Here is a 93,280-nt window from a genome sequence, read left to right as displayed (position 1 = left end):
GCTTCGGCGATCAGGGCGTCGGCCTGTTCGGCGGCGTCGGCGCGGCGCTTGTCCGCGGCCGCGCGGGCCTCGTCCAGGACCTGCTCGCCGTCGGCGATGGCCGCGGCCCGCAGCGCCTCCGCGTGCGCCTCGCCGTCGGCCTTGACCTGTTCGGCCTCGGTGCGCAGGCGCCGGGCGTCCTGTTCGGCGGTCTCCATGAGCTCGACCGCCTCGGCGGTGAGCCGCTCGGCCTCCGAGGCGGCCTCGGTGACCAGGGCGTCGGCCTGTTCGGCGGCGTCGGCGCGGCGCTTGTCCGCGGCCGCGCGGGCCTCGTCGAGGACGAGCGCGGCCTCGGCGCCGATCCGCTCCGCCTCCGTCCGCGCCTCGCCGACCACCGTCTCGGCGCGCTCGGCGGCCTCCGAACGGATCCGGTTGGCGTCGTCCCGGGCGTCGGCCCGCGTGCGGGCCGCGTCCTGTTCGGCCGAGGCGAGCGAATCCGTCACCTCGGTCCGTACCCGCTGCGCGTACTCGGCGGTGTCCGCCCGCAGCTTCTCGGCCTCGGCGATCGCGTCCGTGACGGTCCGCTCGGCCAGCGCCTGCGCGGCCTCGGTCTCCTCCTGGACGCGGGCCCGGGTGCGGGCCGCGTCCTCGGACGCCCGCTCCCGCTCCTCGTAGGCGTCGGCGCGGACCCGGTCCGCCTCCTCCTGCGCCTCGCCGCGGGTGCGCTCGGCCGCGTGCTCCGCGGCGGACCGCAGCCCGGCGATCTCCTCGTCGGCCTGCTCGCGCAGCCCCGACACGGAGTCGCGGACCTCCTGCGCGGTCTGCTCGGCCGCGGCGACCATCTCGGTCGCCCGGGTGTCCGCCTCCTCGACCAGGCGCAGCGCCTCGGCCTGCGCCTCCTCGACCCGCTTGCGGGCCGCGGCCAGCAGCTCCTCGGACTGCTCGCGGGCGTGCTCGCGCTCCCGGCCGGCCTCGGAGCGGGCGGACGCGAGGGTCTCCTCGGCCTCCCGGCGGCGCCGGTTGGCCTCCTCCTGGGCGGCGGCCAGCGCCTCGGCGGCCTCGGCGGCGACCCGCTCGGCGGCGGCCGCGGCCTCGGCGCGGACGCGGTCGGCGGTCTCCTGCGCCTCCGACTTCAGCCGCTCGGCCTCGTCGGCGGCCTCCTTGCGGAGCCGTACGGACGCGCTCTCGGCCTCGGTGCGCGTGGTGGAGGCGTCCGAGGCGGCCTCGGCGCGCAGCCGCTCGGCCTCCTGCTCGGCCTGCTCCTGGAGCGTCCGGATGCGCTCGGCGGCCTCGGTCCGCAGCCGCTCCGTCTCGTCGGCGGCCTCGCGCCGCATCAGCTCGCTCTCGGCGCGGGCGTCGGTCAGCTCCTCGCCCGCCGCCGCGACCTTGGCCTCGGCCTCGGTGTGCAGCCGGGTCAGCTCGTCGGCCGCCTCGGCCCGGCGTGCCTCCGCGGCCCGTTCGGCGTCCGCGCGGAGCCCGGCCGCGGCCTCCTCGGCCGCGCCCTTCACCGACTCGGCCTGCTCCTCGGCCTCGGCGCGCAGCCGCTCGGCCTCGGCGCGGGTCCGCTCCAGGGTCTCCTCGGCCTGGGCGCGCAGCGTCTGGGCGCGCTCCATCGCCTCGGACTTGACCCGCTCGCTCTCGGCGCCGGCCTTGGTGCGGAGCTCCTCGCCGTCCGTACGGGCCTTGGTGAGCAGCTCCTCGGCGGTCCTGGCCGCCTCCTCGATCTGCTGGAGGGCCTCGCGCCGGGCCTCGCCGCGGATCCGCTCGCCCTCGTCGATGGCCTCGGCGCGCAGCTGCTCGGCCTCGCCGCGCAGCCGGCGGGCCTCCTCCTGGAGCTCGACCGTCTTGGCGCGGTACTCCTTGGTGTCGTCCTTCGCCGAGCCGAGCAGCTCGTCGGCGCGCTCCTCGGCCTGGGCGCGCAGCCGGTCCGTCTCGGCCTCGGCCTCGCGGCGGATGCGCTCGGCCTCCTCGGAGGCCTTGCGGGTGGTCTCGCGGGCGTCCTCGGACGCCTTGGTGAGCATCTCCTCGGCGTTGCGCGCGGCCTTGGCGAGGGCGGCGGCCGAGTCCTCGGCCGCGGCGGTGCGGGCCTTGTCGGACGCCTCGGTGACGAGCTTCTCCGCCTGGGCGGTCGCCTCCCGGAGCTTCTCCTCGGCCTCGGCCTTGAGGGTCTCGGCGTCCTTGGTGGCCTCGCCGACGAGGCGGGCGATCTCGGCCTTGGCGGTGCGGGTGCGCTGCTCGTTGACCGACTCGGCGGAGGCGAGCTGCCGGGCGGCCGCCTCCTTCGCCTCGGTGAGGGCCTTCTCGGCCTCGGCGCGGGCCAGCCGGAGCTTCTCCTCGGCCTCCTGCATGCGCTGTTCGGCGGCGCGGGAGAGCTCGGTGGCCTGGCGGCGGGCCTGGTCGGTCTCGGCGGTGGTGGTCGAGCGGAGCTGCTCGGCGTGGCTGGTGGCCTCCTGCGCCTGGCTGGAGGCGGCGGTGAGGAGCCGCTCGGCGTCCTTGCGGGCGCGGAGCAGGATCGCCTCGGCCTCGGCGCGGGCGGCCTCGGCCTCGGTGCCGACCCGGCGGCTGGTCTCCTCGGCGAGCCGGGTGGCCTCGGCGCGGGCGGCGGCGAGCGACTGCTCGGCCTCGGCGCGGGACTCCTCCATCAGGCGGCGGGCCTGGGACTCCGTACGGGCGCGGAGCTGCTCGGCCCAGGCGACGTTCTCGTTGACGTGCGCCTCGACGGTCTGCCGGCGCTCGCTGAGCTCCTGGTCGAGCTGCTGGCGCCGCTGGACGGCCTCGGTGTGCAGCTCGGCCTGGAGCCGGGCCTGGTGCTCGGCGTGCTCCTGGAGGATGCGCTGGGTCTGGGCGCGTGCCTCGCGGAGCTCCCGCTCGGCGTCCTGGCGGAGCTGCTCTGCCTGCGCCTGCGCGTTCCGCAGCAGCTGTTCGGCCTGGTAGCCGATGTCCGCGCTGTCGTAGGCGGGCCGGGACGCGATGGTGCGGCGCGCCTCATGGAGCTTGGCACGCAAGACCTCGACCTGGTATCCGAGGTCCTCGGCGTGCTGGACGGCCTTCTCGCGCTCGGTCTTCAGCCGGTCCATCTCGGCTTCGAACCTGGCGAGATGGTCGTCTTCAGCTCGGTGGCTCTCCTGGCGTTCGTAGCCCCGCACTGCGCGGTCCCATCCTTCCCCGAGCTCTTCGAGCAGGGGATACCCCAACCCTGGTCGCAACTCCTGCGAGTACGCCCTCACCGGCGAGGACGGACCCCCGGGGAATCGTGGCAGATCGGACGACCCCGACATCCCGACTTCGGTGCCACGCGGAGCAGCCCCGACCGGCCCCGGCCCGGAGTCGCCCACTCTACCGGGCCAGGAATCCGGAGGTCAGTGCTCCGCTGAGGAGTGGTCAGTGGACGGCTCGGCCGAGGTGACCAGTTCCGTGAGCACGCCGTGACAGTCCTTGGGGTGGAGGAAGGTGATCCGGGAGCCCATCGAACCGATCCGCGGCTCGTCGTAGAGGACCCGCACGCCCTTGCCGCGGATGGCCTCGGCGTCCCCGTCGACGTCCGCCGTGCCGAAGGCGATGTGGTGCACGCCCTCGCCGTTCTTGGCGAGCCACTTGCCCACCGCGGAGTCCTCCCGGGTCGGCTCCAGGAGCTGGAGGTACGAGGCCCCGCCGTCCGAGGTGTCGTTGATCTTGAGCATGGCCTCGCGGACGCCCTGCTCCTCGTTGACCTCGGAGTGGAAGACCTCGAAACCGTACGTGGCACGGTAGAACTCGACGGTCTTGTCCAGGTCGAAACAGGCGATCCCGATGTGGTCGATTCGCGTCAGCATTCCTCCAGTGCACCGCCGGGGAGGTGGTTACGCAACGTGCGCGCCGTCACACCGGCAGGCCGGTGACCCGGCGCGGCGCCGCTCAGTACATTGGCGGTAAACCCTCGTTCACTCCTCATCCCAAGGGGCCGTGCCTCATGTCTGGAACGACCGGTACCACCTCAGTGATCGTCGCGGGCGCCCGCACGCCCATGGGTCGCCTCCTCGGCTCGCTCAAGTCCTTCTCGGGCGCCGACCTCGGCGGCTTCGCCATCAAGGCCGCCCTGGACCGGGCCGGCATCGGCGGCGACCAGGTGCAGTACGTGATCATGGGCCAGGTGCTCCAGGCGGGCGCCGGCCAGATCCCCGCCCGCCAGGCCGCCGTCAAGGCCGGCATCCCCATGAACGTCCCCGCCCTCACCATCAACAAGGTGTGCCTGTCGGGCCTCGACGCCATCGCGCTCGCCGACCAGCTGATCCGCGCGGGCGAGTTCGACGTGGTCGTCGCCGGCGGCCAGGAGTCGATGACCAACGCCCCGCACCTGCTGCCGAAGTCCCGCGAGGGCTTCAAGTACGGCGCGATCGAGATGCTCGACGCCATGGCGTACGACGGCCTCACGGACTCCTTCGAGGGCATCGCCATGGGCGAGTCCACGGAGAAGCACAACACCCGCCTCGGCATCCGGCGCCCGGAGCAGGACGAGATCGCGGCGCTGTCGCACCAGCGCGCCGCCGCCGCCCAGAAGAACGGCATCTTCGAGGCCGAGATCACCCCGGTCGAGATCCCGCAGCGCAAGGGCGACCCGGTGATCTTCGCCAAGGACGAGGGCATCCGCGCCGAGACCACCGCCGAGTCCCTCGGCAAGCTCCGTCCGGCGTTCGCCAAGGACGGCACCATCACCGCCGGCACCTCCTCGCAGATCTCCGACGGCGCCGCCGCGGTCGTCGTGATGAGCAAGGCCAAGGCGGAGGAGCTGGGCCTGGAGTGGATCGCCGAGATCGGCGCCCACGGCAACGTGGCCGGCCCGGACAACTCGCTCCAGTCGCAGCCGTCCAACGCGATCCTGCACGCCCTCAAGAAGGACGGCCTGACCGTCGACGACCTCGACCTCATCGAGATCAACGAGGCGTTCGCCGCGGTCGCCGTGCAGTCAATGAAGGACCTCGGCGTCACCCCCGAGAAGGTGAACGTCAACGGCGGCGCCATCGCCCTCGGCCACCCGATCGGCATGTCCGGCGCCCGCGTGGTGCTGCACCTCGCGCTGGAGCTCAAGCGGCGCGGCGGCGGCATCGGCGCGGCGGCCCTGTGCGGCGGTGGCGGCCAGGGCGACGCTCTGATCGTCCGCGTGGCCGGCAAGTAAGTCACCCAACCGAGGAGCAGCGCAGATGGTGGACGTCCCCGAACTCGTCGCCCAGGCACGGGAGGGCAGGCCGCGGGCCGTGGCCCGGCTGATCTCGCTCGTGGAGGGGGCGTCCCCGCAGCTGCGCGAGGTGATGGCGGCGCTCGCGCCGCTCACCGGCGGGGCGTACGTGGTGGGGCTGACCGGTTCTCCCGGCGTCGGCAAGTCCACGTCGACGTCCGCGCTGGTCTCGGCGTACCGCAGGGCGGGCCGGCGGGTGGCGGTCCTGGCCGTCGACCCGTCCTCCCCCTTCAGCGGGGGAGCGCTCCTCGGCGACCGGGTCCGGATGTCGGAGCACTCCTCCGACCCGGGCGTCTACATCCGCTCCATGGCGACCCGCGGCCACCTCGGCGGTCTCGCCTGGGCGGCCCCGCAGGCCATCCGCGTCCTGGACGCGGCGGGCTTCGACGTGATCCTGGTGGAGACGGTCGGCGTCGGGCAGTCCGAGGTCGAGATCGCCGGCCAGGCCGACACCTCGGTCGTGCTCCTCGCGCCGGGCATGGGCGACGGGATCCAGGCCGCCAAGGCGGGCATCCTGGAGATCGGCGACGTGTACGTGGTGAACAAGGCGGACCGGGACGGCGCCGACGCGACCGCCCGCGAGCTCAACCACATGCTGGGCCTGGGCGAGGCGCGGACCGCGGGCGACTGGCGGCCGCCGATCGTCAAGACGGTCGCGGCGCGCGGCGAGGGCATCGACGAGGTCGTGGAGGCCCTGGAGAAGCACCGCGCCTGGATGGAGGAGCACGGCGTCCTGGCGGAGCGCCGCCGGACCCGTGCCGCGGGCGAGGTGGAGGCGATCGCCGTGACCGCCCTGCGCGAGCGGATCGGCGACCTGCACGGCGACGCCCGTCTCGACGCCCTCGCCGAGCGCATCGTCGCGGGCTCCCTGGACCCGTACGCGGCCTCCGACGAGCTGATCGCGAGCCTGACCGGCCACTGAAGCCACGGACAGAGGGCCTCTCCGGTACGTCCGGAGAGGCCCTCTGTCCGTGTCTCAGGTCACGGCTTGCCGCGGCGGCCGCGGAGCTGCTCCGCGATCGGCTTCAGCGACTCGTGGAGGTCGCCGAGCGCCTCGCCGCTGAGCTGGTCGATGAAGTGCTTGCGCACCGACTCGACGTGGTGCGGGGCGACCTTGCGCATGGTCTCCATGCCGTCGTCGGTCAGCACGGCGTAGAGCCCGCGCCGGTCGGACTCGCAGTTCTCGCGGCGGACGAGGCCGGCGTTCTCCATGCGGGTGATCTGGTGGGAGAGCCGGCTCTTCGACTGGAGGGTGGCGGAGGCCAGGTCGCTCATGCGCAGCCGCCGTTCCGCCGACTCCGAGAGGTTCACCAGGATCTCGTAGTCGTTCATCGTCAGCCCGAACGGCTGGAGGTCCCGCTCCAGCTGGTAGGTCAGCATCCGCTGGACGTCCAGGAACGTGCGCCAGGCGCACTGCTCGCCGTCGGTGAGCCACGGGGTGGCCGTCTCGGTCTCCATGTATGGATTCTACCTAAGAAGTTGAATTCTTGACGAAGTCGGGGAACGTGACGCCGCGCACCACCCGCCCCGCGCCCGGCGCACCGGCACCGGCGCAGACGTTCGAGGGCGTCACACTCCGCAGACTACCGCTCACAGACCGAAGCGACGCTGGAGGTCCCCGAGCTGGCCGGGAAGGCGCGGTACCGACCCGGGCATGGCCTGGCCGGAAGACGGCGCCCCGTGACCGCCCGGTACACCCGCCTGCGCCGGCGGCGCGCCGGTGGCCCGCTCCGCCATGAGCAGCTCGGTCGACTGGAGCAGGACCGTGCCCGCTCCCACGAACTCGAACTGGTGCTCCTCGCCGGAGGTGCCGCCCAGGCCCGTCAGCGCCCGGACGCCGCCCATCACGCCGGTCATGTAGCCGTGGTCGTAATGATGACAGGGCGAGGGGCAGTCCGCCCAGCCGACCAGCGCCTGCGGGTCGACCCGCATCGGGGGCTCCATGAAGACCACCGGGCCGTTGGACGCGGCCACGAACTTGCCGGTGCCGATCAGCGTGACGAAGCCCGGCACGATCGACTGCTTGAGCGCGAGCGTGGGCTGGTATGCGAGGAGGTTGCCCGAGCGGATCGTCAGGTTGCCCTCGTCCAGGTCGAAGGAGTTCACGTCGAAGGCGCGGTCCGCGAGCAGCATCTTGCCGCTGCCCTCGGCGACCACCCAGTCGCTCGCGTGCAGCGGCGAGTGGAAGGACGTCCGGACCAGCCGGTCGAGCCGGCCGTGCCCGATGCCGTTGAACTCGATCCGCCCGTAGTAGGCGATCATCTTCCCCTTCTGCAGGAACCACTGGGAGCCCTTGAGCTCCACGCAGAAGGTGTACGGGTTGACGTTGTCGTCCGACGGAAGGGTCGTCGGGTCGTGGATCACCGGGGTGCTCACAGCTTCTCCTCCGAGGCCTGGACGTACACCGTGCCGCTGCCGCTCAGCTCCAGCTGGAAGGCCTCGCCGGAGCCGCGGCCCACCATGTCGCGCCAGCCGAGCGCGGTGGAGAGCTTGTTCCGCACGTCGCCGTGGTGGGCGACGTACGCCTGCGGGTCGACGTGGACCGGGCGGCCCGGGGTGATGGGCAGCTCGATCACGCCGCCGTGCGCCATCACGGCCACCGAGCCGTGGCCCCGGAGGGTGGTGGTGAAGAGGCCCTGGCCGGTCACCTGGCCGCGGACCATGCCCATGACCCCGCCCTGCGAGCCCATGAACATCGTGCCCTGCTCCAGGGTGCCGTCGAAGGCGAGCAGCCGGTCCGCCTCGACGTACAGGGTGTCGCCGGTCAGCGCGATCACCTGGATGTGGTGGCCGCCGTGCCCGAACATCACCGTGCCGTTGCCCTCGACGGTCATCAGGGGCGTCGCCTCGCCGGCCACCCGGCGGCCGATCATCGACATCAGACCGCCCTGGCCGCCCGCGACGTTCGGCGTGAAAGCGACCTCGCCGCGGTACGCGAGCATCGCGCCCCGCTGGCTGAACATCCGCTGCCCGGGCAGGACGGTCGCCTCGACCATCTTGGAGTTGATCTCGCGGAACGGCATCAGACGTCGCCCCCGATCGTGTTGCGCTCACTCGGCTGGACGTACACGAGGCCGTCCCCCTCGAAGCGGATCTGGAACGCCTCGCCGCCGCCCTCGCCCATGAGGGTGCGGAAGGTCACACCCGACTGGAAGTGCTGCTGGAGGTTGCCCTGGTGGGCGATGTACGCGCCGGGGTCGACCTGGAGCGGGTACTGCGGGGTCACCCGCAGCACCACCGCGGGGCCGTCGGACATGATCGCCGCCTGGCCCGTCCCCTCCACGGTCGTGGTGAAGAGGCCGTTGCCGGTGGCCCCGCCGCGCATGCCGGTGAAGGTGGTGCCGGTGCGCAGCCCCGCGTCGGTGCAGAGCAGATTGCTCGCCTCGACCCAGAGCTTGTCGCCGTGCAGGGAGACGAGGTTGATCTCGGAGGCGCGGTCGGCGAACCAGCAGGTTCCCTGGCCGCGGACCTCCATCACCTCCATCTGCTCGCCGGTGAGCCGGCGGGTGACCATGCCCCGCAGGCCCTCACCGCCGCCGCTCATCTTCTTGAACGCCATCTGGCCGTCGTAGGCGACCATCGAGCCGTTCTTCGCCTTGACGGAGTCGCCGGTCATGGAGACGGCGAGCGCTTTGCTGCCTTGGAGTCGGAACGTTGCCACCCGAGGAAGGTACTGGGCCCCCGCCTAAAGAGACAGCAAAGTCGGCGTGCACAATGGACGGGCCCTTGTGCATCCGTTCACAAGATCGAACGAAGGTGACCCCCTCCGTGGACCTCAAGACCGCTTCCTCCCTCCACCGGCTCCGGCTCGTCTCGGCACCGGAGGCCGTCTCGTTCCTGCTCCTGCTGGTCTGCTCGGTGCTCAAGCGGACGACGGACTTCAACGCGGTTCCGGTCATGGGCGCGGTCCACGGCCTGCTCTTCGTCCTGTACGTGCTGTTCTGGCTCGACGCCTGGAACCGCACCCGGTGGAACGTGACGACGGCCGCCCTGTACTTCGTCCTGTCGGTGCTGCCGCTGGGCGGCTTCTACGCGGAGCGCCGCCTCAAGCGCGAGGCCGAGGCCGCGGTCATCGCCTCCCGCGCCCGCCGCGAAGGCGTGGTCAACGCATGATCGTCGCGTTCTCGGTGACCCCGCTGGGCGTGGGGGAGGAGGTCGGCGCGTACGTCGCCGACGCCGTCCGGGTCGTCCGGGAGTCCGGGCTGCCGCACCGCACCGACGCCATGTTCACCTCCGTGGAAGGCGAGTGGGACGAGGTGATGGACGTCGTGAAGCGCGCCGTCGCCGCGGTGGAGGCGCGTGCGCCGCGCGTCTCGGTGGTCATGAAGGCCGACATCCGTCCGGGTGTCACCGACGGTCTGACCTCGAAGGTCGAGACGGTGGAACGCCACCTCGGCGCCTGACGCCGACCGCTCGCGATGAGCCCCCGGTCCTGTTCCCAGGGCCGGGGGCTTCTTGTCGTCCAGCGGTTGAGCGACTGCTCAAAATCGGCTACGTTCCCTCCCGAGGCAGTTTTGAGCAGTTGCTCAACACGGGCGGGGGGCAGGGGAACGCGATGGGTCTCTACGTCGAGACGCGCGTGCGCGCGGACCTGGAGACGCTCTGGGAGTACACGCAGGACCCCGCGCACCACCGGCGGTGGGACCTGCGGTTCACCGAGATCGACCCCCTGCCGTGCGCCGAGGGCGAGCCCCGGCGCTTCCGCTACGCGACCCGCGTGCTGCCCTTCCTGGTCGTCGCCGGCACCGGTGTCTCCGCGGGGGAGCGCCACCGGGCCGGCGGCGAACGGGTCTCCGCCCTCCGGTTCTCCTCGCCGCACCCGCTCTCGCTCCTCGCCGAGGGCAGCGGCTACTGGCGCTACGTGCCCACCGCCGACGGCGTCCGCTTCCTCACCGGCTACGACTACCGGCCGCGCTGGGGCCGGTTCGGCCGCGCCGCCGACCGGCTCGTCCTGAGGCCCCTCATGGGCTGGGCCACCGCCTGGTCCTTCGACCGGCTGCGGCTCTGGTGCGAGCGGGGCGTCACCCCGGCCCGCGCCCGCAACCGCTGGCTGCTCGAACTCGCCGGCCGGGTGCTGCTCGTCGCCCTTCCCGTCGTCCTGACCCGGCTGCCGCCGGGGCTCGGCTCGCTCGCCTCCGTACCGCTGACGATCGCCGGGCTCGCCGCCGCCGTCCTGCTGCCGCCCTCGTCCCGCGCACCCGCGGCCCGGCGCTGCCCGCGCACCCCGCCCGCCCCCGCCCGGGAGCCCCGGCTCCTCGCCACCCTGGAGCAGCCGTGACCTCGATCTTCCGCACCGCCATGGGCGACGCCGCCTTCGAGCGGCTGCACCCGGAGCTCCGGCGCCGCTTCTCGGTGGGGCTCGCGAGCGGGGAGATGTGCGTGGGGCGGGGCGTCATGGACCGGATCTGGCACGGCCGGGCGTTCGTGAAGCCGTTCCTCGCGCTCGGCGGCACCCGCAACATCCTGCTGCCCCGCACCGGCCGCGACGTCCCCTTCCGCATCGAGAACGTGCCGTACGCCGACTCCTACGGGCGCGAGACCGTCACCTTCGTCCGCACCTTCGACCTGCCCGGCGGCCCCCGGCGCTTCGACGCCACGATGGTGCACAGCCCCGAGCGCGACTGCGTCCTCGACTACCTCGGCACCCACCAGCACCTCGCCAGCGACCTGCACCCCACCGTCGAGCCCGACGGCTCGCTCCTCATCACCTCCGGCGAGCACCGCTTCCGCGAGGGGCCGCTGGACGTGCGCGTCCCCGAGGTGATCGGCGGCCGGGCCGAGGTGCGCGAGTCCTTCGACGAGCGCACCGGGCGCTTCCTCGTCGACGTCCGGGTGGTCAACCGGTACGCCGGCCCGCTCTTCGGCTACCGCGGGTCGTTCACCGCCGAGTACGCCGACGTACGCTCCCGGGGGGTGCGCGCCGGGCTGCGCCCGGTGCGCGAGGAGGCGAGGGCGTGAGCGGCAGGACCGCGGCGGGCGGGCGGGCGCAGGACTCCCGGAGCCAGGAGACCCGGGAGAAGCTCCTCGAAGGCGCCCTGCGCACCCTCGTCGAGCAGGGCATCTCCAAGGCGTCGGCGCGCGCCATCGCGACCGCCGCCGGGGTCAACCAGGCCCTGGTCTTCTACCACTTCGGCTCCGTCGACGAGCTGCTCGCCGAGGCGTGCCGGCACGGCGCGGAGCGGCGGGTCGCCCGCCACCGCGAGCGGCTCCGCTCCGTCACGAGCCTCAACGAACTGCTCGCCTTCGGGCGCGAGATGCACGAGGAGGAGCGGAAGGCCGGTCACGTGGCCTTCCTGGGGCAGCTGCTGGCGGGGGCGCAGTCCCACCCCCGGCTGGTGCCCGCCACCGCCGCGGGGCTCGACCTGTGGATCGCCGAGATCGAGCAGGTGCTCGTCCGCGTCCTCGCCGGGACCCCGTTCGCCGAGTTCACCGACGCGGCCGGGCTCGCCCGCGCGGTCGCCGCCTCCTTCGTCGGTCTGGGGCTCTACGAGGGCGTCGACCCGGGGGGCGCGGAGGCCGCGTTCACCGCACTGGAGCAGCTCGGCGCCCTGATGTCCGCCGTCGAGGCGCTGAACCCGGTCGCACGCCGGGCCGTCGCCTACACGCTGCGTCGGCAGGGAGGGCGCGGCCGGTGAATACGCTCACTCGGGCGAACTCCGGTCGACACGCCGAACGGTGTCCCCTTTCGTAGGGATATCGACCCGTTCGACGACAGCGGGAGGCACCGTGCGGCCGGAAGGCTACGACTACGACACCTACAGCCGACTCGCCGGTCCGCTCACGGACCCGGGCCCGGTGGGGTACACGGTGCGGTACCGGAGCCTGCTGTCGAGGGAGCCGCACCGAATACGGGCCGTCCTCCTCATGTGCCTCGCGCCGCTGCTGTCGGCGCTCCTCCTCGCCTATCTCGTCTGGCCGAGCCACTGGACCGTCCGCGAGGGCGACGACACCTGGCGCGTGCCGTACGACACCGTGATGCTCGTGTCGATCGGGCTCATCTGCTTCTTCATGCTGGTCAACGTCGTGTCGATAGCCCACGCCACCATGGTCGCCCGCGACCCGGTGCCGGTGTACGCCGAGAAGGGCACCCGGGTCGCCTTCCTCACCACCTTCGTGCCGGGCAAGGAACCCCTCTCCATGGTCCGCGCCACCCTGGAGGGCGCCGTGCGGATCCGGCACGACGGGCCGCTCGACGTCTGGCTCCTCGACGAGGGCGACTCCGGCGAGGCCAGGGCGCTCTGCGCCCGGCTGGGCGTCCGCCACTTCACCCGCGCCGGCGTCCCCGAGTGGAACCGCGCGAAGGGCGCCCACAAGGCCAGGACCAAGCACGGCAACTACAACGCCTGGCTGGCCCGGCACGGGGACGCGTACGACTTCTTCGCCTCCGTGGACACCGACCACGTGCCGCACCCCGCCTTCCTGGAGCGGATGCTCGGCTACTTCCGCGACCCCGACGTCGCCTTCGTCGTCGGCCCGCAGGTCTACGGCAACTACACCGGCGCCGTCACCAAGGCCGCCGAGTCCCAGCAGTTCCTCTTCCACGCGCTCGTCCAGCGGGCCGGGAACCGCTACCGCGCGCCCATGTTCGTCGGCACCAACAACGTCGTCCGGACATCCGCCGTGCGGCAGGTCGGCGGCCTGTACGACTCGATCACCGAGGACATGGCCACCGGCTTCGAACTGCACCGCAGGAGGAACCCGGCCACCGGGCACTTCTGGCGCTCCGTCTACACCCCCGACGTCCTCGCCGTCGGCGAGGGTCCCGCCTCCTGGACCGACTTCTTCTCCCAGCAGCTGCGCTGGTCGCGGGGGACCTACGAGACGATCCTCCGGCAGTACTGGAAGGCACCGTTCCGCATCCCGCCTGGCCGCCTCCTCAACTACACCCTGATGCTCGTCTACTACCCGATGACCGCCGTCAACTGGCTCCTGGGCGTCCTCAGCTGCGTCCTGTACCTCTGGCTCGGCGCCTCCGGCACCCAGGTCTCCACCCAGGTCTGGCTGATGATCTACAGCGACGCCGTCGCCCTCCAGATCGGCCTCTACCTCTGGAACCGGCGGCACAACGTCTCGCCCCACGAACCCGAGGGCTCCGGCGGCCTCGCCGGCATGGCCATGTCCGCCCTCTCCGCGCCCCTCTACCTCACCTCCCTCGCCTCGGCCGTCCTGCGCACCCGCGGCCGCTTCGTCGTCACCCCCAAGGGCGGCGAGGCCAGCCCCGACCGGCTGCGCACCTTCCGCGTCCACCTCGCCTGGGCAGCGGTCCTCGTCGCCTCGCTGGCCGCCTCCGCGGCCTACGGCCACACCCACGCCGCCATGCGCACCTGGGCCGTCCTCGCGCTCGCCGTCACGCTGGCCCCGGTCGCCCTGTGGGCCGTCACGGCCGTGCGCGGACGGCGCTCCCTGCGCGTCCGCGAGCAGGCCCGCGACCGCGCCAGGGCCCGCGGCCTGATCCACGCCCGCGAGGGGACCGAGGTCCGGGCGGCGGCCGTCACGGCGGTGCCGCCCGCCCCCGCCGGCCCCTCGCCCACGACCGGAGGGAACTGAGCCATGGCCCACCGTCCGCCGGGGAAGTTCAGGAAGCCCGTGCTCGGCACCGCGGCGGTCGGCCTCCTGGCCGCCCTCAACGCCCCCGCCGCCGTCTCCTTCGTGGCGGAGAAGTACCACGCGTACAAGATCGCCCAGCCCGGGTACATGCGGCAGTACGGCTCCTGGGCCGAGGTCGCCGTCCCCGAGCGCTACCGCGTCAACGCCATCCACGCCGCGCTCCTGCACACCGGCAAGGTGCTGCTCGTCGCCGGATCGGGCAACAGCCAGAAGAACTTCGACGCCGGCACCTTCGAGTCCGTCCTCTGGGACCCGGCGAAGAACACCTTCAAGAAGATTCCCACCCCCGAGGACTTCTTCTGCTCCGGCCACTCCCAGCTCCCCGACGGGCGCCTCCTCGTCGCCGGCGGCACCGCCCGCTACGAGGTCCTCGACGGCGAGGTGAAGAAGGCCGGCGGCGGCATGCGGGTCAAGAACGAGAGCCCCGACCGGGCCGTCACCCTCAGGAAGGGCACGGTCTTCCGCTCCCCGTCCGGGGTCGAGTACGTCTCCACCTCCGACGTCACCGTGCCCAAGGCCACGCGCGAGTTCGCGATCTCCTACTTCGCCAGCGGCCAGATGAAGCCGTGGGAGACCAAGGTGACCGCCGCCGAGGCCCGGGTCTTCGTCGAGGCGCGCGAGGAGGGCCCGCAGGCCCTCACCACCGAGGCCGCGCAGTACGAGATCGTCGGCCTCAAGGGCCAGGCCGCCGACGACGTCTACGGCCTCGCCCAGAAGCTCACCACCGAGAAGCAGGACTTCCAGGGCATCAGGAGCGCCTACGAGTTCGACCCCACGGCCGAGAAGTACGTCCCGGTCGCCCCCATGAAGGACGCCCGCTGGTACCCCACCCTCGTCACCCTCGACGACGGCCGGGTCCTGGCCGTCTCCGGACTCGACGACGTCGGCGACGTCGTCCCCGGGGACAACGAGATCTACGACCCCCGGACCGGGACGTGGTCCAAGGGCCCCTTCCGCTACTTCCCCACCTACCCCTCCCTCTTCCTCACCAAGGGCGGCAAGCTCCTCTACACCGGCTCCAACGCCGGCTACGGGCCCGCCGAGAAGGGACGCGAACCCGGCCTGTGGGACCTGGAGCGCAACTCCTTCACCAAGCTCGGCGGCCTCACCCACCCCGACCAGCTGGAGACCTCCGCCTCGCTCCTGCTGCCGCCCGCCCAGGACCAGAAGGTCATGGTCCTCGGCGGCGGCGGGGTCGGCGAGTCCTCGAAGTCCACCGCCCGCACCTCGATCGTCGACCTCTCCCGGGAGAACCCCGCCTTCGCCGACGGCCCCCCGCTCCCGCAGGGCACCCGCTACCTCAGCGGCGTCCTCATGCCCGACGACTCCGTCTTCACCACCGGCGGATCGGAGGACTACCGGGGGCGCGGCGGCAGCGACATCCTCAAGGCGCAGTTCTACGACCCGAGGACCAACGCCTTCACCGAGGCGGCCGCACCCACCGTCGGCCGCAACTACCACTCCGAGGCGCTGCTGCTGCCCGACGGCCGGGTCGCCACCTTCGGCTCCGACCCGCTCTTCGACGACAAGGACGACACCAGGCTCGGCACCTTCGAGCAGCGCATCGAGGTCTTCACCCCGCCCTCCCTCCACCGGGCCGGCGCCGGCCGTCCCGTCCTGGGGGAGGGCTCCCCGGAACTCGACCAGAACGGCCGCGCCACCTTCCGGACGAAGGACGCCGGCCGGATCGTCAAGGCCCGGCTCATGCGGCCCAGCGCCGTCACCCACACCACGGACGTCGAACAGCGCTCCGTCGAGCTGGGGCTGACGCGGGGGCAGGACGGGATGACCCTCACCGTCGAGGTGCCGCGCGACCGCACGCTCGTCCCGCCCGGCTGGTACATGCTCTTCGTCACCGACGACCAGGGCGTCCCGTCCGAGGCCAAGTGGATCCAGGTGGAGGAGGAGACCCCGGCGGAGTAGGACACCCCGGGGGAGGACACCTCCTAGGACTTCGCCCGGCGGGCCAGGCCCAGGGCGTACTCCGGCCACCAGGTCCCGGCGGCGGGGCCGCCCCGGCACGGGCCGTCGGAGTCGCCGGGGCGCTTGATCCAGAGGTAGGCGTCGACGAGCTCGTCGCCGGTCCGGTCCGTCGGGGGCACGCCGAGGGCGCGGCCGGGCGGATTGCACCAGGCGTCCGCCCGGTCGCCGGGGAGGGGGCCGTCGCCGTTGCGGCTGGTGTCGACGGTGAAGTGCGCGCCGCCGAGCAGCCCCGACAGCGTGGCCCCGAAGTCCCCGACGTCCTCGTCGCGCTGGAAGTTGGAGACGTTCAGGGAGAAGCCGTCCGCGTGCGCGACGCCCGCCCGGCGCAGCGGCTCGACCAGCTTGCCCGGGTCGTCGATCCACGCCGGGTTGCCGGCGTCCAGGTAGACCCGGGTGTGCGGCTGCCGCTTCAGCCGCGCGACCGCCCCGGCCAGCAGTGCGTAGCGCTCGCCGTGGTACTGCGCCGGGGTGCAGCCGTCCACGACGTGCGGCACCGCGTCCGGCTCCAGGACCACGATCGCCGACGCCTCGCCGATCGCGGAGGCGAACGCGTCGACCCACCTCCGGTACGCCTCCCCGTCGTGCGCGCCGCCCGCCGAGTACATCCCGCAGTCGCGGTGCGGGATGTTGTACGCGACGAAGACGGCGGTGCGGCCGGCGGCGGTCGCACCGCGGACCGCGCGGCCGATCTCGGGCACCGGGTCGTCGCCGGCGGGCCAGTCCGCGACCGGCCGGTCGGCGATCCGCCTCAGCATCCGGGCGTCCTCGGCCCTGCCCTGGGCCTCGTACTGCCGCACCTGGCGGGCCGCGTCGCTCTCCGGGTCCACCCAGAACGGCGACCCCGAGGAGGGGACCGCCTCGCCGCGCGAGGACGGCGGCCCCGCGGGCCGCCGCGTCGTCCCGTCCTCGCCGCACCCGGTCAGGAGCAGCGCGGCGACCAGGGCCAGGGCGGCGGCGGTGACGGTGCGGCGGGACATCCGGCCCCCAGGGTCGGCTACAAGACGGTGCGGAACCACGCTTTACGCGACATCACGGGCCATCGTGGCACGGCGCTCAGTCGGTGCCGGGCTGCGACACCGCGATGCCCAGCGGCGTCCGCTCGTACAGCACCTGGTGGCCGTACCGCCGCGACGCCAGCAGCCCCGCGTCGCGCAGCACCGCCAGGTGCGCGGAGACGGTGGAGGGGGCCCTGCCCAGCAGATGGGCGAGCGCCGTGGTCCCCATCGGCTCCGTCAGCGCGCACAGGACGTCCGCCCGGACGGGCCCGAGCAGCCGGCCGAGCGCCTCCGAGGTGCGCCCGGCGGGCTCCGTCCACAGCCCGCCGATGCCGCGCGCCGGATAGGCCACCGTCGGCTGCCACGGCGGGTCGAAGCCGCTCACCACGTCCGGCCAGGTGAACACCGACGGCAGCAGCACGAGTCCCTGCCCGTCCAGCGGCCGGTCGTGATCGCCGGAGTACGCCACCCGCAGCGTGGCCGACTCGGCGGCCCAGTCGAACGAGGGGTGCAGCTCGCCCAGCAGCCGTTCGAGCCCGCCCTCGGCGAGCCGTCGCGAGTGGTACGCCACGTCCGCCTCCAGGAGCGCCCGCAGCCGCGGCCAGTCCGGCGCGATCAGCGCCTCCCAGGCGTCCTCCAGGAGATCGGCGAGCCACCCCACCGACCCGGCGGGATCGGCGAGCATGCGCCGCCCCTCCGGCGTCCCGGCCGCCCCGGGCGTCTCGGCCAGCGCCCGCGCGAAGTCGTCCCGGGCGAGCGCCGGATCGGTCTCCCGGACGGCCGCGATCTCCTCCTCGAACGAGGCGACCGCCCTGATCGGCGGCGGGTACAGGAAGTCCGGGCTGTGTCCGCGCCGGGGCATCAGCAGCTGGAGCGGCCCGAGGTCGAGCTCCCGCGCGGCGCCCGCGATCCGCCGCATCCACGGCAGGTGGTACCCCTGCTGCCGCGGCCGGGCCAGGACCCGCACGGCCGAGTGCGTCTCCCACAGCGGCGAGACCGCGAACCGGATCCGCAGGGGATCGGCCTCCCCGAAGCGCAGGTGGTACGGCACGGCCCCTCCCCGGACATTCGTCTCAGGCCGAAAGTCTAGAGTCCGGCCCCCGCGCCCGGCACGCTCCGTCCATGCCCACGAACGACACCCGGGCGCCGGAGCCGGCGCCCCCGCACGACGACGCCCCCGCGCCGGGCGCCCCGGCCCCCGCCGGCCCCGTCCCCGTCCCTGTCCCCGGCGCCGCGTCCGCCGGCCCCGGCTACCGGGCCGTCTTCGCCGTCCGCGAGTTCCGGTTCGTGTTCGTGGCCCATCTGTTCTCGCTGCTCGGCGTCGTCGTCAGCGAGCTGGCGCTGACCGTGCTCGTCTACGACCTGACCCGTTCGCCGCTGCTCTCCTCCCTGACCTTCGCGCTCGGGTTCCTCCCCTATCTCGTCGGCGGCACGCTCCTCGCTGGCCTCACCGACCGGCTGCCGCCCCGGCGGATCCTCGTCGTCTGCGACCTCCTCTGCGCGGCCTGCGTCGCCACGATGACGGTCCCGGCGACGCCCGTCGCCGTCCTGCTCGTGCTGCGCTGCGCGATCGCGGTCGTCTCGCCCGTCTTCAACGGCACCCGGATGGCGACCCTCGCCGACATCCTCGGCGAGGGCGACCTCTTCGTCCTGGGCCGCTCGCTGCTGCGGATCGTCTCGCAGAGCGCGCTCCTGGCCGGCTTCGCCGTCGGCGGCGTGCTGCTCACCGCCGTACCGCCGCGCGGCGCCCTCGCCGTCACCGCCGCCACCTTCCTCGCCTCCGCGCTGCTGCTGCGCCTGGGCACCGTCCGCCGTCCGGCCAGGGCGGCCGGCGGGACCCGGACCGGTCTCGCCGGCACCTGGGAGGTCCTGCGGAACCGGCGCGTGCGCGCCCTGATGCTGCTGTTCTGGGTGCCGCCGCTCTTCGCCGTCGTGCCCGAGGCGCTCGCCGCCCCCTACGCCGACGAGATCGGCGTCTCCACCGCGGCGCTCGGCCTCCTGATGTGCGCGCTGCCCGTCGGCACCATCGCGGGCGAGCTCTTCGCCGGCTCGTTCCTGAGCCCGGCGACGCGCTCCCGGATCGTGCTGCCGCTCGCGCTCGCCGCCGTCCTGCCGTACCTCCTCTACGCCCCCGCGCCGGGGCTCGCCGTCGCCGCCGCCGCGCTCTTCCTCGCGGGTGCGACCGGCGCGTACACCCTCGGCCTCGACGCCTGGTTCGTCGCCGCCGTCCCCGAGGAGCAGCGGGGGAGGGCGATGACCCTGATGACCGCGGGCATGATGACCGTCCAGGGCGTGGGCATGGCGGGGGCCGGGGTCGCGGCCGAGTTCGCGGCCGTCCACACGGTCGTCGCGGGCGCGGGGGTCCTCGGCACGCTCTGTGCCGTCGCCGCCGTCGTGGAGCTGCGGGCGACCGAAAGGCGAGACGGGGCTGACCGGCATATGACCAGTCGGTAAGGTCGACGCGTGCCGAAGCCGCTCAGTCTCCCCTTCGACCCCATCGCCCGCGCCGACGAACTCTGGCAGAAGCGCTGGGGCCCGGTCCCCTCGATGGCCGCGATCACCTCGATCATGCGCGCCCACCAGATCCTCCTGGCGGAGGTCGACGCCGTGGTGAAGCCGTACGGGCTGACCTTCGCGCGGTACGAGGCCCTGGTGCTGCTCACCTTCTCGAAGGCCGGGGAGCTGCCGATGTCCAAGATCGGCGAGCGGCTGATGGTGCACCCCACCTCGGTGACGAACACCGTCGACCGCCTGGTGAGGTCGGGCCTCGTCGACAAGCGGCCCAACCCCAACGACGGCCGCGGCACCCTCGCCTCGATCACGGAGAAGGGCCGCGAGGTCGTCGAGTCCGCGACCCGCGACCTGATGGAGATGGAGTTCGGTCTCGGCGCGTACGACGCCGAGGAGTGCGCCGAGATCTTCGCGATGCTGCGTCCGCTGCGGGTCGCGGCGGACGACTTCGAGGAGAGGTAGCCCCGCGCGAAGATCGCCCGGAACGTGCCGTTACGCTCGACGGCATGAAATCCAGCGTGCTGACCCGCTACCGCGTCATGGCGTACGTGACCGCCGTCATGCTCCTCGTGCTCTGCACGTGCATGGTCTTCAAGTACGGGTTCGACATGGGCGAGGACGTGACCTTCGCGGTCTCCCAGGCCCATGGCGTCCTCTACATCATCTACCTGGTCTTCGCCTTCGACCTGGGCTCCAAGGCCAAGTGGCCGTTCGGGAAGCTGCTCTGGGTGCTGGTCTCCGGGACGATTCCCCTCGCCGCCTTCTTCGTCGAGCGCAAGGTCGTCCGCGAGACGCTTCCGCTGGTCAGCGGCGTGCGGCCGGAGCCGGTCGAGGCCTGACCCCCACCTCCGCACGCATGTGCGGAGGTTTGCCGTCGACATTTACTAGGACGTCCTAGTAAATTCGAAGCATGGACGCTGACGCGATCGAGGAAGGCCGCCGACGCTGGCAGGCCCGTTACGACAAGGCCCGCAAGCGGGACGCCGACTTCACCACGCTCTCCGGTGACGCCGTGGAGCCCGTCTACGGGCCCCGCCCCGGCGACACCTACGAGGGGTTCGAGCGCATCGGCTGGCCCGGTGAGTACCCCTTCACCCGGGGACTCCACCCGACCGGCTACCGCGGCCGGACCTGGACCATCCGCCAGTTCGCCGGCTTCGGCAACGCCGAGCAGACCAACGAGCGCTACAAGATGATCCTGGACGCCGGCGGCGGCGGCCTCTCGGTCGCCTTCGACATGCCCACCCTCATGGGCCGCGACTCCGACGACCCCCGCTCCCTCGGCGAGGTCGGCCACTGCGGCGTCGCCATCGACTCCGCCGCCGACATGGAGGTCCTCTTCAAGGACATCCCGCTCGGCGACGTCACCACCTCCATGACGATCTCGGGCCCCGCCGTGCCCGTCTTCTGCATGTACTTGGTCGCCGCCGAGCGCCAGGGCGTCGACCCGGCCGTGCTCAACGGCACGCTCCAGACCGACATCTTCAAGGAGTACATCGCGCAGAAGGAGTGGCTCTTCGAGCCCGAGCCCCACCTGCGCCTCATCGGCGATCTGATGGAGCACTGCGCGCAGGGCATCCCCGCGTACAAGCCGCTCTCCGTCTCCGGCTACCACATCCGCGAGGCCGGGGCGACGGCCGCGCAGGAGCTGGCGTACACGCTCGCCGACGGCTTCGGCTACGTCGAGCTGGGGCTGAGCCGCGGCCTCGACGTGGACGTCTTCGCGCCCGGCCTCTCCTTCTTCTTCGACGCCCACCTCGACTTCTTCGAGGAGATCGCCAAGTTCCGCGCCGCCCGCCGCATCTGGGCCCGCTGGATGAAGGAGGTCTACGGCGCCAGGACCGACAAGGCGCAGTGGCTGCGCTTCCACACCCAGACCGCCGGTGTCTCCCTCACCGCCCAGCAGCCGTACAACAACGTCGTGCGGACCGCCGTCGAGGCCCTCTCCGCCGTCCTCGGCGGCACCAACTCCCTCCACACCAACGCCCTCGACGAGACCCTCGCGCTCCCCAGCGCCCAGGCCGCCGAGATCGCGCTCCGCACCCAGCAGGTGCTGATGGAGGAGACCGGCGTCGCCAACGTGGCCGACCCGCTGGGCGGCTCCTGGTACGTCGAGCAGCTCACCGACCGCATCGAGGCCGACGCCGAGAAGATCTTCGACCAGATCAAGGAGCGCGGCCGCCGCGCCCACCCGGACGGGCAGCACCCGATCGGCCCGATCACCTCCGGCATCCTGCGCGGCATCGAGGACGGCTGGTTCACCGGCGAGATCGCCGAGTCCGCCTTCCAGTACCAGCGGTCCCTGGAGAAGGGCGACAAGCGGGTCGTCGGCGTCAACGTCCACCACGGCTCGGTCACCGGCGACCTGGAGATCCTCCGCGTCAGCCACGAGGTCGAGTGGGAGCAGGTCCGGGTCCTCGGCGAGCGCAAGGAGCGCCGCGACGACGCCAAGGTCCGCGCCTCCCTCGACGCGATGCTCGCGGCCGCCCGGGACGGCTCGAACATGATCGTCCCGATGCTGGAGGCCGTGCGCGCCGAGGCCACGCTCGGCGAGATCTGCAACGCCCTGCGCGACGAGTGGGGCGTCTACACGGAGCCCCCGGGCTTCTAGGTCGTCTCTTTCGGAGTCCCTCGACGCGGGGGGGGGGGGGGGGGGGAGCCCCCCCCCCCCCCCCCCCTTCCCTCCCCCCCCCCCCCCCCCCCCCCCCCCCCCCCCCCCCCCCCCCCCCCCCCCCCGCGTCGGCGTCTCAGCCGCCGGCCGCCGCCACCGCGCCCAGGCCCCCCACGAGGAGGGCGGAGAGGCGGGCCACCCACGCCTCGTCCACGGGCTCGGCGCTGACCAGAGCGCGGTGCACGACCGCGCCCGCGATCACGTCGAAGATCAGGTCGTCGGTGGCGTCCGTCGCGACCGGGTCGCGGCCCGCCGGGAGTTCGCCGCGCTGCTGCGCCCGCATGCGCCCGGCCAGGACCAGCCGTTTCTGCCGGTCGACGATCGAGGCGCGGATGCGTTCGCGCAGCGGTTCGTCGCGGGTGGACTCGGCGACCACGGCCATCAGGGCCGTCTTGGTCTCGGGGCGCTCCAGCAGCGCCGCGAACTGGAGGACGACGTGCTCGATGTCGGCCTGGAGGGAACCCAGGTCGGGCAGTTCCAGTTCGTCGAAGAGGACGGCGACGGCGTCCACCACGAGTTCGTTCTTGTTCGCCCAGCGGCGGTACAGGGTCGTCTTGGCCACCCCGGCGCGGCCGGCGACGTCGCCCATCGTGAGCTTGGACCAGCCCAGCTCGACCAGAGCGGCCCGGGTCGCCTCCAGGATGGCCGTGTCGGCCTCGGGAGAGCGGGGGCGTCCGGTCCTTCTGACGCGCGGGTTGGTGCGGCTACACATGGAAACCGACCATACCCGTCGGTAGGTATCGCGCCAGAGGCGCGCGATGTGAGGCAGTTCACCGTGCGGATCGCGGCCCGGCCCTCCCGCCGCCTCCCCCCGGACAGTTACGCTACGACCTGTAGCGAAAGGCAATGAGCGGCCTGAGCGACAACCACGGCGCCGGGTGGGGACCCGGCGCGAACGAAGACGAAGAACCGTGTCGTCCACACGTCTCGCACACCGGCGGGAGGCCTGAGGACGGCACGGTTCAGCCATGGCTTACCGGTTACGCGCGCGGAAGGGGGAGGATGTACTCATGCAGCCCCGAAACATGTCCATGAGCGGCGTCGTCGACCTCGCCGCGGTGAAGGCGGCCGGTGAGGCCAAGGCCAAGGCGGAGCAGGTGCGCGCCGAGGCCGCCCGGCAGGGTGGACCCGCCGCCGTCTCGCCCTCCGCCCTGGTGATCGACGTCGACGAGGCCGGCTTCGAGCGCGAGGTGCTCCAGCGCTCGGCCGAGGTCCCGGTCGTCCTCGACTTCTGGGCCGAGTGGTGCGAGCCGTGCAAGCAGCTCGGCCCCCTCCTGGAGCGGCTCGCCGTCGAGTACAACGGCCGCTTCCTGCTCGCGAAGATCGACGTCGACGCCAACCAGATGCTGATGCAGCAGTTCGGCATCCAGGGAATTCCGGCCGTTTTCGCGGTGGTCGCCGGTCAGGCGCTGCCGCTCTTCCAGGGTGCGGTGCCCGAGGCGCAGATCCGCGAGACCCTCGACCAGCTGATCCAGATCGGCGAGGAGCGCTTCGGCCTCACCGGCATCGCGGTCGACGCGGACGCCGACGACGCGGCCCCCGCCGCGCGCCCGGCCGGCCCGTACGACGCGCTGCTCGAAGCCGCGCTCACCGCGCTCGACGCCGGTGACCTGGCCGGCGCCGTCCAGGCGTACAAGAACGTGCTCGCCGACGACCCGGCGCACCCCGAGGCCAAGCTCGGTCTCGCCCAGGCCGAACTCCTGCAGCGCGTGCAGGACCTCGACCCGGGCGTCGTCCGCAAGAACGCGGCGGACGACCCGGCCGACGTGGCCGCGCAGATCGCCGCCGCCGACCTGGACCTGGTCGGCGGTCACGTCCAGGACGCCTTCGGCCGCCTGGTGGAGACCGTGCGCCGCACGGCCGGCCAGGACCGGGACACCGCCCGCCTGCGGCTCCTGGAGCTCTTCGAGGTCATCGGCGCCGAGGATCCGCGCGTGACGGCGGGCCGCCAGGCCCTCGCCCGCGTGCTGTTCTGAGGTCTTTCCGCACCCCGGGCAGGGCGCCGGATCGTCGGACGATTTGGCGACAGAACGACAGACAGCGGCCGCGCTTTACCAAAACTTGGTAATCGCGGCCGCTGTTACTTGCAGTAAATCAACTCCGTGATTCTGTCCGGATTCATACGGCGATCTGCCGATATCGGCGGTCACTCGACCGCACCCTGAGTGCCCGTTCGGCGCCGCCCCGCCATCGGCCGGTTATCCACCCGTTACTAGCGAGTAACGAACCCCCTTGTGCGGGGGCCCGGAATGGACCACGATCGGCGACGCTCGGTCCGAACCGCACCACCCCGGCAAACCAACCGGGAACGCGGCGAAGGTCCCCACCGGGCGGACCGGTGTTCCGGCACCGGTCGTGGACAGGGGGGTTCCCGCTCTCACCGAGTGGGGCCTGTCCAATCAGGTCACGCGAAAAGCGTGGCCCATGGTTGTCGCTCGGGGGTGATCGCCGGTGATTCGGACGCGCAGCGCGCCGTTTGACGCCTCGGCGCTCTCCTTCCCGAGGACGTAGCTCTTCTCCCATCCCAGGACGGGCCCAGGGCCCTTCCGGAGATGTACGTCCGAGAAGGAGGAATTCTCATGAAGTCCCAGGTTCGTGGCGGGACCAGATGGAAGCGGTTCGCCGTCGTCATGGTCCCGAGTGTGGCCGCGACGGCCGCGATCGGTGTCGGCCTGGCCCAGGGCGCGCTCGCCGCGTCCTTCAGCATCTCCGGCCAGGAATTCAAGGTTAAGGCGAACAGCCTCGTCGGTACGGACTTCGTCCAGTACGGCAGCGTCGACGCCGGCAAGGACCTCGAGGGCAAGGACTTCGCCGCCCCGGTGGCGGTGTCCGGCTTCTCCGAGGCCTGGATCACCAACATGTGCCAGTCCGTCGTCACGCCGAAGATCCCCTTCGTCGGTGACGTCACCCTCCGCCTGGAGGCCGGCACCGAGGCCGCGAAGACCGGCAAGGACGAGGACAAGGTCTACGCGAAGGGCATCTACCTCGATGTCTCCGAGCTCAAGGCCGACGCCGAGTTCACCAACATCGACATCGGCGTCGCGGCCGGTGCCCTCCCGAAGGCTCCGGGCAAGCCGGGCATCCAGCCCAACACCAAGGCGAACCCGTACGGCTTCGGCCAGCGCGCCGAGCAGGCGACCCTGAACAACGTCGAGCAGAAGGCGTGGGCCACCACGGCCGGCACCTTCAAGCTCCCGGACCTGCACCTCTCCCTGCACCGCGGTACCTCGCAGGAGTGCTACTAGTACCGACCGGTCCCTCCGGACCGATCGGTACCAGGGGGTGGGGCCGCCGCCCGCGGTCCCACCCGCCAGGTCCGTCCTCTCCATCTTCTTTTCTCAGCAACACCGCTTCCAGGGAGCTGTTCCATGAGCGCCGAGATCCCCGCCTCCCGCGAAGTCCCCCACAAGGACAACCGGTTCAAGGTCTGGCGGCAGACCCGGCCCTTCTGGGCGGGCCTGCTCACCATGATCGGCGGCGTACCGATCGCCTACCTCCCGTACGGGGACATGCGGCTCGGCAACGTCACGCTCGCCATGCAGACGACCGCCGGAGCCGGCGCCCTGATCATCGGCGTCCTGCTCATCACGCTCGGTCTGACGATGTGGTTCCAGCCCGTCGTGCGGGTGTTCGCGGGCATCGCGTCGATCGTGCTGGCGCTCGTCTCCATCCCGGTGTCGAACTTCGGTGGCCTGGTCATCGGGTTCCTGCTCGCCCTCGTCGGAGGCGGCATGTCCGCCGCCTGGGCCCCCGCGCCCCCGGTCGAGGAGACCGACGACGCCGGCGCACAGCACGACGGTCAGCCCGAGGAATCCCACGAGGCCGGTGCGGAGCCCCAGCCCGGGAACGAGCCCGGGACCGAAGCCGTCCCCGCGGCCGGCGTCCCGGAGCAGCGCGGGGCGGACCACCAGCTGACCGACACGACGATCGACGCCAAGGGCGGGAGGAACAGTGCGGGGTGACGAGAATCAGTCTGCGCTCGCGAAGGAGGGCCCGCGGCACGCGGCCCCGCGCAAGTCGCTGCTGAACAGGATCCAGGGCCCCGCGGGCAAGGCGATGGCGCTGGCCGCCATGCCGACCGCGGTGTTCGTGGGCATGGGCCTCACGCCCAAGCTCGCCCTCGCGGACGAGAAGGACATCCCCTTCGCCCCCGGCCCCTGCGTGACGCGCTCCGACGAGCCCGCGCCGGAGGCGACGGAGACGGCGAAGCCGACGCCCACGCAGACCGCGAAGCCGACGGACACCCCCTCGGCCACCGCCACCCCGAGCGCCACCGCGACGCCGACGCCGACCGCGACGGAGACCGCGCGGGCCACCACGCAGCAGACGCAGGAGCGGGCGAAGACCTCCCCCGCGCCGACCGCGACCCCGACGCCCACGGCGACCCCGACGCCGACGAAGTCCAGGAACCCGCTCGACCCGCTGGGTCTAGGCGACGCCCTCAAGGACCTCTTCGACGGCCCGGACGAGCAGCCGACGGCCACGCCCACCACGGCGGAGCCCACCACGGCCGCGCCGCAGCAGACGCAGGCCCCGGTCCAGAAGCCGGCCACCGCCGACGAGCCGACCGCGACCGCCAAGCCCGGGACGGCCGCGGACCCGGCGGCCGAGAAGACCAAGACGGCGATCGAGAAGGCCGCCGAGCAGGCCGGCGCCGAGACCGAGGAGCTCCCCGAGAGCGCCAAGGGCCTCGACGTCACGAAGGACGAGTCCATACCCGACGGCGCCAAGCCGCGGTTCCCCTGCCCCGAGCGCGACGCGCAGGCCCTCGCGGACGCCGACCTGGAGCAGGGCATCGCCCTCCTGCCGGACGAGCCCTGGCGTCTGGAGAGCTCGCTGCTCACGCTGAACGGCCTCAAGTACCACGGCATCGTCGAGGTCAAGACCGGCAGCGGCAAGATCAAGAAGGTCCTGAAGTTCACGGCCGGTTCGGTCGACATCAAGGACCTCCACCAGCTCACCGAGCACTCCGAGGGCCGCACCGGTCACGTCCGCTCCGACAAGGGCTCGACGTCGACCATCCGCAACGGCACGGTGACCATGTACACCGAGGAGCTGAAGGGCAACCTCTTCGGCCTCATCCCGATCACCTTCGGCCCCGAGTCCCCGCCCCCGCTCGACGTCCCCTTCGCGTTCTTCACCAACGTGAAGCTCCGCCAGGCGGGCCAGTTCGGCGGCACCCTCAAGGTCCCCGGTCTCCGCAACACCATCGAGCCCAGCTGACCCCACGCACGACGACGGTGGGCCGCACCCCCTCCAGGGGTGCGGCCCACCGTCGTGTGCGTGCGGGGATCAGGCGGTCTCGGTGCCGCCGAGGTGGTGGACGCGGACCATGTTGGTCGTGCCGGGGACGCCGGGGGGCGAGCCGGCGGTGATGATCATCGTGTCGCCGGCGTTGTAGCGCTGGAGCTTGAGGAGCTCGGCGTCGACGAGGTCGACCATCGCGTCGGTGTTGTCCACGAAGGGGACGAGGAAGGACTCGACGCCCCAGCTCAGGGTGAGCTGGTTGCGGGTGCCCTCGTCGGTGGTGAAGGCGAGGATCTGCTGCTGCGTGCGGTAGCGCGAGAGGCGGCGGGCGGTGTCGCCGGACTGGGTGAAGGCGACCAGCGCCTTGCCGTCCAGGAAGTCCGCGATCTCGCAGGCCGCGCGGGCGACGGAGCCGCCCTGGGTGCGCGGCTTCTTGCCCGGGACCAGAGGCTGGAGCCCCTTGGAGAGCAGCTCCTCCTCGGCCGCGGCGACGATCTTCGACATCGTCTTCACGGTCTCGATCGGGTACGCGCCGACCGAGGACTCGGCCGACAGCATGACCGCGTCCGCGCCGTCCAGGATGGCGTTGGCGACGTCGCTCGCCTCGGCGCGCGTCGGGCGCGAGTTGGTGATCATCGACTCCATCATCTGGGTCGCGACGATGACCGGCTTGGCGTTGCGGCGGCACATCTCCACCAGGCGCTTCTGCACCATCGGGACCCGCTCCAGCGGGTACTCGACGGCGAGGTCGCCACGGGCCACCATGACCGCGTCGAAGGCCGCGACGACGGCCTCCATGTTCTCGACGGCCTGCGGCTTCTCGACCTTGGCGATGACGGGGACCCGGCGGCCCTCCTCGTCCATCACCTTGTGGACGTCCTTGACGTCGTTCGCGTCGCGGACGAAGGAGAGGGCGACCATGTCGCAGCCCATCCGCAGGGCGAAGCGGAGGTCGTCGACGTCCTTCTCCGACAGGGCGGGCACGTTCACGGCCGCGCCGGGCAGGTTGATGCCCTTGTGGTCGGAGATGACACCGCCCTCGACGACGATCGTCTTGACCCGGGGGCCGTCGACCTCGACGACCCGCAGCTCGACGTTGCCGTCGTTGATGAGGACCTGGTCGCCCTTGGAGACGTCGCCGGGCAGACCCTTGTAGGTGGTGCCGCAGATGGACTTGTCGCCGGGGACGTCGTCGGTGGTGATGGTGAACTCGTCACCGCGCACCAGCTCGACCGGTCCCTCGGCGAAGGTCTCGAGGCGGATCTTGGGGCCCTGGAGGTCGGCGAGGACGCCGACGGCGCGCCCGGTGTCCGCGGAGACCTGCCGGACGCGGTCGTACCGCTCCTGGTGCTCTGCCTGGGATCCGTGGCTGAAGTTGAATCGGGCCACGTTCATGCCGGCCTCGATGAGAGCCTTCAGCTGCTCATACGAGTCGACGGCGGGGCCCAGCGTGCAGACGATTTTGGAACGGCGCATGAGGCGGATCCTATCGGTTTGTTTCACTGCGGAATATTCCGGCTGGCGGAAAGTACAAATGGGCGCGGGCCCGCTCAGGCGTTCACTCGTTCGAGCCCTCGGAGCGCTGAACGAGCGCGTGGCTCTGGCGCGCGATCTCCAGCTCCTCGTCCGTCGGCACCACGGCAACGGCCACCCGCGCGTAGTTCGGCGAGATGATCCGCGCCTCGTCCGAACGCACCGCGTTCAGGTCCGAGTCGACCGCGAGACCCAGCTCCTCCAGGCCCGCGATCGCGGCCTCCCGCACCGGCGCCGCGTTCTCGCCGACGCCCGCCGTGAACGCCACCGCGTCCACCCGGCCCAGCACCGCGTAGTACGCGCCGATGTACTTCTTCAGCCGGTGGACGTAGATGTCGAAGGCGAGCGCGGCCCGGGCGTCGCCCTCGTCGATCCGGCGGCGGATCTCCCGCATGTCGTTGTCGCCGCAGAGCCCCACCAGGCCCGACCTCTTGTTCAGCAGGACGTCGATCTCGTCCGCCGACATGCCCGCCACCCGCTTCAGGTGGAAGGTGACCGCCGGGTCGATGTCGCCCGAGCGGGTGCCCATGACCAGGCCCTCCAGCGGCGTCAGGCCCATCGAGGTGTCCACGCACCGGCCGCCCGCCACCGCCGAGGCGGAGGCGCCGTTGCCCAGGTGCAGCACGATCACGTTCACCTCCTCCGGCTCCTTGCCGAGCAGCCTCGCCGTCTCCCGCGACACGTACGCGTGCGAGGTGCCGTGGAAGCCGTACCGCCGGATCCGGTGCGCGTCGGCGGTCTCCACGTCGATCGCGTACCGCGCCGCCGCCTCCGGCATCGTCGTGTGGAACGCGGTGTCGAAGACCGCGACCTGCGGCAGGTCGGGGCGGAGCGCCATGGCCGTACGGATGCCGACGAGGTTCGCCGGGTTGTGCAGCGGCGCCACCGGCACGAGCCGCTCGATCTCCGCGAGCACCTCGTCGTCGATGACCGTCGGCTCGGTGAACCGCAGCCCGCCGTGCACCACCCGGTGGCCGATCGCCGCCAGCTCGGGCGAGTCGAGGCCCAGCCCGTCCGCCGCCAGCTCCTCCGCGACCGCCTTCAGGGCCGCCGCGTGGTCGGTGATCGGACCGGTCGTCTCGCGCCGCTCGCCGCCCCCGCCCTGGAGCGGGGTGTGCACCAGCCGGGAGGTCTCCTCGCCGATCCGCTCGACGAGTCCCTGGGCCAGCCGGCCGTCGTCGCGCATGTCGAGCAGCTGGTACTTCAGCGACGAGGAACCGGAGTTGAGGACCAGGACGCGGGACGGGGCCGCGGCGGGGGAGTCCGGGCGCGGCTCGTCGGTCGGGGCGGCGCCGGGAGTCGGGGGGACGGTCATGCGGGGAGCTCCTGACCCTGGGAGGGGACCTGGGACTGGATCGCCGTGATGGCGACCGTGTTGACGATGTCGCTGACGAGCGCGCCCCGCGAGAGGTCGTTCACGGGCTTGCGCAGACCCTGGAGCACCGGGCCGACGGCCACGGCGCCGGCCGAACGCTGCACGGCCTTGTAGGTGTTGTTGCCGGTGTTGAGGTCCGGGAAGATCAGGACCGTCGCCTGCCCCGCCACCTCCGAGTCCGGCAGCTTCGTCGCCGCCACGGACGGCTCGACGGCGGCGTCGTACTGGATCGGGCCCTCGATCCGCAGCTCCGGACGGGCCTCGCGGACCAGCTTCGTCGCCTCCCGCACCTTGTCGACGTCGGCGCCCGAGCCCGAGGTGCCGGTGGAGTACGAGAGCATCGCGATCCGGGGGTCCACGCCGAAGCGGGCGGCGGTGGCCGCGGACTGGGCGGCGATGTCCGCGAGCTGCTCGGCGTTCGGGTCGGGGTTGACCGCGCAGTCGCCGTACACCAGCACCTTGTCGGCGAGGCACATGAAGAACACCGAGGAGACGATCGACGCGTCCGGCTTCGTCTTGATGATCTCGAAGGCCGGGCGGATCGTCGCGGCCGTCGAGTGCACCGAACCGGAGACCATGCCGTCGGCCAGGCCCTCCTGGACCATCAGGGTGCCGAAGTAGTTCACGTCCGAGACCACGTCGTACGCGAGCTCGACCGTGACGCCCTTGTGGGCCCGCAGCGCCGCGTACTTCTCCGCGAAGGAGTCCCGCAGCTCCGAGGTCTGCGGATCGATCAGCTGCGTCCCGCGCAGGTCCACGCTGAGGTCCGCGGCCTTCTTGCGGATCGTCTCCACGTCGCCGAGCAGGGTCAGGTCGCACACGTCACGGCGGATGAGGACGTCCGCGGCCCGCAGCACCCGCTCCTCGGTGCCCTCGGGGAGCACCACCCGCCGGCGGTCGGCCCGCGCCTGCTCCAGCAGCTCGTGCTCGAACATCATCGGGGTCACCCGGCCGCTGCGCGCCACCGAGACCCGGGCGAGGAGGTCGGCGGTGTCCACGTGCCGCTCGAAGAGCCCGAGGGCGGTCTCCGCCTTGCGGGGCGTCGCCGCGTTCAGCTTGCCTTCGAGGGCGAAGAGTTCGGTGGCGGTCGGGAAGCTGTTGCCGGCGACGGAGACGACCGGGGTGCCGGGCGCCAGGCGGGCGGCGAGGGTGAGGATCTCCGGGCTGGGCCGCTCGTCGAGGGTGAGCAGCACCCCGGCGATCGGCGGGGTCCCGGCCGAGTGGGCGGCCAGCGCGCCGACGACCAGGTCGGCCCGGTCCCCGGGGGTGACGACGAGACAGCCCGGCGTCAGCGCGTTGAGGAAGTTCGGCAGCATCGCGCCGCCGAAGACGAAGTCCAGGGCGTCGCGCGCCAGGCCCGCGTCGTCGCCGAGGACGACGGTGGCGCCGAGCGCGTGGGTGATCTGGGCGACCGTGGGCGCGGCGAGCGCCGGCTCGTCCGGCAGGACGTAGCAGGGCACGGGGAGCCGGGCGGCGAGGCGCTCGGCGATGACCTCGCGGTCCTCGGCCGCCACCCGGTTGACGACCATCGCGAGCACGTCGCAGCCGAGGACCTCGTACGCGCGGAAGGCGTTGCGCGCCTCGGCCCGGACGGACTCCGCGGGCTGGCCCTTGCCGCCGACGACGGGGATGACGGAGGCGCCGAACTCGTTGGCCAGGCGGGCGTTGAGGGCGAGCTCGTCGGGGAGCTGGGTGGCGGCGAAGTCGGTGCCGAGGACCAGGACGACCTCGTAGGCGCGGGCCACCGCGTGGAACCGGTCGACCAGCTCGGACACCAGCTCGTCGGTGCCCCGCTCGGCCTGGAGCGCCGCGGCCTCGTGGTAGTCCATGCCGTAGACCGTCGAGGGGTCCTGCGTCAGCCGGTAGCGGGCGCGCAGCAGGTCGAAGAGCCGGTCCGGTCCGTCGTGCACCAGGGGCCGGAACACCCCCACGCGGTCCACCTGGCGGGTGAGGAGCTCCATGACTCCCAGCTCGACGACCTGGCGGCCGTCACCCCGGTCGATCCCGGTCACGTACACGCTGCGCGTCACGCCGTGGTCTCCTGTCCAGTCCTGCGGAAGGGGCCGGGCGGTACCCTCGCGGTACCTTCGCGGCCCGTGCGTCAATCGACAGTGCTCAGAAAGCCCCGATAGGGCGGCATCACCCCCTTGACAATACCTCCGTGGCTGGTTAGGCCGCCCGCCGGGCGAAGGGCCCGCATCACGGGACGAAAGGCCTCCGCGAAGCCGTCCCGGGGAACGCGCGGAGCGGCGGCGAACGCGGCCCCCAGGTCCGTCGTGTGAGAATTGCGAAGGCTCACCACGGACCGCGACCGAGCAGGAGACACAGCACGATGCGCATCGGAGTTCTCACCGCAGGCGGCGACTGCCCCGGCCTGAACGCAGTGATCCGGTCGGTCGTGCACCGGGCGCTGACCGGCCACGACGACGAGGTCATCGGCTTCGAGGACGGCTTCAAGGGCCTCCTCGACGGCCACTTCAGGCCCCTCGACCTCAACGCCGTCAGCGGCATCCTGGCCCGCGGCGGCACCATCCTCGGCTCGGCCCGCCTGGAGCGGAACCGGCTCCGCGAGGCCGCCGAGTCCGCCCCCGACCTGGCCCGGCAGTACGGCATCGACGTCCTCATCCCGATCGGCGGCGAGGGCACCCTGACCGCCGCCCGGATGCTCTCCGACGCCGGCATGCCCGTCGTCGGCGTCCCGAAGACGATCGACAACGACATCTCCTCCACGGACCGCACCTTCGGCTTCGACACCGCCGTCGGCGTCGCCACCGAGGCGATGGACCGCCTCAAGACGACCGCCGAGTCCCACCAGCGCGTCATGGTCGTCGAGGTGATGGGCCGCCACGCCGGCTGGATCGCGCTGGAGTCCGGCATGGCCGGCGGCGCCCACGGCATCTGCCTGCCCGAGCGCCCCTTCCAGGTCGACGACCTGGTGAAGATGGTCGAGGAGCGCTTCGCCCGCGGCAAGAAGTTCGCCGTCATCTGCGTCGCCGAGGGCGCGCACCCGGCCGAGGGCTCGATGGAGTACGCGAAGGGCGAGATCGACCAGTTCGGCCACGAGCGCTTCCAGGGCATCGGCAACCAGCTCGCCGTCGAGCTGGAGCGGCGCCTCGGCAAGGAGGCCCGCCCCGTCATCCTCGGCCACGTCCAGCGCGGCGGCACCCCGACCGCGTACGACCGGGTGCTCGCCACCCGCTTCGGCTGGCACGCGGTCGAGGCCGCGCACCGCGGCGACTTCGGCCGCATGACGGCGCTGCGCGGCACGAACGTCGAGATGGTGCCGCTGGCCGAGGCCGTGACCCAGCTCAAGACCGTCCCCGAGGACCGGATGCGCGAGGCCGAGTCGGTCTTCTAGACCGCCCGGCACCCCGGCGCGCGCCCGCGCCCGGCCCGCCCCCGCCGGCCGGGACCTGCGTCCCGCCGGCCGGGACCTCCGTCCCGACCTGTCCCGGCCGCACGCCGGGACCCCCGACAGCCGGAAGTGGCCCCGACCGTCCCCCGTGGACGGTCGGGGCCACTCGTCCGTGCGGGCCGTCGTCCGGCCCGCGGAATTGCCGGGATCCACTCTTGAGTCCGGCCGGGGGATCAACCAGGCTTGGGGCCTGTCCCGGACATGTCCCACGTCTGTCCGGCCGAGGGGGGAGAGGCGGATGACGCCGGGGGAACGGGCCCCTGACCCGCGCGAGGCACGGAGCGCCGCCGAGTTCCTCGCGCTGCTCCAGGCCCTCGGGGAGTGGTCGGGGCTGACCTGTCGCGAGCTCGCGGCCCGCGCGGAGGCGAGCGGCGACGTCCTGCCCCGCTCCACCGTCGCCACCATCCTGACCCGCCCGACCCTGCCCCGCGACGAACTCCTCACCGCCTTCGTCCGCGCGTGCGGCCTCCCGGCGGCGGAGCGGGAGCAGTGGCGCGCGGTCCGGGACCGGCTGGCCCGCCGCCCGCTCCCGGCCGGCGCGGCGGACCGCTCACCCTCTCCGGAGCCACCCGAGGACCGCGGCGACGAGAACGAACACGAGAGCGGAGACGGGCACGAGAGCGGAGACGGGCACGGGGACGCGACGGGGGCCTGGGCCGACGCCGTGGAGGGCGCGGTGGTGCCCGCCTGGCCCGGCGAGGCCGCGGACCCCGCGGAGGCCGCGGCCGGGCCGCGCCCCGCGCCGCCGGGCCGGATACGACGGGCGCTCGTCGCCGTGGTCGCGTCGGCCGGACTCGTCCTGGCCGCGGTGAGCGTCGTCGCGGTGCTGCGGGACGGCCACGGCGGACACCCGCCGCGGACGGTGACCGCGCCGGCGGCCGGGGACGTGCGGGTCCGGGTGGCCGGCACGGACTACTGCCTCGGCGAGCGGCGCGGCGCGCGGAGCGGGCAGGTCCACCAGGTGCCCTGCGGCGGTGCGGCGGTGCCGCTGTACGCCCTGGAGGAGCGGGGCGGCGGCCGCTGGAGGATCGTCTCCGACCACCCCGACCTCGGTCCCGGCTGCTCCGGCATACCCTCCGGCGGCCGGATGCCCGGCGCCGCCTTCGAGGACGCGGAGTGCGGCGACCCGAGCCGCGTGGAGGACTTCGTCCTGGAGCCGTACGGCTCGCCCGTCGAGGGCTACCGGATCGTTCCGGTCGGCTCCGCCACGCCCGGCAGCTGCGTCACGGTCGTCGGCGCCCGCTCGGCCGCCTGGGCGGGACTGGCCCAGGCGCCGTGCGCGCCGGACGCGGCGGGTCAGCTCTTCGACTTCGACCGGCGGGGCTGAGGACGGGCGGGCGGTCCGGCTAGGCGGCCTCCACCAGACGGGACGTGAGCCGGGCGATCACCGCCGGGTCGAGTCCGACGTGGCCGGTGACGTACCCGTGCAGCGAGCCGTACCGGTCGCGGAGGTCCGCGAGGAAGAGACGGAGGACGTCGGCGGGGGCGCGGCCGTAGCCGGGCCAGCGCAGGGTGCGGCCCGGGTGGCTCGCGTGCCAGTCGGCGACCAGCCGCTCGGTGGCGAGCTCGGTGAGGGCGAAGTCGGCGAGGATCTCCTCGTCGGGGACGTCCAGGAGGCCCAGGACGAGGGCCGCGAGCAGGCCCGTGCGGTCCTTGCCCGAGGCGCAGTGGAAGACGAGCGGCCCCTCGGCGGCGGCGATCACCTCCAGGGCGGTGCGCAGTTCCTCCGCGCCGTCCTCGGCGACCTCGGCGAACCGGTCGGCGAGGTAGCGCCACGGGTCGAGGGCGGGGTCGATCTCCGCCTGCTCGTAGGGGCGGTGCTCGATGGACAGGTTGTGCCAGGAGACGTCCTCGGACTCCGGCAGGCGGCCCTTGGCGGCGATCTCCCACGGGTAGCGCAGGTCGATCACGGTGGTCACGCCCAGCGCCCGGAAGCGCTGCACGTCGGAGGGGGCCGCGCCGGTCAGCTTGGCGAGGGAGTCGGAGCGGTAGAGGGTCTCCCACCGCACGGTCCCGCCGTCGGCGGTCCGATAGCCGCCCAGGTCACGGAAGTTGTGGAGCCGTTCGAACGGTATGTGTCGTCTCACGGGGCCAATCTACGGTCCGGGCCCGCGAGTCGGCCCAGGGCGCGTCAGGGGAGTCCCGCCCGGCCTTGGGGCGGACGGCGCCGCTTCCACGCCCCCTGGGGCCTGTCGTCACCATCCCCTCTGCCCCGCGGGCAACGAGAGGATGGTGACGACAGGCCCTAGGAACCGACGGCCGCCCAGAAGTGGCCGGTGATCCCGTCCAGGTAGGCCCGGCCCTCGTCGCCGGTCGCCCCGGAGGCGCCCCAGCTGCTGGTGGCCGCCATCCGGGCGTGGTACTCGGCGTGGAGCAGCTGGAGCGCGGCCTCCAGGGTCCGCCGGGGCAGCGGCAGGATCTTCACGGCCGGTTTCACGTACGCCTGCCAGCGGGTGGTGGCGGCGTCCCGCAGCAGTTCGGCGAGGCGCCCGTCGCCGCCGGTCGCGGTGATCAGGGCCCGGGGGCCCAGTCCCAGGGCCTCGGCGAGTGCCGCCGTCTGGCGCTCGGTGCCGCGCCACTGCCCCTCGTCCTCCATCCGCTGGTACGCGGCGGCCGGCACGCCCACGCGGTGGGCGAGGTCCTCGGGGGTGAGGCCCCGGGCCATCCGGTGTTCGCGGAGGGTGGTGGCGACGGCGATCAGCTCGGCGGGGGAGCACCACAGGACGCCGGCGAGCGCGGTCAGCTCCTGTTCGGTGGGCGCGGCCCGGCCGCGCTCCCAGTCGGCGACGGTCTCGGGGGTGACGAAGAGGCCGTACTGCGCGCGCAGGCCGTAGGCGACGTGTCCGTGGGCCATGCCGAGGCCCTCGCGCAGCCGGCGCGCGGCCGGGGCGTCGAAGGGAGGGGAGGGTTGGTGCACCCGGTCAAGGTAGGTGCGGAGGGTGACGGGTGGCTACGGTGCGTTCGCCCAAAGAGACGACGTCGTAGGAACGTCGGAACCGGTCAGTAACCGCGGCCCCTGCCGTCCAGCCAGCGGTACTGGAGCTCGGGCCGCCCTATCTGCCCGTACTGCGGCGCCCGCACCGCCCGGCCCTCGGTGACCAGGTGCTCCAGGTACCGGCGGGCGGTGATCCGGGAGATCCCGACCGCCGTCCCGGCCTCCGCGGCCGTGAGCCCGGCCGGCGCGTCCCGCAGCGTGCGGGTGACCGACTCCAGGGTGGGGGCGCTCAGACCCTTGGGGAGCGTGGCCGGGTTCGGCGCCCGCAGCGCGGCGAGCGCCCGGTCCACCTCGTCCTGCCCGGACGCCTCCCCGGCCGCCGCCCGGAACTCGGCGTACCGCGCGAGCCGGTCCCTCAGCGTGGCGAAGGCGAACGGCTTCAGGACGTACTGGACGACCCCGAGCGAGACGCCCTCGCGGACGATCGCCAGGTCGCGCGCGGAGGTCACGGCGATCACGTCGGCCGTGTGCCCCGCCGCTCGCAGCGCCCGCAGCAGCTGGAGGCCGTGCCCGTCGGGCAGGTACAGGTCCAGCAGGATCAGGTCGACCGGCGTCCGGTCGAGGAGCCGCACGGCGGCGGCCCGCGAGTGGGCCACGCCGACGACGGTGAACCCCTCGACCCGCCCCGCGTACAGCGCGTGGGCGTCGGCCGCGACGGGATCGTCCTCGACGACCAGGACCCGCAGGGGAGCGGCGGTCACGCGGTCACCTCCGCGGCCGCGCGGTCCGCCGGGGCCGCCGGGCCCGGCAGCGGCAGCCGTACGGTGAACTCCGCGCCGCCGGCCGGGGCGTCGGCCACGGCCAGCGTGCCGGAGGCACGGGACACGGCCTGGCCGACCAGGGCGAGACCGAGGCCGCGGCCCGGGCCCCGGGTGGACCAGCCCCGGCCGAGGACGGCCTCCCGGTCGCCGGCGCGGACGCCGGGACCGTTGTCGCCGACGCGCAGGAGGAGTTCGCCGTCGCCGCTGCGGGCCGCGACGGTGACGGCGACCCGCGCGTGGGGGGTGCCGCCGACCGCCTCGACCGCGTTGTCGATGAGGTTGCCCAGGATCGTCACCAGGTCGCGCGAGGGCAGCGCGGCCGGCACCCGGCCGTCGTCGATGCGGCTGTCCTCGGTGAGGACCAGCTCGACGCCCCGCTCGTGGGCCTGGGCCGCCTTGCCGAGCAGCAGGGCGGCGAGGACGGGCTCGCCGACCGCCTCGACGACCCGGTCGGTGAGCGCCTGCGCGAGCTCCAGCTCGGCCGTGGCGAACTCCACGGCCTCCTCCACCCGCCCGAGTTCGATGAGCGAGACGACGGCGTGGAGCCGGTTCGCCGCCTCGTGGGCCTGGGAGCGCAGGGCCTCGGTGAAGCCCCGCTCGGAGTCCAGTTCGCCGGAGAGCGCCTGGAGTTCGGTGCGGTCCCTGAGGGTGACGACCGTGCCGCGCTGCTCCCCGCCCACCACCGGGCGGGTGTTGACGACGAGCACCCGGTCGGCCGTCAGGTGCGTCTCGTCGACGCGCGGCTCGGAGGAGAGCAGCGCCCCCGTCAGGGGGGCGGGCAGGCCGAGTTCGGCGGCGGGCCGGCCGACGACCGCGTCGTCCAGGCCGAGCAGTTCGCGGGCCCCGTCGTTGATCAGGGCGATCCGCCGCCGGCCGTCGAGCATCACGAGCCCTTCGCGGACCGCGTGCAGCGCGGCCTCGTGGTAGTCGTGCATCCGGCTCAGCTCCGCGGCGTTCATCCCGTGCGTGTGGCGGCGCAGCCGGGCGTTGACGACGTACGTCCCCGCGCCGCCGAGCGCGAGCGCCGCGCCGGCCATGCCGAGCAGCGCGGTCACCTGCTCCCGCACCTGCGCGCTGATCCGCTCGATGGTGATGCCGGCGCTGACCAGGGCGACGACCCGGCCGTCGTCCCAGACGGGCGCGATCGTCCGCACGGAGGGGCCGAGGACGCCGAGGTGGGTCTCGGAGTAGGTCCGGCCCGCCACCGCGGGCGCGATGTGACCGAGGTAGGTGCGGCCGATCTGCTCGGGCTCGGGGTGGGTCCAGCGGGTGCCGTCCGGCGCCATGATCACCACGAAGGCCACGTCCGCGTGCCGGCGGAGCGACTCCGTGTACGGCTGGAGGACGGCGGTCGGATCGGCGGAGCGTGCGGCGGCGGCCACGGCGGGGGAGTCGGCGACGGCCGCCGCGGTCGCCGTGGACTGGCGCCGGGCGGTCTCCTCCGCCTGCGCCCGGTCCGTGACGTACGCGAAGACCGCGCACCCCGCCACGACGACGGCCACCAGCACGACCTGCATGGCGAAGAGCTGGCCGGCCAGGCTGCGGGGACGGGGGAGGGGGAGACGCATGCGGGTAAGTGTGCACGGCCGGGCGGGCGGCGGGGCAGCCGCGTTCCCGAATCGTTCTCTTCCCGCTTGTCCGGGTTGTCCCCCGCCCGGCGCTCCGGCCGTGAACGAAACGCACGCAACCGTGACCCCGGTCACAGGCTGGTGGATAGTCGCGGAGTCCACCGGGACGTGGACACCCACCAGCACGAGGAGGACCCCGTGGCCGCACGCCGGGACCGTACCCACTATCTGTATCTGGCCGTCATCGGCGCCGTCCTGCTCGGCATCGCGGTCGGGTTCCTGGCGCCGGGCGTCGCCGTCGAGCTCAAGCCGCTGGGCACCGGCTTCGTCAACCTGATCAAGATGATGATCTCGCCGATCATCTTCTGCACGATCGTGCTGGGCGTCGGCTCGGTCAGGAAGGCCGCGAAGGTCGGCGCCGTCGGCGGCCTCGCCCTCGGCTACTTCCTCGTGATGTCGACCGTGGCGCTCGCGATCGGCCTGGTCGTCGGCAACCTCCTGGAGCCCGGCTCCGGCCTCCACCTGACCAAGGAGATCGCCGAGGCCGGCGCCAAGCAGGCCGAGGGCGCGAGCGAGTCCACGCCGGACTTCCTCCTCGGGATCATCCCGACCACGCTCGTCTCCGCCTTCACCGGCGGCGAGGTCCTCCAGACCCTCCTCGTGGCCCTGCTCGCCGGCTTCGCCCTGCAGGCGATGGGGGCGGCCGGGGAGCCGGTGCTGCGCGGGATCGGCCACATCCAGCGGCTCGTCTTCCGCATCCTCGGCATGATCATGTGGGCCGCCCCGGTCGGCGCGTTCGGCGCGATCGCCGCGGTCGTCGGCGCGACCGGCGCCGCCGCCCTCACGTCGCTCGCCGTCATCATGATCGGCTTCTACCTGACCTGCGGACTCTTCGTCTTCCTCGTCCTCGGGGCGCTGCTGCGGCTGGTCGCGGGCATCAACATCTGGTCCCTCCTGAAGTACCTCGGCCGGGAGTTCCTGCTGATCCTCTCCACCTCCTCCTCGGAGTCGGCGCTGCCCCGGCTCATCGCGAAGATGGAGCACCTGGGCGTCAGCAAGCCCGTCGTCGGCATCACCGTGCCGACCGGCTACTCCTTCAACCTCGACGGCACCGCGATCTACCTGACGATGGCCTCGCTCTTCACGGCCGAGGCGATGGGCGACCCGCTCTCGCTCGGCGAGCAGATCTCGCTGCTCGTCTTCATGATCATCGCCTCGAAGGGCGCGGCGGGTGTCACCGGCGCCGGACTCGCGACCCTCGCGGGCGGTCTCCAGTCGCACCGGCCCGAGCTCGTCGACGGGGTCGGCCTGATCGTCGGCATCGACCGCTTCATGAGCGAGGCGCGGGCCCTGACCAACTTCGCGGGCAACGCCGTCGCCACCGTCCTCGTCGGCACCTGGACGAAGGAGATCGACAAGGAGCGGGCCGCCGAGGTCCTCGCGGGGCGTGTCCCCTTCGACGAGCAGACCCTGCTCGACGACCACGCCCCCGCCGCCGTCCCGGACCAGCGGGCCGAGGGCGGCGAGGAGAAGGCGCGCGCGGGCGTCTGACGTACCCCGGGTCCCGGGCCTTGAGCCGGATCCGGGCCCCGGGAGAAGGGCGGCCCCCCGTGGGCCGCCCTTCTCATGCGCCGGCCCCCGCCCCCGCGCGGTCCGGCCCGGTCGCCGACGCGCGGTCCTGTCCGGCCGCCCCCGCGCGGTCCGGCCCGGTCGCGCCCGCCCCGTCCAGTGCCGCGAGCTCCGCGGGGTCCAGGACCAGCTCCGCCGCGCCCGCCGAGTCCCGTACCGTCTCCGGCCGGCTCGCCCCCGGGATCGGGAGCACGGTCTCCGCGCGGGCGAGCAGCCAGGCCAGCGCCACCCGCTGCGGGCTGACCCCGCGGGCCCGCGCCACCCGGTGGAAGGCGCCGAACTCCGGGTCCTCCTCCAGCGCGGACGCCCCGTCCAGGGAGGACCGGGAGATCCCGCCGAGCGGGCTCCACGGCAGGAAGGCGAGCCCCAGCTCCGCGCAGAGCCGCAGCTCCGCCTCGCCCTCCCGGACCGCGGGCGAGTAGCGGTTCTGCACGGAGACCAGCCGGTCGCCGAGGATCTCGCGGGCCAGCCGGATCTGCCCCGCGTCGACGTTCGAGACGCCCGCGAGCCGTACCGTGCCCGCGTCGAGCAACTCCCGCACCGCGCCCAGGGATTCGGCGTACGGGACGGCCGGGTCCGGCTTGTGGAGCTGGTAGAGGCCGATCGCGCCGCCGCCGAGCCGCCGCGCCGAGCCCTCCGCCGCCCGCCGCAGGTGCGCCGGCCGGCCGTCCACGGTCCAGCCGCCGTCCGCGGTCCGCCCCCGGCCCCCCTTCGTCGCCACCAGGACGCCGTCCGTGCCGCCGCCGTACGCGGCCAGGGCCCGCGCGACGAGGAGTTCGCCCTCGCCCGGCGCGCCGCCCGGCGGGTGGTAGGAGTCGGCGGTGTCCAGGAGCGTCACCCCCGCGTCGAGGGCCGCGTGCACGGTGGCGACGGCCCGGTCCCCGTCAGGGCGCCCCTCGATGGAGAGCGGCATCGTGCCGAACCCGATCGCCGAGACCCGTACGTCCCCCAGGGTCCGGTACCGCATCAGCGCACCGCCCCGACGGTCTCGGCGACGGCCCGCGGGAGCCAGTCCCGGGTGTGGCCGAAGGAGTAACCCAGCTCCTCCGCACGGGAGTTGTTCATGGCGTAGGAGCGGGCGAAGGAGAACGGCGAGACCTCGCCGACCTCCACCTCCGCGAAGACGGTCCGGCCGCCCACCCGCTTCTCGATCTCGGCGCACAGGTCGGCCGTGGTGAGCGGGCCGTGGGAGTGGGCGTTGACGGGCCCGGTGAACTCCGCCCCGACCGCCCAGGCGAGGAAGGCGGCGATCTCCTCCACGTACACGTACGTGGCCGGGTGGTTCACCACCGGCACCGCGATCGGCTCGCCCGCGCGGATGCGCCGCGCGTAGTGGTCGAGCCGGCCGGTGAAGTCGTCCGCGCCGCCCAGCACGTGGGCCACCCGCACCGACGCCCAGGCGAAGGGCGTGCCGGCCGCGAAGACCGCCTCGGCCTGTCGCTTGCCCTCCCCGTAGTGCGCGTCGCGGAACTCCGGGTCGTCCCACGCGAGGCCGGTGTCGACGGTGACCGTGCCGAGGTCGAGGGCCGACTCGGCGACGGGCAGGGGCGAGTCCTCGTACGCGTACACCTCCACCGTCGAGGTCATCACATAGCGCCGGGTGCGCGTCGCGAACACCCTCCGGGCGATCTCCGCCTGGCGCGGGGTGTAGCAGACCTGGTCCACGACGACGTCGAAGGAGCGCCCCGCGAGAACGGATTCGAGGGCGGCCTCGTCGTCGCGGTCGGCGACCAGCCGCTCGATCCCCTCCGGCGTTCCCGAAGAGCCCCGGTTGAGCACCGAGATCCGGTGTCCGGATTCCCGCAGCAGCGCGATGAGCCGCTTTCCGAAATAGCGGTTCCCGCCGATGACCAGAATGTCCATGAATCCCACTCCCTTGCTTCCTGCCTCCAGTGTTACGTTGTGCGACTGTCCGATGAAGGGGGAGACATGGGAGTCCGGGCCGTTCCGCCGAAAGAACCACGGCAGGCGCGCGCCGCCGCCGACGAAACACCGGCGGCCGCTTTCGACGCCATCGACCGGCAGATCCTGGACCTCCTGCAGACCGACGGCCGCATCAAGCTCAGCGAGCTCGGCCGCCGCGTCCGGCTCAGCCCCGCGGCCGTCACCGAACGGGTCCGCCGCCTGGAGGCGTACGGGGCGGTGACCGGCTACGGCGCCCACGTCTCCCCGGCCAGGCTCGGGTACGGCATCCAGGCGTTCATCCGGGTGAACCCGCACGGCGGTTACACCCTGAAGCACCCCCGCACCCTGGAACTCACCGCGCGCCCGGAGGTCCTGGAGGTGCACCACGTGGTCGGCGAGGACTGCTGGATCCTCAAGGTCGCCGTCACCGACACGATCCACCTGGAGGACGTCCTGGAGCAGACCTCGGCCCTCGGCCGGACCACGACCTCGATCGTCCTGTCGTCGCCGGTGGTCCGCAGACCCCTCCTGCCGCCCTCCTGAACCGTGCGGCCGGCGTGCCCCCGGCCCCTCCCGCCCGGCCCCTTGCCCTGACGCCGACGTCAAGCCCTACGGTCGGGGACATGCGCATCGGAGAGCTGGCCGAACGGGCCGGGACGACCACGCGGACCCTGCGGTACTACGAGTCCCGCGGCCTCCTGGCGCCCCGGCGCACGGAGCAGGGGTACCGCACCTACGACGAGGACGACCTGCGGCTCCTCCGGCAGATCAGGACCCTGCAGGACTTCGGGTTCGAGCTGGAGGAGACGCGGCCGTTCGTCGACTGCCTGCGCGCGGGCCATCCGGCGGGGGACGCCTGTCCCGCGTCCATCGCCGTCTACCGGCGGAAGGTCGCCGAGCTGGACGGGCTCATCGCGCAGCTCCGGGCGGTGCGCGACCAGGTGGACGCGCAGCTGCTGCGGGCCGAGGCGGAACTGCCGCACGGGCCGGAGCCCCGGTGCGCGCTCGACACGACGGCGGAACGGGAGACGGAGAGGTGACGGCGATGACGGCGTACGGCGAGGCGGTGGCCGAGGTCACGGACGAGGACTTCGGCACGGAGGTGCTCGGGGCGGGGGTGCCGGTCCTGGTGAAGTTCACCGCGGAGTGGTGCGGACCCTGCCGGCAGATGCGTCCGGTGCTCGGGGCGATCGCCGCCGAGGAGGCGGCGCGGCTGCGGATCGTGGAGATGGACGTGGACCGCAACCCCGGGACCGCGCTGCGGTACGGGGTCCTCGGGACCCCCACCCTCATGCTCTTCCGCGGCGGAGAGCCGGTGGCGTCCCTCGTCGGCGCCCGCCCGAAGCGGCGCCTTCTGGCGGAGCTGGAGGACGCGCTGGGCTGAGCCCCCGCACGGCTTTCCGGCGGAAGGACATACAGAAATGCCCCGACTAGAATTGACAGTCGGGGCATTGTGTCGCGTATATTCATGGATTCCGTGTCCGGACATGCAAAGGACGCGGAGAAGTTCAATAAACGCACTGTATCGCGCCGGGAGTCGAATTGTCAACCGAGGAATTTCGGAAAGAGCAGCAATTCATCACCGATCTGTACGCACGGCTCGACGACCTCCGGGACCAGGCCGAAGCCGCCGTCGAACGTGCCCTGCGCACGCCCGGAACGGGCGGCAACCAGGGCCGGCTGGAGAGGGACGTGCTGGTCGCCGAGCAGTCCGGCCTGCTCGCCGCGCTCAACGCCGGGGAGAGCGGGCTCTGCTTCGGACGGCTCGTCTTCCGGGACGGCCGCGACCACCACATCGGCCGGCTCGGCATCCGCGAGGACGACCCGAACCGCACCCCGCTCGTCGTCGACTGGCGGGCCGAGGTCGCCCGCCCCTTCTACCTCGCCACCGGGTACGCGCCGATGGGTCTCACCCGCCGCCGCCACCTCACCACCGTCGGCCGCACCGTGACCGCGCTCCACGACGAGGTGCTCGACCTCGCCGACGCCACCCGCACCGGCCACGAGAGCCGCGACGCCGACGAGGTGCTGCTCGCCGCGCTCGACGCCGCGCGCACGGGCCGGATGCACGACATCGTGCAGACCATCCAGGCCGAGCAGGACGCGATCATCCGCTCCCCGCACCGCGGGGTCCTCGTCGTCGAAGGCGGCCCCGGCACCGGCAAGACGGCCGTCGCCCTGCACCGCGCCGCGTACCTCCTCTACGCCCACCGCGAGCAGCTCGCCCGGCGCGCCGTCCTCATCGTCGGCCCCAACCCGGCCTTCCTCGGCTACATCGGCAACGTCCTGCCCTCCCTCGGCGAGACCGGCGTCCTCCTGGCCACCCCGGCCGAACTCTTCCCCGGCGTCCGCGCCACGGGCACCGACACCCCCCGGGTCGCCGCCGTCAAGGGCTCCGCCGCGATGGCCGACGCCCTCGCCGCCGCCGTGCGCGACCGCCAGCAGGTCCCCGAACGCGGCGAGCCGCTGGTCGTCCCGCACGACGACGGCGACCTCGTCATCGACTGGGACATGGCCCTGGAGGCCCGCCACAAGGCCCGTGAGACCGCCCTCCCGCACAACCTCGCCCGGCCCTACTTCGTCTTCCGCATCCTCGACGCGCTCGCCGAACAGCTCGCCGACCGCATCGGCGCCGACCCCTACGGCGGCCCCAACTTCCTCGGCCCCGACGACATCGCGCTGCTCGCCAAGGGCATCGCCGCCAACCCGGACGTGTACGCGGCGATCGCCACCCTCTGGCCCGCGCTCACCCCGCAGGACTTCCTCGCCGACTACCTCGCCGAGCCCACCCACCTTCCCGAGGCGGACGCGGCGGCGATCCGGCGCGACGGCGGGGCCTGGACCCCCGGCGACGTGCCCCTGCTCGACGAGGCCGCCGAACTCCTCGGCGAGGACGACTCCGCGGCCCGCGCCGCCGAGGAGGCCGAGCGGCAGAAGCAGATCCAGTACGCGCAGGGCGTCCTCGACGTCTCCTTCGCCTCGCGCACCTACGAGTTCGAGGACAAGGAGGAGCTCGACAAGGACGCCTCCGAGGTCCTCTCCGCCCACGACATCATCGACGCCGAGCGGTTCGCCGAGCGTCACGAGGAGGCCGACCACCGGACCGCCGCCGAACGCGCCGCCGCCGACCGCACCTGGGCCTTCGGGCACATCATCGTCGACGAGGCGCAGGAGCTGTCCGCGATGGCCTGGCGGCTCCTCATGCGGCGCAGCCCCAGCCGCTCCATGACCCTGGTCGGCGACCCCGCCCAGACCGGCGACCCGGCCGGGGTCGGCGCCTGGGAGAGCATCCTCGGTCCGTACGTCGAGGACCGGTGGGACCACGTACGGCTCGGCGTCAACTACCGCACGCCCGCCGAGATCATGGCCGTCGCCGCCGAGGTGCGGCGGGCCGCCGACCCGGGGTTCGAGCCGCCCCGCTCGGTGCGCTCCACCGGCGTGGAGCCCTGGGACCGGACGGTGGACGACCCGGTGAAGGAGGCCGCCGACGCGGTCGCCGCCGAGGCCCGCGCCGAGGGCCGGCTCGCCGTCATCGCCCCGCCGGCCCTCCACCCCGGGCTCGTCGCCGCGCTCCCGGAGGCATCCCACGGGCCGAAGCCCGACCTCACGCGGCCCGTCGTCCTGCTCGACCCCCGGCAGGCCAAGGGCCTGGAGTTCGACACCGTCCTGGTCGTCGACCCGGACGCCGTCCGGGCCGACGGCCCGCACGGCGTCAACGACCTGTACGTCGCGCTGACCCGGGCCACTCAGCGCCTGGGGATCATCCGCCCGTCCGGCGTCACGCCGGCCTGAGCCAGACCGTCGCCAGCGGCGGCAGCGTCATCCGCAGACTCGCGGAACGGCCGTGCCACGGCACCGACTCGGTCTTCACCGGGTCGGTGCCGACCACGTCCCCGCCGCCGTACCGCGACGCGTCCGTGTTCAGCACCTCCGACCACGCGGCGAAGGAGTCCGGCACCCCGAGCCGGTAGTCGTGGCGGACGACCGGCGAGAAGTTCGAGACGGCGAGCAGCGGCGAGCCGAAGGCGTCGTAGCGCAGGAAGGCGAAGACGTTGTCCTCGGCCGCGTCCCCGACGATCCACCGGAACCCCTCCGGCGAGGTGTCCCGCTCCCACAGCGACGGGGTCGCCGCGTAGACCGTGTTCAGGTCCCGCACGAGGTCCCGCACGCCCCGGTGGTCGGCCTCGGCCCCGTACGCGGGGTCGAGCAGCCACCAGTCCGGCCCGTGCTCCGCCGACCACTCCGCGCCCTGGGCGAACTCCTGGCCCATGTAGAGGAGTTGCTTGCCGGGGTGGGCCCACATGAAGCCCAGGTAGGCCCGGTGGTTCGCCCGCTGCTGCCACCAGTCGCCGGGCATCTTCGACACCAGCGACCGCTTGCCGTGCACGACCTCGTCGTGGGAGATCGGCAGGATGTAGTTCTCGCTGTACGCGTAGACCATCGAGAAGGTCATCTCGTGGTGGTGGTACTTGCGGTGCACCGGCTCCTTCCCGACGTAGCCGAGCGAGTCGTGCATCCAGCCCATGTTCCACTTCATGCCGAAGCCCAGACCGCCGAAGCCGCCCGGACCCACCTGGTCCGTCGCCCGCGTCACGCCGTCCCAGGCGGTCGACTCCTCGGCGAACGTCACGATCCCCGGGCAGCGCCGGTACACGGTCGCGTTCATCTCCTGGAGGAAGGCCACCGCGTCCAGGTTCTCCCGGCCGCCGAACTCGTTCGGCAGCCACTCTCCGTGCTCCCGCGAGTAGTCGAGGTAGAGCATCGAGGCCACCGCGTCCACCCGGAGCCCGTCGATGTGGAACTCCTGGCACCAGTAGACCGCGTTGGCCACCAGGAAGTTGCGGACCTCCTTGCGGCCGTAGTCGAACTCCAGGGTGCCCCAGTCCGGGTGGTGGGAGCGGCGCGGGTCCTCGTGCTCGTACAGCGGGCGGCCGTCGAACTCCGCGAGCGCCCAGTCGTCCTTGGGGAAGTGCGCCGGGACCCAGTCCATCAGGACGCCGATCCCGGCCCGGTGCAGCGCGTCCACCAGGTACCGGAAGTCGTCCGGGGTGCCCATCCGGGCCGTCGGCGCGTAGAAGCCGGTCACCTGGTAGCCCCAGGACCCGCTGAACGGGTGCTCGGCGACCGCCATGAACTCCACGTGCGTGAAGCCCAGGTCGCGCACGTAGGCCGGCAGCTGCTCTGCCAGCTCCCGGTACGAGAGGCCGGGGCGCCACGACGGCAGGTGCAGCTCGTACACCGACAGCGGCGCCTCGTGGTGCGGCCGGGCCCCGCGCCGCGCCATCCACTCCGCGTCGTCCCAGACGTGGTGCGCCTCGGTGACGATCGACGCCGTGTCCGGCGGGCACTCGGCGCGGCGGGCCATCGGGTCCGCCCGCACGGTGTGCGAGCCGTCGGGCCGGGTGATGTCGTACTTGTAGACGTCGCCCTCGCCGATCCCCGGCACGAACAGCTCCCACACGCCGGTGGAGCCCAGCGAGCGCATCGGCAGCGCCGTGCCGTCCCAGCAGGTGAACGCGCCGGTGACCCGGACGCCCCGGGCGTTCGGCGCCCACACCGCGAACCGGGTGCCGGCGACGCCCTCGTGGGTCATGACCCGCGAGCCGAGCGCCGTCCACAGCTCCTCGTGCCGGCCCTCGCCGATCAGGTGCAGGTCGAGCTCGCCCAGCGAGGGCAGGAAGCGGTACGGGTCCTCCACGACGAGCTCGTCCGCGCCCTCCTCGTACCGGACGCGCAGCTCGTAGGCCGGGACCTTCCGCAGCAGCGGCAGCAGACCGGAGAAGAGGCCGTCGCCCTCGGCGCGCAGCGGGACGCGGCGGCCCTTGGTCACGACCGTCACCTCCCGGGCGAACGGCCGCAGCACCCGGACCACCACGCCGCCGCGGACCGGGTGCGCGCCGAGGAGCGCGTGCGGGTCGTGGTGCTCGCCGGCCAGCAGCCGGGCCCGGTCGCCCGGGTCGAGCGGTGGCGCCTCGCGTACCGCGGTCCGGTCCGGCGCGGGCGTCTTCTTGGTGCGGGACGTCTTGCCTGCGGATCGGGCGGTCACCGGGAGCCTCCTGGGGGGCGGGGGGAACGGGGGTACGGATGGGCAACGCCGCGACGCGGCGCCGGGACACTCGGCCGAACGGGGCCCCTCCCCGTTCCCCCAGGCAGACGCCGCGGCGGACCGGTCCGCACCTGCTCCGAACGGGTCCGCCCGCCGGGGCGGGGAGGGGAGGCGGGGATCACGGGGCGGCGGCGAGGCGCTGGATGGCGGACATGGGGACGGGGAGCCAGTCGGGGCGGTGCCGGGCCTCGTAGACCACCTCGTAGACCGCCTTGTCGGTCTCGTAGGCGCGCAGCAGCGCGGGGTCGGTGCGCGGGTCGGCCCCCGCGGCCTCGGCGTATCCGGTGCAGAAGGCGGCCCGGCAGCGGGCCGCCCAGTCGGCGTTCCACGGGCGGTGGGTGCGGGCCGCGTAGTCGAAGGAGCGGAGCATGCCGGCGACGTCGCGGACGGTGGGCTGGACCCCGCGCCGCTCGTCGAGCGGCTTCGCCGGCTCGCCCTCGAAGTCGATGACCGCCCAGCCGCCGTCGGACCCGCGGAGGGTCTGCCCGAGGTGCAGGTCGCCGTGGATGCGCTGGAGGACGCCGGTGCCCGGCGCGCCGCTCGCCGCCGCGAACACCGCCCGCAGGCCGGGCACGTGGGGGAGGAGCGCGGGGACCGCCTGCGCCGCCGCGTGCAGCCGCCGGTCCATGGCGGCCGTCAGCTGCTCGGTCTCGGCCCGCTCCAGCCGCCGGGTGGGCAGCGCCTCGGCGAGGGCGAGGTGGACCTCGGCGGTGGCCCGGCCGAGGGCCCGCGCCTCGCCGGTGAACTCGCGGCCGTCGGCGAGCGCGTCGAGCGCGAGCCGCCAGCCGTCCCGGGAGTCGCGCAGATAGGGCTGGAGGACGCCGAGGGTCGAGGCGCCGGACTCGAACCAGGCGACCGGTGCCGGGACCCGCTCGCAGCCGGCCCGGCCGAGGGCCAGCGGGAGCTCCAGGTCGGGGTTGGCGCCGGGGCTGACCCGGCGGAAGATCTTGAGGATGAACCGGTCGCCGTAGACGATCGAGGAGTTGGACTGCTCGGCGTCGAGCATCCGGGGAGCGAGGGCGGCCGGCAGGGCCGCGGTGGCGTGGAAGCGCAGGGGGCCGGTCGGGCCGGGGGTGCGCAGCCGCTCGTAGAGGAGTCCGGCGAGCCGCGGGTCGCGCAGCCCTTCGTAGACGGCCCGTCCGGCGAGCGGCCCCTGGCGGATCCTGCCGATCAGGGCGGGGGCGAGACGGGGCGGCAGCTGGGTGCGGACGCCCAGGAGGAGCTGGTAGCAGTCGGCGGGCGTCCCGGCCGGGCGTCCCGGCTGTTCGACCCGTACGAGGAGGTGGAGGAGGCCGGGGCCCGTGCCGTCCAGGGGCAGCAGCTCGGTGGCCGCGTCCAGCGTGAATCCGGTGACCCGGCGGCCCTTGCCCGCGAACCAGCGCTGCCGGGGCAGCCATTCGTGGAGCAGGGGGGCGAGGGACGGAAGGAGGGCGTCCGGGGCCCGGGTGGTGGATGCGGTCTCCGGCATGGCATCGCGTCCTTTCCCCGGGGCGCGCAGTTGGGTTTCTTGTGCTTTCAAATGCGCAGAGTGTCCCGGATTGCGGCTGTGGCTGTCCGGATGTGCGGGACGTGTCGGAAAGGGAAGATCCGTACGGGTCCGCCAAGTGGGCCCGGATGGGCCTGAATCGCGGCCTCGAACGTGTGTGGGTCACAGTGCCCAGCGTGGGACGGGTGAAAACCGTCCCACCCCGGACGAATCAGAACCGACCTCCGGTCAGCCCTTCTTGAGACGGAACCAGTAGAAGCCGTGTCCCGCAAGGGTCAGGAGGTAGGGCAACTGGCCGATGGCCGGGAACCGCACCCCGCCGATCAGCTCCACCGGCCGGATGCCGTCGAAGCGCCGCAGGTCGAGCTCGGTCGGCTGCGCGAACCGCGAGAAGTTGTTCACGCAGAGGACCAGGTCGGCGTCCAGTCCCTCTTCGGGGGCGGTCTCGCGGAGGAAGGCGAGCACCGCCGGGTTGGACGCCGGGAGTTCCGTGTACGTCCCCGTGCCGAAGGCCCGGTTCTGCTTGCGGATCTCGATCATGCGCTTCGTCCAGTGCAGGAGCGAGGACGGGGAGGCCATCCCGGCCTCCACGTTCGTCACCTGGTAGCCGTGGACGGGGTCCATGATGGTCGGCAGGTAGAGCCGCCCGGGGTCGCAGGAGGAGAAGCCGGCGTTCCGGTCGGGCGTCCACTGCATCGGGGTCCTGACCCCGTCGCGGTCGCCCAGCCAGATGTTGTCGCCCATGCCGATCTCGTCGCCGTAGTAGAGCACCGGGGAGCCCGGCAGCGAGAAGAGCAGCGCGGTGAACAGCTCCATCTGGTTGCGGTCGTTGTCCAGGAGCGGGGCGAGACGGCGCCGGATGCCGATGTTGGCCCGCATCCGCGGGTCCTTGGCGTACTCGGCGTACATGTAGTCGCGCTCTTCGTCCGTGACCATCTCGAGGGTGAGCTCGTCGTGGTTGCGCAGGAAGATGCCCCACTGGCAGCCGGAGGGGATCTGCGGGGTCTTCGCCAGGATCTCGGAGACCGGGTGGCGCGACTCGCGCCGCACGGCCATGAAGATCCGCGGCATGACCGGGAAGTGGAAGGCCATGTGGCACTCGTCGCCGCCGGAGCGGAAGTCGCCGAAGTAGTCGACGACGTCCTCCGGCCACTGGTTCGCCTCGGCGAGCAGGACCGTGTCCGGGTAGTGGTCGTCGATCTCCTTGCGCACCCGCTTGAGGAAGGCGTGGGTGGCCGGGAGGTTCTCGCAGTTGGTGCCCTCCTGCTGGTACAGGTACGGCACCGCGTCGAGCCGGAAGCCGTCGATCCCGAGGTCCAGCCAGAACTTCAGCGCCGACAGGATCTCCTCCTGCACCGCCGGGTTCTCGTAGTTGAGGTCCGGCTGGTGCGAGAAGAACCGGTGCCAGTAGTACTGCTTGCGGACCGGGTCGAAGGTCCAGTTGGAGGTCTCCGTGTCGACGAAGATGATCCGGGCGTCCGCGTACTGCTTGTCGTCGTCGGCCCAGACGTAGTAGTCGGCGTACGGCCCCTCCGGGTCGCGCCGCGACTCCTGGAACCACGGGTGCTGGTCGCTCGTGTGGTTCATGACGAAGTCGATGACCACGCGCATCCCGCGCTGGTGCGCCGCGTCCACGAACTCGACGAAGTCGGCCAGGTCGCCGAACTCGGGGAGCACCGAGGTGTAGTCGGCGACGTCGTAGCCTCCGTCCCGCAGCGGGGACTTGAAGAACGGCGGCAGCCAGAGGCAGTCCACGCCCAGCCACTGGAGGTAGTCCAGCTTGGACGTGATGCCCTTGAGGTCGCCGACTCCGTCGCCGTTGCTGTCCTGGAAGGAGCGGACGAGGACCTCGTAGAAGACGGCCCGCTTGAACCAGTCGGGGTCGCGGTCCTTGGCGGGGGTGTCCTCGAAGGTGTCGGGGACGGGCTCGTTGACAGTCATGAGGTGGGTGACCCTCCGGTCTGCGGGGACGGTCGCAGGACGAGCACGTGCGCGGGCGTGACGCCCGGTTCCAGGCGCACGTAGGCGTTCCTGCCCCAGTGATAGGTCTCGCCGGTGAGCTCGTCGCGCACCGGCACGGTCTCGTGCCGGTCGAGGCCGAGTTCCGGCATGTTCAACGAGAGTGAAGCCTCCTGGGTGTGGTGCGGGTCGAGGTTGACGACCACCAGGACGATGTTCGAACCCGAGCGCTTCGAGTACGCGATCACCTGGGGGTTGTCCGTCCCGTGGAAGGACAGGTTCCGAAGGCGCCGGAGGGCCGGGTGACGGCGCCTGATCCGGTTGAGGGCGGTGATCAGCGGGGTGATCGTCGCCCCCGCCCGCTCCGCCGACTCCCAGTCACGCGGGCGGAGTTCGTACTTCTCCGAGTCGAGGTACTCCTCGCTGCCGTCCCGCAGCGGGGCGTTCTCGCACAGCTCGTACCCGGCGTACATGCCCCAGGACGGCGACAGCGTCGCGGCCAGCACCGCACGCGCCTCGAAGGCGGGCCGGCCGCCCTCCTGGAGGTAGGCGTGCAGGATGTCGGGGGTGTTGACGAAGAAGTTCGGCCGCATCTGCGCCGCCGTCTCCCCGGACAGCTCGGTCAGGTACTCGGTCAGCTCGTCCTTGGTGTTGCGCCAGGTGAAGTACGTGTACGACTGCTGGAAGCCGACCGCGCCCAGGGTCCGCATCATCGCCGGCCGGGTGAACGCCTCCGCCAGGAAGATCACGTCCGGATCGGTCCCGTTGACCTCGCCGATCACCCGCTCCCAGAACACCACCGGCTTGGTGTGCGGGTTGTCGACCCGGAAGATCCGGATGCCGTAGTCCATCCAGAACCGCAGCACCCGCACCGTCTCCGCGACGATCCCGTCCATGTCCCGGTCGAACGCGATCGGGTAGATGTCCTGGTACTTCTTCGGCGGGTTCTCCGCGTACGCGATCGAGCCGTCCGGACGGTGGTGGAACCACTCCGGGTGCTTCTCCACCCACGGGTGGTCGGGGGAGCACTGGAGCGCGAAGTCCAGCGCGATCTCCAGCCGCAGCTCCCGGGCCCGCGCCACGAAGGCGTCGAAGTCCTCGAAGGTGCCGAGGTCCGGGTGGAGGGCGTCGTGCCCGCCCTCCGGCGAGCCGATCGCCCACGGCACGCCCACGTCGTTCGGCGACGCCGACAGGGAGTTGTTCGGGCCCTTGCGGTGCGTCTCGCCGATCGGGTGCACCGGGGGCAGGTACACCACGTCGAAGCCCATCGCCGCGATCGCCGGCAGGCGTTCGGCCGCGGTGCGGAGGTTCCCCGGCACCGTGCGGCCGTCTTCCTTCCGCGCGCCCTCGGAGCGCGGGAAGAACTCGTACCAGGAGCCGAACAGGGCCCGCTCGCGCTCCACCTGGAGCGGCAACGCGGGCGAGGAGGACAGGAGTTCGCGCAGCGGGTGGCGCTCCAGGGACTCGACGACCCGGGGCGCGAGCGCCGCGGCGAGCCGGACGGCGGCCGGCCGGGAGGGGTCGCGCAGCGCGTCCGCCGCCGCGAGGACCGCCTCGCGCCCGCCGCCCTTCTTCGGGACGCCCTTCGCGGCCCGCTCGTGCAGCTCGGCCCCCTCGGCGAGGACCAGTTCGGAGTCGATCCCGGCCGGGATCTTGATCCGCGCCGTGTGGCGCCAGGTGGCCACGGGATCGCTCCACGCCTCGACGGTGTACGTCCACGGGCCCTCGGCGTCCGGGGTGACCTCGGCACCCCACCGGTCGGTGCCGGGGGCCAGTTCGCGCATCGGGGTCCAGGGGCCGGGGCGGCCGGAGGGGCCGCGCAGCACGACATTGGCGGCGACCGCGTCGTGGCCCTCGCGGAAGACGGTCGCCGTCACCTCGAAGGTCTCTCCGGCGACCGCCTTCGCGGGGCGACGGCCACAGTCGACCAGCGGGCGTACGTCCAGTACGGGAATGCGTCCCATGAGCGGATTCACAGCATCACCTGACGGGTTACGGGGGTGCGGGTGGTGGTGCGCTCTTTCTAGCTCCGTCGACGGCCGGCGGGTTGCGGGCATGGCCGCTCCTGTCCGCGTTCACTCGGATGGCGGGTCCACAGGGAGTACGGGGGTCCACGGTGTGTACGGGGGTCACGGGGGACGGTTTCGGGGGTGTACCGCAGGAGCCTTCCACCGTCCCCGGGCGGGCAATCCGGCGCTTTGTTAACTACTCGGGCGTAGCCGGACCTGCAAGCACCTGGGCCGGACAAGAAACGGGCCCCGCCTTTGTGGGGCGGGGCTCTGTTTCCGGCCGGACGTCCCGGAGGCCCCCGGGTGCCCCCGGGACGTCCGTGACGGGACGACACGGCGCGGTCGCCGCGGGCGCCGTGGGGCGCCGCGGGCGTCAGGCGTGCGGTGGGGCCTCCGGTTCCTCCGGGTCCGTCGCCCAGACCTGCCAGGGCTGGCGGGCCACCCACTCCTCCACCGGCGCCGGCCGGACCGCCAGCGAACCGGCCGGGCCGCCCTCGTCGCCCGCCATCAGCAGCGGATCGGCGCCGGTCGCCATGTGGTGGTAGATCCCGGCCACCCCGGCGGCCGTCTCGGGCCCCAGGAGCTGGGCGATCCCGTGCTCGAAGACGGCCGGATCCAGCTCCTCGTACCGCACGGCGCGCCCCAGGGCCCGGCCGAACGCCGTCGCCAGCTCGTCGCCCGTCAGGGACCGTTCGCCGCCGATGTCGAAGGTGCGGCCCTCCACGCCCTCCCGCGTCAGCGCCGCCAGCGCCGCCTCCGCCAGCCCCCGGTGCGACAGCCACGCCGTCCGCGCCGCCTCCGGCAGCGGATACGCCAGGACGCCCTCGTCGACCAGGGCCGGCCCGTTCCACGGCGAGAACAGGTTGTCCAGGTAGACCGGCGGCCTGATCACCACCAGCGGCACCCCGCTCTCCCGCAGCACCCGCTCCGCCAGCCGACGCGTCTCGAAGGCCGGCACCGCCGTCGGAGCCGCCGGTATCCGGGTGTTGGTGTTGAACACCAGCCGCAGCGTCCCCGCCGCCAGCGCGGCCTCGGCGACGTGCCGCGCGTACGCCTCCACCCGTCCGGCGTCGTATACCAGCGGCATCGTGACGAACGCGTGCGTCGTCCCCTCGAACAGCCGCCGCACCGCCGCCGGCGACCCCAGGTCGCCGGCGACGAAGACCGCTCCGGGCACCGGCGGCCGGTCGGCCTCCGGCCGCCGGGTCAGGGCCCGCACCCGGTGCTGTCGCTCGGCCAGGAGCCGGGTCACCGCACCGCCCTGGAAGCCGGTCGCGCCCACCACCGCCACCCGCATCGGAATCTCACTGGACATGTGTGTTCGAGGCCCTTCGATAGGCTGTCGCCGCTGTCGTGTCGGCGCCCTCCAGGCTCGCCGCGGCGGCTTCGGCCGTTCAATTAACAAACAGGGGCGGAAGTTGAAGGATCGTCCATGGATACCGTGGGAACCGACCGTCACGACCAGCGCGAGGACCTCCTCAGCGAACTCCTGAAACACCTCCGGCTCACCGGCGTCTTCGACAGCCGCTGGCACGTCCGCGCACCCTGGGCCATCGAGGGGGACACCGAGAGCGGCTGCGCCGTCCTCCACTACGTCGTCGAGGGCGACTGCTGGATCACCGGCGACGACGAGCCCCCCGTCCACCTGCGCGCCGGCGACCTCGCCGTCTTCCCCACCGGCACCGCGCACCGTCTCTCCGACCGGCCCGACCGGCGCGGCGTCCCGCTCCGGGCCGTCCTCCCCGCCCGGCACCCCGGCACCTCCGGCGAGATCGTCATCGACGGGTCCGGGGCCGAGAGCCGGCTCCTGTGCGCCGGACTCCGCTACGACGCCGGCGCCGCCACCGGCCTCTCCACCTCCCTGCCCCGCACCCTCGTCCTCGACCGGGCCCAGGTCGACCGGGAGCCGCTGCTCCGCGACACCCTGCGGCTGCTCGCCGCGCCCGACCGGCCCGCCGGTCCCGGCGACCGGCTCATCACCCTGCGCGCCTTCGAGATGGCGCTCGTCCTCGCGCTCCGCCCGCTGCTCCGCGACCTCGCCGGAAGCCCGGCCTCGCTGCCGCTGCTGCGCCACTCCGGCATCAGCCGCGCCGTCGTCGTCCTGGCCACCCGCTTCGCCGAACCCTGGACCATCGAGGCGGTCGCGCGGGAGGTCGGCATGTCCCGGTCCGCCTTCACCGCCGCCTTCCGGGCCCTGGTCGGCGAGTCGCCCGCCCGGTACCTCGCCGCCCGGCGCATGCAGGAGGCCGGACGGCTCCTCGCCGAGACCTCGCTGCCGCAGTCGGCCGTGCCCGCGCGGATCGGCTACCGGAGCGCCGTCGGCTTCCACCTCGCCTTCCGCAAGTGGTTCGGGGTGACCCCCGGCGAGTACCGCGCGGGCGAGGCGCGGGCCGCCTGAGCCGCCCGACCTGACATCTTCGGGCGCCGGCTGGACGGTTCTTAAGGAGCCCCGGCCGGACGCTCATTGTCCGGCCGGAACCCGCGGGGCAGGCTCGGGACGGCCCCGCGGCACGGTCCGGCGTCCGCCGCCACCGGCGAGGGGGCCGCAGAGGAGAGGAGCCGGTCCGTGCTCGGCGATCCGCGCCACCGCACCGAGGAGATCCGCGCCGCCGACCCGCTGGGCGCCGACGCGCTCCTCGCCGCGGTCCCCCGGATGAACGAGCGGGCCGACGCCGCCGCCCTCACGGTGGCGCTCCGCGCCCTCGTGCCCGACCCGGAGCGCGCCGCGCTGTGGAGCGTCGGGGGCGCGGCGGCGGCGATGCGGGACCTCGGCATCCTGCTGGGATCGCTGCGGCGGCACGGGACGCCGCCGCTCGCCGCGGTGCCGGAGGCGCTGCCGGTCCTGGAGATCCTGGCCCGCCGCACCGACATGGTGCCCCGCGACACCGTCCACCACTACACGGACTGGAACCCGGCCGGCCCGCGCCGCCGCTCGTACACCGGGCATCCGGCGGAGGCGCGGGTCCAGGAGGCCGGCCGCGCCGTCCTCCCCGTCCTGTCCGCGACGCTCGACGACTGCGCCCTGGTGACCCGGCTCGCACCGGACGACGCGCGCTTCGCGTGCGCCCTGGACCGGATCGCCCGGCGGCTGCGCACCACCGCCGACGCCATGGAGCGGACCGTCGCGGAGGTCTCGCCCGAGTACGTCGCCCTCACCCTGCGCCCGTACCTCGCCGAGGTCGAGGTGGGAGACCGCGCCCATCCCGGCCCGGCCGCCGTCACGCTGCCGCTCTGGCCGGTCGACCTGGCGCTGTGGGCCTGCGACCGCGCCGACCCGGCGCACGACGCCGTCCTCGCCGAGGAGGTGCCCTACGCCCTGCCGGCCTGGCGGGAGTTCCACGCCCGCCACCGCGACGGGGTGTCGGCGGTGACCAGGCTGGCGGTGTCCGGCGGGACGGGCCCGGCCCGGCCGGCCGCCGAGGCACTCGCCCGCGTGCTGCGGATCCTCACCGGGCTACGGGCCCGCCACCTCGGCGTCGTCCGCCGGGCGCCCCGCCCCGAGACGCCTCGGTCCCCGGCCGCGCTGCTCCGCACGGTCCTGGACCTGACCGAGGAGAACCGCACCATGCTGCGCCGCGCGACCCACCACCGCGCCGCCGCCGGGGTGGCCGCCCGCTGAGGGACGGGGGCGGTCCGGGCGGGCGCGGGGCGCCCCCGTGCGCCGTGGCGGCACGGCCGCCGGGTGACCTAGCGTCGGCGGCACGCCGGACGCACAGCGTGGTGCGCCCGCTCCGCTCCGTACTCGCCTGCGAAGGTGGACAACGTGAAGGCAATCCGTCGATTCACCGTGCGTCCCGTCCTCCCCGACACCCTTCGACCCCTCGCCGACCTCGCGCACAACCTGCGCTGGTCCTGGCACGAGCCCACCCGGGCGCTCTTCGACTCCCTCGCCCCCGACGGGCCGGCCGGCGCCGACCCCGTGCGGATCCTCGGCGCCCTGGAGGCCCCCCGGCTCGCCGCGCTCGCCGCCGACCCGGAGTTCCTGGCCCGGCTGCGGACCGCCGCCGAGGATCTCGACGACTATCTGCGCGCCCCCCGCTGGTACCAGGGCCGGTCCGGGGACGCCCCCGCCGCCCTCGCCTACTTCTCGCCCGAGTTCGGCGTCGCCGCCGCCCTGCCCCAGTACTCCGGCGGGCTCGGCATCCTCGCCGGCGACCACCTCAAGGCCGCCAGCGACCTCGGCGTCCCGCTGATCGGCGTCGGCCTGCTCTACCGCCACGGCTACTTCCGCCAGTCCCTCGGCCGCGACGGCTGGCAGCAGGAGCAGTACCCCGTCCTCGACCCCGGCGAGCTGCCGGTGCACCTGCTGCGGGAGGCTGACGGCGACCCGGCCCGGATCACCCTCGCGCTGCCCGGCGGCCGCAGCCTGCACGCCCACCTGTGGATCGCGCGGGTCGGCCGGGTGCCGCTGCTCATGCTCGACTCCGACGTCGAGGAGAACGCCCCCGGCGAACGCGGCGTCACCGACCGGCTGTACGGCGGGGGCAGCGAGCACCGGCTGCTCCAGGAGATGCTGCTCGGCATCGGCGGCGTCCGCGCCGTCCGCACCTACTGCCGGCTCACCGGCACCCCCGCCCCCGAGGTCTTCCACAGCAACGAGGGCCACGCCGGTTTCCTCGGCCTCGAACGCATCCGCGAACTCCAGGGCGAGGGACTGGACTTCGACAGCGCCCTGGAGACCGTCCGGGCCGGGACCGTGTTCACCACCCACACCCCGGTCCCCGCCGGCATCGACCGCTTCGACCGGAGCCTGGTCGCCCGCCACCTCGGCGAGGACGGCGCGCTCCCGGGCGTCGACACCGGCCGGGTCCTCGCCCTCGGCGACGAGACCCCGCTCGGCGGCGACCCCGGCGTCTTCAACATGGCCGCCATGGGCCTGCGGCTCGCCCAGCGGGCCAACGGCGTCTCCACCCTCCACGGGGCCGTCAGCCGGGCCATGTTCGCCGGGCTCTGGCCGGGCTTCGACGCCGAGGAGGTGCCGATCGGCTCGATCACCAACGGCGTCCACGCGCCCACCTGGGTCGCGCCCGAGGTCGGGCGGCTCGGTGACGCCCCCACCGACCGCGAGCTGTGGGAGCTGCGCCGCACCCTGCGGGAACGGCTGGTCACGGACGTACGGGAGCGGCTGCGGGCCTCCTGGCGGCAGCGCGGCGCCGCCGCCGCCGAACTCGGCTGGACCGACGCCGTCCTCGACCCCGACGTCCTCACCATCGGTTTCGCCCGCCGCGTCCCCTCGTACAAGCGGCTCACCCTGATGCTGCGCGACAAGGACCGGCTGCGGTCGCTGCTGCTCCACCCCGAGCGCCCCGTGCAGCTCGTCGTCGCCGGGAAGGCGCACCCCGCCGACGACGGCGGGAAGCGGCTCGTCCAGGAGCTCGTCCGGTTCGCCGACGACCCGCGGGTCCGGCACCGGATCGTCTTCCTGCCCGACTACGGCATGGAGATGGCCCGCGGCCTCTACCCGGGCTGCGACGTCTGGCTCAACAACCCGCTGCGGCCCCTGGAGGCGTGCGGCACCAGCGGCATGAAGGCCGCCCTCAACGGCTGCCTCAACCTCTCCGTACTCGACGGCTGGTGGGACGAGTGGTTCGAGCCGGACTTCGGCTGGGCCATCCCGACCGCCGACGGGGCGGCCGCCGAGGACGAGGACCGGCGTGACGACCTGGAGGCCGCCGCGCTCTACGAGCTGATCGAACGCCGGGTCGCCCCCCGTTTCTACGACCGGGGTCCCGACGGCGTGCCGGCCGGCTGGACGGCGATGGTCCGGCGCACCCTCGCCGACCTCGGCCCGAAGGTCCTCGCCGACCGGATGGTCCGCGAGTACGTCGAGCGGCTGTACATCCCCGCCGGCGCGGCCCGCCGGGCGCTCACCCCGGACCGGGCGCGGGACCTCGCCGCGTGGAAGGCGCGGGTCCGGGAGGGCTGGCCGCGGGTGGCCGTCGACCACGTCGAGGTCGGCGACGGGCTCGCCGACGACCTCGCGGACGCGGAGCTCGGCGCCACCCCGGTCGTCCGCGTCCGGGTCGCGCTCGGCCCCCTCGGCCCCGACGACGTCGAGGTGCAGGCCGTCACCGGCCGGGTCGACGCCGACGACACCCTGACCGCCGCCCGGACCGTCACCCTCAAGCCGGCCGGCGGTCCCGACCTGGAGGGCCGGCTGCCCTACGCGGGCACCCTGGAACTCGACCGGACCGGCTCCTTCGGCTGCACGGTCCGCGTCCTGCCCGCGCACCCGCTCCTCGCCCACCCCGCCGAACCGGGCCTCGTCGCCCTCCCGGCGGAGGCGAAGGCGGAGGGCGCCGGCGTCCTCCTGCGGTAGGCGCGGGCGGGAGGACGCCCCCTGGTGACCTGACTCGGAGATCCGGCGTCAGTCGGGCACCTCGGCCTTGTCGGCGAGGTGCCCGTCGACGAAGCACAGCCGGTACACCGGGATCGCGGCGAGGAGCGTGGACCGGTAGTACCGGCACTCGTGCATCCCCGGCGGCTCGGCGGGCGCCTGCTGCGGCGGCCCGTCCAGCGGCCGGTCCGGCAGGTCCTCGGCGAGCTCCGCGAGCGACTGCCCGAGCCGGACCCGCGCGTAGTCCTCCGGCTCCAGGAAGGACCGCGCCTGCGTCCACAGCGCCACCCCGGCCATCAGCACGCCCAGCGCGGTGAGCAGTGCGAGGGGGATCCAGATCGCCTGGGCGAGCCCCTTGCGCACCTGTGCGCGGGCCCGGTCCAGCTCGCGCGCGGAGGTCGGGGCGGCCGGCGGCGGTTCGGCCGGCGGGTTCCGGGGCAGGGCGGCCTCCAGGGTGAACCCGCCGTCCGCGCCGACCCGGTGGGTCAGGCTCCCGCCGGCGAGCCGCACCCGCTCGTCGAGCCCGACGAGTCCGGTGCCGCCCGAGGCGGGCTCCGTGCCGGCGGTCCCGGCGGCGGGTCCGCTGGACACGCGGACCCGCACGGCCGGGCCGTCCTCGGCGACGGCGACCGTGACGGCGGCCCCGGGGGCGTGCTTCGCCGCGTTGGTGAGGCCCTCCTGCACGACCCGGTGCAGGGCGAGGCCGGGCATCCCCGGCAGGACGGGCACCGGGGTGGCGAGGGTGACGCCGATGCCCGACGCGCGGGCCCGGGCGACCAGTTCGGCGACGGTCTCGCCGGGCGGGACCGTGGGCGCGGCGGCGCCGTCCTCGCGCAGGACGCCGATGATGTCCCGCAGCCGGGCCGTCGCGTCCGCGGCCGCCCGCCGCAGCTCGCCCGCCGCGTGCTGCCGGCCGGGTCCCAGAGCCGGGTCGACCTCCAGGGCCCCCGCGCGGACCGCGATCAGCGCCAGGTCGTGGCCGAGGGAGTCGTGCATGTCGCCGGCGATCCGGGACCGCTCCCGCAGCCGCTCCCGGTCGGCGACGGCCGCCTGTTCGCGCTCCATCCGGTCGGCCAGCTCCCAGCCGCTGCGCACCAGCCGGTCGTACTGGCGCATGTACCGCCCGATCAGCCAGGGGGCGACCACGGCCAGCGCCAGCGCGAGCAGCAGGGTGAACCACTGCCCGAGCGAGGTGCGGGTGACCAGGGTCAGGAGCAGGCCCGCCGCGGCGACCGCGCCGAAGAGCCACAGCGCCGCCCGGGTGTGCTCCCGGCGCCGTCCCGCGAGGTAGCCGAAGGCGAGCAGGGCCAGGCTGTACGAGGGGGTGAAGAGTTCGGGGGAGGCGGGCAGGCTCGCCGCGACGGTGAGGGCGAGCGGCAGCAGCGGCCACCGGCGGGAGACCGCGACGCACACGCCGAGGACGGCCACCCCTGCGGCGACCAGCGGCCAGCTCCCGCCGTCGTCCGGGTCGGACTGCAGCAGGACCGGGACGCAGAGCAGCAGCCACAGGCCCAGGTCGAAGAGGCGCTCACGCACCGGTGTCCCCGGCGACGACGCCCGCCTCGTGGGCGAGGACCGCGAGCTGGACCCGGTTGCGCAGGCCGAGCCGGGCCAGGACGGCGCTGACGTGGGCCTTGACGGTGCCTTCGACGACGTGCAGACGGGCCGCGATCTCCTGGTTGGACAGTCCCGCGCCGAGCAGGGCGACGACCTCCCGTTCGCGGCCGGTGAGCGGCGCGAGGCGCTCCCGCGCGTCGGCGGAGCGGGTGAACCGCTCGCCGCCGAGGGTGTCGATGACGCGGCGGGCGACGGTCGGGGAGAGGGCGGCGCCGCCCCGGGCCACCGCCCGGACGCCGGCGATGAGTTCGCGGGGGTCGCCGGACTTCAGCAGGAAGCCGCTGACGCCGCTGCCGAGCGCCCGCGCGATGTACGCGTCCTCGGAGAAGGTGGTGAGCATGACGACGGCCGCGTCCGGCAGGGTCCTGCGCAGCTCGTCGGCGGCGCCGAGGCCGTCGAGGCGGGGCATCCGGATGTCGAGGAGGACGACGTCGGGCCGGTGCTCCAGGGCGCGGGCGACCGCCTCGTGGCCGTCGCCGGCCTCGGCGACCACCTCGATCCCGGGGTCGGTGGCGAGGATCGCCCGGACCCCGGCCCTGATCATCGTCTCGTCGTCGGCCAGCAGCACCCTGATCATGCGGTCCAGGGTAGGCAGACGCGCGGACGCCCGGAGGGGGGTCCCTCCGGGCGTCCGTCCTGTCACTTCAGGCCGTGCGGGCCTTCCGGCTTACGGGAAGGTCAGCTTGAAGCTGTTGATGTAGCCGGTGTCGGCGCCGGCCTTGTCCTGGACGCGGAGCTTCCAGGCACCGTTGGCGACCTCGGAGGAGGCGTTGACGGTGAAGGTCTGCTGGATGTTGTCGGCGCTGCCGCCGGAGCGGTTGCTCAGGCTGTAGACCGAGCCGTCGGGGGCGACGAGGTCGACCACGAGGTCACCGCGGTAGGTGTGGATGATGTCCACGCCGACGGCGAGGTTGCTCGGGGCGTTGCCGGTGACGCCGGTGACGTTGACCGTCGAGGTGACCGCGGCTCCGGGGGAGTCCGGGATGGTCACGTCGGCGGTGTTCTCGAAGACCTTGCCGCCGGGGTTGCCGCCGCCGGGACGGGTGCCGACGTTGATGGCGGCCCAGGCGTTCTCGACGGCCGTGACCTCGGGGCTGCCGGCGCCGTACAGCTCGGTGGCCGCCGCGACGGTGCCCGTGCGGGCGCCGGCGTAGTTGGTCGAGGAGCCGAACTTGGTGGTGAGCGCCTTGAACCAGATCAGGCGGGCCTTGTCGATGCCGATGCCGGTGACCGGCAGGCCGTCGGAGGTCGGCGAGTCGTAGTTCACGCCGTTGACGGTCTTGGCGCCGCTGCCCTCGGAGAGCAGGTAGAAGAAGTGGTTCGCCGGGCCCGAGGAGTAGTGGACGTCGATGGAGCCGATGCCCGAGTACCACGAGTCCTTGGACGAGCCGTCCTTGCTCGGCTTGTCCATGTAGCGCAGCGGGGTGCCGTTGCCGCGGATGTCGATCTTCTCGCCGACGAGGTAGTCGCCCTTGTCGTTGGCGTTGTTGGCGTAGAACTCGACCGCCGCCGCGAAGATGTCCGAGGTGGCCTCGTTGAGGCCGCCGGACTCGCCGCTGTAGACCAGGCCGGCGGTGTTGGAGGTGACGCCGTGCGTCATCTCGTGCGCGGCCACGTCGATGGAGGTGAGGGGCTTGGTGTTGCCGGACCCGTCGCCGTAGGTCATGCAGAAGCAGGAGTCGGACCAGAACGCGTTGACGTACGCGTTGCCGTAGTGGACCCGGGAGTACGCGCCGACGCCGTCACCGCGGATGCCGGAGCGGCCGTGCACGTTCTTGTAGTAGTCCCAGGTGAGCGCGGCGCCGTAGTGGGCGTCGGCGCCGGCCGTGGCGCGGTTGGACGCGAGACCGTTGCCCCAGGTGTCCGTGGTGTTGCTGAACAGCGTCCCGGTGCCCGACGTACCGCCGTTGAGGTCGTACGTCTTGTGGTTGCCGCGGCCGGTGTCGGTCAGCGTGTACGAGGGCGCGGTGCCGAGGGTCACCTGGCCGCTGTACATCGTGTTGCCGACGCCGGTCTCGATCGCCTGCCACTCGAAGAGCTTCGCGCCGGACTTCGCGTCCGTCACGACGTGCAGCTCGTTGGGCGTGCCGTCGTGCTGGAGGCCGCCGACGACGGTCTCGTACGCGAGGACGGGGGCGCCCTGGGCCATCCACACGACCTTGCGCGGGGCGCGGTCGGCGGCGGCCTTCTTCGAGCCCTCCGCGGCGGCGAGGCCCACGGCCTGCTTCTCGGCGGCGGCCGGGGCGACGTCGGCGCTGAGGTCGACGTTCTTCAGCTCGGCGCGCGAGGACTTGGTGACCGCGGTGGTGGCGCCGGCCTTGGACTCGGCGACGATCAGGTCACCGCCGAGGACGGGGAGTCCGGCGTAGGTGCGCTCGTAGCGCGTGTGGGTCGTGCCGTCGCGGTCCTGGACCACGTCGCGGACGACGAGCTTCTCCTGGGCGCCGAGGCCGAGGGACTTGGCCGTGGCGGCCTTGTCGGCGTCCGCCGCCTTGATCAGCGCGGCGCGCTGGGCGGGGGAGAGGTCGGCCGGGAGCTTGCCGGGGTTGGCCTTGCCGGCGGAGAGCGCCTGCGGGGCGGCGGCGAAGGTGTCGGCCGCGGCCGGGCCGGACTGGACGCCGAGGGTGAGCATCGCGGCGGCGGCGATCAGGGCGCCGGTCGCGGTGGCACGGCGGCTGGGCGTGGATCTCACGCAGACTCCTTATGCGAGGGGGGTACCGGCGGACTGGGGTGAGCCCGTCCGGGCGGAGCAAGGAGAGCTGTGGAGCACGTTCGGGTGAAGCGCTGAACATTGATGCGAAGAGCCGGGGAGAGAGTGACAGGAATGACGGGGACCTGTCAGGAGCGCGTCGGCAAGTTGGCCAAAAATCGTCCGCTGCCCGTACGTCCGTGTTCGTTAACCGGACGTTTCGTCGATCATGGACGCGATGCCGTCCAGCGTTCGCCCGAGCCCGAATTCGAAGAGCGCCTCAAGGTCGAGACCGAAGCCGCCGCCCTCCGTGACGATGGTCAGCTCGGGGTACGAGCCGCCCGCCTGGATCGCGTCGAAGCGTGGCTCATTCTGTTCCATCCACTCGCCGTCGGAGATGCCCGTGTCCTGGCGCGCCTGCTCCTCCAGGTCGTCCGCCATCGACAGGCCCTGGACGAAGGCGAAGATCAGCAGATGGGCGTGGAGCTTGTCCGCGTGCGACAGCGCGGTGCCCCGCATCGCCCGCAGCACCCACTCCGTGTACGCCATCGCGTGCGGCGTCGCCACCGGCCGCGTGAACGACGCCATCGCGTGCGCCATCCACCGGTGCCGGGCGTACACCCCGCGCAGCCACCGGGCCCCCCGCTCCAGACCGGTCCGCCAGTCCGCCGGCACCGGCCCCAACGGCACCTCCGCGCACGCCGCGTCCGCCATCAGCCTCACCAGCTCCGCCTTCCCCGGCACGTGGCGGTAGAGCGTCATCGTCGACACCCCCAGGGCCGACGCCACCCGCCGCATCGTCAGCGAGCCCAGTCCCTCGGCGTCCGCGAGGGCGAGCGCGGCGGTCACCAGCCGCTCCCGCGACAGCGGCGCCGCGTCCGGATCCACCGGGGCCACCACCACCGTGCCCACCCCCGGCTCGGCCCGCACCAGACCCTCCTGGCGCAGCACCGCCAGGGCCTTGGTCGCCGTCGCCATCGCCACGCCCCACTCACGGGTCACGGCCCGCGTCGACGGCACCCGGTCGCCCGGGGACAGCTCGCCGGCGCGGATGCGGCGGCGGAGCTCGGCGGCGATGGCGAGATAGGGCGGGCGGTTCGTCACGGCGGGCAGTGTACTAGTGCACCTGAGACGGTGTACGCCCCGGTGAACTGCGGCCTCTTGACGCTGTGCACCGGTGCACTAGGGCGGGAGTGGCGCCGTACGCGGGGCGGCTGCTTCCTTCACCGCATGACACTCACCGCAGAGCCCGGGCCCACCACCGGGCCGCCCCGCGCCGGACGCCGCGAATGGACCGCCCTCGGCGTCCTCATGCTGCCGCTGCTCCTCGTCTCCATGGACGTCTCCGTCCTCTACTTCGCCCTCCCCGCCATCAGCGCCGACCTCCGCCCCGGCGCCACCGAACAGCTCTGGATCCTCGACACCTACGGCTTCGTCCTCGCCGGACTGCTCGTCACCATGGGCGCGCTCGGCGACCGCGTCGGCCGCCGCCGGACGCTCCTCGGCGGCGCCGCCCTCTTCGGCGTCGCCTCCGTCGCCGCCGCGTACGCCCACACCCCCGGCGCGCTCATCGCCGCCCGCGCCCTCCTCGGCGTCGGCGGCGCCTGCCTCATGCCCGCCACCCTCGCCCTCATCCGCACGCTCTTCCCCGACCCGGCCCAGCGCGCCAAGGCCGTCACCCTGTGGACCTCCGTCATGGCGAGCGGCATCTCCCTCGGCCCGGTCGTCAGCGGCGCGCTCGTCGAACACTTCTGGTGGGGCTCGGTCTTCCTCCTCAACCTCCCCGCCATGGCGCTCCTCCTCGCCCTCGGCCCCCTCCTCCCGGAGTCCCGGGGAGCGGCCGGCGGCCGGTTCGACCTGCTGAGCGGCGGCCTCTCGCTCGCGGCGCTGCTCCCCGTCATCCACGGCGTCAAGGAACTCGCCCAGGACGGCTGGGCGCCCGTGCCGGCCGCCTCCGTCGCCGCGGGCCTCGCCGTCGCCGTCGTCTTCGTGCGCCGCCAGGCCCGCCTCGACCACCCCATGGTCGACCTGCGGCTCGTCCGGAACCGCGCCTACGGCGGCTCCGCCCTCGTCAACCTGCTCGCCATGGCCGCCACGGTCGGCTTCGCCGTCTTCCTCACCCAGTACCTCCAGTCCGTCCTCGGCCAGAGCCCCTTGGAGGCCGCCCTCTGGAGCCTGGTGCCCACCGGAGGAGTCCTCGTCGCCGCCCCCACGGCCGCCGTGCTCGCCAGGACCCTCGACCGCGCCCACGTGATGGGCGGCGGCTTCCTCGTCTCCGCCGCCGGATTCGCCTGGCTCGCCGCCGTCGACCGTGCCACGCCCTTCTGGTGCGTCCTGGTGGCGAGCGCCGTCTACGCCGCCGGACTCGTCTCCGCCATGACCCTCGCCAACGAGCTCGCCCTCGGCGCCGCTCCCCCCGAGCGCGCCGGCTCCGCCGCCGCCGTCATGGAGTCGGGCCAGGAGCTGGGCGGCGCCCTGGGCATGGCCGTCCTCGGCTCCGTCGGCGCCGCCGTGTACACCGCGGGCATGCCCGCCTCCGCCCCCGCCGCCGCCCGGGAGACCCTCGGCGGCGCGCTCGGCGCGGCCCCGGCCGTCCTCGACGCGGCGCGCACCGCCTTCGTACGGGCCATGGGCGGCGCGGCCGTCGGCGCCGCCCTCCTCATGGTCCTGGCGGCCGTCCTCTCCGTGGCCCTGCTGCGGACCCGCCGGACGGACTCCTGAACTCCCTTGCCCCGGGCCGTGTGCCAGTGGCACAGTCCTTCGGCCGGGCACGCGCCCGGCGGACCAGGGGAGGACGGACGATGGTGGTGGGGATCGTGATCGCGGCGATGGGCGTCGCCTGCGCGGGATGGGGGGCGATGTTCCTCTTCAACCTGCGCGGGGCGGCCGACCGGGCCGCGGAGCGCCGCAACGCGGTACGGGCCGTGACCGCCGCCCGCACGGGAGACCTGGCCCTCCTCGAACCCTCCCGGGTCACGCCGGTCTTCTTCCGGGTCCTGGGTGGCTTCCTGGTGCCGGGCGGCCTCTTCCTGGGGCTGGTCGGCGCCGTCATCGCGACCCTCGGCTGACACCGGCGCGGCCGGCGGGGACGTCCCCGTCGGCCGGGCTCAGCCCACCAGGCTGTCGCGCCAGGCCTGGTGGAGGCCCGCGTAGTGTCCGTCACCCGAGACCAGGACGGACGGCGGGCCGTCCTCGACGATGCGGCCGGACTCCATGACGAGGACGCGGTCGGCGACCTCGACGGTGGAGAGGCGGTGGGCGATGACGACGGCGGTACGCCCCGCGAGGACGGTGTCCATCGCCCGCTGGACGGCCCGCTCGCCGGGGACGTCCAGGGAGCTGGTGGCCTCGTCCAGGATGAGGACGGCCGGGTCGGCGAGCAGGGCCCGCGCGAAGGCCACCAGCTGGCGCTGGCCGGCGGAGATGCGTCCGCCCCGCTTGCGGACGTCGGTGTCGTACCCGTCGGGCAGGCCGGCGATGAAGTCGTGCGCCCCGATGGCCGCGGCCGCCGCCTCGATCTCGGCGCGGGTGGCGTCCGGGCGGCCGATCGCGATGTTCTCGGCGACCGTCCCCGAGAAGAGGAAGGCCTCCTGGGTGACCATGACGACCCCGCGCCGCAGGTCGGGCGTGGCGAGGTCGCACAGGTCGACGCCGTCGAGGAGGACCCGGCCGTCGGTCGGGTCGTAGAAGCGGGCGAGGAGCTTGGCGAGCGTCGACTTGCCCGCGCCCGTGGCACCGACGACCGCCACCGTCTGCCCCGCCGGGATCGTCAGGTCGAAGCGGGGGAGCACCTCGCCGCCCGTCCGGTAGGCGAAGCGGACCCCGTCGAAGACGACCTCGCGGCCGGGCTCGCCGGTGCGCGGGGGCAGCGGCCGGGGCGCCGTCGTCTCGGGCACGCCGGGCTCCTGGGCGAGCAGACCGGCGATCTTCGCGAGGGAGGCGGCGGCCGACTCGTAGGAGTTGAGGAACATGCCGAGGCGGTCGATCGGGTCGTACAGGCGCCGCATGTAGAGCACGGCCGCCGCCAGCACGCCCAGTTCGAGCGAGCCCCCGGCGACCCGGTAGGCGCCCCAGAGGCACATGCCCGCCACGGCCGTGTTCGCGACCAGGCGGGAGCCGACGACGTAGCGGGCCATCTCCAGCAGGGCGTCGCCGTTGCTGCGCTCGTGGCGGCGGTTGAGCACCGCGAACTCGGCGTCGTTGGCCTCCTCGCGGCGGAAGGCACGGACCGGGCGGATGCCGTTCATCGTCTCCGCGAACTTCACGATCACACCGGCGATCGCCGTCGACCGGTGCGTGTAGACCTCGCCCACCCGCCGCCGGTAGCTGCCGACCAGCAGGTACAGCGGCGCGAAGGAGAGGACGGCCACCGCGCCGATGCCCAGGTCGAGCCAGAGCAGCACGACGGAGATGGAGACGAAGGAGAGGACGACGCCGATCAGTTCCTGGAGGCCCTCGGAGAGCAGCTCGCGCAGCGACTCGACGTCGGTGGTGGAGCGGGAGATCAGCCGGCCCGAGGTGTAGCGCTCGTGGAAGTCGACGCTCAGCACCTGGGCGTGGCGGAAGATCCGGCCGCGCAGGTCGAGCAGCACGTCCTGGTTGACCCGGGCGGCCCCGCGCACGAAGACGTACTGCAGGAGACCCGACAGGGCCGCGCACAGGAGGTAGCCGACCGCCACCGCCACCACGGGACCGTGGTCCCCGGCACGGAACGCCGGCACGCCCCGGTCGATGGCGTACGCGACCAGCAGCGGGCCCGCCTGGACGGCGGCCTCCTTGACCAGCAGGACGAGCGCGGCGCACGCCACCCGGGTCCGGTGGGCGGCGAGCAGCGACCGCAGGAGCGCGCCGGTCGCGCCGGGCGGCGCGGGCAGGTCGTCCCGGTCGAAGGGATCGGACGGCGGGGCGGCCGCCGTCTCCGCGGGCTTCTTCTCGAGCGTGGTGTCCGTCATCGCCCCTCCCGGGCCGTCTTCTCGCCGGACATCAGCCAGGCGTACTCCGCGCTGCTCCGCAGCAGTTCCTGGTGGGTGCCGACCGCCGCGATCCTGCCCCGGGAGAGCAGCGCGACCCGGTCGGCGAGCATCACCGTCGACGGGCGGTGCGCCACGACCAGGGCCGTGGTGTCCCGCAGGACCTCGCGCAGGGCGGCCTCCACCCGGGCCTCGGTGTGCACGTCGAGCGCCGACAGCGGGTCGTCGAGGACGAGGAACCGGGGCCGGCCGACGACCGCCCGCGCGAGGGCGAGCCGCTGGCGCTGGCCGCCCGAGAGGCTCAGGCCCTGCTCGCCGACCTGGGTGGCGACGCCCTCGGGCATCCGGTCGACGAAGGCGTCCGCCTGCGCCACGCCCAGGGCGCGCCGCAGCTCCGGCTCGCCGGCCGTGCTCCCGGCGCCCATCAGGACGTTGTCCCCGACGCTCGCGGAGAACAGGGTCGGTTCCTCGAAGGCCATGGAGACCAGGGACCGCAGCCGGTCCCGCTCCATCAGGGCGATGTCCTCGCCGTCCAGCAGGATCCGGCCGCCGGTCGTCTCGTGCAGCCGGGGGACGAGCGCGGTCAGCGTCGTCTTGCCGGACCCGGTGCCGCCGACCAGGGCGAGGGTCTCGCCGGGCCGGATGTGGAGGTCGACGCCGTCGAGGACCGGCGGTGCGTCCCCGGGCGCGTCCGGGTAGCGGAACGTCACGCCCTCGAACCGCACCCCGCCGTCGCCCCCGGCCGGGGTGGCCGGGGTCCCGGCCGCGGCGCCGGCGGTACCGGGCTCCACCTCGGCGTCCATCACCTCGAAGTACCGCTCGGTGGCGGTGACCGCCTCCTGGGTCATCGCGAGGAGGAAGCCGATCGACTCCACCGGCCAGCGCAGCGCCAGCGCCGTCGACAGGAAGGCGACGAGCGTGCCGGCCGACAGGTCGCCGTCGGCGACCTGCACGGTGCCGAGGACGAGGGCCGCCCCGATCGCCAGTTCCGGGACGACGGTGATGACCGCCCAGATCATCGCGAGCAGCCGGGCCTTGGCCAGCTCGGTGCCCCGCAGCCGCTCCGAGAGCGACCGGAAGGACTCCGCCTGGCTGCGGTGCCGGCCGAAGCCCTTGACGATCCGGATGCCGAGGACGCTCTCCTCCACGACCGTCGTCAGGTCGCCGACCTGGTCCTGGGCCCGGCGCGCGACCACTCCGTACCGGGTCTCGAAGAGGGAGCAGACGATCACCAGCGGCACCACGGGTGTCAGGAGCACCAGGCCGAGCGACCAGTCCTGGGCGAGCAGCAGCGCACAGCCCGCGAGGATCGTCACCGTGTTGACCAGCAGGAACGTCAGCGGGAACGCCAGGAACATCCGGACCAGCATGAGGTCCGTCGTCCCGCGCGACAGCAGCTGCCCGGACGCCCAGCGGTCGTGGAAGGCGATCGGCAGCCGCTGGAGCCGGTGGTACAGGTCCGCCCGCATCCCCGCCTCGACCCCGGACAGCGGCCGCGCCACCAGCCAGCGCCGGAAGCCGAAGAGCACGGCCTCGGCCACGCCGAGCAGCAGCAGGTAGAGCGCGCCCCGCCACACCCCGCCCGGGTCGCGGTCCGTGATGGGCCCGTCGACCATCCACTTCAGCACGAGCGGGATCACGAGCGACAGACAGGACGCGACGATCGCGACGACCGCCGCCGCGAACCACCGTCCCCGCACCGGCCGCACGTACGGCCACAGGCGCAGCAGCACGCGCACCGCCGAACGTTCGCGGTGGTCGGAGGGGTTCGCTGGGGGCACAGGATTCTCGGGCATCAGGTCCGACCTTACGGTTCGCCCCTGACCGTCTCATCCGGTTTTCCCGCCGCCCCGCGCCGCGGCTGCGCGCAGGGTCAAGGAATCGTGCGCCGCACGCCAAGGACGGGGGCGGGCGGCACACGACACTGATCGGGTGCGTGGACCGTCGGACGGGGGCTGAGGACGGTGCACCGCACGGGTGCCCCTGTGGACCGCGCCCCGGCCCACAGGGACGGGCACCCTCGCTCCGCCCGGCCACCGCCGTCGCGCCGTGGTGGCCGGGCGGGAGCGTTCACCCCTCGACCCGCAGCAGGACCGTCGACCGCGCGGCGACCGTGATCGTGGCGCCGCCCTCGTGCCGGGTGTCCGGGGCGTGCTCCTGGTCGTCCCGCGCGGTGTCGACGACGAGGGCGTACGACGCCGCCCAGGGCGGCCCCGGGAGGCGGAACTCCAGCGGGCGGGAGCCCGCGTGGAGCACGGCGAGGAAGCTGTCGTCGGTGATCCGCTCGCCCCGCTCGTCCCGGCCGGGGATGTCCCGGCCCGACAGGTAGAGACCGAGCGTGGCGGTGGGGGCGTACCAGTCGGGCTCGGTCATCTCGGCGCCCTCGGCCGTGAACCACGCCAGGTCCCGCAGCCCGTCGGCGCGCTGCGGGCGGCCGGAGAAGAAGGCGCGGCGGCGCAGCACCGGGTGGCGGTGGCGCAGCGCGAGGAGCCGGCGGGTCAGGGCGAGGAGCCCGGCCCGGCCGGGGTCCTCCGGCAGGGACCAGTCGAGCCAGCCGATCTCGTTGTCCTGGCAGTAGGCGTTGTTGTTGCCGCCCTGGGTGCGGCCCATCTCGTCGCCGGAGACCAGCATCGGCACCCCGGTGGAGAGCAGCAGGGTGGTGAGCAGGTTGCGCTGCTGGCGCAGGCGCAGCGCGTTGGTCCCCGGGTCGTCGGTCTCGCCCTCGGTCCCGCAGTTCCAGGAGCGGTTGTCGTGGGTGCCGTCGCGGTTGCCCTCCCCGTTGGCCTCGTTGTGCTTGCGCTCGTAGGTGACCAGGTCCCGGAGGGTGAAGCCGTCGTGGGCGGTGACGAAGTTGACGGAGGCGTACGGCCGCCGCCCGCCCCAGGCGTACAGGTCGCTGGAGCCGGAGAGCCGGTAGCCGAGGTCCCGGACGTCGGGCAGCGCCCCGCGCCAGAAGTCCCGCACCGCGTCCCGGTAGCGGTCGTTCCACTCGGTCCACAGCGGGGGGAACGCGCCGACCTGGTAGCCGCCGTTGCCGACGTCCCAGGGCTCGGCGATGAGCTTGACCCGGCGCAGCACCGGGTCCTGGGCGATGACGGCGAGGAACGGCGAGAGCATGTCGACGTCGTGCATGGAGCGGGCGAGGGCCGCCGCCAGGTCGAAGCGGAAGCCGTCGACGCCCATCTCCGTCACCCAGTAGCGCAGCGAGTCGGTGATGAGCCGCAGCACCTGCGGCTGCACCACGTGCAGGGTGTTGCCGCAGCCCGTGTAGTCCGCGTAGCGCCGGGCGTCGGACTGCAGCCGGTAGTAGCCGCGGTTGTCGATGCCCTTCAGGGAGAGGGTGGGGCCGAGCTCGCCCGCCTCTGCCGTGTGGTTGTAGACGACGTCGAGGATGACCTCGATGCCGGCCGCGTGCAGCGCCCGCACCATCCGCTTGAACTCGCCGACCTGCTGCCCCGCCGTCCCCGACGAGGAGTAGCCGGCGTGCGGGGCGAAGTAGCCGAGCGAGTTGTAGCCCCAGTAGTTGCGCAGGCCGCGCCGCAGGAGGTGGTCCTCGTGCGCGAACTGGTGGACCGGCAGCAGCTCCACCGCGGTCACGCCGAGACCGGTGAGGTGCTCGATCGCCGCCGGGTGCGCGAGCCCCGCGTAGGTCCCCCGCAGGTGCTCGGGGATGCCCGGGTGCCGCCGCGTGAAGCCCTTGACGTGCACCTCGTAGATGACCGAGTCCTGCCAGGGCGTCTTCGGCCTGCGGTCGTCCGCCCAGTCGTCGTCGTCGTGGACGACGACCCCCTTCGGGACGAACGGGGCGGAGTCCCGGTCGTCGCGGACGGTGTCGGCCACGTGCTGCTGAGGCCAGTCCCGCACGTGCCCGTACGCCTCCGGGGGCAGCGCCCCGAAGTCGCCGTCGACGGCCCGCGCGTACGGGTCGAGGAGCAGCTTCGACGGGTTCCAGCGGGCTCCCGTCCACGGGTCCCAGCGCCCGTGGACCCGGTAGCCGTACCGCTGCCCGGGGCCCGTCCCGGGCACGAAGCCGTGCCAGATCTCGTGGGTCAGCTCGGACAGGGCCAGCCGCCGCTCCGTGCCGTCGGCGTCGAAGAGGCATAGCTCCACGGCCTCCGCGCCGCCCGCCCAGAGGGCGAAGTTGGTGCCCGCGACGCCGCCGGGGCCGACCCGGCACCGGGCGCCGAGCGGGGTCGGGGTCCCCGGCCACACGGGTGGCCCGGCCCGCTCCAGGGCATGCTCGTGTACCGCCTCCTGCTCGGCTGCGCTCGACACCGTCCCGGCCTCCCGCGGCTCGTCGGGCCCTTGTCCCGCGGGAGCGGCGGCGTCCCGGCCGCCGCTCCCGCGGGTGTTCCTCCCCCTGTTCTGCCCGCGCCGCCGTGCTCCCAACATGACCCGCACGCACGTTTCCCCTGGAGGGTGGCCGTCGTTGGGCCGGGCGTGAACCGAGTATGGAAGCGGACGAGGCACGCGCTGGCGGTCGCGGGACTGATCGCCGGCCTGGCGGGCTGCACGGGCGCCGACGGCGGACGCGGCATCGACATCTCCCTCCCGGGCAAGGCCAGGGCCCCCGGGGACGTCATCCGGATCAGTCCGGAGGACGGCAGCCGGGCGGTGCCGCCGGAGGGCCCGCTGGAGGTGCGGGTCGACAGCGGCCGGCTGGAGCGGGTGACGGTCGTCCAGGTCGAGGACGCCCAGCGGATCCGGGTGGCCGGCGAGATCTCCGCGGACGGGCTGCGGTGGCGGCCCCGGGAGGGCGGCCGGCTCGCGCTGTCCGCGAAGTACAGCGTGGACGCGGTGGCGCTGGACGCGCACGGCCGCCGGTCGGCGCGGCACACCACCTTCACCACGGTGGTGCCGGAGAGCCGGTTCATCGGCTACTTCAAGCCCGAGAACCGTTCCACGGTCGGCACCGGCATGATCGTCTCCTTCGGCTTCAGCCGCCCGGTCGAGAACCGGGCCGCGGTCGAGCGGGCCATCCGCGTCACCTCGGTGCCGCCGGTGGAGGTGGTCGGCCACTGGTTCGGCGACGAGCGGCTCGACTTCCGGCCCGCGGCCTACTGGCGGCCCGGCACGAAGGTCACCGTCGAGCTGGGCCTGCGGGACGTCGAGGGGGCGCCCGGCGTCTACGGCATCCAGCGCAAGACCGTCGGCTTCACCGTCGGCCGCTCCCAGGTGTCGGTGGTCGACGCCGCCGCGCACACCATGGAGGTCCGCAGGGACGGGGAGCTCCTGGCCACCGTGCCGGTCACCGCGGGGGCGCCGAAGACCACCACGTACAACGGCAAGATGGTCGTCACGGAGCTGTACGACGTGACGCGGATGGACGGCCGGACCGTCGGCTTCGGCGGCGAGTACGACATCAAGGACGTGCCGCACGCGATGCGGCTCACCGACTCGGGCACCTTCCTGCACGGCAACTACTGGGCGCCGGCCTCCACCTTCGGCTCGGCCAACGTCAGCCACGGCTGCGTGGGCCTGCGCGACGACAAGGGCGGCAGTCCGGACTCCCCGGCGGGCTGGTTCTTCGACCGGACCCTCGTCGGCGACGTGGTCGAGGTGGTCAACTCCCGTGACAAGGAGGTCGCTCCCGACAACGGCCTCGGGGGCTGGAACCTCGACTGGGGCCGGTGGCGGGCGGGCTCCGCGCTGGAGTGACGCCGCGCCCCTCCCGCCCCGCCGCCCCCGAGGTGCTTCCTAGCACGTCGACTGGGACTGAACAGTGACATTCACGAGGAACTTTCGTGTCCTGCGGTGTGATTATCTAGCGCTGTGTGCGCGATCGGATGCGCACGGGGGCGGGGCCGTGGCGGTTGCCAGGCCGTGCGAGGGGAGACGAACCACAGTGAACGGGCAGCCGATATCGGGGGCATCGGTAGGGGCGACCGCGCGTCGCGGCCGGCGACGCGGGGGCGTCCGGCTGCAGGCGCTGGCGGCGGGGGCGATGCTCCTGGTGCTCACCGCCTGCGGCGGCGGCGGGACCGCCGGCGGCACGGGCGGCCAGGGCCCGGCGGCCCAGGGCGGCGGCAAGCAGGACAACGCCGCCTCGCAGGCGGTCGTGACGATCCTTCCGAAGGACGGCGCCGACGCCGTCGCCACCAGCGGGGCGCTCAAGGTCACCGCGGAGCAGGGCAAGCTGACCACGGTCACGGTCGCCGATTCCAAGGGCACCCCGGTCGAGGGCAGGATCGCGGCGGACGGCGCCAGCTGGTCGCCCACCGCCCACCTGGCCGCCGCCACGCAGTACAAGGTCCACGCGATCGCGAAGGACTCCGAGGGCCGCGAGTCGGCGAAGGACACCACCTTCACCACGCTGGTCCCGAAGAACACCTTCATCGGCCAGTACACGCCGGAGGACGGTTCGACCGTCGGCGTCGGCATGCCGGTGTCCATCAACTTCACCCGGGGCATCACCGACCCCGAGGCCGTCGAGAAGGCCATCAAGGTGACGGCCGAGCCGGCCGTGCGGATCGAGGGCCACTGGTTCGGCAACGACCGCCTCGACTTCCGCCCGGAGCAGTACTGGGCCGCGGGCACCAAGGTGACCGTGCACCTCAACCTGGACGGCGTCGAGGGCCGCCCGGGCGTCTACGGCAAGCAGAAGAAGACGATCACCTTCACCATCGGCCGCCGCCAGGTCTCCACCGTCGACGCGAGCGCCAAGACGATGAAGGTCGAGCGCGACGGCGCGATCATCAAGACCCTGCCGATCACCGCGGGCGCCCCGTCCACGACCACGTACAACGGTCAGATGGTCATCAGCGAGAAGTACAAGGTGACCCGCATGAACGGCGCCACCGTCGGCTTCGGCGGCGAGTACGACATCAAGGACGTGCCGCACGCGATGCGCCTGTCGACCTCCGGCACCTTCGTGCACGGCAACTACTGGGCCTCGTCGTCCACCTTCGGCTCCACGAACGTCAGCCACGGCTGCGTCGGCCTGGAGGACGCCCGCGGCGCGGGCGACAGCTCGACCCCGGCGGCCTGGTTCTTCGACCGCTCGATCATCGGCGACGTCGTCATCGTGAAGAACTCCAAGGACAAGCAGATCAAGCCGGACAACGGCCTCAACGGCTGGAACATGGACTGGTCGGAGTGGATCGCGTAGCCCTCGCGTAGCCGCCCCGCGCGGCGACCCCCGCACGACCGGGACCCGGTGCTGTGAGCAACAGCACCGGGTCCCGCGCCGTTAACGGCCGCTAACCTTCCTTGCATGACTGTGAACCTCGAAGTCGCCGACGGCGTCGGCACGATCCGCCTCGACCGTCCCCCGATGAACGCGCTGGACATCGCCGTCCAGGACCGGCTGCGCGAGCTGGCCCAGGAGGCGACCGACCGCGACGACGTGCGGACGGTCGTCCTCTACGGCGGCGAGAAGGTGTTCGCGGCCGGCGCGGACATCAAGGAGATGCAGGTCATGGACCACGCGGCCATGGTCAAGCGGTCGCGCGCCCTGCAGGACTCCTTCACCGCGATCGCCCGCATCCCCAAGCCCGTCGTGGCCGCGATCACGGGCTACGCGCTGGGCGGCGGCTGCGAGCTCGCGCTCTGCGCCGACTACCGGATCGCCGCCGACAACGCGAAGCTGGGCCAGCCGGAGATCCTGCTCGGCCTGATCCCCGGCGCGGGCGGCACCCAGCGCCTGTCCCGGCTGATCGGGCCCTCCCGCGCCAAGGACCTCATCTTCACCGGCCGGATGGTCAAGGCGGACGAGGCGCTGACGCTCGGTCTGGTCGACCGGGTCGTCCCGGCCGCCGAGGTCTACGAGCAGGCGCACGCCTGGGCCGCCCGGCTGGCGCAGGGCCCCGCGATCGCGCTGCGCGCCGCGAAGGAGGCCGTCGACCAGGGGCTGGAGGCCGACATCGACACCGGTCTCGCCATCGAGCGCACCTGGTTCGCCGGGCTCTTCGCCACCGAGGACCGCGAGCGCGGCATGCGCAGCTTCGTCGAGGAGGGTCCGGGCAAGGCGAAGTTCGCCTGACGCCCGCCCCGGGACGTGTGGTCCGCGGGGGCCGATTCCATCGGAACGGCCCCCGCGGACGGCTCCGTGCGGCCATGATGGGGGGCATGGCGGGCCTGGAGGGTAGGGAACAACCTTGGCAGCGCGGCAGCGCCGCCGCCGCGCGCTGGTCACCGGCCGCGGAGGACGAACAGGCCGCCGAAGCAGTGGAGTTGTACGGCAATCCGGCCGAGGAGGACGTCCGGCTGCCGTCCCGTCCCGAGTCGGCGTGGGTGGCCCGGAGGCTGACCCAGCACGTGATCCTGCGCCAGTGGGGGCTCGGTCCGCAGATCGCCGAGCACGCGGTGCTCCTCGTCTCGGAACTCGTCGGGAACGCCGTCCGGCACACCGGCGCCCGGGTCTTCGCGCTGCGGCTCCAGCGCCGCCGCGGCTGGATCCGGATCGAGGTCCGCGACCCCTCCCGCGGGCTGCCCTGTCTGATGCCCGTCCACGAACTCGACACGAGCGGCCGCGGGCTCTTCCTCGTCGACAAGCTCTCGGACCGCTGGGGCGTGGACCTGGCGCCGCGCGGCAAGACGACCTGGTTCGAGATGCGGGTCGCCGACCGACCCTGACCCGTCCGCCGGGCCGCCCCCGGACACACGGAAGCCCCCGTGTGCCGTGGTGGGGCACGTGGGGGCTTTCGTGTGATGCGCCGTGGACGGGGGGGTGTATCCACGGCCGCTGTGTCGACCTGGCCCGGGTCAAGGGGGGTCGTGTCTCCGACTATGGCAGAGAGGTGGCCGTGCCGCCAAAAGTCCCTATCGTGACAAGTATGGCCAAAAGCGGACAGTTAGACAGTGAATCGTTGGTGACGTGCAGCACTCACCTTGAAAACATTGAATGGCTATGCGGTTCATCGGGTGTTTCCCGGGGTCGTCCGCATGGTGGACGCCCGGCAAGTGCGGGCAAACGTCCTGAATTGGCCTAATCGTAATAAATCGGGCAAAGAGCCCGTTGAATGGTCGCGTGAAGCCGACCGACCGCCGAGGAGCGCTCCGGGCGGGCGCGGCCGCCGCCCTCGCGGGAGCCCTCGCCACCGCCTGCGGCACGGAACCCCGCCCCGCCCCCGCCGCCACCGCCGCCCCGCGGAGCCCCGCCCCCGCGCCCGCCGTCGCTCCCGGCCCCCGCCGCTTCGCCGGACACCCCGACGAGATCGCGCACGGCCCCCGCGACCGGCCCCGCGTCGCCCTCACCTTCCACGGCCAGGGCGACCCCGCCCTCGCCCGCACCCTCCTCGGCCAGGCCGAGGAGGCCGGCGCCCGCGTCACCGTCCTCGCCGTCGGCGACTGGCTCGACGACCACCCCGACCTCGCCCGCCGCGTCCTCGACGGCGGCCACGACCTCGGCAACCACACCCAGCGCCACATCGACGTCAACGCCATGACCGAGAGCGGGGCCCACGCCGAGATCGCCGCCTGCGCCGACCGGCTGCGCCGGCTCACCGGCTCCATCGGCACCTGGTTCCGGCCCTCCCGGACCCCGCACGCCGCCCCCCACGTGGTGCGCGCCGCCCGCCGCGCCGGCTATCCGCACGTCCTCTCGTACGACGTCGACTCCCTCGACTTCACCTCGCCCGGTGCCGCCGCCGTCGTCCGCAACGTCGCGGGCACCGTCCGGGCCGGCTCGGTGGTCAGCCTGCACTTCGGCTACCCGGACACCGCCGCCGCGCTGCCCCTCCTCCTCGCCGACCTCGACCGCCGCGGACTGCGCGCGGTCACCACCACGGAGCTGCTGACCTGATGGCCCACCGCACACAGAGACACGTCACAGCGCGCGCCAGGACCCTCCTCGCCGCCGTCCTGCTCGCCGGACTCGCGGGCTGCGGCACCGCCGACCCCGGCGGCGGCACGGCCGTGAAGAAGGGTGCCGCCCCCGCCGTGCCCAAGCCGGCCGCCGCCCCCGCGGGACTCCCGGGCATGCCGCCGCTGCTCGACCCGCACGACGTCTACGCCGCCGACCGGCCCGGACGACTCGCCCCGGCCGTACGCGACTTCCCCTCCCGCGTCTACGTCCCCAACACCAACTCCAACACCGTCTCGGTCATCGACCCCGCCACCTACCGGGTCGTCGAGACCATCCCGGTCGGCGCCCAGCCCCAGCACGTCGTCCCCTCCTGGGACCTCAAGACCCTCTGGGTCAACAACAACCGGGGCCACACCCTCACCCCCATCGACCCCGCCACCGGGGTCGCCGGCAAGCCCGTCGAGGTCCACGACCCCTACAACCTCTACTTCACGCCCGACGGCAAGTACGCCGTCGTCATGGCCTCCCTCGACCGCGAACTCGTCTTCCGCGACCCGCACACGATGGAGCGGAAGAAGTCCGTCCCGGTCAGCTGCTACGGCGTCAACCACGCCGACTTCTCCGCCGACGGCCGCTACTTCGTCGTCTCCTGCGAGTTCTCCGGCGAACTGCTGAAGGTCGACACCGAGAAGATGGAGGTCGTCGGCCAGCAGAAACTGCCCTTCCAGGGCGCCATGCCCCAGGACGTGAAGATCTCGCCCGACGGCCGTACCTTCTACGTCGCCGACATGATGGCCCACGGCGTGTGGGTCCTGGACGGCGACTCGTTCGCCACCCCCACCCTGCTCCCCACCGGCAAGGGCGCCCACGGCCTCTACATCAGCCGGGACTCCCGCGAGATGTACATCCCCAACCGCGGCGAGGGCTCCGTCTCGGTCTTCGACTTCGCGCAGAACAAGCTGACCAAGAAGTGGCGGCTGCCCCAGGGCGGCTCCCCCGACATGGGCGGGGTCTCCGCCGACGGCAAGGTGCTGTGGCTCTCCGGGCGCTACGACTCCGAGGTCTACGCGATCGACACCACCACCGGGAAGCAGCTCGCCCGGATCCCCGTCGGCAGCGGCCCCCACGGCCTCGCCGTCTACCCCCAGCCCGGCCGCTACTCCCTCGGCCACACGGGCGTCTTCCGGTAGCGGCCGCCCCGCGGTCACCCGGCGATCAGCAGCGCCTCCGACGCCACCGGGCGGTACCCCGCCGCCTGGAAGACCCGGACGCTGCGGGCGTTGCCGGGGGACTGCTGCGCCCACACCACCCGGCCGGGCGTCAGATGCCGGGCGGCCGTCGCCAGCGCCCGGCCCAGGCCCCGGTGGCGCACCGCCTCGTCCACCTCGATCGCCGCCTCCCAGCGGCCGGCGACGCCGCGGCCGAGCACCAGCAGCCCGCCGTCGGCCGCCCACACCCGGACCTCGTCGCGGAACTTCAGCGCCCGCGCCACCCGCGGGTGGTCCGGGTCCTGGATCTCGCGGAGCGCCAGCGGGGGAGCGCCCGGCAGGGCGTCGGCCACGGTGAGCAGGTCGATCGTGTTCATGTGCCGTCCCGTGCGGCCCATCAGCGCCCACAGGAACACCGGGTTCATGCTGGCCGCCAGCGGGTCGCTCGACGCGGCCGCCAGCTCGGACCGCACCCACTCCGGGTCCGCGTCGGTGAAGACGACCGAGTGGGCGGTGAAGGCCAGCACCCCGGCGTCCCGGGGGCCGGGCGGGGGCACCACCGTCGTCGTGCCGTCCGGGGGCGGGAACTCCCCCCGCGCCGCCGCCGCCAGGATCCGTGCCACCTCGTCGCTCATACCCCCATCATCCGGCAGCGGCGGGCCAGCTAATCTGACCCCCGTCAGACAAGCACCGAGAAGGGGCGGAAGCAGTGGCGGACATCGAGTCGGCACGCACGGCATTCAACAAGTTCGACGTGGACGGGGACGGCTTCATCACCGCCGCGGAGTACAAGAGCGTCATGGCCCAGCTGGGCGACTTCAACGTCACCGAGACGGTCGCCGAGGTGCTCATCAAGCAGCGCGACGACAACGGCGACGGCGTCCTGTCCTGGGACGAGTTCTGGGCGCACTACAGCAAGGCCTGACCCGCCGGCCGGGGCGGGCGACGCAACGCTGAGTTGCCGCCCGTCCGGGGCTCGGTGACGATCGACCGGTGACGCCTCCCGGATCCCCCGGCTCCCCGAGCCGTGTGACGGCGGCGGTCGCCGCCGCGGTCGCCGTCCTCGCCGTCGCCCTGCTGGGCGCCGGTCTCGCGCAGACGGGCACCGGCGAACTGCGGATACCCGCGGACGGCGCCACCTCGGTCCTCCGGCTCCTCGTCCTCACCGGCCTCGCCCTCCACGTCGGCGAACTGGCCGGCCGCCGGATCGCCGGCGAGGGACCCCTGCCCCGCTCCACGGCCGTGCCCGCCGCGCTGCTCGCCGCGGCCGCCTCCGCCGCGCTCCTGCTGCTCTTCTCCGCCGTCAGCGGGCTGAGCCTCCCCGTCGTGTACGGGCTCCGTGAGGGCCGCCTGCTGCTCGTCGGCGCCAACGCCTTCGCCCTCGCCGCCTTCTGCGCCGCCTCCCGCCGCCCCGGTCTCGCCCTCCTGCCGCTCGCGGTCGCCGTCGGCGCCGAGGCGATGCGCGCCCACCCCGAGCCGTCCCGGCAGGCCCTCGGGACCGGTCTGACCGTCGTCCACCTCACCGCCGCCTCCCTCTGGACGGGCACGCTCCTGTACGTGCTCCGCACCGTGCGGCTGCGCGGCGGCGGCCGGGACGTCCTCGTCCGGTACGCCAGGGCGGCCGCCTGGGCCTACGCCGCGCTCGTCGTGACCGGCACGGCCTCGACGCTCCGCAGACTGCCCCCGGACGCCGTCCTGACCACCGCCTACGGCCGGCTCCTGCTGGTGAAGCTGGCGCTGTTCGGCGGGGCGAGCCTGCTGGCGCTCGCCGCCCGGGGACGCCTGCGGTCCGGCGGGGACGCCCGGGCACCCGCGCGCGTGGAGCTGTCCGTGCTCGGCGCGGTCGTGGTCGTCTCGGCGCTCCTCACCGTGGTGCCCGACCCCCGGGGTCTCCTGCCCTGACCCGACCCGGGCTCCACCGGAGCCCGAGCGGATCGCGAGCGGCGGACGACCGTGCCGCGGGCCGGCCCCGGCCGGTCCTCCGGTTCGCCGTGCGTGCGCCCGGAGGACACCCGGCGTACGCCGGGGGCGTCCACGGCGCGCGGCAGACCGTGGCAGTTCCCTGCACCGGACGCCCGCTGGCCGGATCCGAGCCGGAGGACGGCCGTCCCGAGGTCCGCCGCGGCCGCGGCTCCCACCTGGCCTTTTGGCCGGAAGAGAGGGGTCCGCTCGGAGAACCCCTCCGGTTTTTCCGCAGGTCCTGAGGCAGGTCGCTGCCAGGCAGCTTCCTGGCCTGTCCGGAAGCGGACAGGCGGCCCCCCGCGGTGATTTCCTCTGGGTGTGCGGCCGGAACGGCTGAAAAAGCCCCGGCCGCGAAGGACCTCCGGATTCGCCCGTACGCCGTCCCGTACCAAGGAATGGAGACCCACATGTCCTGTCGTCCCCGCCGCGCCAGCAGTGCCCTCGCCACCGTCGCCGCCGCCGTCCTCGGCGGACTCCTCTGGGCCTCGCCGGCCCAGGCCGCCCCCGCGGCGCCGCAGGGGATCGTCGCGGGCACGGACGACTTCGTCTGGCCGACGCCGCCCCGCCCGCAGTTCCCCTTCCCCTGCGTCACGACCCTGCCGGGCCTGCCCTGCGTCACCGAGATCCCGGACGACTTCGTCTGGCCGACCGCCCCCCGGGACTGACCGTCATGCAGCTCACCCTCGCGGCGCCCGCGGCGGCACCGCTTCAGATCCACTCCCGGCGGGTCGCCTGCACCCCCGCCTCGAACCGGCTCGACGCCCCCAGCCGCTCCATCAGGTCGGCGACGATACGGCGCTCCGTCCGGACCCCGATGCCCAGCGCACGGGCCACCGCCTCGTCGGTCAGACCGCTCGCCAGGAGCTGGAGCAGCTTGCGCTCCTGCGGGGTGAGCCCGCCCGGCAGGGCGTCCCCGGGGCCGTCGAGCGGGGAGGCGTGCTCCCAGTACGCCTCGAACAGGGCCCGCATGGCCATGACCACCGGCTGGCTGCTGAAGAGCAGCGCGGACGGCTGGGCCTGACCCGGCAGCCCGGCGACCACGGCGGCCGTCGTGTCCACGATGAGCAGCCGCATCGGGAGCGTCGGCGAGGAACGGATCTCGCTGCCCCGCTCCGCCATCCACTGGGCGTGCGCCCGGGTGACCCGGTCACCGCCGACGCTGTCCAGGTAGATGGTCCGGAACCGCACGCCGCGCTCCATCGCCCGCTCGTTCAGCGGCCGGCCGGCCAGCACGGACTCCTCGGTGAGGGCCTTGCCGGGGTGGAAGGCGAGGGACTCGTGCGTACAGGACTCGGCGAGGGCCTCCAGCCGGGTGCGGATGTCGTCGACGTTGTCGAGGTGCTCCGCCCCGTCCAGACCGCCCGACCGGCCCGAGGCCGTGTACTCGGCCGCCAGCGCCGCCAGCGCCGCGCGGTTCTGCTCGATGCGCTGCTGCCGCGAGGCGAGTTCGCGCTCCTCCCGCTGGAGCAGCACCTTCAGTCCCAGCGAGGGGTTCACCGCCCGCATCCGGCCCGGGGTGTCCCGGGAGGGAGCCAGCAGCGACAGCCGGGTCAGGAGGTCGAGCGCCTCCTCCACCCGTTCGGTCGTCGAGTCCAGGAGGGCGGCCAGCTTCTCCGGGTCGAGCTCCTTGTGGAACAGGATCGTGCGATAGACGCCGAGCGTGTGCTGATCGAGCGATGAGACCTCGTCCACGTGGTGTCGTCCCCCTTCGTACCACGGTCGTGCGGCGTCCCGGACGGCCCGACGAGGACGCGGAACGGCGCACCGGTGTCCCCCGCCCCTGGCCGGAGCCACCCGAATCACCCCATTACATGATCAGCACGCTACCTGCTGGACGTTCTCATCGAAAGGCGTTCTCGTGGTCCCAACCGGATCCCCGCCGTCGGGCCTCGACGGCCTCGTCGTCCTCGTCGTCGACGCCACGACGGGCCTCGGCCGGGACCTCGCGACCCGGCTGTGCGCCGCCGGGGCGATCGTCGCCGTCGTCGGCGCGGGCCACCCGGGCCGCGGGGACGACGCCGCCACCAACGCGGCCTTCCTGTGCAAGGCGCTCGCCGACCGCGGCCTGCTGGCCCTGCCGTACCGGATCGACGTCGGCGACCCGGTCGAGGCGGCCCGGCTGCCCGGCCAGATCGCCTCCGACGTCGGTCCGCCGTCCGCCGCCGTCGTGGTCCTGCCGCCGCCGGGCGCCGACGAGGGCCTCGTCCGCGCCTTCCGCGCGGTGTCGGCGGCCCTCGCCGCCGCGCTGCCGGCCGGCGCCCGCCACGTCGAGTACGCCCCGGCGGGCGGCGGCACGTCCCCGGGGGGTCCGGGGACGGCGGCCGCGGCCGGGGACCGCGCCTGGGTCCACTCGGTCGTCACCGCCCTGGCCGCCGACGCGGCACGGGCGCCCAGCCGCTGACCCGCGGCCCGCGAGGGCCACCGCCACAGAAGTCACCACGGGGGAGAGACATGTCCATTCGCGTCGTCGTGGCCGGGGACCACCAACTGGTCCTGGAGGCCTTCGCCGAGACACTCAACGGCACCAACGGCCTGGACGTCGTGGGGCTCGCCACGACCTTCGAGGCCGTGCTGCCCGCCGTACAGCGCCACCGGCCGACCGTCCTGCTGCTCGGCGAGAGCACCATGGGGGGCAAGGCGCTGCACGCGGCGACCCAGGTGCGCTCGCACCACCCGACCTGCGGGGTCGCCCTCATGGTCGGCTCGGCCACGCCGTCGGTGGTGGACCGGGCGGTGGCCGCCGGGGCGCTCGGCGTCGTCCCGAAGACGGCCCGGCTGCCGCAGCTGATCACCACGCTCGTCGGGGTGGCGGGGGGCTGCCTCACGGTCGACCCGGGGCTGCTGCGGACCCCGGCCTCGGGCGAGGCGGTGCTCAGCGTCCGCGAGACCGACGTCCTGCGGCTGACGGCCGGCGGCGCGACGGTCAAGGAGATCGCGGGCGAGCTGTACCTCGCGGCGGGGACCGTGCGGAACCTGACCTCGGCGGCGATCAAGAAGCTCGGCGGGCGCAACCGGTTCGACGCCGCCCGCATCGCCGCCGAGTGCGGACTGCTGTGAGCGGGGCCGGGGCCGCGGGGGCCGGACGCGCGCCGGCCCCGGCACGAGGCGTGCCGGGGCGGGGCTTCACAAGGCGTCGGAGAAGGGCGCTGCTACTTCTCCAGGCAGAACTCGTTGATCGGGTAGCCCACGTGGCGGTCGGCCGTCGGCAGGTGACCCAGGATGCGGTCGCCCGGCTTGAGCTCGGTGCTGTTGAGGACCGAGGCGCCCGGACCGAGCACCCGGACGTGCCAGTCGTCCTGGAGGATCAGGTTGACCGTCTGCCCGCTGGGCGCGACCGCGTCGATGGAGATGAGCGGACGGGTCTCGATCTTGACCCGGCCCACGCTGACCGGGCGGGTGCGGCCGTCCACGTCGACCGCGAGCACGGAGCTGCCGGCGTGCAGCTCGCTCAGGTAGTGCGTCCGGCCGTTCTGCCCCACGGTGTACGAGTGCAGCGCACCCGCGTTGACGCGGAACGGACGGGTCGGCATGTACGGCAGCGGGTGGGTCTCGCTGACGCACAGGACCATGCCCTTGGAGTGCGAACCGACGAGGATGCCCTCGTCCTTGCGGAAGTGCGTCGTGGTGTCGACGCACGCCCGCTCGCCCATCCCGATGTGCGTGGTCGCGGTGACCGTGAGCTCGACGAGGGAGATCTCCCCGCCGTGCGCCGTCGCCGCGGTCCGCAGCGCCGTGGCGTCGCCGACCGCGCGGCCCCGCATGAGGACGCCGTCCGAGCCGTGCTCCAGGACGCCGTAGAGGATCTCGGCCTCCTCGGTGTCGGCGGCGGTCGTCACGATCGAACCGGGCGCGCCGGACGCCGCCGCGATGACGATCTCCAGCGGGATCTTCGTCGGGTCGCGGAAGTCGAGGACGCTCCACGCCTCCAGACGCGCGGCCAGGCACGCGTCCTCCAGGGTGTCGGCGTCGACGATCTCCACGTACCGGCCGAACTGCACGTCCGGGTGGGCCGCCTCCAGCTCGGCGCGGGCGTCGCGCGGGCCGGGCACGATCACCACGTCGGCGGCGCCCAGGTCGGCGGGGACGTCCGCGGCGCCGTCCTCGAAGAGCAGGACCTTGCGGACGGTGGGCGGCAGGCCCTCGAAGACCGCCGGGTCGCCGGCGACGATGCCGTCGATCTTCTGGTGCAGGGCCTCCTCGAGTACGGCGGCGGTGGCGGCGCCGGCCTCGCGGATGTCAAGCCAGCACAGTTTGGCGTCCGTCATGATGCGGACCTCCTGTCAGATGGGTGTCGAGGTTCGGGTCGTCGAGCGGTGAGGCGTCGAGGTGGTCGGGGGTGAGGCGTTCGCTGTGAAGCCGCTCCCCCCGGTCCGCCTCGCTGAACGGGCCGGTGGTGAAGTGCTGTTCGGGGAAGTGGTGCACGATCCGGGCGACCTTGGCCGCCAGCGCGCGCGGGTCCTTGGCCTGGAAGATGTTGCGGCCCATGGCCACCCCGCCCGCCCCTCCGGCGATGGCGTCCCGGACGTAGGCCAGGACGTCCTCCTCCTTCTCCAGGGCGGGCCCGCCGGCGACGAGCACCGGGACGGGGCAGGCGGCGGTCAGGTCGAGCATCTCCGCGGTGGAGCCGAGGAAGACGGTCTTGACCAGGTCCGCCCCCAGGTCCGCGGCGATCGTCACGGCGTGCGCGACGACGGCGGGGTCCCTCGGGTCGCTGATCCGCGGCCCGCGCGGGTACACCATGGCGAGCAGCGGCAGGTTCCAGCGGTCGCAGGCGTCGGCGATCCGGCCGAGGTCGCCGATCTGCTGCCGCTCGTCGTCGGAGCCGAGGTTGACGTGGACGCTGACCGCGTCCGCGCCGAGGCGCAGGGCCTCCTCGACGCCGGCGACGACGTACTTGGCGTTGGGGTCGAGCGCCTGGCTGGTGCTCGCGTTGAGGTGGATGATCAGCGACATCGCGGCGAACCGCTCCGGGCTGATGTGCCGGACGCTGCCCTTGTGCACGACGACGGCGTCCGAGCCGCCGGCCGCGATCCGGGCGGCGAGCTGGTCGAGCGTCGTGCCCTTGGGCACCACGGGACCGTCGTGGATCGAGTGGTCGAGTGGGGTGATCATCAGGCCGGCCGTGCTGTGGCGGTAGAGCCGCCGAAGCCGCAGCGACCGGGCGAAGTGGCCGAAACCGGTCATGGAACGCCCTTTCTGGTTCGCGAGGTGGCGTGATCGGGCTGGTGACCCGCGCCGCGCGAGCGGACGGGGTCGGCCCGCGCGGTGGCTCCGCGCGGGGAGCTGAGGGCCGGGCCGGCGGGGTCCGGTGGCGAGACGGAGCGCAGATAGGCGCGGTCCGGTTTGCCCGAGGGGGTGAGCGGCAGCCGGGGCCAGACCGAGACCCGCACCGGCGTGTGCTCCGGGGTCAGCGAGGCGGCCACGTACCCCCGCAGGTCGCAGGAGGTGCCCCCGGCGCCCGAGTACAGCTCCACGGCCGCGTGCACCTGCTCCACCCAGTCGCGGTCGCGGACCCCGAACACCGTGGCCTGGCGCACCTGCGGATGGCGCATCAGCGCCTCCTCGATCGCGGCCGGGTCCAGCTTGAGGCCGCCGTGCTTGATCACGTCGCCCACCCGGCCGTCCAGGCGCAGATAGCCGTACCGGTCCCAGTGCCCCAGGTCGCCGGTGCACAGCCAGCCGTCGCGGAAGACCGTCCCGGTGCGCTCCTCGTCGCCGAGGTAGCCGGCTGTGACGGTGGGCGAACTGATCCAGATCTCGCCCGTCACGCCCCGCTCCACCTGCGGTCCGCCGTCCGGGCCGCGGATCTCCACCCGCACCCAGGGGAAGGGCCGGCCCGCCGAGCCGAGGAGTTCCGGCTCGCGGTGGTCCAGCGGGTTGAGGCTGCTGATGCCGCCCGCCTCCGTCGTCCCGTACACCTGGATGAGCACGTCGCCGAAGAGCTCGACGGCCCGGGCCACCCGCGCGGGCGCCGCCGGGGTGCCGCTGTAGGTGATGCGGCGCAGCGACGACAGGTCCGTGCGCGGGGCGGCGGGGTGGTCCAGGAGCCGGTAGAGGTGCGGCACGGCGAGGTAGACGTCGGTGACCCCGTGGCGCTCGAAGGCGTCGAGGGCGTCACCGGCGTCGAACTCGTCGTGCAGCACGACCCGTCCGCCGCTCGCGAGCACCGCGTCGGCCATCGGGGCGGTGGTGTGGCTGATCGGCGTGACGGACAGCAGCGTCGCGGGTCCCCGGGGATCGAGGCCGTTCGCGAGGCGGCTGACGAGCTCCTCACGCGTGTCGTACCGCTGGGCGACCATCTTCGGCCGGCCGGTGCTCCCGCTGGTGAACTCGACGGTCGCGAGGTCCTCCGGGCGCGGCTCCGGCAGCCGCTCCGGCAGCGGACCGGCCGGTTCCGCCGCCCCCCAGGGGACGGTCAGCGGGGTCACGGCCGGCACGCGGCGGGTGAGCCACGCGCCGCGCTCGGCGCTCTCGTCGTCGACGAGCAGGACCGACACCCGCAGGTCCTCCAGGAGTCCGGCCTGGGTGGCGACCGAGAAGGTCTCCGTGTCGGTCCGCGGGTTCATCGACCGTACGTACACGGAGGTGGCGCCCAGGAGATGGACGGCGTACCGGGCGGCGAGCATCAACGGCCGGTTGGGGCCGGTCAGCACGGCCACGGTGTCACCGGGCCGGACGCCGCGGGAGTGCAGCAGGGCCGTGGTGGCCCGCACCGATCCGGCGAGCCGGCCGGCGGTGACGGCCTCGTCGGCGCGGTGGATCACCACGCGCCCGGGGTCCTTTCCGAGGGCGTCGAGAATGCGGCGTACGTACATGGTTCCTCCTTTCCGAAAAGAGGGGGAAGGGGCGGTGGGGATTACGAGATGCGCATCTGCGCCATCATTCCCATGGCGCTGTGGTCGATCATGTGGCAGTGATAGGGAAAGACCCCGCGGTGTGTGTCGAAGGTCAGCTGGAGTTTCGCGGTCTGGCCCGGGAAGAGCAGGACGGTGTCCTTCAGTCCGGCCTCCGCCGGGTAGACCGGCATTCCGTCCCGTTCGAGGATGCGGAACTGCACCAGATGCGTGTGGAAGTTGTGCGGGACCGTCGTGCTGGTGTTCTTGACCGTCCACACCTCGGTCGAGCCCCAGGCGATCTCGGTGTCGATCCGGTCGTGGTCGAAGGTCTTCTCGTTGATGTAGGCGAGGTGGCCCGTGCCCGGCTCGTCCATCCGCAGCTCGAAGCTCCGCTCCACGGTCGGCGCGGGCAGGGCCGGCAGGGTGGTGAGGACGTCCGGGACCCGGCTCGGGTCGTCCGTCCTCTCCTCGACGTCGAAGCGCATGATCTGCCCGACGAGTTCGGTCGGCCCCGGGCCCAGCATGTTCGACAGGGTGACCTGGGTGCCCGGCGCGTACCGCGAGAAGTCGATGACGAAGTCGGCGCGTTCGCCGGGGGAGAGCACGATCACGGGCGAGGGCGCAGGCGCCGGGAGCAGGCCGCCGTCCGAGCCGACGTGGATGATGGGGCTGCCGTCGGAGAGCGCCATCACGAAGATCCGCAGGTTGCAGGAGTTGACCATCCGGAAGCGGTACTTCCGCGCCTTGACCTTCAGGTGCGGCCACGGGGCGCCGTTGACCAGGATCGTCGTGCGGTTGAGGGAGTCGTCCATCGTGTAGACCATCTGCCCGGCGGCGTCGAAGTGCGCGTCCCGCAGGATCAGCGGCACCTCGTACGGCCCCGAGGGCAGACCGAGGGCGTCCTCGGCCTCGTCGCCGAGGAGGTAGAGCCCGGAGAGGCCCCGGTAGACGTGCTCGGACTCCATGTGGTGGGCGTGGTCGTGCGTCCACAGCGTGGCGCCGACCTGCCGGTTGGCGTAGACGTACGTCCGCGAGGCGCCGGGCCGGATCACGTCCATCATGCCGCCGTCCTGCTCCTGCGGGTTGTTCCCGCCGTGCAGGTGCACCGAGGTCGGCATCGACAGGCCGTTGGTCTGCCGGACCACCGCCGTGCGCCCGCTGCGGGCGCGGATCGTGGGCCCGGGGAAGGTGCCGTTGTACGTCAGCACCTCGGTCCTCAGGCCGGGCAGGATCTCCACCCGCGCCTTGCGCATGGTGATCGCGTAGTAGTCGGCCGACCGGGTCCGCCGGTAGGGGGCGAGGACCTTCGGCCGCGGCAGCGGCACGGTGAACGGGGTGACCGCCGGCGGGCCGGGCGGCACCTCGGCGGCCACCGCCGGGGTGCCGGCGGTGAGGCCCTGGAAGACCCCGCCGGCCGCGCCGACAGCGCCGACGGCACCGGCGGTGAGTCCGAGTCGTATCGCATGGCGGCGAGAGAACACAGCGGATTCCTAACGTGGTGTATTTCCCGGAGCGACAGCGGCGGGAACGGCGGTGAATTCGCTCTTCGAGCATGGGCGTGAACGACCGGAACTCCGAGCCCGTTCGCCCCGGTACTTGCATGTGTCACGCGATCCGTGACCTCGGTCATTTCCGCCGGTGGGAACGGGAACGACGGCCTCCGCGATGACGGGCGTCACGTCGCGGAATGCCCTCCGTCACGCACCGCCCGGGAAATGTCACCGGTTCTCGCCGGGGCGGACCGCACGGGCCGCGCCGGTACGAGGCTGGTGCGCGGCGTCTGCCCTGCGCACGGCGCCGTCCCGTCCGCCGGCGTCCGGGCCGCTCGGTCCCCGCGCCGGACCGCCATCCTCGCGCCCAGGAGGCCACCGTGCCGACCACGCAGACCCGCCCCGACGCCACCGAAGCGGCCCGGGAACCCGCCACGTCCGACGGGACGGGACCCGCGCCCGCCGCGGCCGTGCCCGCGCCCGCCGTCCCGGGCGCCGGTGAGACCGGACCCGCGCCCACGGCGGCCGAACCGGCGCCCGCCGTCCCGCTGTTCACCGCCGGCGTCCGGGTGCTGCTCGCCCCCGAGGGCGACACCGCCACCCTCGCCGGACCGGCCACCTCGCTCGCCGTCCGGGGGGTCCGCGCCGGGGTCCGCACCGCCCTCCTCCGGCTCGCCGAAGGGCCGCGGCCCGAGGCCGAGCTGTACGCGGGCCTGGAGCCGGCCGAGCGGGTCCAGGTCGAGCGGCTGCTCGCCGGCGGCGCGCGCCACCTGGTGGCCCGCGCCGTCCTCGCCCGCGGCGACGGCCGGGAGGGCGGCGGGCGGTCCCTGCTCCGCCTGGAGCCGGTGGCCCGCGACGCCGCCTACCGGCCCGTCGCCGTCCGGCCCGACGCGACCGTCCGCCTCTCCCGCTTCGCCTTCTGCCGCACCCGCGACGGCGCCCTCGTCCTGGAGTCGCCGCTCGTGAAGTTCCGCGCCGTCCTCACCGACACCGCCGGCCGCACGCTCGCCGCCGCCCTCGGCGAACCCGGCACCCCGGACCGCCTCGGCGCCGCCGCGGGGCTCGACGCGGCGGACACCGGCGACGTCCTCGGCCACCTCGTCGGCGCCGGCTTCGCCGAACTCGCCGACGAGCGCGGCGCCTTCGCCTCCGACGACGAACCCGTGCTGCGCCAGTGGGACTTCCACGACCTCCTCTTCCACTCGCGCATCCGCTCCGGCCGGTACGACGACGTCTTCGGCGCCGTCTACCCCCACCGCGGCGCGATCGAGCCCCGGCCGGCCGTCCGTCCCGTCCCCGAGGGCCCCTCCGTCCCCCTCCACCGGCCGACCCGCGAGGAGATCGCGGCGCACGACCCGTCCCTCACCACCGCGATCGAGACCCGCCGCTCCATCCGGGGCTACGGGGACCAGGAGATGACCGCCCGCCAGCTCGGCGAACTCCTCTACCGCGTCGCCCGCGTCCGCGCCCACTACGCGCCGGAGCCGGGCAGCGACCGCGACGAGGTCGTCTCCCGTCCCTACCCGAGCGGCGGCCAGGGGTACGAACTGGAGCTGTACGTCACCGTGCGGCGCTGCGCCGGCCTGGAGCCCGGCGTCTACTACTACGACCCCGTCGGCCACCGGCTCGTGCTGCGCAACGCGGACGAGGCCGACCGCGAGTCCCTCTTCCACGTCGCCTCCCGCGCCACCGGCATGGAGGCGCGCCCCGACGTCCTCGTCACCGTCACGGCCCGCTTCCAGCGCATGTCGTGGAAGTACCGCGCCATCGCCTACGCGACCACGCTCCGGCACACCGGGGTGCTCTATCAGACGATGTACCTGGTGGCGACGGCCCTCGGACTGGCCCCGTGCGCCCTCGGCAACGGCGACGCCGACATGTCGGCGCGCGTGCTGGGCCTGGACTACCTCCAGGAGTCCTCGGTGGGCGACTTCCTGCTGGGCAGCAGGCGTACGGACGACTCGGTGGCCGGCGAGCCCGGTGCGGGCTGGACCATGCTCAACAGCCCCGAGTGGTCCCTTCCCGACGCCCCCTGAGCCCTTTCGGCGTGACGGCCGTTATTCCGGCCGTGATAAACGTCAGGCCCGGCCCGGAAAGGCTGGTGCGACCGGGGGCCGGTCAGCATTATTGGTGTTGCAGCCGAACGGTTGCGGAGAAGAATTCGGAAAGGAATTCACCATGAGCATCGACGACATCAAGAACGGCGACGACAAGGCCTTCGACGACTTCAACGTCGACGAGCTGGAGACCCTCGAGGTCGCCCAGGGCGTGGCCCTCCCGGAGATGGGTGCCTCCAGCGGCTCGATCGGCACCTCGTCCTCCTCGTCCTCCACCTGCTCCGCCTGCTGATTCCCCCCGACCGAAACGCTGAAAGGAACACGCACATGAGCATCGACGACATCAAGAACGGCGACGACAAGGCCTTCGACGACTTCAACGTCGACGAGCTGGAGACCCTCGAGGTCGCCCAGGGCGTGGCC

General features: G+C 73.5%; 78 protein-coding genes. 42 read left to right on the top strand and 36 right to left on the bottom strand.

Annotation, left to right across the window (positions count from 1 at the left end):
• Positions 1-3,125, bottom strand: a 3,125-nt coding sequence (gene scy, locus ACZ60W_RS15445) for a polarized growth protein Scy (protein ID WP_469755820.1), incomplete at its 3' end; no start/stop codon positions are given.
• 213 nt (positions 3,126-3,338) lie between these two features.
• Positions 3,339-3,791, bottom strand: coding sequence for a methylmalonyl-CoA epimerase (gene mce, locus ACZ60W_RS15440; protein WP_469755819.1), 453 nt, complete (start codon positions 3,789-3,791; stop codon positions 3,339-3,341).
• Positions 3,792-3,928: 137 nt separating this feature from the next.
• Between mce and ACZ60W_RS15435 the strand changes: the two genes are divergently transcribed.
• Both ACZ60W_RS15435 and meaB read left to right on the top strand, forming a co-directional pair.
• On the top strand, positions 3,929-5,131 hold the full coding sequence (locus ACZ60W_RS15435; RefSeq protein WP_469755818.1) for an acetyl-CoA C-acetyltransferase: 1,203 nt from the start codon (positions 3,929-3,931) through the stop codon (positions 5,129-5,131).
• Between the two features lie 25 nt (positions 5,132-5,156).
• A complete protein-coding gene (meaB, locus tag ACZ60W_RS15430; RefSeq protein WP_469755817.1) occupies positions 5,157-6,113 on the top strand; it encodes a methylmalonyl Co-A mutase-associated GTPase MeaB in 957 nt (318 codons plus the stop codon).
• Between the two features lie 59 nt (positions 6,114-6,172).
• On the opposite strand, the gene ACZ60W_RS15425 is transcribed toward meaB, so the two are convergent.
• The 4 genes from ACZ60W_RS15425 to ACZ60W_RS15410 all read right to left on the bottom strand — a co-directional run bounded on the left by ACZ60W_RS15425 (position 6,173) and on the right by ACZ60W_RS15410 (position 8,852).
• Complete coding sequence (locus ACZ60W_RS15425; protein WP_469755816.1) at positions 6,173-6,649, bottom strand: MarR family winged helix-turn-helix transcriptional regulator; 477 nt, start codon at positions 6,647-6,649, stop codon at positions 6,173-6,175.
• Positions 6,650-6,781: 132 nt separating this feature from the next.
• Positions 6,782-7,567, bottom strand: a complete 786-nt coding sequence (locus ACZ60W_RS15420; RefSeq protein WP_469755815.1) for an AIM24 family protein — start codon at positions 7,565-7,567, stop codon at positions 6,782-6,784.
• Complete coding sequence (locus tag ACZ60W_RS15415; protein WP_469755814.1) at positions 7,564-8,214, bottom strand: AIM24 family protein; 651 nt, start codon at positions 8,212-8,214, stop codon at positions 7,564-7,566. Before ACZ60W_RS15415 ends, ACZ60W_RS15420 begins: the two co-directional genes overlap by 4 nt.
• Complete coding sequence (locus ACZ60W_RS15410; protein WP_469755813.1) at positions 8,214-8,852, bottom strand: AIM24 family protein; 639 nt, start codon at positions 8,850-8,852, stop codon at positions 8,214-8,216. The genes ACZ60W_RS15415 and ACZ60W_RS15410 overlap by 1 nt, the downstream gene beginning before the upstream one ends.
• A gap of 107 nt (positions 8,853-8,959) precedes the next feature.
• On the opposite strand from ACZ60W_RS15410, the gene ACZ60W_RS15405 reads away from it, so the two are divergent.
• The 7 genes from ACZ60W_RS15405 to glxA all read left to right on the top strand — a co-directional run bounded on the left by ACZ60W_RS15405 (position 8,960) and on the right by glxA (position 15,721).
• The gene (locus ACZ60W_RS15405) at positions 8,960-9,304 is read left to right on the top strand and encodes a DUF3817 domain-containing protein (RefSeq protein ID WP_469755812.1); all 345 of its coding nucleotides are present in this window, start codon (positions 8,960-8,962) and stop codon (positions 9,302-9,304) included.
• Entirely contained in the window at positions 9,301-9,594 is a 294-nt protein-coding gene (locus ACZ60W_RS15400; protein WP_469755811.1) for an MTH1187 family thiamine-binding protein, read from the top strand. Before ACZ60W_RS15405 ends, ACZ60W_RS15400 begins: the two co-directional genes overlap by 4 nt.
• Positions 9,595-9,746: 152 nt before the next feature.
• Positions 9,747-10,469, top strand: coding sequence for a hypothetical protein (locus ACZ60W_RS15395; RefSeq protein WP_469755810.1), 723 nt, complete (start codon positions 9,747-9,749; stop codon positions 10,467-10,469).
• On the top strand, positions 10,466-11,149 hold the full coding sequence (locus ACZ60W_RS15390) for a DUF4166 domain-containing protein (RefSeq protein ID WP_469755809.1): 684 nt from the start codon (positions 10,466-10,468) through the stop codon (positions 11,147-11,149). The genes ACZ60W_RS15395 and ACZ60W_RS15390 overlap by 4 nt, the downstream gene beginning before the upstream one ends.
• A complete protein-coding gene (locus tag ACZ60W_RS15385; RefSeq protein WP_469755808.1) occupies positions 11,146-11,826 on the top strand; it encodes a TetR family transcriptional regulator in 681 nt (226 codons plus the stop codon). The genes ACZ60W_RS15390 and ACZ60W_RS15385 overlap by 4 nt, the downstream gene beginning before the upstream one ends.
• Positions 11,827-11,917: 91 nt before the next feature.
• Entirely contained in the window at positions 11,918-13,738 is a 1,821-nt protein-coding gene (locus tag ACZ60W_RS15380) for a glycosyltransferase family 2 protein (protein ID WP_469755807.1), read from the top strand.
• A gap of 3 nt (positions 13,739-13,741) precedes the next feature.
• Positions 13,742-15,721, top strand: coding sequence for a radical copper oxidase GlxA (gene glxA, locus ACZ60W_RS15375; protein ID WP_469755806.1), 1,980 nt, complete (start codon positions 13,742-13,744; stop codon positions 15,719-15,721).
• Positions 15,722-15,744: 23 nt separating this feature from the next.
• Here the strand turns inward: glxA and ACZ60W_RS15370 are convergent, their stop codons facing one another.
• The gene (locus ACZ60W_RS15370) at positions 15,745-16,758 is read right to left on the bottom strand and encodes a glycoside hydrolase family 6 protein (RefSeq protein ID WP_469755805.1); all 1,014 of its coding nucleotides are present in this window, start codon (positions 16,756-16,758) and stop codon (positions 15,745-15,747) included.
• Positions 16,759-16,834: 76 nt separating this feature from the next.
• Entirely contained in the window at positions 16,835-17,827 is a 993-nt protein-coding gene (locus tag ACZ60W_RS15365; RefSeq protein WP_469755804.1) for an ArsR/SmtB family transcription factor, read from the bottom strand.
• Positions 17,828-17,898: 71 nt separating this feature from the next.
• Here ACZ60W_RS15365 and ACZ60W_RS15360 point away from each other — a divergent pair, with 71 nt between their 5' ends.
• From ACZ60W_RS15360 to ACZ60W_RS15345, 4 genes are all read left to right on the top strand, one after another.
• Positions 17,899-19,230, top strand: coding sequence for an MFS transporter (locus ACZ60W_RS15360; RefSeq protein WP_469755803.1), 1,332 nt, complete (start codon positions 17,899-17,901; stop codon positions 19,228-19,230).
• A 9-nt stretch (positions 19,231-19,239) separates the two neighbouring features.
• Positions 19,240-19,749 carry a MarR family winged helix-turn-helix transcriptional regulator gene (locus ACZ60W_RS15355; protein ID WP_469755802.1) on the top strand — a complete coding sequence of 170 codons (510 nt, stop codon included), beginning with the start codon at positions 19,240-19,242 and terminating at the stop codon, positions 19,747-19,749.
• Between the two features lie 44 nt (positions 19,750-19,793).
• Positions 19,794-20,126: a DUF3817 domain-containing protein gene (locus tag ACZ60W_RS15350; RefSeq protein WP_469755801.1), complete on the top strand. Its 333-nt coding sequence runs from the start codon at positions 19,794-19,796 to the stop codon at positions 20,124-20,126.
• A 71-nt stretch (positions 20,127-20,197) separates the two neighbouring features.
• Positions 20,198-21,898 carry an acyl-CoA mutase large subunit family protein gene (locus ACZ60W_RS15345; RefSeq protein WP_469755800.1) on the top strand — a complete coding sequence of 567 codons (1,701 nt, stop codon included), beginning with the start codon at positions 20,198-20,200 and terminating at the stop codon, positions 21,896-21,898.
• Between the two features lie 136 nt (positions 21,899-22,034).
• On the opposite strand, the gene ACZ60W_RS15340 is transcribed toward ACZ60W_RS15345, so the two are convergent.
• On the bottom strand, positions 22,035-22,670 hold the full coding sequence (locus ACZ60W_RS15340) for a TetR/AcrR family transcriptional regulator (RefSeq protein ID WP_469755799.1): 636 nt from the start codon (positions 22,668-22,670) through the stop codon (positions 22,035-22,037).
• A gap of 298 nt (positions 22,671-22,968) precedes the next feature.
• Here ACZ60W_RS15340 and ACZ60W_RS15335 point away from each other — a divergent pair, with 298 nt between their 5' ends.
• From ACZ60W_RS15335 to ACZ60W_RS15320, 4 genes are all read left to right on the top strand, one after another.
• Positions 22,969-23,934, top strand: coding sequence for a tetratricopeptide repeat protein (locus ACZ60W_RS15335; RefSeq protein WP_469755798.1), 966 nt, complete (start codon positions 22,969-22,971; stop codon positions 23,932-23,934).
• A gap of 603 nt (positions 23,935-24,537) precedes the next feature.
• On the top strand, positions 24,538-25,203 hold the full coding sequence (locus ACZ60W_RS15330) for a DUF6230 family protein (protein ID WP_469755797.1): 666 nt from the start codon (positions 24,538-24,540) through the stop codon (positions 25,201-25,203).
• 123 nt (positions 25,204-25,326) lie between these two features.
• On the top strand, positions 25,327-25,920 hold the full coding sequence (locus ACZ60W_RS15325) for a DUF6114 domain-containing protein (protein WP_469755796.1): 594 nt from the start codon (positions 25,327-25,329) through the stop codon (positions 25,918-25,920).
• Positions 25,910-27,181, top strand: coding sequence for a hypothetical protein (locus ACZ60W_RS15320; protein WP_469755795.1), 1,272 nt, complete (start codon positions 25,910-25,912; stop codon positions 27,179-27,181). Before ACZ60W_RS15325 ends, ACZ60W_RS15320 begins: the two co-directional genes overlap by 11 nt.
• A 69-nt stretch (positions 27,182-27,250) precedes the next feature.
• Here ACZ60W_RS15320 and pyk read toward each other — a convergent pair whose 3' ends face one another.
• From pyk to pta, 3 genes are all read right to left on the bottom strand, one after another.
• The gene (pyk, locus tag ACZ60W_RS15315; protein ID WP_366309189.1) at positions 27,251-28,681 is read right to left on the bottom strand and encodes a pyruvate kinase; all 1,431 of its coding nucleotides are present in this window, start codon (positions 28,679-28,681) and stop codon (positions 27,251-27,253) included.
• A gap of 82 nt (positions 28,682-28,763) precedes the next feature.
• On the bottom strand, positions 28,764-30,053 hold the full coding sequence (locus tag ACZ60W_RS15310; protein WP_469755794.1) for an acetate kinase: 1,290 nt from the start codon (positions 30,051-30,053) through the stop codon (positions 28,764-28,766).
• Positions 30,050-32,143: a phosphate acetyltransferase gene (gene pta / locus ACZ60W_RS15305; RefSeq protein ID WP_469755793.1), complete on the bottom strand. Its 2,094-nt coding sequence runs from the start codon at positions 32,141-32,143 to the stop codon at positions 30,050-30,052. The genes ACZ60W_RS15310 and pta overlap by 4 nt, the downstream gene beginning before the upstream one ends.
• A 302-nt stretch (positions 32,144-32,445) precedes the next feature.
• Here pta and ACZ60W_RS15300 point away from each other — a divergent pair, with 302 nt between their 5' ends.
• Complete coding sequence (locus ACZ60W_RS15300) at positions 32,446-33,471, top strand: ATP-dependent 6-phosphofructokinase (protein ID WP_469755792.1); 1,026 nt, start codon at positions 32,446-32,448, stop codon at positions 33,469-33,471.
• 295 nt (positions 33,472-33,766) lie between these two features.
• Positions 33,767-34,855 carry a helix-turn-helix domain-containing protein gene (locus tag ACZ60W_RS15295; RefSeq protein WP_469755791.1) on the top strand — a complete coding sequence of 363 codons (1,089 nt, stop codon included), beginning with the start codon at positions 33,767-33,769 and terminating at the stop codon, positions 34,853-34,855.
• A 19-nt stretch (positions 34,856-34,874) separates the two neighbouring features.
• On the opposite strand, the gene ACZ60W_RS15290 is transcribed toward ACZ60W_RS15295, so the two are convergent.
• The 4 genes from ACZ60W_RS15290 to ACZ60W_RS15275 all read right to left on the bottom strand — a co-directional run bounded on the left by ACZ60W_RS15290 (position 34,875) and on the right by ACZ60W_RS15275 (position 38,852).
• Positions 34,875-35,615 carry a tyrosine-protein phosphatase gene (locus ACZ60W_RS15290; protein ID WP_469755790.1) on the bottom strand — a complete coding sequence of 247 codons (741 nt, stop codon included), beginning with the start codon at positions 35,613-35,615 and terminating at the stop codon, positions 34,875-34,877.
• Between the two features lie 158 nt (positions 35,616-35,773).
• On the bottom strand, positions 35,774-36,382 hold the full coding sequence (locus tag ACZ60W_RS15285; RefSeq protein ID WP_469755822.1) for a helix-turn-helix domain-containing protein: 609 nt from the start codon (positions 36,380-36,382) through the stop codon (positions 35,774-35,776).
• 146 nt (positions 36,383-36,528) lie between these two features.
• Positions 36,529-37,224: a response regulator gene (locus ACZ60W_RS15280; RefSeq protein ID WP_469755789.1), complete on the bottom strand. Its 696-nt coding sequence runs from the start codon at positions 37,222-37,224 to the stop codon at positions 36,529-36,531.
• Positions 37,221-38,852 (bottom strand): sensor histidine kinase, encoded by a 1,632-nt coding sequence (locus tag ACZ60W_RS15275; RefSeq protein ID WP_469755788.1) that lies wholly within the window; start codon positions 38,850-38,852, stop codon positions 37,221-37,223. The genes ACZ60W_RS15280 and ACZ60W_RS15275 overlap by 4 nt, the downstream gene beginning before the upstream one ends.
• Before the next feature lie 198 nt (positions 38,853-39,050).
• On the opposite strand from ACZ60W_RS15275, the gene ACZ60W_RS15270 reads away from it, so the two are divergent.
• Positions 39,051-40,403 carry a cation:dicarboxylate symporter family transporter gene (locus ACZ60W_RS15270; protein ID WP_469755787.1) on the top strand — a complete coding sequence of 451 codons (1,353 nt, stop codon included), beginning with the start codon at positions 39,051-39,053 and terminating at the stop codon, positions 40,401-40,403.
• 73 nt (positions 40,404-40,476) lie between these two features.
• Here ACZ60W_RS15270 and ACZ60W_RS15265 read toward each other — a convergent pair whose 3' ends face one another.
• Entirely contained in the window at positions 40,477-41,448 is a 972-nt protein-coding gene (locus tag ACZ60W_RS15265; protein WP_469755786.1) for an aldo/keto reductase, read from the bottom strand.
• Entirely contained in the window at positions 41,448-42,344 is an 897-nt protein-coding gene (locus ACZ60W_RS15260; RefSeq protein ID WP_469755785.1) for an NAD-dependent epimerase/dehydratase family protein, read from the bottom strand. The genes ACZ60W_RS15265 and ACZ60W_RS15260 overlap by 1 nt, the downstream gene beginning before the upstream one ends.
• A gap of 66 nt (positions 42,345-42,410) precedes the next feature.
• On the opposite strand from ACZ60W_RS15260, the gene ACZ60W_RS15255 reads away from it, so the two are divergent.
• The 4 genes from ACZ60W_RS15255 to ACZ60W_RS15240 all read left to right on the top strand — a co-directional run bounded on the left by ACZ60W_RS15255 (position 42,411) and on the right by ACZ60W_RS15240 (position 46,178).
• Entirely contained in the window at positions 42,411-42,929 is a 519-nt protein-coding gene (locus tag ACZ60W_RS15255) for an Lrp/AsnC family transcriptional regulator (protein WP_469755784.1), read from the top strand.
• Between the two features lie 80 nt (positions 42,930-43,009).
• A complete protein-coding gene (locus ACZ60W_RS15250; RefSeq protein ID WP_469755783.1) occupies positions 43,010-43,426 on the top strand; it encodes a MerR family transcriptional regulator in 417 nt (138 codons plus the stop codon).
• A gap of 5 nt (positions 43,427-43,431) precedes the next feature.
• Entirely contained in the window at positions 43,432-43,770 is a 339-nt protein-coding gene (locus tag ACZ60W_RS15245) for a thioredoxin family protein (RefSeq protein WP_469755782.1), read from the top strand.
• A gap of 158 nt (positions 43,771-43,928) precedes the next feature.
• A complete protein-coding gene (locus ACZ60W_RS15240) occupies positions 43,929-46,178 on the top strand; it encodes a HelD family protein (protein ID WP_469755781.1) in 2,250 nt (749 codons plus the stop codon).
• Here the strand turns inward: ACZ60W_RS15240 and glgB are convergent.
• The 5 genes from glgB to ACZ60W_RS15215 form a co-directional block, all read right to left on the bottom strand.
• Positions 46,165-48,432, bottom strand: coding sequence for a 1,4-alpha-glucan branching enzyme (glgB, locus tag ACZ60W_RS15235; protein ID WP_469755780.1), 2,268 nt, complete (start codon positions 48,430-48,432; stop codon positions 46,165-46,167). The genes ACZ60W_RS15240 and glgB overlap by 14 nt on opposite strands.
• Before the next feature lie 178 nt (positions 48,433-48,610).
• Positions 48,611-49,960, bottom strand: a complete 1,350-nt coding sequence (locus tag ACZ60W_RS15230) for a maltokinase N-terminal cap-like domain-containing protein (protein ID WP_469755779.1) — start codon at positions 49,958-49,960, stop codon at positions 48,611-48,613.
• Positions 49,961-50,206: 246 nt separating this feature from the next.
• Positions 50,207-51,919, bottom strand: a complete 1,713-nt coding sequence (treS, locus tag ACZ60W_RS15225; RefSeq protein WP_469755778.1) for a maltose alpha-D-glucosyltransferase — start codon at positions 51,917-51,919, stop codon at positions 50,207-50,209.
• On the bottom strand, positions 51,916-53,901 hold the full coding sequence (locus ACZ60W_RS15220) for an alpha-1,4-glucan--maltose-1-phosphate maltosyltransferase (protein WP_469755777.1): 1,986 nt from the start codon (positions 53,899-53,901) through the stop codon (positions 51,916-51,918). The genes treS and ACZ60W_RS15220 overlap by 4 nt, the downstream gene beginning before the upstream one ends.
• A gap of 418 nt (positions 53,902-54,319) precedes the next feature.
• Complete coding sequence (locus ACZ60W_RS15215) at positions 54,320-55,261, bottom strand: SDR family oxidoreductase (RefSeq protein WP_469755776.1); 942 nt, start codon at positions 55,259-55,261, stop codon at positions 54,320-54,322.
• A gap of 117 nt (positions 55,262-55,378) precedes the next feature.
• Here ACZ60W_RS15215 and ACZ60W_RS15210 point away from each other — a divergent pair, with 117 nt between their 5' ends.
• From ACZ60W_RS15210 to glgP, 3 genes are all read left to right on the top strand, one after another.
• The gene (locus ACZ60W_RS15210) at positions 55,379-56,344 is read left to right on the top strand and encodes an AraC family transcriptional regulator (protein ID WP_469755775.1); all 966 of its coding nucleotides are present in this window, start codon (positions 55,379-55,381) and stop codon (positions 56,342-56,344) included.
• A 168-nt stretch (positions 56,345-56,512) separates the two neighbouring features.
• Complete coding sequence (locus ACZ60W_RS15205; protein ID WP_469755774.1) at positions 56,513-57,565, top strand: monodechloroaminopyrrolnitrin synthase PrnB family protein; 1,053 nt, start codon at positions 56,513-56,515, stop codon at positions 57,563-57,565.
• A gap of 144 nt (positions 57,566-57,709) precedes the next feature.
• Complete coding sequence (glgP, locus tag ACZ60W_RS15200; protein ID WP_469755773.1) at positions 57,710-60,265, top strand: alpha-glucan family phosphorylase; 2,556 nt, start codon at positions 57,710-57,712, stop codon at positions 60,263-60,265.
• 48 nt (positions 60,266-60,313) lie between these two features.
• Here glgP and ACZ60W_RS15195 read toward each other — a convergent pair whose 3' ends face one another.
• The 4 genes from ACZ60W_RS15195 to ACZ60W_RS15180 form a co-directional block, all read right to left on the bottom strand.
• On the bottom strand, positions 60,314-61,819 hold the full coding sequence (locus tag ACZ60W_RS15195) for a sensor histidine kinase (protein ID WP_469755772.1): 1,506 nt from the start codon (positions 61,817-61,819) through the stop codon (positions 60,314-60,316).
• Positions 61,812-62,477 (bottom strand): response regulator, encoded by a 666-nt coding sequence (locus ACZ60W_RS15190; RefSeq protein ID WP_469755771.1) that lies wholly within the window; start codon positions 62,475-62,477, stop codon positions 61,812-61,814. The genes ACZ60W_RS15195 and ACZ60W_RS15190 overlap by 8 nt, the downstream gene beginning before the upstream one ends.
• Before the next feature lie 90 nt (positions 62,478-62,567).
• Complete coding sequence (locus ACZ60W_RS15185) at positions 62,568-64,592, bottom strand: M4 family metallopeptidase (RefSeq protein ID WP_469755770.1); 2,025 nt, start codon at positions 64,590-64,592, stop codon at positions 62,568-62,570.
• Positions 64,593-64,796: 204 nt separating this feature from the next.
• The gene (locus ACZ60W_RS15180) at positions 64,797-65,693 is read right to left on the bottom strand and encodes a TetR/AcrR family transcriptional regulator C-terminal domain-containing protein (RefSeq protein WP_469755769.1); all 897 of its coding nucleotides are present in this window, start codon (positions 65,691-65,693) and stop codon (positions 64,797-64,799) included.
• 126 nt (positions 65,694-65,819) lie between these two features.
• Between ACZ60W_RS15180 and ACZ60W_RS15175 the strand changes: the two genes are divergently transcribed.
• Both ACZ60W_RS15175 and ACZ60W_RS15170 read left to right on the top strand, forming a co-directional pair.
• Entirely contained in the window at positions 65,820-67,310 is a 1,491-nt protein-coding gene (locus ACZ60W_RS15175) for an MFS transporter (protein ID WP_469755768.1), read from the top strand.
• An 80-nt stretch (positions 67,311-67,390) separates the two neighbouring features.
• A complete protein-coding gene (locus tag ACZ60W_RS15170) occupies positions 67,391-67,657 on the top strand; it encodes a hypothetical protein (RefSeq protein ID WP_469755767.1) in 267 nt (88 codons plus the stop codon).
• Between the two features lie 39 nt (positions 67,658-67,696).
• Here ACZ60W_RS15170 and ACZ60W_RS15165 read toward each other — a convergent pair whose 3' ends face one another.
• From ACZ60W_RS15165 to glgX, 3 genes are all read right to left on the bottom strand, one after another.
• A complete protein-coding gene (locus ACZ60W_RS15165; protein ID WP_469755766.1) occupies positions 67,697-69,541 on the bottom strand; it encodes an ABC transporter ATP-binding protein in 1,845 nt (614 codons plus the stop codon).
• On the bottom strand, positions 69,538-71,355 hold the full coding sequence (locus ACZ60W_RS15160) for an ABC transporter ATP-binding protein (RefSeq protein ID WP_469755765.1): 1,818 nt from the start codon (positions 71,353-71,355) through the stop codon (positions 69,538-69,540). Before ACZ60W_RS15160 ends, ACZ60W_RS15165 begins: the two co-directional genes overlap by 4 nt.
• A gap of 274 nt (positions 71,356-71,629) precedes the next feature.
• Complete coding sequence (gene glgX / locus ACZ60W_RS15155) at positions 71,630-73,834, bottom strand: glycogen debranching protein GlgX (protein WP_469755764.1); 2,205 nt, start codon at positions 73,832-73,834, stop codon at positions 71,630-71,632.
• Between the two features lie 165 nt (positions 73,835-73,999).
• Between glgX and ACZ60W_RS15150 the strand changes: the two genes are divergently transcribed.
• The 6 genes from ACZ60W_RS15150 (at position 74,000) to ACZ60W_RS15125 (ending at position 80,494) form a co-directional block, all read left to right on the top strand.
• On the top strand, positions 74,000-75,217 hold the full coding sequence (locus tag ACZ60W_RS15150) for a L,D-transpeptidase (RefSeq protein ID WP_469755763.1): 1,218 nt from the start codon (positions 74,000-74,002) through the stop codon (positions 75,215-75,217).
• Between the two features lie 187 nt (positions 75,218-75,404).
• A complete protein-coding gene (locus ACZ60W_RS15145; RefSeq protein WP_469755762.1) occupies positions 75,405-76,667 on the top strand; it encodes a L,D-transpeptidase in 1,263 nt (420 codons plus the stop codon).
• 105 nt (positions 76,668-76,772) lie between these two features.
• The gene (locus ACZ60W_RS15140; protein ID WP_366309222.1) at positions 76,773-77,540 is read left to right on the top strand and encodes an enoyl-CoA hydratase/isomerase family protein; all 768 of its coding nucleotides are present in this window, start codon (positions 76,773-76,775) and stop codon (positions 77,538-77,540) included.
• An 86-nt stretch (positions 77,541-77,626) separates the two neighbouring features.
• Complete coding sequence (locus ACZ60W_RS15135; RefSeq protein ID WP_402469289.1) at positions 77,627-78,133, top strand: ATP-binding protein; 507 nt, start codon at positions 77,627-77,629, stop codon at positions 78,131-78,133.
• 394 nt (positions 78,134-78,527) lie between these two features.
• Entirely contained in the window at positions 78,528-79,301 is a 774-nt protein-coding gene (locus tag ACZ60W_RS15130; RefSeq protein WP_469755761.1) for a polysaccharide deacetylase family protein, read from the top strand.
• Complete coding sequence (locus tag ACZ60W_RS15125) at positions 79,301-80,494, top strand: YncE family protein (RefSeq protein ID WP_469755760.1); 1,194 nt, start codon at positions 79,301-79,303, stop codon at positions 80,492-80,494. The genes ACZ60W_RS15130 and ACZ60W_RS15125 overlap by 1 nt, the downstream gene beginning before the upstream one ends.
• A gap of 14 nt (positions 80,495-80,508) precedes the next feature.
• On the opposite strand, the gene ACZ60W_RS15120 is transcribed toward ACZ60W_RS15125, so the two are convergent.
• Complete coding sequence (locus tag ACZ60W_RS15120) at positions 80,509-81,147, bottom strand: GNAT family N-acetyltransferase (RefSeq protein WP_469755759.1); 639 nt, start codon at positions 81,145-81,147, stop codon at positions 80,509-80,511.
• 74 nt (positions 81,148-81,221) lie between these two features.
• Between ACZ60W_RS15120 and ACZ60W_RS15115 the strand changes: the two genes are divergently transcribed.
• The 3 genes from ACZ60W_RS15115 (at position 81,222) to ACZ60W_RS15105 (ending at position 83,139) form a co-directional block, all read left to right on the top strand.
• A complete protein-coding gene (locus ACZ60W_RS15115) occupies positions 81,222-81,437 on the top strand; it encodes an EF-hand domain-containing protein (RefSeq protein ID WP_366309227.1) in 216 nt (71 codons plus the stop codon).
• 68 nt (positions 81,438-81,505) lie between these two features.
• Positions 81,506-82,414, top strand: a complete 909-nt coding sequence (locus tag ACZ60W_RS15110) for a CopD family protein (RefSeq protein ID WP_469755758.1) — start codon at positions 81,506-81,508, stop codon at positions 82,412-82,414.
• 467 nt (positions 82,415-82,881) lie between these two features.
• Positions 82,882-83,139, top strand: coding sequence for a hypothetical protein (locus ACZ60W_RS15105; protein WP_469755757.1), 258 nt, complete (start codon positions 82,882-82,884; stop codon positions 83,137-83,139).
• A 43-nt stretch (positions 83,140-83,182) separates the two neighbouring features.
• Here ACZ60W_RS15105 and ACZ60W_RS15100 read toward each other — a convergent pair whose 3' ends face one another.
• Positions 83,183-84,166, bottom strand: a complete 984-nt coding sequence (locus ACZ60W_RS15100) for a LuxR C-terminal-related transcriptional regulator (protein ID WP_469755756.1) — start codon at positions 84,164-84,166, stop codon at positions 83,183-83,185.
• 166 nt (positions 84,167-84,332) lie between these two features.
• Between ACZ60W_RS15100 and ACZ60W_RS15095 the strand changes: the two genes are divergently transcribed.
• Positions 84,333-84,875 (top strand): hypothetical protein, encoded by a 543-nt coding sequence (locus ACZ60W_RS15095; protein WP_469755755.1) that lies wholly within the window; start codon positions 84,333-84,335, stop codon positions 84,873-84,875.
• 50 nt (positions 84,876-84,925) lie between these two features.
• On the top strand, positions 84,926-85,531 hold the full coding sequence (locus ACZ60W_RS15090) for a response regulator transcription factor (protein ID WP_366309232.1): 606 nt from the start codon (positions 84,926-84,928) through the stop codon (positions 85,529-85,531).
• A 92-nt stretch (positions 85,532-85,623) separates the two neighbouring features.
• Here ACZ60W_RS15090 and ACZ60W_RS15085 read toward each other — a convergent pair whose 3' ends face one another.
• Genes ACZ60W_RS15085 through ACZ60W_RS15070 form a run of 4 tightly spaced genes read right to left on the bottom strand, consistent with a single transcriptional unit; the run spans position 85,624 to position 90,791 of the window.
• Positions 85,624-86,739: a 3-dehydroquinate synthase II family protein gene (locus ACZ60W_RS15085; protein ID WP_469755754.1), complete on the bottom strand. Its 1,116-nt coding sequence runs from the start codon at positions 86,737-86,739 to the stop codon at positions 85,624-85,626.
• On the bottom strand, positions 86,711-87,658 hold the full coding sequence (locus tag ACZ60W_RS15080) for a 2-amino-3,7-dideoxy-D-threo-hept-6-ulosonate synthase (RefSeq protein ID WP_469755753.1): 948 nt from the start codon (positions 87,656-87,658) through the stop codon (positions 86,711-86,713). Before ACZ60W_RS15080 ends, ACZ60W_RS15085 begins: the two co-directional genes overlap by 29 nt.
• Entirely contained in the window at positions 87,655-89,289 is a 1,635-nt protein-coding gene (locus tag ACZ60W_RS15075) for a class I adenylate-forming enzyme family protein (RefSeq protein ID WP_469755752.1), read from the bottom strand. The genes ACZ60W_RS15080 and ACZ60W_RS15075 overlap by 4 nt, the downstream gene beginning before the upstream one ends.
• Before the next feature lie 41 nt (positions 89,290-89,330).
• Positions 89,331-90,791 (bottom strand): multicopper oxidase family protein, encoded by a 1,461-nt coding sequence (locus ACZ60W_RS15070; protein ID WP_469755751.1) that lies wholly within the window; start codon positions 90,789-90,791, stop codon positions 89,331-89,333.
• Between the two features lie 389 nt (positions 90,792-91,180).
• Between ACZ60W_RS15070 and ACZ60W_RS15065 the strand changes: the two genes are divergently transcribed.
• Positions 91,181-92,836 carry a SagB/ThcOx family dehydrogenase gene (locus ACZ60W_RS15065; RefSeq protein WP_469755750.1) on the top strand — a complete coding sequence of 552 codons (1,656 nt, stop codon included), beginning with the start codon at positions 91,181-91,183 and terminating at the stop codon, positions 92,834-92,836.
• Positions 92,837-92,978: 142 nt separating this feature from the next.
• A complete protein-coding gene (locus tag ACZ60W_RS15060) occupies positions 92,979-93,149 on the top strand; it encodes a thiazolylpeptide-type bacteriocin (protein WP_189799760.1) in 171 nt (56 codons plus the stop codon).
• Positions 93,150-93,280 lie beyond the last annotated feature (131 nt).

The sequence above is a fragment of the Streptomyces sp. NPDC104202 genome, assembly GCF_055584185.1.
This window is presented reverse-complemented; position numbering and strand designations above follow the sequence as displayed.

What these genes read in the sequence shown, in the direction of transcription:
- ACZ60W_RS15210 (WP_469755775.1), top strand. Translation starts at nt 55,379, where the DNA reads ATGGATACCGTGGGAACCGACCGTCACGACCAGCGCGAGGACCTCCTC.
- pyk (WP_366309189.1), bottom strand. Translation starts at nt 28,681, where the DNA reads ATGCGCCGTTCCAAAATCGTCTGCACGCTGGGCCCCGCCGTCGACTCG.
- ACZ60W_RS15160 (WP_469755765.1), bottom strand. Translation starts at nt 71,355, where the DNA reads ATGCCCGAGAATCCTGTGCCCCCAGCGAACCCCTCCGACCACCGCGAA.
- ACZ60W_RS15435 (WP_469755818.1), top strand. Translation starts at nt 3,929, where the DNA reads ATGTCTGGAACGACCGGTACCACCTCAGTGATCGTCGCGGGCGCCCGC.
- ACZ60W_RS15220 (WP_469755777.1), bottom strand. Translation starts at nt 53,901, where the DNA reads ATGGGACGCATTCCCGTACTGGACGTACGCCCGCTGGTCGACTGTGGC.
- ACZ60W_RS15170 (WP_469755767.1), top strand. Translation starts at nt 67,391, where the DNA reads ATGGTGGTGGGGATCGTGATCGCGGCGATGGGCGTCGCCTGCGCGGGA.
- ACZ60W_RS15340 (WP_469755799.1), bottom strand. Translation starts at nt 22,670, where the DNA reads ATGTGTAGCCGCACCAACCCGCGCGTCAGAAGGACCGGACGCCCCCGC.
- ACZ60W_RS15080 (WP_469755753.1), bottom strand. Translation starts at nt 87,658, where the DNA reads ATGACCGGTTTCGGCCACTTCGCCCGGTCGCTGCGGCTTCGGCGGCTC.
- ACZ60W_RS15060 (WP_189799760.1), top strand. Translation starts at nt 92,979, where the DNA reads ATGAGCATCGACGACATCAAGAACGGCGACGACAAGGCCTTCGACGAC.
- ACZ60W_RS15310 (WP_469755794.1), bottom strand. Translation starts at nt 30,053, where the DNA reads ATGACCGTCCCCCCGACTCCCGGCGCCGCCCCGACCGACGAGCCGCGC.
- ACZ60W_RS15335 (WP_469755798.1), top strand. Translation starts at nt 22,969, where the DNA reads ATGCAGCCCCGAAACATGTCCATGAGCGGCGTCGTCGACCTCGCCGCG.
- glxA (WP_469755806.1), top strand. Translation starts at nt 13,742, where the DNA reads ATGGCCCACCGTCCGCCGGGGAAGTTCAGGAAGCCCGTGCTCGGCACC.
- ACZ60W_RS15415 (WP_469755814.1), bottom strand. Translation starts at nt 8,214, where the DNA reads ATGCCGTTCCGCGAGATCAACTCCAAGATGGTCGAGGCGACCGTCCTG.
- ACZ60W_RS15345 (WP_469755800.1), top strand. Translation starts at nt 20,198, where the DNA reads ATGGACGCTGACGCGATCGAGGAAGGCCGCCGACGCTGGCAGGCCCGT.
- ACZ60W_RS15395 (WP_469755810.1), top strand. Translation starts at nt 9,747, where the DNA reads ATGGGTCTCTACGTCGAGACGCGCGTGCGCGCGGACCTGGAGACGCTC.
- treS (WP_469755778.1), bottom strand. Translation starts at nt 51,919, where the DNA reads ATGACTGTCAACGAGCCCGTCCCCGACACCTTCGAGGACACCCCCGCC.
- ACZ60W_RS15330 (WP_469755797.1), top strand. Translation starts at nt 24,538, where the DNA reads ATGAAGTCCCAGGTTCGTGGCGGGACCAGATGGAAGCGGTTCGCCGTC.
- ACZ60W_RS15425 (WP_469755816.1), bottom strand. Translation starts at nt 6,649, where the DNA reads ATGGAGACCGAGACGGCCACCCCGTGGCTCACCGACGGCGAGCAGTGC.
- ACZ60W_RS15075 (WP_469755752.1), bottom strand. Translation starts at nt 89,289, where the DNA reads ATGTACGTACGCCGCATTCTCGACGCCCTCGGAAAGGACCCCGGGCGC.
- ACZ60W_RS15255 (WP_469755784.1), top strand. Translation starts at nt 42,411, where the DNA reads ATGGGAGTCCGGGCCGTTCCGCCGAAAGAACCACGGCAGGCGCGCGCC.
- ACZ60W_RS15120 (WP_469755759.1), bottom strand. Translation starts at nt 81,147, where the DNA reads ATGAGCGACGAGGTGGCACGGATCCTGGCGGCGGCGGCGCGGGGGGAG.
- ACZ60W_RS15400 (WP_469755811.1), top strand. Translation starts at nt 9,301, where the DNA reads ATGATCGTCGCGTTCTCGGTGACCCCGCTGGGCGTGGGGGAGGAGGTC.
- ACZ60W_RS15085 (WP_469755754.1), bottom strand. Translation starts at nt 86,739, where the DNA reads ATGACGGACGCCAAACTGTGCTGGCTTGACATCCGCGAGGCCGGCGCC.
- ACZ60W_RS15125 (WP_469755760.1), top strand. Translation starts at nt 79,301, where the DNA reads ATGGCCCACCGCACACAGAGACACGTCACAGCGCGCGCCAGGACCCTC.
- mce (WP_469755819.1), bottom strand. Translation starts at nt 3,791, where the DNA reads ATGCTGACGCGAATCGACCACATCGGGATCGCCTGTTTCGACCTGGAC.
- ACZ60W_RS15285 (WP_469755822.1), bottom strand. Translation starts at nt 36,382, where the DNA reads ATGGCCCACGGACACGTCGCCTACGGCCTGCGCGCGCAGTACGGCCTC.
- ACZ60W_RS15190 (WP_469755771.1), bottom strand. Translation starts at nt 62,477, where the DNA reads ATGATCAGGGTGCTGCTGGCCGACGACGAGACGATGATCAGGGCCGGG.
- ACZ60W_RS15135 (WP_402469289.1), top strand. Translation starts at nt 77,627, where the DNA reads ATGGCGGGCCTGGAGGGTAGGGAACAACCTTGGCAGCGCGGCAGCGCC.
- ACZ60W_RS15370 (WP_469755805.1), bottom strand. Translation starts at nt 16,758, where the DNA reads ATGTCCCGCCGCACCGTCACCGCCGCCGCCCTGGCCCTGGTCGCCGCG.
- ACZ60W_RS15360 (WP_469755803.1), top strand. Translation starts at nt 17,899, where the DNA reads ATGCCCACGAACGACACCCGGGCGCCGGAGCCGGCGCCCCCGCACGAC.
- ACZ60W_RS15325 (WP_469755796.1), top strand. Translation starts at nt 25,327, where the DNA reads ATGAGCGCCGAGATCCCCGCCTCCCGCGAAGTCCCCCACAAGGACAAC.
- meaB (WP_469755817.1), top strand. Translation starts at nt 5,157, where the DNA reads ATGGTGGACGTCCCCGAACTCGTCGCCCAGGCACGGGAGGGCAGGCCG.
- ACZ60W_RS15350 (WP_469755801.1), top strand. Translation starts at nt 19,794, where the DNA reads ATGAAATCCAGCGTGCTGACCCGCTACCGCGTCATGGCGTACGTGACC.
- ACZ60W_RS15140 (WP_366309222.1), top strand. Translation starts at nt 76,773, where the DNA reads ATGACTGTGAACCTCGAAGTCGCCGACGGCGTCGGCACGATCCGCCTC.
- ACZ60W_RS15265 (WP_469755786.1), bottom strand. Translation starts at nt 41,448, where the DNA reads ATGCGGTACCGGACCCTGGGGGACGTACGGGTCTCGGCGATCGGGTTC.
- ACZ60W_RS15165 (WP_469755766.1), bottom strand. Translation starts at nt 69,541, where the DNA reads ATGACGGACACCACGCTCGAGAAGAAGCCCGCGGAGACGGCGGCCGCC.
- ACZ60W_RS15295 (WP_469755791.1), top strand. Translation starts at nt 33,767, where the DNA reads ATGACGCCGGGGGAACGGGCCCCTGACCCGCGCGAGGCACGGAGCGCC.
- ACZ60W_RS15260 (WP_469755785.1), bottom strand. Translation starts at nt 42,344, where the DNA reads ATGGACATTCTGGTCATCGGCGGGAACCGCTATTTCGGAAAGCGGCTC.
- ACZ60W_RS15230 (WP_469755779.1), bottom strand. Translation starts at nt 49,960, where the DNA reads ATGCCGGAGACCGCATCCACCACCCGGGCCCCGGACGCCCTCCTTCCG.
- ACZ60W_RS15250 (WP_469755783.1), top strand. Translation starts at nt 43,010, where the DNA reads ATGCGCATCGGAGAGCTGGCCGAACGGGCCGGGACGACCACGCGGACC.
- ACZ60W_RS15175 (WP_469755768.1), top strand. Translation starts at nt 65,820, where the DNA reads ATGACACTCACCGCAGAGCCCGGGCCCACCACCGGGCCGCCCCGCGCC.
- ACZ60W_RS15105 (WP_469755757.1), top strand. Translation starts at nt 82,882, where the DNA reads ATGTCCTGTCGTCCCCGCCGCGCCAGCAGTGCCCTCGCCACCGTCGCC.
- ACZ60W_RS15245 (WP_469755782.1), top strand. Translation starts at nt 43,432, where the DNA reads ATGACGGCGTACGGCGAGGCGGTGGCCGAGGTCACGGACGAGGACTTC.
- ACZ60W_RS15275 (WP_469755788.1), bottom strand. Translation starts at nt 38,852, where the DNA reads ATGCGTCTCCCCCTCCCCCGTCCCCGCAGCCTGGCCGGCCAGCTCTTC.
- ACZ60W_RS15215 (WP_469755776.1), bottom strand. Translation starts at nt 55,261, where the DNA reads ATGTCCAGTGAGATTCCGATGCGGGTGGCGGTGGTGGGCGCGACCGGC.
- ACZ60W_RS15090 (WP_366309232.1), top strand. Translation starts at nt 84,926, where the DNA reads ATGTCCATTCGCGTCGTCGTGGCCGGGGACCACCAACTGGTCCTGGAG.
- ACZ60W_RS15300 (WP_469755792.1), top strand. Translation starts at nt 32,446, where the DNA reads ATGCGCATCGGAGTTCTCACCGCAGGCGGCGACTGCCCCGGCCTGAAC.